Source organism: Flavobacterium ovatum, from assembly GCF_040703125.1.
In the GTDB taxonomy this organism is placed as follows: domain Bacteria; phylum Bacteroidota; class Bacteroidia; order Flavobacteriales; family Flavobacteriaceae; genus Flavobacterium; species Flavobacterium ovatum.
Genome location: NZ_CP160035.1, coordinates 1,268,770 through 1,384,112 on the forward strand (window position 1 = coordinate 1,268,770; position 115,343 = coordinate 1,384,112).

The 115,343-nt window shown below is 35.3% G+C and carries 98 protein-coding genes, 3 tRNA genes and 1 riboswitch (1 of these 102 running past the window's edge); of the genes, 61 read left to right on the plus strand and 40 right to left on the minus strand.

The genetic code is table 11. The annotated features are described in order from the left end of the window. The first annotated feature begins 93 nt into the window (after positions 1-93). The 8 genes from ABZP37_RS05440 (at position 94) to ABZP37_RS05475 (ending at position 9,927) form a co-directional block, all read left to right on the plus strand. Positions 94-1,083 (plus strand): aspartate-semialdehyde dehydrogenase, encoded by a 990-nt coding sequence (locus ABZP37_RS05440; protein ID WP_366186287.1) that lies wholly within the window; start codon positions 94-96, stop codon positions 1,081-1,083. Positions 1,084-1,815: 732 nt separating this feature from the next. After that, a complete protein-coding gene (locus tag ABZP37_RS05445) occupies positions 1,816-2,283 on the plus strand; it encodes a DUF4402 domain-containing protein (RefSeq protein WP_366186288.1) in 468 nt (155 codons plus the stop codon). A 212-nt stretch (positions 2,284-2,495) separates the two neighbouring features. Next, entirely contained in the window at positions 2,496-2,846 is a 351-nt protein-coding gene (locus tag ABZP37_RS05450; protein ID WP_366186290.1) for a hypothetical protein, read from the plus strand. Between the two features lie 136 nt (positions 2,847-2,982). Beyond that, a complete protein-coding gene (locus ABZP37_RS05455) occupies positions 2,983-5,190 on the plus strand; it encodes a TonB-dependent receptor (protein ID WP_366186291.1) in 2,208 nt (735 codons plus the stop codon). 594 nt (positions 5,191-5,784) lie between these two features. Beyond that, entirely contained in the window at positions 5,785-7,887 is a 2,103-nt protein-coding gene (locus ABZP37_RS05460; protein ID WP_366186293.1) for a prolyl oligopeptidase family serine peptidase, read from the plus strand. A 534-nt stretch (positions 7,888-8,421) separates the two neighbouring features. After that, positions 8,422-8,553 (plus strand): hypothetical protein, encoded by a 132-nt coding sequence (locus ABZP37_RS05465; RefSeq protein WP_366186295.1) that lies wholly within the window; start codon positions 8,422-8,424, stop codon positions 8,551-8,553. Positions 8,554-8,884: 331 nt separating this feature from the next. Further along, complete coding sequence (locus ABZP37_RS05470) at positions 8,885-9,064, plus strand: hypothetical protein (RefSeq protein WP_366186296.1); 180 nt, start codon at positions 8,885-8,887, stop codon at positions 9,062-9,064. A gap of 548 nt (positions 9,065-9,612) precedes the next feature. After that, complete coding sequence (locus ABZP37_RS05475; RefSeq protein ID WP_366186298.1) at positions 9,613-9,927, plus strand: HPF/RaiA family ribosome-associated protein; 315 nt, start codon at positions 9,613-9,615, stop codon at positions 9,925-9,927. A gap of 470 nt (positions 9,928-10,397) precedes the next feature. Here the strand turns inward: ABZP37_RS05475 and ABZP37_RS05480 are convergent, their stop codons facing one another. Next, entirely contained in the window at positions 10,398-11,981 is a 1,584-nt protein-coding gene (locus ABZP37_RS05480; protein WP_366186300.1) for a L,D-transpeptidase family protein, read from the minus strand. Positions 11,982-12,353: 372 nt separating this feature from the next. Between ABZP37_RS05480 and ABZP37_RS05485 the strand changes: the two genes are divergently transcribed. From ABZP37_RS05485 to ABZP37_RS05500, 4 genes are all read left to right on the plus strand, one after another. After that, the gene (locus tag ABZP37_RS05485) at positions 12,354-13,718 is read left to right on the plus strand and encodes an ammonium transporter (RefSeq protein ID WP_366186302.1); all 1,365 of its coding nucleotides are present in this window, start codon (positions 12,354-12,356) and stop codon (positions 13,716-13,718) included. A 273-nt stretch (positions 13,719-13,991) separates the two neighbouring features. Beyond that, the gene (gene trmB / locus ABZP37_RS05490; protein ID WP_366186304.1) at positions 13,992-14,669 is read left to right on the plus strand and encodes a tRNA (guanosine(46)-N7)-methyltransferase TrmB; all 678 of its coding nucleotides are present in this window, start codon (positions 13,992-13,994) and stop codon (positions 14,667-14,669) included. Positions 14,670-14,704: 35 nt separating this feature from the next. Then, positions 14,705-15,340 (plus strand): LysE family transporter, encoded by a 636-nt coding sequence (locus tag ABZP37_RS05495; RefSeq protein ID WP_366186305.1) that lies wholly within the window; start codon positions 14,705-14,707, stop codon positions 15,338-15,340. A gap of 49 nt (positions 15,341-15,389) precedes the next feature. Further along, positions 15,390-15,971 (plus strand): tRNA-dihydrouridine synthase, encoded by a 582-nt coding sequence (locus ABZP37_RS05500; protein WP_366187481.1) that lies wholly within the window; start codon positions 15,390-15,392, stop codon positions 15,969-15,971. 100 nt (positions 15,972-16,071) lie between these two features. Here ABZP37_RS05500 and ABZP37_RS05505 read toward each other — a convergent pair whose 3' ends face one another. The 3 genes from ABZP37_RS05505 to ABZP37_RS05515 are packed head-to-tail and all read right to left on the minus strand — an operon-like array spanning position 16,072 to position 22,600. Then, complete coding sequence (locus ABZP37_RS05505; RefSeq protein ID WP_366186307.1) at positions 16,072-21,456, minus strand: DUF1566 domain-containing protein; 5,385 nt, start codon at positions 21,454-21,456, stop codon at positions 16,072-16,074. A 2-nt stretch (positions 21,457-21,458) separates the two neighbouring features. Further along, positions 21,459-22,112 carry a hypothetical protein gene (locus tag ABZP37_RS05510; protein ID WP_366186309.1) on the minus strand — a complete coding sequence of 218 codons (654 nt, stop codon included), beginning with the start codon at positions 22,110-22,112 and terminating at the stop codon, positions 21,459-21,461. Beyond that, positions 22,109-22,600: a T9SS type A sorting domain-containing protein gene (locus ABZP37_RS05515; protein WP_366186311.1), complete on the minus strand. Its 492-nt coding sequence runs from the start codon at positions 22,598-22,600 to the stop codon at positions 22,109-22,111. The genes ABZP37_RS05510 and ABZP37_RS05515 overlap by 4 nt, the downstream gene beginning before the upstream one ends. Before the next feature lie 284 nt (positions 22,601-22,884). Here ABZP37_RS05515 and ABZP37_RS05520 point away from each other — a divergent pair, with 284 nt between their 5' ends. The 5 genes from ABZP37_RS05520 (at position 22,885) to ABZP37_RS05540 (ending at position 26,584) form a co-directional block, all read left to right on the plus strand. Beyond that, on the plus strand, positions 22,885-24,015 hold the full coding sequence (locus tag ABZP37_RS05520) for a helix-turn-helix domain-containing protein (protein WP_366186313.1): 1,131 nt from the start codon (positions 22,885-22,887) through the stop codon (positions 24,013-24,015). Positions 24,016-24,049: 34 nt separating this feature from the next. Further along, complete coding sequence (locus ABZP37_RS05525; protein WP_366186315.1) at positions 24,050-24,379, plus strand: MGMT family protein; 330 nt, start codon at positions 24,050-24,052, stop codon at positions 24,377-24,379. 282 nt (positions 24,380-24,661) lie between these two features. After that, a complete protein-coding gene (locus ABZP37_RS05530; RefSeq protein ID WP_366186317.1) occupies positions 24,662-25,789 on the plus strand; it encodes an Mrp/NBP35 family ATP-binding protein in 1,128 nt (375 codons plus the stop codon). Positions 25,790-25,833: 44 nt separating this feature from the next. Continuing rightward, entirely contained in the window at positions 25,834-26,073 is a 240-nt protein-coding gene (locus ABZP37_RS05535) for a NifU family protein (RefSeq protein WP_366186318.1), read from the plus strand. A gap of 193 nt (positions 26,074-26,266) precedes the next feature. After that, positions 26,267-26,584, plus strand: coding sequence for a ferredoxin (locus ABZP37_RS05540; protein ID WP_366186319.1), 318 nt, complete (start codon positions 26,267-26,269; stop codon positions 26,582-26,584). A 214-nt stretch (positions 26,585-26,798) separates the two neighbouring features. On the opposite strand, the gene ABZP37_RS05545 is transcribed toward ABZP37_RS05540, so the two are convergent. The 8 genes from ABZP37_RS05545 to ABZP37_RS05580 all read right to left on the minus strand — a co-directional run bounded on the left by ABZP37_RS05545 (position 26,799) and on the right by ABZP37_RS05580 (position 38,050). Next, a complete protein-coding gene (locus ABZP37_RS05545) occupies positions 26,799-27,572 on the minus strand; it encodes a dienelactone hydrolase family protein (RefSeq protein ID WP_366186321.1) in 774 nt (257 codons plus the stop codon). A gap of 124 nt (positions 27,573-27,696) precedes the next feature. Next, positions 27,697-28,425: an SGNH/GDSL hydrolase family protein gene (locus ABZP37_RS05550; protein ID WP_366186323.1), complete on the minus strand. Its 729-nt coding sequence runs from the start codon at positions 28,423-28,425 to the stop codon at positions 27,697-27,699. Between the two features lie 58 nt (positions 28,426-28,483). Continuing rightward, positions 28,484-29,266, minus strand: a complete 783-nt coding sequence (locus tag ABZP37_RS05555; RefSeq protein WP_366186324.1) for a DUF3050 domain-containing protein — start codon at positions 29,264-29,266, stop codon at positions 28,484-28,486. Between the two features lie 210 nt (positions 29,267-29,476). Beyond that, complete coding sequence (locus tag ABZP37_RS05560; protein ID WP_366186326.1) at positions 29,477-30,655, minus strand: acyl-CoA dehydrogenase family protein; 1,179 nt, start codon at positions 30,653-30,655, stop codon at positions 29,477-29,479. 160 nt (positions 30,656-30,815) lie between these two features. Beyond that, on the minus strand, positions 30,816-30,986 hold the full coding sequence (locus ABZP37_RS05565) for a hypothetical protein (RefSeq protein WP_366186328.1): 171 nt from the start codon (positions 30,984-30,986) through the stop codon (positions 30,816-30,818). 80 nt (positions 30,987-31,066) lie between these two features. Continuing rightward, on the minus strand, positions 31,067-31,774 hold the full coding sequence (locus ABZP37_RS05570) for a hypothetical protein (RefSeq protein WP_366186330.1): 708 nt from the start codon (positions 31,772-31,774) through the stop codon (positions 31,067-31,069). A gap of 150 nt (positions 31,775-31,924) precedes the next feature. Continuing rightward, positions 31,925-36,460, minus strand: coding sequence for a DNA polymerase III subunit alpha (dnaE, locus tag ABZP37_RS05575; RefSeq protein ID WP_366186332.1), 4,536 nt, complete (start codon positions 36,458-36,460; stop codon positions 31,925-31,927). Positions 36,461-36,973: 513 nt separating this feature from the next. After that, positions 36,974-38,050: an AraC family transcriptional regulator gene (locus tag ABZP37_RS05580; protein ID WP_366186334.1), complete on the minus strand. Its 1,077-nt coding sequence runs from the start codon at positions 38,048-38,050 to the stop codon at positions 36,974-36,976. Positions 38,051-38,962: 912 nt separating this feature from the next. Here ABZP37_RS05580 and leuC point away from each other — a divergent pair. The 4 genes from leuC (at position 38,963) to leuB (ending at position 44,014) form a co-directional block, all read left to right on the plus strand. Next, positions 38,963-40,357, plus strand: a complete 1,395-nt coding sequence (gene leuC / locus ABZP37_RS05585; protein ID WP_366186335.1) for a 3-isopropylmalate dehydratase large subunit — start codon at positions 38,963-38,965, stop codon at positions 40,355-40,357. 183 nt (positions 40,358-40,540) lie between these two features. Beyond that, positions 40,541-41,137 (plus strand): 3-isopropylmalate dehydratase small subunit, encoded by a 597-nt coding sequence (gene leuD, locus ABZP37_RS05590; RefSeq protein WP_366186337.1) that lies wholly within the window; start codon positions 40,541-40,543, stop codon positions 41,135-41,137. Between the two features lie 133 nt (positions 41,138-41,270). After that, a complete protein-coding gene (locus tag ABZP37_RS05595) occupies positions 41,271-42,794 on the plus strand; it encodes an alpha-isopropylmalate synthase regulatory domain-containing protein (RefSeq protein ID WP_366186338.1) in 1,524 nt (507 codons plus the stop codon). 164 nt (positions 42,795-42,958) lie between these two features. Further along, positions 42,959-44,014 carry a 3-isopropylmalate dehydrogenase gene (leuB, locus tag ABZP37_RS05600; RefSeq protein ID WP_366186340.1) on the plus strand — a complete coding sequence of 352 codons (1,056 nt, stop codon included), beginning with the start codon at positions 42,959-42,961 and terminating at the stop codon, positions 44,012-44,014. Positions 44,015-44,151: 137 nt separating this feature from the next. On the opposite strand, the gene ABZP37_RS05605 is transcribed toward leuB, so the two are convergent. Then, the gene (locus ABZP37_RS05605; RefSeq protein WP_366186342.1) at positions 44,152-44,820 is read right to left on the minus strand and encodes a LytTR family DNA-binding domain-containing protein; all 669 of its coding nucleotides are present in this window, start codon (positions 44,818-44,820) and stop codon (positions 44,152-44,154) included. After that, positions 44,813-45,883 carry a sensor histidine kinase gene (locus ABZP37_RS05610; RefSeq protein WP_366186344.1) on the minus strand — a complete coding sequence of 357 codons (1,071 nt, stop codon included), beginning with the start codon at positions 45,881-45,883 and terminating at the stop codon, positions 44,813-44,815. The genes ABZP37_RS05605 and ABZP37_RS05610 overlap by 8 nt, the downstream gene beginning before the upstream one ends. Before the next feature lie 189 nt (positions 45,884-46,072). Here ABZP37_RS05610 and ABZP37_RS05615 point away from each other — a divergent pair, with 189 nt between their 5' ends. The 5 genes from ABZP37_RS05615 (at position 46,073) to ABZP37_RS05635 (ending at position 49,994) form a co-directional block, all read left to right on the plus strand. Beyond that, positions 46,073-47,476 carry a CotH kinase family protein gene (locus ABZP37_RS05615; RefSeq protein WP_366186345.1) on the plus strand — a complete coding sequence of 468 codons (1,404 nt, stop codon included), beginning with the start codon at positions 46,073-46,075 and terminating at the stop codon, positions 47,474-47,476. A gap of 172 nt (positions 47,477-47,648) precedes the next feature. Further along, entirely contained in the window at positions 47,649-47,933 is a 285-nt protein-coding gene (locus ABZP37_RS05620; protein ID WP_366186346.1) for an EF-hand domain-containing protein, read from the plus strand. A gap of 45 nt (positions 47,934-47,978) precedes the next feature. Then, on the plus strand, positions 47,979-48,758 hold the full coding sequence (locus tag ABZP37_RS05625) for a YHYH protein (RefSeq protein WP_366186348.1): 780 nt from the start codon (positions 47,979-47,981) through the stop codon (positions 48,756-48,758). After that, positions 48,730-49,371 carry a hypothetical protein gene (locus tag ABZP37_RS05630; RefSeq protein ID WP_366186350.1) on the plus strand — a complete coding sequence of 214 codons (642 nt, stop codon included), beginning with the start codon at positions 48,730-48,732 and terminating at the stop codon, positions 49,369-49,371. The genes ABZP37_RS05625 and ABZP37_RS05630 overlap by 29 nt, the downstream gene beginning before the upstream one ends. Beyond that, positions 49,368-49,994 carry an SCO family protein gene (locus ABZP37_RS05635; protein ID WP_366186352.1) on the plus strand — a complete coding sequence of 209 codons (627 nt, stop codon included), beginning with the start codon at positions 49,368-49,370 and terminating at the stop codon, positions 49,992-49,994. Before ABZP37_RS05630 ends, ABZP37_RS05635 begins: the two co-directional genes overlap by 4 nt. A 120-nt stretch (positions 49,995-50,114) precedes the next feature. Here ABZP37_RS05635 and ABZP37_RS05640 read toward each other — a convergent pair whose 3' ends face one another. Together ABZP37_RS05640 and ABZP37_RS05645 are read right to left on the minus strand one after the other, a co-directional pair. Further along, positions 50,115-50,474: an RNA-binding protein gene (locus tag ABZP37_RS05640; RefSeq protein ID WP_366186354.1), complete on the minus strand. Its 360-nt coding sequence runs from the start codon at positions 50,472-50,474 to the stop codon at positions 50,115-50,117. A 141-nt stretch (positions 50,475-50,615) separates the two neighbouring features. Beyond that, complete coding sequence (locus tag ABZP37_RS05645; RefSeq protein WP_366186356.1) at positions 50,616-51,086, minus strand: DUF6252 family protein; 471 nt, start codon at positions 51,084-51,086, stop codon at positions 50,616-50,618. Between the two features lie 187 nt (positions 51,087-51,273). Here ABZP37_RS05645 and ABZP37_RS05650 point away from each other — a divergent pair, with 187 nt between their 5' ends. The 7 genes from ABZP37_RS05650 to ABZP37_RS05680 all read left to right on the plus strand — a co-directional run bounded on the left by ABZP37_RS05650 (position 51,274) and on the right by ABZP37_RS05680 (position 55,644). Then, the gene (locus tag ABZP37_RS05650) at positions 51,274-51,831 is read left to right on the plus strand and encodes a 30S ribosomal protein S16 (RefSeq protein WP_366186358.1); all 558 of its coding nucleotides are present in this window, start codon (positions 51,274-51,276) and stop codon (positions 51,829-51,831) included. Positions 51,832-51,844: 13 nt separating this feature from the next. Continuing rightward, positions 51,845-52,369, plus strand: coding sequence for a ribosome maturation factor RimM (rimM, locus tag ABZP37_RS05655; protein ID WP_366186360.1), 525 nt, complete (start codon positions 51,845-51,847; stop codon positions 52,367-52,369). A 195-nt stretch (positions 52,370-52,564) separates the two neighbouring features. Then, positions 52,565-53,272 (plus strand): methyltransferase, encoded by a 708-nt coding sequence (locus ABZP37_RS05660; protein ID WP_366186362.1) that lies wholly within the window; start codon positions 52,565-52,567, stop codon positions 53,270-53,272. A 233-nt stretch (positions 53,273-53,505) separates the two neighbouring features. Continuing rightward, entirely contained in the window at positions 53,506-53,823 is a 318-nt protein-coding gene (gene trxA / locus ABZP37_RS05665; protein ID WP_366186364.1) for a thioredoxin, read from the plus strand. A 422-nt stretch (positions 53,824-54,245) separates the two neighbouring features. Further along, the gene (locus ABZP37_RS05670) at positions 54,246-55,172 is read left to right on the plus strand and encodes a DUF58 domain-containing protein (protein ID WP_366186366.1); all 927 of its coding nucleotides are present in this window, start codon (positions 54,246-54,248) and stop codon (positions 55,170-55,172) included. Positions 55,173-55,259: 87 nt separating this feature from the next. Beyond that, positions 55,260-55,333 (plus strand) — tRNA-Asp (locus ABZP37_RS05675). 237 nt (positions 55,334-55,570) lie between these two features. Beyond that, positions 55,571-55,644 (plus strand) — tRNA-Asp (locus ABZP37_RS05680). 280 nt (positions 55,645-55,924) lie between these two features. On the opposite strand, the gene ABZP37_RS05685 is transcribed toward ABZP37_RS05680, so the two are convergent. Beyond that, positions 55,925-56,065 (minus strand): transposase, encoded by a 141-nt coding sequence (locus ABZP37_RS05685; protein ID WP_366187482.1) that lies wholly within the window; start codon positions 56,063-56,065, stop codon positions 55,925-55,927. A gap of 641 nt (positions 56,066-56,706) precedes the next feature. Between ABZP37_RS05685 and ABZP37_RS05690 the strand changes: the two genes are divergently transcribed. From ABZP37_RS05690 to ABZP37_RS05715, 6 genes are all read left to right on the plus strand, one after another. Continuing rightward, the gene (locus ABZP37_RS05690; RefSeq protein WP_366186368.1) at positions 56,707-57,264 is read left to right on the plus strand and encodes a DUF4402 domain-containing protein; all 558 of its coding nucleotides are present in this window, start codon (positions 56,707-56,709) and stop codon (positions 57,262-57,264) included. Positions 57,265-57,458: 194 nt separating this feature from the next. Continuing rightward, on the plus strand, positions 57,459-58,172 hold the full coding sequence (locus ABZP37_RS05695) for a hypothetical protein (RefSeq protein ID WP_366186370.1): 714 nt from the start codon (positions 57,459-57,461) through the stop codon (positions 58,170-58,172). 44 nt (positions 58,173-58,216) lie between these two features. Beyond that, on the plus strand, positions 58,217-58,753 hold the full coding sequence (locus ABZP37_RS05700) for a DUF4402 domain-containing protein (RefSeq protein WP_366186372.1): 537 nt from the start codon (positions 58,217-58,219) through the stop codon (positions 58,751-58,753). Further along, positions 58,754-62,074 (plus strand): carboxypeptidase-like regulatory domain-containing protein, encoded by a 3,321-nt coding sequence (locus ABZP37_RS05705; protein ID WP_366186373.1) that lies wholly within the window; start codon positions 58,754-58,756, stop codon positions 62,072-62,074. Positions 62,075-62,219: 145 nt separating this feature from the next. Next, complete coding sequence (locus ABZP37_RS05710) at positions 62,220-66,839, plus strand: ice-binding family protein (protein ID WP_366186375.1); 4,620 nt, start codon at positions 62,220-62,222, stop codon at positions 66,837-66,839. A gap of 58 nt (positions 66,840-66,897) precedes the next feature. Further along, the gene (locus ABZP37_RS05715; protein WP_366186377.1) at positions 66,898-67,374 is read left to right on the plus strand and encodes a hypothetical protein; all 477 of its coding nucleotides are present in this window, start codon (positions 66,898-66,900) and stop codon (positions 67,372-67,374) included. Between the two features lie 102 nt (positions 67,375-67,476). Here ABZP37_RS05715 and ABZP37_RS05720 read toward each other — a convergent pair whose 3' ends face one another. Further along, on the minus strand, positions 67,477-68,559 hold the full coding sequence (locus tag ABZP37_RS05720; RefSeq protein ID WP_366186379.1) for a glycosyltransferase: 1,083 nt from the start codon (positions 68,557-68,559) through the stop codon (positions 67,477-67,479). A gap of 10 nt (positions 68,560-68,569) precedes the next feature. Further along, the gene (locus tag ABZP37_RS05725; protein WP_366186381.1) at positions 68,570-69,526 is read right to left on the minus strand and encodes a hypothetical protein; all 957 of its coding nucleotides are present in this window, start codon (positions 69,524-69,526) and stop codon (positions 68,570-68,572) included. A gap of 55 nt (positions 69,527-69,581) precedes the next feature. Here ABZP37_RS05725 and ruvC point away from each other — a divergent pair, with 55 nt between their 5' ends. The 6 genes from ruvC to ABZP37_RS05755 all read left to right on the plus strand — a co-directional run bounded on the left by ruvC (position 69,582) and on the right by ABZP37_RS05755 (position 73,861). Beyond that, a complete protein-coding gene (gene ruvC / locus ABZP37_RS05730) occupies positions 69,582-70,136 on the plus strand; it encodes a crossover junction endodeoxyribonuclease RuvC (protein WP_366186383.1) in 555 nt (184 codons plus the stop codon). Between the two features lie 62 nt (positions 70,137-70,198). Beyond that, the gene (gene hemW / locus ABZP37_RS05735; RefSeq protein ID WP_366186385.1) at positions 70,199-71,356 is read left to right on the plus strand and encodes a radical SAM family heme chaperone HemW; all 1,158 of its coding nucleotides are present in this window, start codon (positions 70,199-70,201) and stop codon (positions 71,354-71,356) included. Positions 71,357-71,474: 118 nt separating this feature from the next. After that, on the plus strand, positions 71,475-71,852 hold the full coding sequence (locus tag ABZP37_RS05740; protein ID WP_366186386.1) for a GxxExxY protein: 378 nt from the start codon (positions 71,475-71,477) through the stop codon (positions 71,850-71,852). Between the two features lie 52 nt (positions 71,853-71,904). Next, the gene (locus tag ABZP37_RS05745; RefSeq protein WP_366186387.1) at positions 71,905-72,666 is read left to right on the plus strand and encodes a cyclase family protein; all 762 of its coding nucleotides are present in this window, start codon (positions 71,905-71,907) and stop codon (positions 72,664-72,666) included. Positions 72,667-72,670: 4 nt separating this feature from the next. Next, complete coding sequence (locus ABZP37_RS05750) at positions 72,671-73,036, plus strand: MmcQ/YjbR family DNA-binding protein (RefSeq protein ID WP_366186389.1); 366 nt, start codon at positions 72,671-72,673, stop codon at positions 73,034-73,036. A gap of 153 nt (positions 73,037-73,189) precedes the next feature. Further along, entirely contained in the window at positions 73,190-73,861 is a 672-nt protein-coding gene (locus ABZP37_RS05755; protein ID WP_366186391.1) for a PH domain-containing protein, read from the plus strand. A gap of 141 nt (positions 73,862-74,002) precedes the next feature. Here the strand turns inward: ABZP37_RS05755 and pckA are convergent, their stop codons facing one another. Together pckA and ABZP37_RS05765 are read right to left on the minus strand one after the other, a co-directional pair. Beyond that, positions 74,003-75,601: a phosphoenolpyruvate carboxykinase (ATP) gene (gene pckA, locus ABZP37_RS05760; protein ID WP_366186393.1), complete on the minus strand. Its 1,599-nt coding sequence runs from the start codon at positions 75,599-75,601 to the stop codon at positions 74,003-74,005. 63 nt (positions 75,602-75,664) lie between these two features. Then, a complete protein-coding gene (locus tag ABZP37_RS05765) occupies positions 75,665-76,051 on the minus strand; it encodes a DUF423 domain-containing protein (RefSeq protein ID WP_366186394.1) in 387 nt (128 codons plus the stop codon). Positions 76,052-76,522: 471 nt separating this feature from the next. On the opposite strand from ABZP37_RS05765, the gene ABZP37_RS05770 reads away from it, so the two are divergent. Both ABZP37_RS05770 and ABZP37_RS05775 read left to right on the plus strand, forming a co-directional pair. Then, positions 76,523-77,878 carry a saccharopine dehydrogenase C-terminal domain-containing protein gene (locus ABZP37_RS05770; protein WP_366186396.1) on the plus strand — a complete coding sequence of 452 codons (1,356 nt, stop codon included), beginning with the start codon at positions 76,523-76,525 and terminating at the stop codon, positions 77,876-77,878. Between the two features lie 283 nt (positions 77,879-78,161). Next, a complete protein-coding gene (locus ABZP37_RS05775; protein ID WP_366186398.1) occupies positions 78,162-79,502 on the plus strand; it encodes a sulfatase-like hydrolase/transferase in 1,341 nt (446 codons plus the stop codon). 172 nt (positions 79,503-79,674) lie between these two features. On the opposite strand, the gene ABZP37_RS05780 is transcribed toward ABZP37_RS05775, so the two are convergent. Further along, positions 79,675-80,451: an energy transducer TonB gene (locus tag ABZP37_RS05780; RefSeq protein WP_366186400.1), complete on the minus strand. Its 777-nt coding sequence runs from the start codon at positions 80,449-80,451 to the stop codon at positions 79,675-79,677. A gap of 13 nt (positions 80,452-80,464) precedes the next feature. Further along, positions 80,465-81,853 carry a dipeptidase gene (locus ABZP37_RS05785; protein ID WP_366186402.1) on the minus strand — a complete coding sequence of 463 codons (1,389 nt, stop codon included), beginning with the start codon at positions 81,851-81,853 and terminating at the stop codon, positions 80,465-80,467. 113 nt (positions 81,854-81,966) lie between these two features. Here ABZP37_RS05785 and ABZP37_RS05790 point away from each other — a divergent pair. After that, positions 81,967-82,051 (plus strand) — tRNA-Leu (locus ABZP37_RS05790). Between the two features lie 297 nt (positions 82,052-82,348). Here the strand turns inward: ABZP37_RS05790 and ahcY are convergent. Continuing rightward, positions 82,349-83,665 (minus strand): adenosylhomocysteinase, encoded by a 1,317-nt coding sequence (ahcY, locus tag ABZP37_RS05795; RefSeq protein WP_366186404.1) that lies wholly within the window; start codon positions 83,663-83,665, stop codon positions 82,349-82,351. 250 nt (positions 83,666-83,915) lie between these two features. Between ahcY and ABZP37_RS05800 the strand changes: the two genes are divergently transcribed. After that, the gene (locus ABZP37_RS05800; protein WP_366186406.1) at positions 83,916-84,551 is read left to right on the plus strand and encodes a 4'-phosphopantetheinyl transferase superfamily protein; all 636 of its coding nucleotides are present in this window, start codon (positions 83,916-83,918) and stop codon (positions 84,549-84,551) included. 386 nt (positions 84,552-84,937) lie between these two features. On the opposite strand, the gene ABZP37_RS05805 is transcribed toward ABZP37_RS05800, so the two are convergent. Then, on the minus strand, positions 84,938-85,321 hold the full coding sequence (locus ABZP37_RS05805) for a group III truncated hemoglobin (protein ID WP_366187484.1): 384 nt from the start codon (positions 85,319-85,321) through the stop codon (positions 84,938-84,940). A gap of 179 nt (positions 85,322-85,500) precedes the next feature. On the opposite strand from ABZP37_RS05805, the gene ABZP37_RS05810 reads away from it, so the two are divergent. The 5 genes from ABZP37_RS05810 to ABZP37_RS05830 all read left to right on the plus strand — a co-directional run bounded on the left by ABZP37_RS05810 (position 85,501) and on the right by ABZP37_RS05830 (position 91,474). Next, positions 85,501-86,247: a geranylgeranylglyceryl/heptaprenylglyceryl phosphate synthase gene (locus ABZP37_RS05810; RefSeq protein ID WP_366186408.1), complete on the plus strand. Its 747-nt coding sequence runs from the start codon at positions 85,501-85,503 to the stop codon at positions 86,245-86,247. 9 nt (positions 86,248-86,256) lie between these two features. Next, positions 86,257-86,895, plus strand: a complete 639-nt coding sequence (gene pnuC / locus ABZP37_RS05815) for a nicotinamide riboside transporter PnuC (protein WP_366186410.1) — start codon at positions 86,257-86,259, stop codon at positions 86,893-86,895. A gap of 78 nt (positions 86,896-86,973) precedes the next feature. Further along, on the plus strand, positions 86,974-88,572 hold the full coding sequence (locus ABZP37_RS05820; RefSeq protein ID WP_366186412.1) for a DUF4301 family protein: 1,599 nt from the start codon (positions 86,974-86,976) through the stop codon (positions 88,570-88,572). Between the two features lie 3 nt (positions 88,573-88,575). Then, positions 88,576-88,977: an alternative ribosome rescue aminoacyl-tRNA hydrolase ArfB gene (gene arfB, locus ABZP37_RS05825; protein ID WP_366186414.1), complete on the plus strand. Its 402-nt coding sequence runs from the start codon at positions 88,576-88,578 to the stop codon at positions 88,975-88,977. Between the two features lie 274 nt (positions 88,978-89,251). Continuing rightward, a complete protein-coding gene (locus ABZP37_RS05830) occupies positions 89,252-91,474 on the plus strand; it encodes a TonB-dependent receptor (protein WP_366186416.1) in 2,223 nt (740 codons plus the stop codon). A gap of 56 nt (positions 91,475-91,530) precedes the next feature. Here ABZP37_RS05830 and ABZP37_RS05835 read toward each other — a convergent pair whose 3' ends face one another. Beyond that, positions 91,531-91,944 carry a hypothetical protein gene (locus ABZP37_RS05835; protein WP_366186418.1) on the minus strand — a complete coding sequence of 138 codons (414 nt, stop codon included), beginning with the start codon at positions 91,942-91,944 and terminating at the stop codon, positions 91,531-91,533. A gap of 164 nt (positions 91,945-92,108) precedes the next feature. On the opposite strand from ABZP37_RS05835, the gene greA reads away from it, so the two are divergent. Then, complete coding sequence (gene greA / locus ABZP37_RS05840) at positions 92,109-92,585, plus strand: transcription elongation factor GreA (protein WP_366186419.1); 477 nt, start codon at positions 92,109-92,111, stop codon at positions 92,583-92,585. Positions 92,586-92,645: 60 nt separating this feature from the next. Continuing rightward, positions 92,646-93,035 (plus strand): HIT domain-containing protein, encoded by a 390-nt coding sequence (locus tag ABZP37_RS05845; RefSeq protein ID WP_366186421.1) that lies wholly within the window; start codon positions 92,646-92,648, stop codon positions 93,033-93,035. Positions 93,036-93,138: 103 nt separating this feature from the next. Here ABZP37_RS05845 and ABZP37_RS05850 read toward each other — a convergent pair whose 3' ends face one another. Next, positions 93,139-94,287, minus strand: a complete 1,149-nt coding sequence (locus tag ABZP37_RS05850; RefSeq protein WP_366186423.1) for a HAMP domain-containing sensor histidine kinase — start codon at positions 94,285-94,287, stop codon at positions 93,139-93,141. 316 nt (positions 94,288-94,603) lie between these two features. Between ABZP37_RS05850 and ABZP37_RS05855 the strand changes: the two genes are divergently transcribed. The 3 genes from ABZP37_RS05855 to ABZP37_RS05865 all read left to right on the plus strand — a co-directional run bounded on the left by ABZP37_RS05855 (position 94,604) and on the right by ABZP37_RS05865 (position 98,621). Continuing rightward, on the plus strand, positions 94,604-95,416 hold the full coding sequence (locus ABZP37_RS05855; protein ID WP_366186425.1) for a helix-turn-helix domain-containing protein: 813 nt from the start codon (positions 94,604-94,606) through the stop codon (positions 95,414-95,416). Between the two features lie 90 nt (positions 95,417-95,506). Continuing rightward, positions 95,507-97,993 (plus strand): outer membrane beta-barrel protein, encoded by a 2,487-nt coding sequence (locus ABZP37_RS05860; protein WP_366186427.1) that lies wholly within the window; start codon positions 95,507-95,509, stop codon positions 97,991-97,993. A gap of 253 nt (positions 97,994-98,246) precedes the next feature. After that, positions 98,247-98,621 (plus strand): DUF3127 domain-containing protein, encoded by a 375-nt coding sequence (locus ABZP37_RS05865; RefSeq protein ID WP_366186429.1) that lies wholly within the window; start codon positions 98,247-98,249, stop codon positions 98,619-98,621. A gap of 54 nt (positions 98,622-98,675) precedes the next feature. Here ABZP37_RS05865 and ABZP37_RS05870 read toward each other — a convergent pair whose 3' ends face one another. Then, positions 98,676-99,404, minus strand: a complete 729-nt coding sequence (locus ABZP37_RS05870; RefSeq protein ID WP_366186431.1) for a phosphatase PAP2 family protein — start codon at positions 99,402-99,404, stop codon at positions 98,676-98,678. A gap of 187 nt (positions 99,405-99,591) precedes the next feature. On the opposite strand from ABZP37_RS05870, the gene aat reads away from it, so the two are divergent. Both aat and ABZP37_RS05880 read left to right on the plus strand, forming a co-directional pair. Continuing rightward, the gene (gene aat, locus ABZP37_RS05875; RefSeq protein ID WP_366186433.1) at positions 99,592-100,233 is read left to right on the plus strand and encodes a leucyl/phenylalanyl-tRNA--protein transferase; all 642 of its coding nucleotides are present in this window, start codon (positions 99,592-99,594) and stop codon (positions 100,231-100,233) included. A gap of 640 nt (positions 100,234-100,873) precedes the next feature. Further along, entirely contained in the window at positions 100,874-104,734 is a 3,861-nt protein-coding gene (locus ABZP37_RS05880; RefSeq protein WP_366186435.1) for an Ig-like domain-containing protein, read from the plus strand. A 112-nt stretch (positions 104,735-104,846) separates the two neighbouring features. Here the strand turns inward: ABZP37_RS05880 and ABZP37_RS05885 are convergent, their stop codons facing one another. From ABZP37_RS05885 to rpsB, 12 genes are all read right to left on the minus strand, one after another. Next, a complete protein-coding gene (locus ABZP37_RS05885; RefSeq protein ID WP_366186437.1) occupies positions 104,847-105,557 on the minus strand; it encodes a HesA/MoeB/ThiF family protein in 711 nt (236 codons plus the stop codon). Between the two features lie 534 nt (positions 105,558-106,091). Next, positions 106,092-107,210, minus strand: coding sequence for a 2-iminoacetate synthase ThiH (gene thiH / locus ABZP37_RS05890; RefSeq protein ID WP_366186438.1), 1,119 nt, complete (start codon positions 107,208-107,210; stop codon positions 106,092-106,094). 58 nt (positions 107,211-107,268) lie between these two features. Further along, positions 107,269-107,646, minus strand: coding sequence for a GxxExxY protein (locus ABZP37_RS05895; RefSeq protein WP_366186440.1), 378 nt, complete (start codon positions 107,644-107,646; stop codon positions 107,269-107,271). 99 nt (positions 107,647-107,745) lie between these two features. Further along, a complete protein-coding gene (locus tag ABZP37_RS05900; RefSeq protein ID WP_366186442.1) occupies positions 107,746-108,522 on the minus strand; it encodes a thiazole synthase in 777 nt (258 codons plus the stop codon). After that, entirely contained in the window at positions 108,503-109,141 is a 639-nt protein-coding gene (locus tag ABZP37_RS05905) for a thiamine phosphate synthase (protein WP_366186443.1), read from the minus strand. The genes ABZP37_RS05900 and ABZP37_RS05905 overlap by 20 nt, the downstream gene beginning before the upstream one ends. After that, positions 109,134-109,889: a hydroxymethylpyrimidine/phosphomethylpyrimidine kinase gene (locus tag ABZP37_RS05910; protein ID WP_366186445.1), complete on the minus strand. Its 756-nt coding sequence runs from the start codon at positions 109,887-109,889 to the stop codon at positions 109,134-109,136. Before ABZP37_RS05910 ends, ABZP37_RS05905 begins: the two co-directional genes overlap by 8 nt. Beyond that, positions 109,862-110,461 carry a thiamine phosphate synthase gene (locus ABZP37_RS05915; RefSeq protein WP_366186446.1) on the minus strand — a complete coding sequence of 200 codons (600 nt, stop codon included), beginning with the start codon at positions 110,459-110,461 and terminating at the stop codon, positions 109,862-109,864. The genes ABZP37_RS05910 and ABZP37_RS05915 overlap by 28 nt, the downstream gene beginning before the upstream one ends. 132 nt (positions 110,462-110,593) lie before the next feature. After that, positions 110,594-112,417: a phosphomethylpyrimidine synthase ThiC gene (gene thiC, locus ABZP37_RS05920; RefSeq protein ID WP_366186448.1), complete on the minus strand. Its 1,824-nt coding sequence runs from the start codon at positions 112,415-112,417 to the stop codon at positions 110,594-110,596. A gap of 69 nt (positions 112,418-112,486) precedes the next feature. Next, positions 112,487-112,693, minus strand: a complete 207-nt coding sequence (thiS, locus tag ABZP37_RS05925; RefSeq protein ID WP_366186450.1) for a sulfur carrier protein ThiS — start codon at positions 112,691-112,693, stop codon at positions 112,487-112,489. 65 nt (positions 112,694-112,758) lie between these two features. Continuing rightward, positions 112,759-112,855, minus strand: a riboswitch (TPP riboswitch). Positions 112,856-112,936: 81 nt separating this feature from the next. After that, positions 112,937-113,497 carry a DNA-3-methyladenine glycosylase I gene (locus ABZP37_RS05930; protein ID WP_366186452.1) on the minus strand — a complete coding sequence of 187 codons (561 nt, stop codon included), beginning with the start codon at positions 113,495-113,497 and terminating at the stop codon, positions 112,937-112,939. A 154-nt stretch (positions 113,498-113,651) separates the two neighbouring features. Beyond that, positions 113,652-114,476 carry a translation elongation factor Ts gene (tsf, locus tag ABZP37_RS05935; RefSeq protein WP_366186453.1) on the minus strand — a complete coding sequence of 275 codons (825 nt, stop codon included), beginning with the start codon at positions 114,474-114,476 and terminating at the stop codon, positions 113,652-113,654. 147 nt (positions 114,477-114,623) lie between these two features. Then, positions 114,624-115,343, minus strand: partial view of a 30S ribosomal protein S2 gene (gene rpsB, locus ABZP37_RS05940; RefSeq protein WP_366186455.1) — the 3' portion only. 114 nt of this gene lie beyond the right edge of the window; 720 of the gene's 834 nt are visible here — the last part of the coding sequence; its start codon lies beyond the right edge, outside the window; it ends in the stop codon at positions 114,624-114,626.

Sequence of the window (115,343 nt, forward strand, 5' to 3'; positions counted from 1 at the left end):
TGTTATTTTTTGTTAGCGCGCTTGTTTTGAATTAGATATTACTTACTTTTGCAGTTCAAAAAGTAAATTAGAAATAAATAATAAAAATATACGATGAGAATAGCAGTAGTAGGAGCTACCGGTATGGTGGGCGAGATCATGTTAAAAGTATTAGCTGAAAGAAATTTTCCAGTAACTGAGTTAATTCCTGTTGCTTCAGAAAAGTCAGTTGGAAAAGAAATTGAGTTCAAAGGAACGAAATACAAAGTAGTAGGTTTACAAACTGCTGTAGATATGAAAGCGGACATCGCTTTGTTTTCTGCAGGTGGAGAAACTTCATTAGTTTGGGCGCCTAAGTTTGCCGAAGCTGGAACTACTGTAATTGACAACTCATCAGCTTGGAGAATGGATCCTACTAAAAAATTAGTAGTTCCTGAAATCAATGCTTCTGAATTGACTGCAACCGATAAAATCATTGCAAATCCAAACTGTTCTACCATTCAAATGGTATTGGCTTTGGCTCCATTGCACAAAAAATACAATGTAAAACGTGTGATCGTTTCTACTTACCAATCTATTACAGGAACAGGTGTAAAAGCAGTGCAACAATTCGAAAACGAATGTGCAGGTATAGAAGGTGATATGGTGTACAAATACAAAATCAACCGCAACTGCATCCCGCAATGTGATAGTTTTGAGGATAACGGATATACCAAAGAAGAGATGAAATTGGTAAACGAAACCAAAAAAATATTAGGTGATGACACTATCAAATTAACTGCTACTGCTGTTCGTGTGCCTGTTGTAGGTGGACATAGTGAGGCTGTAAATGTTGAGTTCTCTAATGATTTTGACGTTAACGAAGTAAGAACATTATTGCACAACACTGACGGAATCACAGTTCAAGACAACTTAGATACATTCACTTACCCAATGCCAAGATACGCTGAAGGTAAAAACGATGTTTTTGTAGGTAGAATTCGTCGTGACGAAAGCCAAGCAAACACATTAAACATGTGGATTGTTGCAGACAACTTGAGAAAAGGTGCTGCTACAAACACAATTCAAATTGCAGAATACCTAGTTGCAGCCAAATTGGTGTAATTACGAGTGCATCTTTTATTTAAAGACTTATAATGATATTAACCATCTGGTTCTCTAACAAGAGAATTAGGTGGTTTTTTGCTTACTGTTTTTATCTGTTTACAGAGGGTTAGAAACAAAACGTGTGAACTAGACAATTGACTTAGTAAGCCTAAAGATAAAGAAGTCATTTTTTTTTAGTGGTCCCAAATTATAGTTAAAACGGTGTACTTTAGTGCATTTCGCTTTAGCTTCTAAAAACTTTTTGCCACAGATTATTTGGATTAGAAGGATTTAATCTGTGGAAATCAATTTAATCAGTGGCTAATTTTCTTTTTTTTGTAATTCATCCTTGCAGACTTTAAGTCTGCCAACCAAATCTATGGACTTTAAGTTCATAGAGTGGTTTATTCAAGTTCTAATGATTGATTTTGGCTTCAGATAAACGACAAAAAGTAATTTTCAAACACTTTAAAACAATTAAAATTAGGTAAAAGACTACGTTATATGCAAACAAACGTCTTACGTCGGTTATAATTGTGTTTAATAGATGTTTTTGCTAAATTTAATACAGCTTAACAACATAAATCAAGTTCTTCATAAGAAATATTTGCTAGTTGATAAGTCATTTTAATCCTTTGATTTTTTGTCTTTAAAATCAGATTTAATTGTATTTTAGTCATGGAGAAAGATAGCAAAAATAGCCAAACAGAGTATAGTAAAAAACTAAGTATAATAGTAATCTTGCTTCTGATGAATTTTACAAGTATTTTGTACGCACAAACACGTGCGATCACAAACACTACTGCCTCGGTATCCATCTTAAGAACTTATGAGATCAAAAAAATTTCAGATCTCACCGTAAATAATATTAGTCCTAAAAATAATTCTTCACAAACTAAACGTACTAATAACGCAAGTACAAGTTCATATAATAGTAAATCAGGAACTACAGCAGTAAACATTACAGAAGCTTCTTTTAGTGTTTCAGATGCAAGTAATTCTACCTATAGTGTAGACTTGAATATTAGTGAGCTTTTAGTCTTTAACGGTGTTGAGATTATGAATGTGGACAAACTAACCTGTTTAACATCAAAAGTAAATCATGAAGGAGCAGATTTAATTTACTTCGGAGCCACCATTCATGTGAATTCTGATCAAGCTAGCGGAATCTATTCTAATTTAGGTTCTGACCTGGAAGTATCTGTCAATTATAATTAAAACACTCATTTTGATCTAATTGTAAGTGATAATGCTGCATTATTTTTAAATAACAAAAACAATATGTTGTTGTATAGTGTTTATCTGGTTACGAATTGGTGATGGTAAAATAGAGATCGTTTGTTTTTAAATAATTGCCGAAATCCATTTAAAAATAGGTAGTAATTTAAAGTCTTGATTTTTGTATCATAGTTTCGCTATCTTTGTCCCGCATGAAAAAGAAACAGATTGTCATAGCCTTTTCACTTGGGTTAACCGTATTGTTGTCAATACTGTTGCAGTCTTTTCATGCGCAAGTACATCATTACGAGGAAGTAGCGCAGCATTATTGCCATCATGAAAATCAAGGGCATAAAGCGCAAATAACGCACCACCATTACAAAGCAGAATCCTGTACAGTTTGTCATTTCTCGTTTGGCAGCTACATTACAATAGCATTTCCTAATTATCAGTTTTATTTTAACTATAAACTGATTCCTTATTTTTCGGTAACTGCCGAGAAAATAATTTCTTTTTCTGGGAGTTTATATTCCCTTCGTGGCCCCCCTTTTTACAGTAAATAATTTAATTTGGTTTAATTTTTAAACCAGCAGCCCAATAAGTTGTGAGATCCGCGTTTTCGCGATAGCGAATCCATGTCTTGTTCGCATTTTTTACTCGCATAGCGGGAAACAATTACATTATTTATAAAATAAATTTATGAGAAATTATATATTAGTCTTATTCCTAGGACTAAGTACACTATTGCAAGCACAACAACGATTATCAGGAATCGTAATGAATATTCAAAATCAACCCTTGCCCGCCGTATCAGTTTATATATCTGAATTGCACAAAGGCACCACCACCAATGTAAGCGGGAAATTCTCATTTGTAAATTTACCCAAAGGAGAGCTAAAGCTTCGTTTTGTTTTGGTAGGTTATGGGACTCAAAATATAACAGTGAGCCAGCTTCAAAAAGATGAAATACTTCAGGTAACTATGGACGAAACTTTATTCGAAATGGATGAGGTGATTGTTTCAACGGCCTTTAGTAAGATTCAGTCACAAAACGTGATGAAAGTTTCACACGAAAGTATTCAGTCGCTTCAAGAAAAAGGAACTGCGACGTTGATAGAAGGCCTAGCGACTATCCCTGGAGTTTCACAAGTTTCTACAGGAACTTCGATTGGAAAACCTGTTATTCGTGGGTTGAGCGGTAATCGCGTTTTGGTGTATTCACAAGGCGTTCGTATCGAAAACCAACAATTCGGTGACGAACATGGTTTAGGGTTAAATGACTCTGGAGTAGAAAGTGTTGAGGTGATCAAAGGCCCCGCTTCTTTATTGTACGGTTCAGATGCTTTGGGGGGTGTTTTATATTTCAATCCAGAAAAATTTGCTGATGCTCATAGTTTTAAAGCGAATTTTAGCCAAAAAATATTTTCAAATACTTTGGGTTCGAATACATCTTTGGGGTTGAAAACATCAACCGAAAATTGGAAATATTTGGTTCGAGGGAATTTCTCTACACATTCCGATTATACCGTTCCCAATGGAGATCGAGTAACCAATACACGCTACAATGAATCTGATTTTAAAACAGGAATAGGGTATAGTAATTCAAATTTCTCTTCTGTTTTTCGATACAATTACAACAAACTCGATCTTGGAATTCCTGAAAATGGAATCGATGCCCAATCGACTTCTAAAACAACGGATTTTCCGCGTCAAGGTATTGCCAATCATTTGTTGAGTATGAACTCAGTGATTTATTTAGGGAGTTCTAAATTAGATCTTGATTTAGGATATATTTCTAATAATCGAAGAGAATTTGAGGAAAGTCCAACAGCAATTTTAGATATGCAACTCAATACTTTTAATTTCAATGCCAAATACCATTTGCCAAAAATAGGAGCAATCGAGTCTATTGTTGGAGTCCAAGGTATGCGACAAACCAATACCAATTCTGGCGAAGAATTTTTAATTCCAGATGCCAAGACCAATGATTTTGGTGTTTTTGGAACCGCTAATTACGAATGGAAATCCAGTGTTATTCAGGGAGGACTTCGTTATGATAACCGAAAAATTAAAACCGAAGAACATGGCGACATTGGTGATGAAGGCTATTTCAAAGCTATCAACCGTTCTTTTGATAGCTTTAATGCGTCTTTGGGGTACAAAACCGATTTGGCTACCGATTTGATTTTGCGAATCAATCTGGCCTCTGGATTTAGAGCGCCTAACCTAGCTGAGTTGTCCTCAAACGGTGTCCACGAAGGAACTTATCGCTACGAAATAGGTAATGCTGATTTGAAAAATGAGCAAAATATTCAAACTGATTTGAATATCGAGTACAAGAATTCACATTTTGAGTTTTTTGTCAATGGGTTTTACAACCACATTAATAATTTTATTTATATCAATCCTACAGGAGCAACGCTTGAAGATAATTTAGTTTTTGAGTACATTCAAGACAATGCAAAATTATACGGTGGTGAAGCTGGATTGCATTTTCATCCACATCCATTGGACTGGTTGCATTTTGAAACTAGTTTTGAAACCGTAACAGGCAAAAAACAAAATAATGATTATTTGCCCATGATTCCAGCCAACAATTGGAACAATACTGTTCGAGCCGAATTTAAAATTAAAGATTGGTTGAAAGATGGTTTTGCAACATTGAGTTATAATGCTACTTTTAATCAAAAAAACGTCAGTGGTTTTGAAACCGCTTCTAGTGGGTATAACTTGATGAATCTAGGTTTTGGAGGAAAAGTTGCCTTGGGAAAAACTATTTTCAGGATGAATATAAACGGAAATAATATTTTCAATAAAAGCTACATCGCCCATCTTTCCCGCTTAAAAACCGATGGTATTCCCAATATGGGAAGAAACATCGTTTTGGGTGTGAACTTTGATTTGTAGATTATCATTTATTTCAAAACGCTATTCGAAAGAGTAGCGTTTTTTTTTGCCTCTGATTAAAAGGATTAGGATTGATTTTTTTAGTTTTAAATTTCTTTGATTGCACTGATTTTTTAATAATCTAATCGAAAAAAGAGACACGCAGATTTCGCTAATTTTGGCAGATTTTTCTAAGAGTTTCGGCGTAAATCTTTAGTATCTGCGTGCTTTAAATTATGGATAATTGAATTAGTTTGTATTTTTTTTAATTTCTCCTATCTGCATTCCAAAAGCATGCAATCCATTCTTAAATATTCTCTAATCAGCATTCCAAAGTAGCTTCTTAAATGTTTTTATACCATTTTGGTTTTGAATTTACTGTTATATAATGGTTGATGATTGTCTGGTTGAGCGCAGTCGAAACCTCGCTCTATGGAATAGTAAATAATCTCGACTTCGCTCGATTTGGCAAAATTCAAAACAGTAAATTCAATAATAAAATAGTACTATATTTCTTATATAGTTTAAAAACAAACCCAATCCATCTTAATTTCTAGATGGTTCAAAAAATACAATTGTAATTCGCTATTTTTGTTAAGCTTACTAAATACACACATGAAAAAAATACTCCTACTAATGACGACAATTTCCGCTTTTGGACAAAATAACATCCATTATCCACAAACACAAAAAGGGACTGTAACCGATAATTACTTTGGTACCATCGTGCCAGATCCGTACCGCTGGCTTGAAGACGATCGCTCATCCGAAACTGCCGCTTGGGTTAAGGCGCAAAATGAACTTACTTTTAATTATCTAAAACAAATTCCATTTCGAGAGACAATCAAAACCCGAATGGAACAGTTGTGGAATTACGAAAAAGAAAGCGCCCCTTTCAAAGAAGGAAACTATACATACTATTACAAAAATGACGGTTTGCAAAATCAATCGGTGTTGTGGAGAAAAGGCGAAAAAGGCAAAGAAGAAATTTTCTTAGACCCGAATACTTTTTCTAATGATGCGACAACTTCATTAGGTGAAATTAGTTTTTCCAAAGACGGTTCATTAGTCGCATATTCGATTTCTGAGGGCGGAAGCGACTGGCGCAAAGTCATTATCATCAATGCCGTTACCAAACAAAAAATAGACGAAACCTTAATCGATGTCAAATTCAGTGGACTGTCCTGGATAGGAAGCAAAGGATTTTATTATTCGAGTTATGAAAAACCTAATGGAAGTGAATTGTCTGCCAAAACGGATGAACATAAACTGTATTTTCACGCTATTGGAACCAAACAAAAAGAAGATAAAGTAATCTTTGGCGAAAGCCAAAAACGCCGTTATGTAGGTGGTAATGTAACCGAAGACGACCGTTATTTGGTTATTACGGCGGCCAACTCCACTTATGGAAATGAATTATACATTCAAGACTTGACTAAAAACAACAGTTCGCTAGTGACCGTTGTTACTGACTTTGAAAGTGATAATAATATCATTGATAACCAAGGTGAAACTTTATTCATTGAAACCGATTGGGAGGCACCCAATAAACGTATTGTCACTGTTTCAGTAAAAAATCCAGCACCTGAAAATTGGAAAAATTTTATTCCCGAAACCGAAAATGTGTTGAGTATTAGCACGGGTGGCGGTTACTTTTTTGCTCATTATATGCAAGATGCCGTTTCAGTTGTGGAACAATACAATGTAAGAGGTTCTAAAATAAGAACGGTAGAGTTAACAGATTTAGGAACAGCGTCAGGGTTTAGCACCAAGAAAAAAGAAAATTCACTCTATTATACTTTTACAAATTACACCACGCCAGGAACTATTTATAAATTGAATATGGTGTCTGGAGAGTCCGTTTTGTATAGAAAATCCAAAGCAGATTTTCAGTCTGAACAATATGCAACAAAGCAGGTTTTTTATACTTCTAAAGATGGTACACAAGTGCCCATGATGATTATCCATAAAAAAGGACTGCAACTTGATGGTAAAAACCCAACGATTCTATATGGTTATGGCGGTTTCAATATTAGCTTAACGCCAAATTTCAGTATTGCAAATGCCGTTTGGATGGAAAACGGAGGCGTTTTTGCAGTGCCTAACCTGAGAGGAGGAGGAGAATATGGTAAAAAATGGCATGATGCGGGAACTCAACTTCTAAAACAAAATGTCTTTGACGATTTTATCGCTGCGGCAGAATATCTAATATCTAAAAAATATACTTCTTCATCATATCTAGCCATTCGTGGTGGGTCTAACGGTGGTTTGCTCGTGGGGGCAGTGATGACGCAGCGCCCCAACTTGATGCAAGTCGCTTTGCCCGCTGTGGGCGTACTGGATATGCTGCGTTACCACACTTTTACTGCAGGTGCAGGCTGGGCGTATGATTACGGAACCGCGCAGGATAGCAACCAAATGTTTGACTACCTCAAAGGCTATTCGCCAGTGCATAATGTAAAATTGGGGGTCCAATACCCAGCGACTTTGATTACCACGGGAGACCATGATGATCGCGTAGTACCAGCACATAGTTTTAAATTTGCAGCCGAATTACAAGACAAACAAACAGGCAATAATCCAACCCTCATCCGCATCGATGTCAAGGCCGGTCACGGTGCAGGGAAATCAGTGGCAGCTACGATTGAGGAGAATGTCGATATTCAGGCATTTACACTTTACAATATGGGATTAAAGAATTTGCCCAATAAAAATTAGGAGCTTTTTTCAAAAATCAAAGGTTAAAAATCAATTCTAGGTACATTCGAATTAAGTGTAAACGTTGTTTCGTTATTCATTGCGAGGAACGAAGCAATCACGTAAAGTTTGTCGGCCATCGAAGTTATAACGGTTTTTCTTCTTTGCAGCAAATCTCCACAATCTTGTCATTCCGTAGGAACTTCTTTTTTTTAATTTGTTTGAGCAGATTGTAATTTGTTTCATATTTGTAGGAATATTTTAATATATTTGGAAAGCTAGAAACGCGTACTAAACCTTCGCAAAGCCACCCAATTTTGGGTGTATAGACGAAGGTTTGTTTCGCCTATTTACTAGTTGTGCGTCAGTTTAGAAAACCGAAACACCGAAAATAATATGGATAATAATTTAACATTGATAATCATAGGTTTATATACTTTAATTTATGTTATTGTAATACAGAAATCTCAAATCGACAAACAAAAAGACGTTATATCATCTATGAAGTCGTTTATGGAAATCTTTAACGTTGACGAGGTTAAAAAACATGTTGAAATGAGAAACGAACGTGTAATGGAGGACGCAGCTAAATTAATTATAGATAATAAGAAATTTAAAGATATGTCAGAACATTTAGTAAATACAACTACAGAACCAATACAAGAATTTTATAAAAAAAATAATTAATGACAGACACATTGAACTATTAAACGTTGTTTCTCAAGTAATAATATCATTAGAACCAGATGAAAGAATAAAATTTATAAATGATATTTTACCTAATAACCGACAAGTTCTTATGGATATGTTGATTGATCACGAAAAAAATAATTCTTGACGTTATTATAATCTTTCTTTGAAACAATTTTGTGCTTTAACATAAAACCAAATCGTTCATCAAAAATGTTTTTTTTATTTTCTTTTTTTTTAAACTGATTGAATATAAAATAAAACATAATAATTAATTTAAAATTGAATCCGCTTTAAATTGGCGCGGAAATTAAACCGAAAACAACCTTTGAAAAAAATAAATATGGAATTTATCGTTGGACTTATACTTGTAGCTGTTTTTATCTTTTTAATCAGAGCATTTGGAGCTTGGATGTTAAGAATTGATGAAGTAATTGAACTTCAAAGAGAACAAACAAAACTGTTGAGAATTATATCCGAAAAAATAGCAGAAAAAGAAAATCAATAAAAATCCGACCGCCCAGATTTATAGACAATCGTTAGCGCGGAAATTTTTTCCGTGCCCGCAAAGTGTATCTCGTCCTAAATTCCCTAGCTCCTTTAAGTCTTTCCAAATCGTTCTAATACAAAGTAAAGGAGAAGTCTCTCGACTCGTGCCCAATCTTATAGGCATCAAAACACTTAGGAAAGTATAAGCGTTCATTAGTATGAATAAGATTTAAAAGGCTTATTAGAACGAGTGTGAAGTTGGGAGACTTCGCCAGTATTCTAAATCATATTTTGTTCTTACAAGAATAGTTCCTAGAGGGGGCTATAATTAACTTCAATTATAATAGTATAAACCAATTGTACTGCTAAATAGTACACGCTTTTTGTCATGTCTAGCATAGATGAGATTTGAAAATAGATCTAAACGGTAGACTATAAACCATTTGTGATTTGATTTTAAAAGGGGCTTATGAGATACTGAACTTTATTTCATAATGTTTTACTAAATCCTTATTTTTTATAGAAAAAGATTGCTAAATTTGAGATATATCAAAAAAACATTTACATATGAAAATACAATTCAATACCGACAAAAATATAGAAGGACACGAAAGATTAGAAACTTACTTTACAACTGAATTAGAAAAATCGTTAGCGCGATTTGATGATAAAGTAACCCGTTTTGAAGTGCATTTGGGAGATGAAAACAATGCTAAAAGCGGAGTAGATGATAAACGATGTGTAATCGAAGCTCGTCCCGCTAAATTACAACCTATTGCAGTTACAGCTCATGCTGATTCAATTGAAAAAGCATTTTTCTTAGCTTCGGATAAAATCAAAAAAGCTTTGACAACCGCTTTTGAAAAGCAAAAGGTGCATTAATTAAGAGTATTCAAGGTCAGTTATAAATTCAAAAAAAAGCAGTCTAAAAAATTTTTAGACTGCTTTTTTTTGGGTTAAATTTTTTTGAAACACTTAGATTCATAGAGTTTTTTTTGAATATAAAAAAAGGCATTTTACTCTCAGAGGACAGATAGATTGGGGTTTTATGCCACAGATTAAAAAGATTTTTTCTGATTATTTTTTTTAAAATTTCTTGGATTTCTCTGATCAGTGTTCAAAAAAAATACAGCCACAAAGACGCTAAGGCACTACGGACTTCAAATCTTTTTTTATCCGTGTACTTATTTTTAGTGGTTATGAAAAAGAGACGTTCTAAGCCCCGATCGCAGCAAATTATCCTTTTTATTTGCCCTAATGCGCTTGTTGATTTGGGGCAAATAAAAAGATAATGCGAAGAGCGGGACAACTCTTTATTGAAAGCACGTAATATTGTGCTCCTAATATCTCAGCTATTTCTCATACAACAAAGCCGCTAATGGTTCGTCACGTTCATAGATGTCATCGTAAAAATGAAGGTTTCCGTCTACGTCAACCCAGGCGGTAAAATAGCCAATGTAAACGGGAATTTTGTTTTTAAGTGTGTACCAAGATTCAGCTCCCTTGTTCATGGCTTCGTCAATTTTTTCAGAGGTCCATTTTGGGTCATCTTTAAGGAGTATTTCGGCTAATTCTTTGGGTTTTTCAATACGAATACATCCGTGGCTAAAAGCTCTGTCTCGACGGCTAAATAAATGTTTGGACGGGGTATCGTGCAAATAGATGGAGTTAGAATTTGGGAATAAAAACTTGATGAGTCCTAAAGAATTTTTAGGCCCTGGCTTTTGACGTACTTTGCCGTCGTTCCATTCCATATTGTGTTTGGCAAGATAGTTAGGGTCTTTTTTGATGCCTGGTAAAATTTCATTTTTTTTGATGCTATAAGGAATGTTCCAATAAGGACTAAAAACGATATAACGCATGGGAGCGCTGAAAATAACGGTTTTGTTTACAGTTTTGCCCACAACTACATTAGAACGAAAAGTGGGTTTTCCATTCTCAAAGTAAGTGAGTTGATAGGCTGGGATGTTTATAGCAATAAGTTCTTTGGCTTTAGTAATGTCTTTCGCAATCCATCGACAACGCTCCATATTTACCACCAAGGTTTTGATGCGTTCAGATACAGGAATATTCAAAACTTTAAGATGTGAGGGCAAAATGATTGTGCTCGATGCGTTGCGATTTGTTTCTTTGAATTTCAATACTCCTTTAGCTAATTGGTCATCATAAATGGCACTTTTAGAATCTGACTTTAACTCTCCTGTGAGGTATAAACGTGTTCTTAGTTGGGCAATGGTGTGCGTGCTATCTCCTAAATTAAGTGATTTTACTGCGGAATCCATTTTGACAGTTTTCCAACCTCCGTTTTTTTCTATTTGGCGGTAAGATTTTAAGACGTTTTTTAAGAGGTAATATTGATAAAACAATCCTTTCTCTTTATTTTTTATCAATGAAGGGTTTACTAGAAGTGAATCCAGGTACTTGCCATAGGTTTGTTTTTCTCTGGGAAGAAACCATTCCATTTGGTTGGTACTTTCCGTGTCAAGACCTTGGTACACTTTGTCAACATAGTAAAAATACATGGAGGTGTTTAGCAACTCCGTAGTTGGGTTAGGTTTTTGACCGCTAGAAGGACTTTCGTATATCGAATCTAATTTTTGTCTGTAAGGAATGCTGGTAAGCACTCCTTCTTCTTCGATATTGATGATTTTGTTGTGTAATAAACTACCAAATTCGTTCACCCCATTTTTGTCATACCAGATGTAATGGAATTGATGTTTCTGATAAAGTTCGTTCACCTCGTTTTGGTATTTGTCTAGCAAAGGGTGTTTTTGGAAAAATGTATTGACAAAGGTGCTGTCAAAGGTTAGCTCCCTTTCTTCTGTTGTTTGTTCAAGTGCAGTAGCTCCAGCTTTGTCTGTGAATTTTTTACAAGAAGTTGTAATTATCAAAACGAGACTGAATAAAGGAATAATGAATATGTATAACTTTCTCATAAAACGGAATTTATAAAATAAACCTACGTAAAAATACATTAAAAAAAGCTATTTGTAGTAATGGATTTTTAGAGGTTTAGTTGATTTTTTAATACTTCACAAGAACTGTACCTTTTATGTTTTAGTTGGAAATGAAGTGTTTTTTTTAAGTTTTGGAGTCAAATTATAGTTTATTGAAGAATTTTAAATAATTGTATTCTTAAGAAAATAACAAAATGTTTGTTTTTTAACTAGTTCAAGTCCTTTAAATAGAGAATGTTTTGATGATTTCACGTAAAATGGTGGTTTGTGGTCAAAATTAAACCCTATGATTGAAAAAAATTAAATTATTTTTACCTTTGCCCCCTGAATCAATGGGGTAAAAAAAATAAAATGAAAATAGAGAGACGTTGGATCATTTCCTTTATAATAATTAGTTTAGTTTGCATAGCAGGATTATTTTGGCCTGCGGTTTCAAGCACTAATAAAATTTTATCTCAGTTTGGGACTTTAGATCAAATTGTGCCTGCTGATGTTGCTTGGATGTTAACCTCTTGTTGCTTGGTACTGATTATGACGCCTGGACTTTCCTTCTTTTATGGTGGAATGGTAGGGAAGAAAAATGTTATTTCAACCATGTTACAAAGCTTTATTTGTATGGGGGTGGTTACCTTAATTTGGGTAATTGTTGGGTTTAGTTTGGCTTTTGGTGAGCCAATTGGTGTACAGATTGGTGATGGGTTTTACAGTTTTATAGGAGACCCTACTTCCTTTGCTTTTATGGACTATGTGAATATTTTGCCACATAAGAATATTGCAGCGACCGTACCGTTTATGTTGTTTGCTTTGTTCCAAATGAAATTTGCTGTGATTGCACCAGCAATTATTACGGGTTCTTTTGCGGAACGTGTACGTTTTATTTCCTATTTATTATTCATCTGTTTATTTACCATTTTTATATATGCTCCTTTATGTCATTCGGTTTGGTATCCAACAGGGATTTTGGGTTCTTACTTTGGTGTAAAAGATTTTGCTGGGGGAACTGTAGTGCATATGAGTGCTGGTTTTGCGGCATTGGCGGGTGTTATGGTTTTAGGAAAACGAAATGACAGTAATCATGTACCCACTAATATTCCATTTGTATTGTTAGGTACAGGAATGTTATGGTTTGGATGGATTGGATTTAATGCAGGATCTTCGTTAGAGGCAAATGGAGTAGCGGCAATGGCTTTTGCAACTACTACCACCGCTTCAGCAGCAGCAATGTTGACTTGGATTTTCTTTGATCGATTGAACGGACGCAAAGTTTCGGCATTAGGAGCTTGTATTGGAGCCGTTGTTGGATTGGTTTCGATTACTCCTGCGGCAGGTTATGTTTCAGTGCCTGAAAGTATGTTTTTTGGATTTATAACCGCTATAGTGTCAAATGCTTTAGTGCATTCTAGTTTGTTGCGCAAAGTAGATGATACTCTTGATGTGTTTGCTTGCCATGGTGTGGGCGGAATCATGGGAATGATTTTAACGGCTATTTTTGCTCATGGCGAAGATGCTAGTTTGATGCACGGTGGTTGGGGGGTCTTTGGTCACCATATGATGGCATTGGTTTTGGTTTCTATCTTTACTTTTTTTGGAGCTTATCTTTTGTTCAAAGTAACCAATTGGATTATTCCGATGCGTGTTTCCAAAGAGTCTGAGGTGATCGGTTTGGATATTTCGCAACATGATGAAACACTTTTTCCTATCGAATGTTCGGAGTAGGATTTTTTCAAAAATCAAAAATCAAAGGGCAAAGTTCAAAAAACTTATTTTCTTAGTTCTTTAGCGCCTTAGCTGTAAAATCAAAAAAGCGTTAATCAAAAATAGATAAACCTTAAGGTCTTTGCGACTTAGGGGTAAAATACTGCTTTGTGAACTTAGCGCTTCCTTTGTGTTCTTTGCGGTTAAACATTAAACTAAAAATCATTATTCTTCATTCGAAAATCTCTTTGGTCTTATATATTTCCGTAAATTTGCCGAAATATTTAAAAAATCGTGGGAAGCAAAAATAAATTAAAAAGATTCAAAGAAAACGAAACATTCGATAATGTATTTCAACCAACTAGAGAAGAAGTTGTAGGTGATTTGTTTCCGTTGAAAGGGAAGTGGAATTCAGATTTCTTCAAAAATGACAATCCTGTTGTCTTGGAATTAGGATGCGGAAAAGGGGAATATTCAGTAGGTTTAGCCGAAAGATATCCAGATAAAAACTTTGTTGGAATTGATATCAAAGGGGCTCGTTTTTGGCGTGGAGCCAAAACTGCTGTAGAAACAGGTTTACACAATGTAGCTTTTATTCGTACCCAAATCGAATTAATCAATCACATTTTTGCTGAAAATGAAGTGGACGAAATTTGGATTACTTTTCCAGATCCACAAATCAAATACAAAAGAACGAAACACCGTATGACCAATTCGGAGTTTTTAAAGTTGTATAAAAAAGTTTTGAAAAAAGATGGTGTGATGAACCTGAAAACGGATAGTGAATTCATGCATGGTTACACTTTGGGATTACTTCACGGAGAAGGTCACGAAGTACTTTACGCCAACCATAATGTGTATGTAAACGAAGGAAGTCCAGAAGAAGTAACAGCTTTTCAGACTTTTTACGAAAAACAATATTTGGAAGTTAACAAAGCAATCACATATATTAAATTCAGAATCAAAGACTAATTAGTGTTTCGCTAATAGTCTTTTAAATAAATAGGATGAATTTTATAATTCCTTTATTTTTAGGTTTTGCCACAGCAGTTGTAGGGATTATTCCGCCAGGATTAATCAATATGACAGCCGCAAAAGTGAATCTAAAAGAAGGAAATCGAAATGCATTTTCGTTTGTTTTAGGAGCGGTTATAATTATATTTTTCCAAGCTTATATTGCTATTTTATTTGCAGAAGTAATTAACTCTCGCCCAGATATTGTTATTCTGATGCGTGAAATAGGTTTTGGGATTTTTACGTTATTGACTATCTTCTTTCTATTCATTGCCAAAAAGCCTAAACTAAAAGAAGCTAAAATTGGTAAAAAAAGTAAAAAGAAGCGTTTTTTCTTGGGAATGTTACTTTCAGGACTTAACTTTTTTCCAATTCCGTACTACGTTTTTGTCAGTATAACGTTGGCATCGTATCAGCTTTTTTCATTTATGAATAGTTCGATACTGACTTTCGTGAGTGGAGTAGTAGTGGGGTCGTCCTTGGTCTTTTATTGCTATATCGCTTTCTTTCAGAAAGTAGAATCCAAAGCCGACTCCCTTTTGAAAAATATGAATCTTATCATAGGGAGTATTACAGGATTGATTGCTGTTGTGACTTTGATTAATATTATACATTATTATTGGGGTTAGTTTAATTTTTTATATTTAAAAGTTACTCCGTTTGTATCTTCACTAATATATTGTAGAGCATAATAATTCCCTTCGCTGGTATGATACCACCGAAAAAATTCTGGATGTCTTTCCTTTTTTAGAAAAATACCCCATAAAGAATGTTGCCATTCATACCCACAATGGAAAACAGCTCTACAAAGGCGGCGTTCATTTAGACGCTTTCCAAACTTGTATTGACCAAAGCAACGTAAAATTATACTACAACGGCGATATTACCACGGTAACAAAGTTCAAAGAAATGCAGGACCGATTTCCAACTATCGACCACTGGATGATAGGAAGAGGATTGATTGCTGATCCTTTTTTGCCAAGCATGATTAAAAGCAACAGCGTGGAATATCCACGAAATAAGATGAAATTGTTTAGTGAATTTCACGACACCTTATACGCTGGCTATAGCGAATCATTATCTGGTTCTACGCACATCTTATTGAAAATGCATCATTTATGGGAGTACTTTTCTGTTATTTTTGCTAATCCTCACAAAGTGGCTAAAAACATAAGGAAATCAAAGAGTATTCGCAATTATGAGCAAACGGTGAAGGAGGTTATTAAGGCAGATATATCAAATACAAATATTGGAATATAAATATATAGTAGAGTTAAGCTTTTAGATATTTAAATTTTGACTCAATCTCTATAAATCACTTTGAAAAATGATGTATAGAGATTGAGTCAATAAAAATATTTTAAAAATATCTAGCAGCTCTTACGCTCAATAAGGAACCTCTAAAGTTTCTAGCTTTACTCCCATTGAGAGAATTAACATCGGCAGCTCGGTCCTGAAAAACATCACCAGTTGAAGTCCAATACCAATTACTTTTATTAGCTGAATTAGTTGAATCATAATATAACCCACCAATTGAACTTTTATTTTGATAAATTTTTAGCATTTCATCGTATGAAGGTAAAAACCAGTCATCATAAACCGTTCCGTTAACAGTAATGCTATAGTCTGCGCATATCTTTGCTGCATAATTTGTAGGACTACTTTCAGTATTTGAAGAAATAATTAATGAAGTATTAGTACTACCCGCACCAATAGCACAAGGCAAAGCAAATCCTGATGACGTATGCCGATTAGTACAATCATAAGTGGTGGAAAGTCCGTCAAAATTTTGCCCCCAACGAATTCCATTACTTAAATCACTATTTGAAACAATAATCCCATGAAATTCTCCAGAAACAAAACCAGGATCACCATTTTGAAAAACATAGGCTATTTTGCCACCTCTTAAATTTGATCCTTCTTGTAGTTGTAACTGAACATCATTACCTATAAAATTAGTCCATCTTGCACCATTAAAAACTTGTAGTTCCCCATTTTCTCCACAATTTTTACACCAAACAATTAAACCGGCAACTGGAGAACTTATTGAATTTCTTTCGGTTTGTGTCATTCGTGGGGGTAAGAATCCTTGAGTAGTTGATGACACCTCAAGTACTGCAGATGATGTTGGTGCCGTTGTGCCTATCCTTAAATTATTATTTAACGATTTAGATCCTGAAATGGTTTGTGAGGTAGTTAAATCAACAAAATCACTACTTGTGGCAACGCTTGGTGTAGTCCAAGCCGTTACGCCATCGGCATCGGTAGTTAAAACTTGGTTGGCTGTACCTTTAGTTTTGGTGTAGGTAACTTCGCCAGCGGTTAGCGTTCCACTTGTTTTTACGTTGGTTACATCTGTGCTACCTAATTGGATGGTGTTGCTTGCGGTAACTTTTGCGTTAAAACCTATTGCAGTGGCGTTGGTTAATTCTGCTCCACTGATCACTACAACATCTGCAGAAACACCTAACGCCGTGTTTTGATTTCCTGAAACATTAGAACTAAGTGCACGGTCACCTATTGCCACATTTTGACTTCCTACAGTATTATTTGTTAAACTATTGGCTCCTAATGCCGTATTGACATTACCATCTGTATTGCTAGCCAATGCTTTAGAACCGACAGCAACAAGAGAATTTCCATCTACACTAAGTTCAAGTGCTTTCCATCCTACAGCTGTATTATTGCTATTGGCATTTACAGTAAGTGTTGATCTACCTAAAGCTGTATTGCCCCATCCTGTATTATTGACTAACGCATCAAGACCTAAAGCTGTATTATATGCAGCACTATCTGGAGCACCACCTCCAACGCCAACGGTAATACCGTTTATTTTCGCATCGCTGCTAAATGTTTTATTCCCCGCAATGGTTTGGTTAGCCGTTAAGTCTACAAAGTTTTGAGTTGACGAGCCTGTTCCTCCATTGACAATGGCTACAATTCCAGAAACATTTGTTGCTGTTCCGGATGCTATATTAGCATCTACATAGGTTTTTACAGATTTTACAGAAGGAAACTTCACATCAGAAGCACCATCTGTAGTGACATCTGTAGATTTATTAGCTGCATCTTCTTTTAAAGCGATTGCTGTATTTTGTGCCGCTTGTTCCTCCGTAATTGTAGTTAAAGAACTTATAGCTGGAAAACCTACAGCTCTAACCGCACGAACCATTCTACTAGTATTTTTAGTAAAAGGCTGCTGATGGTTATTGCCGAAAAACAATGCCCATGCACTGGAACCTGTCTCTGTAGAACTCCAATAAGAACCGGAACCCCCACCAAAATTCACACCACCATTTGTCGTGGCGATTACATTAATAGTATTTCTGTTCAGACCCATCTGATATAATTCGTCTTTTGAGGGCAGATACCAGTTGGTAAAGCCACCTCCATTATATGCTCTTGCCAGACCAGCTGCATAATTTGTTGCTGTAGCTCCTTGTGCGGTTATAATCGCATCTGTGTTACTTGCTCCTGTTTCTACAGCAGTTCCAGTTGCTCCAGTGGTTAAATTTGAGCCATTGTACCATTGGATTCCATCGCTTTGGTCTTCAATAGAACAAACTAGACCTTTTGAGTTATCCACTGGATCTACCCAAAACACAACACCACCTCCAACAAAATCACCTATAGCTAGTGTCTGCGCCGCTACACCATCAGAAACCACCGTATCGAAAGCTTCAGAAACAAATGCAGTTGTTGCCAATTGCGTTGTACTCGTTCCAGCTGTAGCGGTTGGCGCTAAAGGCACACCTGTAAAGGATGGCGAAGCGATATTTGCTTTTAAATCCAATGCCGTTTGCGCTGCCGTAGAAACTGGTTTATTAGCATCGCTTGTATTATCCACATTTGCCAAACCGACCATGGTTTTAGTAATACCACTTATTGTTCCAGTAAATGTTTTATTTCCTGCAACCGTTTGATCGGATGTTACATCTACAAAATTTTGAGTTGCCGAGCCTGTTCCTCCATTGGCAATGGCTACAATTCCAGAAACATTGGTTGCTGTTCCTGAAGAAGTTAGATAAGTTGAACTATCTACTGAACCATCTGCTTTTAAAAATTGTGATGTTGTTCCAGTTGGTATTTTGAAACCAGCAGCGCTAACATCTCCTGCGGCGGTAATACTCCCTCCTGTGGCTGATAATTGAGAAATATAGGTCTGGAAAATCCATGATTGCTGAAGTCCACCATAGTATGCAGGAAATGAAACGGTTGTACCTACATTACTAGACCCATAGTTTAACCCTATAGTTACTGATGCTCCAGTAATTTGAAGCCAATATACTGCTCCTGCTACTACTGTAACATTAGATATTGGAATAGTAGACATTATAGAATTTGTAGAAGAAAAAGTTGTTTCATACAATTTAGTTCCACCATGATTATTTTGCGTAATATTTCCACCTTGATAAACCGAAAGAGTGTAATTTCCAGTTGAATATAAAGTTACATTTATACTGGTTAAAAGCCCTGAAATTCCTGCAGTAAAAGATTGTCTTGCGTCTTGATCTGGGGCACCTGTATATTGAGTTGGGTTGATTGCATTGATATCAATTACTGCTGGTGCTATAGGCTTCAGTGTAGAAAGATTACCTACAAAAGTTTTATCTCCAGTTACTGTTTGATTTGTCGTTAAGTCAACAAAATTACCTGTTGTCGCAGTACTTACAGCATCAGTAACATATGCAGTTGTTGCAATTGCGGTAGAATTATTACCTGCTACTTGAGTAACTGCAATAGCTCCTGTTGGTAAAGTGGGCGTTCCAGTAAAAGTTGGAGAAGCTAGGTTAGCTTTCAATGCATCCGCAGCAGTTCTATTAGTTACTTCAGCAGCTAGATTCGTTGTTAAAGTTGCGTCAGCTGTAGTTCTATTGGTCGTTTCCGTTACCAAGTTTGCTGCAATTGCATTTTCAGTAGTTGTGGCGCGAGTCACTTCCGTAGTTAAAGCCGTTGAGTTTGTCGAAGCCGAAGCATCTACATAGGTTTTAACTGATTTTACGGAAGGATATTTGGTGTCCGAAGTTGCATCCGTAGTTACACTTGTTGATTTATTGGTTAAATCTTCTTTCAATGCATCCGCAGCAGTTCTATTAGTTACTTCAGCAGCTAGATTCGTTGTTAAAGTCGCATCAGCTGTAGTTCTATTAGTTGTTTCAGTTGCCAAGTTAGCTGCAATAGTATTTTCGGCAGTCGTAGCGCGAGTCACTTCCGTAGTTAAAGCCGTTGAGTTTGTCGAAGCCGAAGCATCCACATATGTTTTAACTGATTTTACGGAAGGATATTTAGTGTCTGAAGTTGCATCCGTAGTTACACTTGTTGATTTATTGGTTAAATCTTCTTTCAATGCATCCGCAGCAGTTCTATTAGTTACTTCAGCAGCTAGATTCGTTGTTAAAGTCGCATCAGCTGTAGTTCTATTGGTCGTTTCCGTTACCAAGTTTGCTGCAATTGCATTTTCAGCAGTTGTGGCGCGAGTCACTTCCGTAGTTAAAGCCGTTGAGTTTGTCGAAGCCGAAGCATCTACATAGGTTTTAACTGATTTTACGGAAGGGTATTTGGTGTCCGAAGTTGCATCCGTAGTTACACTTGTTGATTTATTGGTTAAATCTTCTTTTAATGCATCCGCAGCAGTTCTATTAGTTACTTCAGCAGCTAGATTCGTTGTTAAAGTCGCATCAGCTGTAGTTCTATTAGTTGTTTCAGTTGCCAAGTTAGCTGCAATAGTATTTTCGGCAGTCGTAGCGCGAGTTACTTCCGTAATTAAAGCGGTTGAGTTTGTCGAAGCCGAAGCATCCACATAGGTTTTAACTGATTTTACGGAAGGATATTTAGTGTCCGAAGTTGCATCCGTAGTTACACTTGTTGATTTATTGGTTAAATCTTCTTTCAATGCATCCGCAGCAGTTCTATTAGTTACTTCAGCAGCTAGATTCGTTGTTAAAGTCGCATCAGCTGTAGTTCTATTAGTTGTTTCAGTTGCCAAGTTAGCTGCAATAGTATTTTCGACTGTCGTAGCACGAGTCACTTCCGTAGTTAAAGCCGTTGAGTTTGTCGAAGCCGAAGCATCTACATAGGTTTTAACTGATTTTACGGAAGGGTATTTGGTGTCCGAAGTTGCATCCGTAGTTACACTTGTTGATTTATTGGTTAAATCTTCTTTTAAGTTTAATGCCGTTTGAGTTACTATCGAAATAGGTTTGTTAATATCAGAGGTATTGTCAATATTATTGATGCCTAAATTAATTTTAGCTCCATTTAAGGTGTTTGATCCAGTTCCTCCATTTTGTAAATTGATGATTCCAGTTACATTTTCAGCACTTTTTGCTGAATACGCAAAAGGAATATAAGAGAACTCTTGATTGCTGATTTCAATAAATGTAGTACATGAACCATTAGCATTTAATCCAACGTTCAATGTTTTTATCAACGAATCCCATATAATACTTCTAAAATTATTAGCGCTTCCTCCAGTTTTAATTCCGTTACCAATAATTAAATTGACCATACCAAATTCGTCTGTTGAAGTACTGATAGTTTCTTGGTATTCCAGTTGATTGAAAGAGTCTTTGATTTCAAAACGCAAACAAACGGATTGGTTTGTTAGAGGTAAGTTAGAGGAGTTAACTCCTGGGATTTGTTGTGCGTTTGGATTTAAAATTAATGCTTGATAGCTAATTCCATTGGTTTGTGAAAATGCAATTGTTGTTATCAAGAGGGCTATAAGAAAAATAATTTTTTTCATAATTAATTTTGATTTGAGGATAATGGGAATTGAATGCCAAATTGTAACTGACTATTTGTAAAGTATAAACTTTCTTTTGAAGTGTTTGATGTCCTAACAACTGTTGATAAGTTGTATCCCAGCGTTAATGATGCTGATTGGGATATTTTATAATTAGCACTTAAGCCAACAGTAGATTGAAGGAGGATTCCTGAAAAATCTTTCTGATCGGAAAGATCAAAATAAGTTCCATTTGCATTTTGTTCCCCAGATAATAAAGTGGAAAGACATAATCCCGCCTTAATACTGGTGTTAAATTTATTCTGGTGTTTGAAAACACTAAATGAAGCTAGGTTTTGGATTCCGATATATTTAGTTTTCCATGAATAGACCTCCGTGGTAGTTGGGAGGAAATATTTAGCATTAAATTCATTTAGAGTCAAGCCCACAATATAGGATAAGTTGCTTGTTTTGAAATGATGGATGTATCCTATCTCATAATATTTTCCATCTTCAAAATGACTTTTGTTATCCTTGCTCATGATTGGGTTGGGATTTCCAAAAGAATCTTTGTAATGATAATTGGTGTAATTTTCACCAGTGTTTAAGTAAATTTCTTGTGCCACTATCGATTGAAGTGCTAATAAGAAAATGAATGGGAGTAGTTTTTTTATCATTGAGCTTTTAGAATTTTAGTGAAATAATTAAGTTGTGAATTGTCTAGTCGTACTAGAAAAACTGATCCGGGTAAAAAATCCAAATTTAGAGTAACAATCATGTCAATCGGTTTTTTCTTTACTTGGAAAATCAAATGACCACTAGTGTCAAAAATACTGACGGTCACTTCCTCATCAATTTTTTTTGATAGTTGTAGATGAACTAAATCCACAAATGGATTGGGATATGTTCTAACTATTATGTTGTTTTTATTAATTGATGATGAAATTAGTTTTGACCAATACCCCTGTTGGAACCCTTGTAATACTACGTACTCCTTTTTTGAAGTTCCTGAAACTGTTTGTTGGCCTATGGTCTGTTTAACTATCATTCCGTTGGATAGAGTTGTAGTGCTTCCTTGTGATGATAGCATCTGGTGATGCAGTTGTTGACCATAAAAACTAGAGTAAAAAAGTAAAATAAGATATCGCATAACATTTAGTTTCATGCAATAATATTTAATGTTGTCTTAGCTTTTTTGGTGTAATATTTTTTGAAGGACGTTTTTATGTTTTTAATAAGTGTTTTTAAGGTTTTAGTAAATTAATATTAACATTTCATTTTATTTAAAATAACGTATTACTTGTTAAAATTTATAAATAGTGTATTTTATCGATTATATGTGTTGTATGTAGGATTGGTTTTTTGCTTGGCTATAAACAGATTAATTTTAACTTTTTTCTATATTTAATAAGAAAATTATTGATTATGCTTATGATTATTTTGTATTTCATGACTGGATTATTAGGGTTTGTTACCTTAGTAATTATTTCTACTCAATATAAATCTAACAAGTTTCTTAACGTGTATTTACTAATATTGTTTTTCCTGCTTTCAGCACGTTTTTTGATTTCAGGTTTTAATGAATTAAATCCGGCTTCTATTTTAAAAAATAAAGTTTCAGATTACTCGCCTTTTCTGGTTGTAATATTCCCGTGCGTATATTTGTATTTTCATAAATTAATTATCAATCAAAAGAGATTTGAATTTGTGGAAATTAAACATTTTATTTTGCCTGTTTTCTTAGGGTTGTCAAATGTCTTTGTACATGAACCAGCTGTTTATTTAAATTATGTCTATAACATCATTTTTTCAGCAATTGCATTGTATTATATTTATTGCAGTTATAATGAATTAAAAAATGGAATTTGGATTACCGAAACTAAGATTAGTGTTTTTGAAAAACAATATGTACTTCTAAAGAATTGGACATTTCTTATTTTTATAATATGTATTCTGTCTGTAGTTCGATTATTGGTTTGCCTTTATGTTGATTTATTTTTAGGGATTCAATCTTATGGGAGTAATTATTTATGGGTCACAGCTATATTTTCTTGTATCTTGTTTTTCAAGGTTTTGTTAACTCCAGAAATTTTGTTTGGCTACCATTTGCTTAACGATAAATTAAATGAAAAAAGAACTGCTGAATTTGTTTTCGGAGAATTTTGGATTGTTTCTAATGAAATTAAAATTGATAACATTCAAGATTCAAAGTTGAAACAGAAGGTAGAGGAACAGTTGTCTTTATATATTCGTGATATGGAAGCTATAGCCTTTAATCAAAATTGGTTTCGAGATTCTTCCATTTCTTTAGGTGATTTTTCTTCTAAGCTTGGTGTGCCCAAAAGTCATATAACCTATGTTTTTAAATACCATTCTAAAATTAGTTTTATAGATTTTAAAAAAATGGTTAGAATTTATGATTCCGTACGTTTGATTGAGAAGGATTATTTAAAATCAAATACTTTAGATTCATTGGCTAAAGAAGTTGGCTTTTCATCTTATAATCCTTTTTTTACTAGCTTTAAAGAAATCGTTGGCATGGTCCCGCAAGAATATAATAAGCAAATCAAACAGTTTTAGATTGTTGTTTTAGTTAGTAAATATTAATATTATTATGAGTGAATCCCCTGATAATTTCTTTGAACGCGTTTATGCTGTTGCTCGCCAAATTCCTTTTGGTCGGGTAACTTCTTATGGTGCCATTGCCAAAGCGTTGGGAACAGCACGCTCTGCGAGAATGGTAGGTTGGGCTATGAATGCATCGCATAATAAAGATGATGTTCCTGCGCATAGAGTTGTAAATAGAAAAGGACTTCTCACAGGGAAATTCCATTTTGACGGAACCAATCTCATGCAGCAACTCTTAGAAAACGAAGGAATCAAAGTCGTTGACAATCAAATAATAGATTTCGAAAAACACTTTTGGCAACCAGAAGTCAGTTAACAGTAGTCAGTCTATAGTAAATAGTCTCGGTTTTTTATTCTACTCAAATGAATTAGTGCAAATTTGTAAAATTAGTATTCAATAAAGATACTTTTGGTTCGAATAAATCCGTGCAATTCGTATTCAAAAAACCTTATATTTCCGTAACAATAAATCCAATTTAAATACTTTATAATAAGAACTTAATCACTTATCTTTGCTCCCGAAACATCGGGACTTAAATCAGTTTAAATAAACATAGTGTTTTTTGAACCGAAAGCAAAAATAGAAATAGAGTAAGTGATGAAATTAGATAGAAAAGAAATTCTAAAAGCTTTAGAAACCATAACTATAGCTGGCGAAGGAAAAAACATGGTAGAAAGTGGTGCTATTGCAAATGTCCTAACTTTTGGAGATGAAGTAGTAGTGGAGTTAGTTTTAAACACACCAGCCATGCACATTAAGAAACGTGCAGAAGATGACATTAAGAAAACCATCTTAGAAAAAGTTTCGGCTGATGCCAAAATCAAAATTAATAGTAAAGTACAAGTTGCTGAGAAGGCTGAGGTAAAAGGAAAATCAATTCCTGGAATCAAAAATATTATCGCTGTTGCCTCTGGAAAAGGAGGAGTTGGTAAATCAACTGTGACGGCAAATTTAGCCGTTACCTTAGCGAAAATGGGATTCTCAGTAGGGATTTTAGATGCTGATATCTACGGGCCATCAATGCCTATAATGTTTGATGTTGAAAATGAAAAACCAATTTCGGTTCTAGTAGACGGAAAATCGAAAATGAAACCAGTAGAAAGTTATGAAGTAAAGATACTATCTATCGGTTTTTTCACAGCACCTAGCCAAGCAGTAATCTGGAGAGGACCAATGGCTTCAAAAGCATTAAACCAAATGATTTTTGACGCAGACTGGGGAGAATTAGACTTTATGTTAATCGATTTACCTCCGGGAACAGGAGATATTCACCTTTCAATCATGCAATCATTACCCGTAACAGGTGCGGTTGTCGTGAGTACGCCACAAGCAGTAGCTTTGGCCGATGCAAAAAAAGGGGTTTCTATGTTTATGTCAGAGGCAATCAATGTTCCAGTACTCGGAATTATAGAAAACATGGCGTATTTCACACCAGAAGAATTGCCTAATAATAAATATTACATCTTTGGTCAAGAAGGAGCAAAAAATTTAGCGCAAGATTTAGAGGTACCTTTCTTAGGAGAAGTGCCAATCGTACAATCTATTCGTGAAGCTGGTGATTACGGTCGCCCAGCAGCAATGCAAACTGGTTCGATAATAGAAACTGTTTTTGAAGATATTACCCGAAAAGTAGTTGAAGAAACCATCAAAAGAAATGAAAATTTACCTGCTTCCGAAGCCATTAAAATCACTACTATGGCAGGTTGTTCAGCAGTAAAAAAATAAGCTAAAATTGAGTTGATACGATTCAGTTTTTAAAATAAAAAATTATGACAACAGAAGAATTAACCAGTAATGTGTTGCTTGCACTAGAAGAAATTCGTCCTTTTTTGAACTCAGATGGTGGAGATATTTCACTTGTTTCTATCGAGGATGACAAGCACGTAAAAGTTCGGCTAGAAGGCGCATGCACTAGCTGTAGCGTGAACCAAATGACCTTGAAGGCAGGTGTCGAAACCACCATTAAGAAATTTGCACCACAAATCGAAACCGTTGTCAATATAGCATAATCATAATGAGGGCTGAGAAATTTTCGATTTAAGACTAACGATTTCTGATTTTTGATCTTGTTTTAGCGAATCTAAGTGGGTCGATTATAGTGGTCTGCCAAATCGTTAATCAAAAATCTGAAATAAATCAAAAAATCGTTTTATTAGTAAGAATTAGCTTCTATCCCTCGCACAAAACCCAATCCCCTAAAAAATGGATGTATTAATTAAAATTAAAGACAGAGAAGGAATTGTTCATGAATTACAAGCTCCTACTGATATGGCCATGAACATCATGGAATTGTGTAAAGCTTATGAATTACCTGTAGAAGGAACTTGTGGCGGAATGGCCATGTGTGCTTCATGTCAATGTTATGTAACTAATGATGTTACTTTACCAGAAATGGGAGAGGATGAAGAAGCAATGCTTTCTGAAGCTTTTTACGTAAAATCAAATAGCCGTTTGGGGTGTCAAATTCCAATCACACTAGAATTAGAAGGATTAGAATTAGAACTGGCTCCTGAGAGTTAGTCGTTTCTTATATGATATTTGAAAGCCTCCACTTGCACAAAGTGGAGGCTTTTTTGTTACTACTTTTGAAGATTTATTTCCGTCAGTTGGAGTGATATGCCAGAGCGAATTGTATCGAAAATTAGAGAATTTATCTTAATTGAAACAGTTGCTGTTTTATTTCATAGGCACAGATTTAAATCTTAGCTAAACTGTGTAATGAGTGGTCAATAATCTATTGCAAAATCTCTTGAAAGAAACTTAGCATCGCTTTCCAAGAGCGCTCAGAAGCCTTTTTGTTGTAAGCAACTCCTTTGCTATTATCGCTTCCAGCATCTTTATGTGTGTAAGCATGTACGGCATTCGAATAATAATTCATTTGCCAATCTGCTTTAGCAGTGCGCATTTCGTTTTGAAAATCTTTAATCTCTTGTTCTGATTCGTATGGATCGTCGGCGCCATGTAGTACCAAAACTTTGGCAGTAATTGGTTCAATAGTTCGACTAGCATCTCTGCTTAAACCACCGTGAAAAGATACTACTCCTTTAATTTTCATGTTTATACGAGCTGCTTCAATAGCGCCGGTACCTCCAAAACAATACCCAATCACAATGATTTTCTCTGGATTTGCTCCATTTTCTATCAATTGGTCTAATGCCAATTGTATTCTTCTATGATAATTTCGAATATTTTTCTTGTACGATCCAGCAATTTTCCCTGCTTCTTGAGGACTGTTTGGTTTATTTCCTGCGCCATAAATATCTGCTACAAATGTATGATAGCCAAGCGCATTCAAAGCTGTTGCAGACTCTATAGAGTGATCGTCAATTCCCATCCATGCAGGCAAAATTAAAACTCCTGCATTATTGGTGATTTTTCCTTTGGCTTTGCCAAAAAAACCGGCTAACTTTTGAGAGTCATCGTTGTAAATAACAGACTTTAACTGAGAAAATGACAATTGAGGCATGGTGATTAATGCGAATAATATCAATATTATTTTATTTTTCATAGACTGAGTTTTTATATTTTAAAGATACAATTTTGGAAATGGAACAAAAGTTAAATTTTGCTGGATTTTATAAAAGCATTTTTAATTTTTATAATTCTTTATTGTAAAGGTGATTTTGAAACGATTACTCAACTTTAAAAGCCATAATTGCATGAGGGAATAGTCGTTCTACAAATAATTTATAAGCAGTAACTGAGGGATGTAAGCCGTCATTTGCAACTAATGATGGATCTTCCAGCCCATTTCTAGTAATGTCCGTGATGTTGACAAAGGTAATGGCATTGTCTTCACAGTATTTTTTAGCAAAGGTGTTGTAGCGATCAATTTCTATGGATGTATTTTCAGGGTTCCTGTAATTTTGACCAAAAGGAGTATAAGCATAATCAGGAATAGAAAGTACGATTACTCTTTTTTTGTTTCCTTTAGCTAATGAAATGCTTTTAGCTATTAATTCAGGAAATTCTTTTTCGTAAATACTAAAATCAATACCTTGAAATTGATTGTTAACACCGATGAGCAGACTAACTAAATCGTAATCTGTGCTGGGGCTTTGGTCTTTAATTGCATTTATTAAGTTGCTGGTTGTCCAGCCTGTTCTAGCAATAACATCAAGGCTGTAATTTTGGTTTTGAGGATGGTTTGCTAGTTGATATTTAAGTTGTTCGGGGAATTTACAAGTCGAACAAACGCTTTGACCAATAGTATAGGAATCGCCCAAGGCTAGATAATGGAGGTTTATATCGTTTTGAGGAGTAGTTGAAATGGTGCTTTTGGCAGCGGGATTTTCAACGCTACAATTGCTAAGAAAAAAAGTTGTTAATACCGTAACTATCATGATTATTATTGTTTTCATATAGGTTGAATTTAAATTGCTACCTATTCATAGTTACGGTGAAATATACTTTATGGTTTTATGCCATAGTTACTTTTTGCGAGATTTGCTCTTCAATAGCATTCCATAGGCCAATGCGTTTTTCTAAAGCTAGAATTGAAACTTCTTCTACTTCTTTCCATTTAATTGGGTCATTTTTACAAAGTTCTGTGATCATCTCCATGGCCATTGGACCATGCTCATCAGCGTCCAATTCGATATGTCTTTCAAAATAGTATACCAATTTTGACAAATCAGTTTCAGTTAAATTTTCTTGAAATCTCTTGATGATGGACGTAAACATACTCGGAATCAAATCTTCTCTACCAAAGGTAAATGCAGCGGCAATTTCATGCGGTTTTCCATGTTCGATAACCGTGAAAGTAAAATCCAAAAATGCTTTGATTCCAGGATGTAAATGACTGGTTTTAATCGCTACAAAAATATTTTTAAGCGAATTGATTTCATTTAAAAAATGTTCGATTTCGCTTGTGTTAGCACCACAATCTTGCATCGCTTCAATATACATTTCGTAATGACTTTGACGACGACCGTCAATTGTTAAATCGGTTTCTTCGGCAAGTACAATTTCGTTAATCAAATACCTGGTTTGAGGATTGGTAGTCGGAAACCAAGGTGTAGTGGTACACGTCAACTTAGATTGTAGTGCTTTCAATAAAGACATAAAATCCCAAACTGCATAGACGTGGCCTTCTAGAAAAGCATGTAAATCTTCTATGGTTTTTACTCTGTTGTAAAGTGGGTGCTGTAACAGTATATTCTTTTGATTCTGGATACTGTTATTGATATGTTGAATGTTCATTTGGGATAGTTTTAGTGTAAATATAATTAAGCTTCAAGTTTTATTTACGGTTTAGGTTAATTTTATTAATTCTTTAATAGCTGTTTAATGTGAAGCGCTATGTCTTAATATACGAAATTAATTTGGGTATGGTTTTTAAGAGTCTAATGTATAATGAATTATGGTGATACGTTAGGGTTTTGAATTGTATTAGAGGATTTAGATAAAATATCATTTAAACGCAGAAATCCCAGTAATATCCATTCCAGTAATTAATAAGTGAATGTCGTGTGTCCCTTCATAAGTAATCACTGACTCTAGGTTCATCATGTGGCGCATGATGGAGTATTCGCCAGTAATTCCCATTCCGCCTAGAATTTGTCTAGCTTCACGAGCAATTTCGATAGCCATGTCTACATTATTTCGCTTCGCCATCGAGATTTGAGCTGTAGTCGCTTTGCCTTCGTTGCGTAAAACGCCTAATCGCCAAGTTAGCAATTGGGCTTTGGTGATTTCGGTAATCATTTCGGCAAGTTTTTTCTGTTGCAATTGCATTCCTGCAATCGGTTTGTCAAACTGGATGCGCTCTTTGGCGTAGCGTAAAGCGGTGTCGTAACAATCCATTGCTGCTCCAATCGCCCCCCAAGCAATCCCGTAACGGGCAGAATCCAAACAACCCAAAGGTGCGCCAAGTCCAGATTTGTTGGGTAAAATATTGACTTTAGGAACTTTGACATTGTCAAAGATTAACTCGCCTGTAGCCGAAGCACGTAAGGACCATTTGTTGTGGGTTTCGGGAGTAGTAAAGCCTTTCATGCCTCTCTCTACAATAAGTCCATGTATGCGGCCCGATTCATCTTTTGCCCAAACGATGGCGATATCTGCAAAGGGTGCATTGGAAATCCACATTTTGGCACCGTTCAAAACTACATAATCCCCTTTGTCTTTAAAGTTGGTAATCATACTCCCTGGATCCGAACCGTAATTGGGTTCCGTCAAGCCAAAGCAGCCCATGAATTCACCTGTAGCGAGTTTAGGTAAGTACTTTTTTCGTTGTTCTTCATTTCCATATTTCCAAATAGGGTACATCACCAATGATGATTGTACCGAAGCGGTAGAGCGAATCCCAGAATCCCCTCGCTCTAGTTCCTGCATGATTAAGCCATAGGAAATCTGGTCCAATCCTGCGCCACCATATTCGGTTGGTATATAAGGACCAAAACCGCCAACTTCACCCAAACCAGGAATGAGTTCTTTGGGGAATTCGGCTCGTTGAGCGTAATCTTCGATGATGGGTGAAACCGCTTTCTTAACCCAAGCTCTTGCCGATTCTCTAACTAATTTGTGCTCTTCGGTCAATAAATCATCTAATAAATAATAATCTGGGGCTTGAAATAAGTCTGGTTTCATGGCGCAGTAGTTTTGATTGGGTTTCAAAACTAAATTTAAGGAAAATATATGGGATATGTGTGGGGTTTGTAATGTTTTAAAGTCTTTGTTAAAAAAAAGCTAACCACAAATTCCGCTAATTTCCACAAATTACTTATTGCGTAAATTTACATTTGGAGTATCATTTTTTTAAGATTCGATTTAAAACTTGCTCAGAAGTAAAAGTCTTAGCTGTTCCACTTTTAACGTCTTCAATTCGTTTTAGGATAGTTTTTTTATATTCAGTCACAGTTAATGGTTCATCGTTTTTGTTCTGTACAATCATAATTTGTTCATTTGTTATAGAGGTCATCTATTACTTGTTTTGTTGTTTTCAAAATAAACAATATTTATTAGTGTCGTGATTCTTTATGTGTTATTCGAAGTATAGATTTAGGCATGCTCATTATTTAATAAACTTAAAATTAATTTATTAAAAAATTGTTTTAAATTTAAAATCATTTGTTGGTTAAAGTCATGATTTTGAATGTCTAATTTGAAAAAGGAATTATAATCATATAATAGTTCAAATTCTTTTTTTTCTAAATATTCTGCAGAATTTCTGAATCCTAAAAGATTTTTATTCAAATTTATGAAATTATATATTCTATCCCAATCTCTATGTTTTTGGTTAATTTCTCCATCTCCATGAACAATTCTATTTCTGATTTTTCGCATTGTGTCAAGGTAATTCCATTCAGGTTCAATTTCATTTAAATTTAGATTTACTGCTTTTTTTAAGTAAAATTTTGCTTTTTCTATCTCACTGTTCCCTTTTAAATTTTCAATTGAAAATTCTTTTTGATTAATTTTAGAATGCGTAGTGCAGATTATTTTAAGTTCGTATTCAAGAACTGAAAACATTTGTATGAAAAATGATGTTCTGAAACTTTGAGGATAGAAGGTAGCTTCTTGATGAAAGGTCTTGCTGAAGTTCAAAAGATCTTTATCGTTTAATAATTTTAGATCTGTATTATTATCAATGCTTCTATGATATTTAATGAAGTTTTTTAAAAGAAAATCCTCCATCAGTAAATTGTAATTTTCAAATTCAATTAAAAAATCTTTGTCTAAATATTTTTGATAAAGTAGTTCATTCATTTGTTTTGTAATAATTTATATTCCCAATTTCCTTTCATAGCCCTGATCGAAACGGCATCCTCTTGTATTGCGGTAGCAAATACAAGAGATACAGTGGAGAGCAGGGACAGACTTTCCTGAAAAAGCCAAATCTTTCTGCTCCTAAACCTTTTAATTCAACTTAAAGTTGATTTGCATTTTTTCGAGTTCGATCAATAGCTCATTGGTGATATTGATTTTCAGTCTGCGGCTTGGCATGCTTAGTCGGGTTATAACCTTAACCTCTTCCACTTCGGTCATTTCAGGTGTTTTGATGGTTCCTGTTTCGCTTTCAGCGTCATCGCTTACGTCTTCTACAAAATCATCTTCGGTTTCGATAGTAATTGGTTCCACTTCGACCATTTTCTTGATGCGGTCCAGTTCCATGATGTCAAAAGTGACTTGATGGTCGCCTTTGTGTTCTTGGAAAATACGGCTCAAATGGTGAATGAAATCCGTCTGTAAATCGGTAATGTTTAGAATAATGATCAGTCTTTTGGCAAACGCAGCCAGTACATCTTGCAGTTGTCTTACCTCTGTAAATGCGATTCGGGGGTCGCTTTTCTTGCCCGTATCTTGGTTTACCCAACCGTCTTTGACCATCAATTTGATGTAAACGAAGTTGTTTTGCAAGAAGAAATGACGGAATTTAAGGTATTCTTCACCAAAAATCTTGAACTCATAACTTTCGTCATAGCCTTCGAGGTTAAAGATTCCCCAACCTTTTCCGTTTTTGGCGACTTTGTGTTGCACGTTATTTACGATTCCGGCGATTGCGAGCGGTTTGCTTACGTGCAGGTGCAGGTTTTTAAGCGCTTCGAGTCTGACATTACAGAAGTTTTTCATTTCGAACTTGAAATCGTCCAATGGATGTCCAGAGATGTATATCCCGACAACTTCTTTCTCTTTGGCGAGTTTTTCCATGGTGCTCCAATCCTCGCAAGGCGGCACAACAGGCTCGGCAATTTGGACTTCAGAGGCTTCACCAAACAAACTTACTTGCGAGGAATTTTCATTTTCTTGAAACTTAGCACCATAACGAATGGCTTTTTCGTAGAAGGTAATTCCGTCGCCATCATCGTGGAAATATTGTGCACGGTGAGTGTCTCCAAAACAGTCCATACCTCCAGCGAGTACTAGGTTTTCAAATGCTTTTTTGTTGGCGGCACGCAAATCAATACGTTTTGCTAAGTCAAAAATCGATTTGTATCGACCGTCTTTTCTATGTTCTACGATTGTGTTTACAGCGCCAGAACCCACTCCTTTGACGGCTCCCATTCCAAAACGAACAGCATATTCATCATTTACGGTAAATTTATAGAAAGATTCATTGACATCTGGACCCAAAACTTGCAATCCCATGCGTTTGCATTCTTCCATGAAGAACGAAACTTGTTTGATGTCGTTCATGTTATTGGACAATACCGCCGCCATATATTCGGCAGGGTAGTGTGCTTTTAGGTAAGCAGTTTGGTAGGCAATCCATGCGTAGCAAGTAGAGTGCGATTTGTTAAAGGCATAACTCGCAAAGGCTTCCCAGTCTTTCCAGATTTTCTCCAAGACTACAGGGTCATGTCCTTTTTCTGCCGCTTGTTTGACAAATTGAGGTTTCATTTTATCTAGTACTTCCTTCTGTTTCTTACCCATTGCTTTACGCAAAACGTCGGCTTCCCCTTTGGTAAATCCAGCCAAAGATTGAGACAAAAGCATCACCTGCTCTTGGTACACGGTAATTCCGTAGGTTTCGCCAAGGTATTCTTCGCAGGCATCTAGATCGTATTTGATTTCTTCTTCGCCATTTTTTCTTCGAACAAAAGAAGGAATATATTCTAATGGACCTGGACGATACAAGGCATTCATGGCAATTAAATCCCCAAAAACGGTGGGTTTCAATTCCTTCATGTATTTCTGCATTCCGGGTGACTCGTATTGGAAAATCCCAACGGTTTCTCCACGCTGAAACAGCTCGTAGGTCTTGACATCATCAATAGGGAAGGTGTCAGGATCGAGCGTAATATCGTTTCTATATTTTACCAGTTTAACGGTGTCTTTTATCAAAGTAAGGGTCTTCAGACCCAAGAAGTCCATCTTCAACAATCCGGCACTTTCGGCTACAGAGTTGTCAAATTGGGTTACATATAAATCGGAATCCTTGGCGGTGGTAACCGGAACGTAATTGGTAATATCTGATGGTGTGATAATCACCCCACAGGCGTGAATTCCCGTGTTACGCATCGAACCTTCTAGAATTTTTGCTTGCTGAATCGTTTCGGCAGCCAAATCATCACCGTTGGCAATGGCTATTAATTCCTTGACCAAGTCAAATTCGTCAGGACCTTTTAGTGCTTTTCTAACCTCGTCTTCTGGTTCAGAAAGGAAACGTGCTAGATTCCATTTCCCAGGCATCATTGCAGGAATCAGCTTCGCAATCCTATCGGCTTCAAATAGTGGTAAATCCAGTACACGCGCCGTATCACGAATCGCGGATTTGGTCGCCATTTTACCATAAGTGATAATTTGTGCCACCTGATTGGCTCCGTATTTATTGATTACATAATCCATAACACGACCACGACCTTCATCATCAAAATCGATATCAATATCGGGCATAGACACACGGTCGGGATTCAAGAAACGCTCAAAAAGCAAATCGTACTTAATCGGGTCAATATTCGTAATTCCTAAACAATACGCAACGGCAGAACCCGCTGCCGAACCACGTCCAGGTCCCACAGATACGTCCATCTCTCGCGCCTTGGCAATAAAATCCTGAACAATCAAGAAATAACCAGGGTATCCTGAGTTCGAAATGGTCAACAACTCAAAATCCAATCGCTCCTGAATCGATTCGGTTATTTCGCCATATCGTTTTCGAGCTCCAATCATTGTTAAGTCACGCAAATACGCATTTTCACCACGTACCCCATTATCTAAATCATCTTCGGGATTTACAAATTCTTGCGGAATATCGTATTTAGGTAACAATACATCTCGGTACAAAGAATACACTTCGACCTTGTCAATAATTTCCTGAATATTGATAATTGCATCGGGCAAGTCGGCAAAAATTTGCTTCATCTCGTCACCCGACTTATAATAGTATTCTTGATTGGGTAAGCCATAACGGTATCCGCGTCCACGCCCAATTGGGGTAGCTTGTTTTTCTCCGTCTTTTACACACAACAAAATATCGTGTGCGTTGGCATCCTCTTTATTTACGTAATAGGTGTTGTTGGAAGCGATTAATTTTACGTCATGTTTTCGAGCAAAAGCAATCAAGGTTTTGTTCACACGGTTTTCGTCCTCTTGGTTGTGACGCATGATTTCGAGGTAAAAATCAGCTCCAAACTGCTCTTTCCACCAAATCAAAGCTTCTTCGGCTTGGTTTTCTCCCAAGTTCAAAATCTTACCCGGAATTTCTCCGTACAAGTTTCCCGAGAGCACCATGATATCTTCCTTGTATTTCTCGACCAATTTTTTGTCAATACGAGGCACATAATAAAAACCATTGATATTGGCAATTGATGCCATTTTGGCCAAATTATGGTACCCATTTTTATTTTTGGCCAACAACACCACTTGGTACCCATTGTCTTTTTTGGACTTGTCCAAATGGTTTTCGCAAATGTTGAACTCCAAACCTACAATCGGTTTGATTTCGGTTTCAGTCGGTTCTTCGCCGTTTTCAATCAAGGCTGCATTTTTGGCTTTGGCTGCTTTGGTGTGGTTCATCACCGCACTCACAAAGTGAAAAGCCCCCATCATATTGGCCGTATCGGTCATGGCAACCGCAGGCATTTTGAATTTGGCGGTAGCCTTCACAATGTCTGCAATACCAATCGTTGATTGTAAAACCGAAAACTGGGTGTGGTTGTGTAAATGCGCATACGGCACATCGGTCAAAACGGCTTTGTTCTCGTTTAGTTCCTGTTTTGAAACCGTTTGAGTAGTTGTGTCCCCAAATTGCTGACGAATTTTCTCCGACGCTTGCTTAAGGTTGATGTGCTTTAACCCAATAAGCTGAATCTCTCTTGGGTTTTTATTTTGGAAATCAACAAAGTACGAACCAGGAACATCCAGTTCTTCTTTAGTGAAAATTTCTTTTCGAATTAACTCTAAAAAACAACGAGTCGTTGCCTCCACATCGGCAGTTGCGTTGTGTGCTTCGCCAAAGGGAGCGTTGAATAAATATTGGTGTAATTCGGTTAAGGTTGGTAGTTTGAATTTTCCACCACGACCACCAGGCAATTGCAATAATTTGGCAGTAACCTCGGTACACGTATCCAAAACCGGCATCGAAGCCATCGGACTTTCAACCGAAAGTCGGTGGAACTCCGCCCCCATAATATTCACATCAAAACCTAGATTCTGACCCACAATAAATTTGGCTTTCCCCAAAGCGACATTGAATTTCTCCAAAACTTCCGCCAACGGAATACCGTCATGCTGCGCCAACTCGGTCGAAATCCCGTGAATACGCTCGGCATCATACGGAATGTTAAACCCCTCTGGCTGTACCAAATAATCCTCATGCTCTACCAGTTTTCCCATCTCATCATGCAACTGCCATGCAATCTGAATACAACGCGGCCAGTTAGCAGAATCGGTTATGGGCGCGTCCCAACGCTTTGGTAATCCAGTAGTTTCCGTATCAAATATTAAATACATAGCTGTTATTGAGGTGGTTATAATTCAACGGCTTCCCGAAAAATGAATTTCAAATTTAGGGTTTTTTTAGGCTAAAGGAAAGGTAAGTTATTAACAAAAAGACGAGAAGAAGGACAGAGGTACTAATTGGGTAGAAACTTTAAAAAATATTTTGCATGTTTATTTAAACATGATTTTGGGTTGTGAGTTAATAGGTTATAAAGGAGTAAAATAGCTATAGAGAAAATATGGAAATTTTGAGAAATTATGAAGTGAAGGGTATTTGTGTTGGAGTGAGGGAATGAACTACTTTCTCTATATTATAGAAATTAAAAAAGCTGGCCCAAAATAATATTGGGCACTGTCTCTTTAACCAAAATTATTATTTTAAGCAACTATACCTTCGTTAAAACTGATTTTAATAAAGTAAATATCAGGTGTTAATACTATTTGCGAACTATTTACAATTTTAGTAAATAGTGCTTTTCCGTTTGCATATATAACTTCAACATTGGTTTTTATCAAAAACTACTATTAGTTTAATGAATAATCAGGGCGTACTTCTGAGGGGAGTTTATCAAACTTTTTCTTGAAAGTAGCACTAAATTTACTTGGACTTTCATAGCCAACTTCTTGGGCGATATGTTTGATTTGCATATCGGTATTTAGTAGTAATTGCATGGCAAACTGCATTTTTTTATCAATATTGTACCGCAATATTGATGTGCCATAAACCAATTTAAAATCTGTTTTAAGTTTTGAAGGTGATAGATTTAATTTCTTTGCAACAGCCTCAATACCTATAAAAGGTTCTGCTAAATTTGTAGAAATTAACCGTTCACAATTGGCTATTTTTTTATAATCTACTCCGTCTTTGGCTTCAAAATTTTGCTTTCGTAAATCAGCAAAAGCATTCTTAAAAAAAGTAGAGACCAAACTCAATGTCTGTGATTTTAATAAAGTTTCGCTAAGAATATTAGTGTTGTAATTTTTAAAAGTATCTTCAATTTCATGCGACAACTCTTCGGCATTTAGAACAATATCTTGGTAGGATATAAAGCCTTTGTCTGAATTCAAAAACTTTTTGAACGGAAGATCTGGCGTTAATTTATCCAAAGGAATATTTCTTTTTATCCAGTCGGGACTAAAGTGATAAATATAAAACTCACATTTAGAGCCTTTGTAAAAATAAGCACCTACCTCTGTTCCTGGTTTTTTGAACCCCCAAAATTTATTATGGAAAGGCATGTTGTCGATAAACTTATTTTGTAATTTAACCTGACTTTCGTACAAAGTGAAAGTAAGGGTATGATGTTCACTAGGGATATCTTTGTCGTAAACGGTTTTAATTAAAGTGTTTTGTTTGAATTGAAGCTTAGTTATGGTTAGCCAACAACCGTCTTCTATTTTTCGATAACGGAAAGTACCTTTTATAAATGGATTGTTTCTGTAAACAATCTGTTCCTTAGGATCATGTTTGCTTCCGGGTGTTTTTATTGTTGCCTCTATCATTAATTCTGGCGTATTCGCCAAAAAAGGGAACTCAAAAAAGCCGTCCTGATAGAACTTGAAGTTAGGCTTTATAAATTGTAACCATTTAGATAAAATCATATTTCTATGTCTATTAATTTCCTAATAGCAAAGCCGTTCTCGTTAGGATTCATCGAAGAAATGAATATTAAAAGGAGCATGTTACCAACTACAATAAATAGGAATAAATTTGTAGCAAATTAATGAAAAACTAAGAGTTTAAAAAATGCAGGTATATGAGGTTACAGATGATTTTAGGAATTGCAATACTTGTTTTTCATCGAGAAATTTATATTTGATAGCTGTTTGTATCTGTAATTTATTGCGGGTTATTTAGTTAGGTGTAAAAGTGTTTTCTTTTAGGGTAATGTAAATCAGTGAAAAAAAGGAGAAAAATATTTTTTCAGCAGTTTATTAAAGGACATGTGTAGGTAAGAAATTAAATGCAAATTAATAATTTGTAGTTAAATTTTATAATTAATAATTCAGCCATTATAGTACAGTAAATTCTTGAAATCAAAAGATAATTAGGATTTGGATGTCGTAGAATTTAGTAAAAAATCAATGTATAAATTTCGATAAAAAGATACATTTTAGAGAAAGAATTGAAGCCTATTGTATAACTTAAGACAAGTCAAATTTATAGGAAATGAAAGTGTAATAATTTATTTTTCGAGTTATTTTTTTAAAAATGTTGCGATTTTTAATGGTTTTTCAATGATTAGGTTAATATTTTGTATTTTTTCAAAAAAATAAAAGCACTAAAATTAGATAGTATTAACAGCAGTAAAAACAAGATTAAAAAAACGAAATAAAATTGTAAACTAGCCAAAATAAGTTCGATGTTGGTTCAAAATCATTTTGGGTATCGTATATAATGTATAAACCCAATTGACAACATGGTTTCTTTTTAGTAATTTTGTTCCTTTGTTATTACAATTACAGTTAGTTAACTGGTATTGTGAATAGAATTACACTTAAAAAATATTAAAAATGAGTACTACATTATTTGACAAAGTATGGGATTCGCACGTTGTGCGCAAAATTGAAGATGGACCAGATGTGTTTTTTATTGACCGTCATTTCATCCATGAAGTAACTAGTCCTGTGGCTTTCTTAGGTTTAAAATCTAGAGGTGTTTCAGTTTTATATCCAGAGCGTACTTTTGCTACTGCGGATCACAATACACCAACAATTAACCAGCATTTACCAGTTGAAGATTTTTTATCTGCAACTCAATTAAAAGCATTAGAAGACAATGCTGCTGAATATGGTATTTCACACTGGGGATTAGGTCATGCGAAAAATGGAATTGTACACGTTGTAGGTCCTGAAAACGGAATTACATTGCCTGGTGCAACTATTGTTTGTGGAGATTCACATACATCTACTCACGGTGCTTTTGGAGCGATTGCTTTTGGTATTGGTACTTCAGAGGTAGAGATGGTACTTTCTACACAATGTATCATGCAACCTAAACCAAAGAAAATGCGTATCAACGTAAACGGAACGTTGAGTAAAGGTGTGGGACCAAAAGATGTAGCCTTATATATTATTTCAAAATTATCGACTTCAGGAGGAACAGGTTATTTTGCAGAATACGCAGGAAATGTATTCGAAGAAATGTCTATGGAAGGTCGTATGACAGTTTGTAACTTAAGTATCGAAATGGGTGCTCGTGGAGGTATGATTGCTCCAGACCAAAAAACATTCGATTTCTTAGAAGGTCGTTTGCATGCTCCTAAAGGAGAAGCTTGGACTAAAGCTGTTGCTTACTGGAAAACATTAAAAACAGATGCTGACGCTAAATTTGATTCTGAATTGAATTTTGACGCTGCAGACATCGAGCCAATGATTACTTATGGTACTAATCCTGGAATGGGAATTGGTATTTCTAAACATATTCCATCTGCTAAAGATGTAGAAGGTGGAGCTGAAACTTACAAAAAGTCATTAGCATATATGGGCTTTGGCGAAGATGATGTAATGATTGGGAAACCGATTGATTATGTTTTCTTAGGAAGTTGTACAAACGGACGTATCGAAGACTTTAGAGCGTTTACAGAAATTGTAAAAGGTCGCAAAAAAGCAGATAACGTTACGGCTTGGTTGGTTCCAGGTTCTCACGTTGTTGAAGCACAAATCAAAGAAGAAGGATTGTTAGATATTCTTACTGAAGCTGGTTTCGTTTTACGTCAACCAGGTTGTTCCGCTTGTTTAGCAATGAACGATGATAAAGTACCTGCTGGAAAGTATGCAGTAAGTACCTCAAACAGAAACTTTGAAGGTCGTCAAGGTCCAGGTTCAAGAACATTGTTAGCTTCTCCAATTATGGCAGCAGCAGCAGCGGTTACTGGGAAATTGACTGATCCAAGAGAGTTGATGTAAAAGATTTAAGAATGATGATTAACGATTTTTGATTTAAGATTTAAAAATCAATCGTCATTTGTTTATGATTCTTTTACAAAACATTTAATTTTTATAAAATATAAGATTTTAGGTTTTGACATTCAATTTCCACACAGTGCAAATCTGAATTCAAAAATCGTTAATCAAAAATCAAAAATAACAATGGCATACGATAAATTTAATATCCTTACCAGTAGTGCAGTGCCACTACCTATTGAAAACGTAGATACAGACCAAATTATTCCTGCTCGTTTCTTGAAAGCTACGAAACGTGAAGGTTTTGGAGACAACCTTTTCCGTGACTGGAGATACAATGGAGATGATACTCCAAAAGCTGATTTTGTATTGAATGACGCAACTTACTCAGGGAAAATCTTGGTAGGAGGGAAAAACTTCGGTTCAGGTTCTTCTCGTGAGCACGCTGCTTGGGCAGTGTACGACTACGGATTCCGTGCAGTAGTTTCTTCTTTCTTTGCGGATATCTTCAAAGGAAACTGTTTGAATGTTGGTGTTTTGCCAGTACAAGTAAGTGCTGAATTTGCAGCTAAAATATTTGCAGCAATCGAAGCGGATCCTAAAACTGAATTAGAAATCAACTTGCAAGAGCAAACGATTACTTTGAAAGCTTCAGGTGATAAAGAATCTTTTGATATCAACGGATACAAAAAGAATAATATGTTGCATGGTTATGATGATATCGATTATCTACAAAATATCAAAGAAGATATTGTGACTTTTGCAGAGAAGCTTCCTTTCTAAATAAAAAATAATTAATAAATACGCAGTTACTAAGCTTGATTGGATCAATTGAGTTTAGTAACTGCTTTTACGATTATATACTTTCATTTATTTTAACATTGAAAAATACAATCGTATTAGCATCTAATAGATAATGGAGAAAAGAAAAATTGAAATAATGGATACAACGCTTCGTGATGGTGAACAAACCTCCGGAGTCTCTTTTTCTGCTGCAGAAAAATTAACCATTGCCCAATTATTATTAGAAGAGTTACAGGTTGATCGTATCGAAATTGCTTCGGCTCGTGTTAGTGAAGGGGAATTTGAAGGTGTAAAAGGAATTATGGCTTGGGCTGAACAGAAAGGATATACTGATAAAATTGAGGTATTGACTTTTGTTGATAAAGGTCTTTCTATCGAATGGATGAAAAAGTCAGGCGCGAAAGTTCAAAATTTGTTGACCAAAGGCTCTTTGAATCATTTGGTACACCAACTTAAAAAAACTCCTGAACAACATTTTGGCGAAATTGCCGAAAGTATTGCTCTTGCCAATGAGAACGGAATCGCAACCAATGTCTATCTTGAAGATTGGAGTAACGGAATGCATCATTCGCCAGAATATGTGTTTCAATATTTGGATTTCATCAGTACGCAACCCGTAAAAAGAATTTTACTTCCAGATACTTTAGGGGTGTTGATTCCTTCGGATACGTTCGAATTTATTTCGACCATTACTAAAAAATATCCAAATATTCATTTTGATTTCCACGCACATAACGATTACGATTTAAGTGTGTCGAATGTCATGGAAGCTATAAAAGCAGGAATTCACGGTTTGCACGTAACAGTAAACGGAATGGGAGAGCGTGCCGGAAACGCACCTCTTGCTAGTACGGTTGCGGTTATCAATGACTTTATGCCTGAGATTAGTATTGGTGTCAAAGAAACTTCTTTGTACTCGGTAAGTAAATTGGTAGAAGCGTTTACGGGATATAGAATCCCTGCTAACAAACCTATTGTTGGAGACAATGTATTTACACAAACGGCAGGTATTCACGCCGATGGTGACAATAAGAAAAACTTATATTTCAATGATTTACTTCCAGAACGTTTTGGACGTAAAAGACAATATGCTTTAGGTAAAACTTCGGGCAAAGCCAACATTGAAAAAAATCTTCAAGAATTAGGGCTAAAGCTAAATGATGTAGATTTGAAATTAGTGACGCAACGTATCATTGAGTTGGGTGATAAAAAAGAAACGGTAACCAAAGAGGATTTACCTTATATCATTTCGGATGTTTTAGGCAGTCATGCGTATGAGGAGAAAATCACTTTCGAATCGTACTTATTGTCTCATGCCAAAGGCATGCGTCCTTCAACCACTTTATGTTTGAAAATGGATGGTCAAATCATCGAAGAGCATGCTCAAGGTGACGGACAATTTGATGCTTTTATGAATGCTCTGGCAAAAATTTACAAAAGCAAAAAATTAGAATTACCTAAGTTAATTGACTATGCGGTGAGGATTCCTCCTGGAAGTAGTTCGGATGCTTTGTGTGAAACAGTTATTACCTGGATATTTGAAGGTAAAGAATATAAAACACGTGGTTTGGATTCAGACCAAACGGTAGCGGCAATTATCGCTACTCAAAAAATGCTGAATGTTGCCGCAAATTAAAAATAAGGTACTAAGTTGCTAAGCGACTAAGTTTCTAAGATTTAAAAAAGACTTAGAAACTCAGAAATTTAGGGATTTGGAACCGTAATATACTAAGCTATAAAGTTGCAAAAACTTAGAAACTTAGAAACTCAGAATCTTAGAAACTTTAAAAAATAAAATAGATGAAATATAATATCGCACTTTTAGCAGGGGACGGAATCGGACCAGAAGTAATTGATCAAGCAGTAAAAGTATCTGATGCAATTGCGAAAAAATTTGGACATGAAATCACATGGAAACCAGCTTTGACTGGTGCTGCTGCGATTGATGCAGTAGGAGTTCCTTATCCTGATGAAACGCATGAGATATGTGTAAATGCTGATGCTGTTCTTTTTGGAGCTATTGGTCACCCAAAATACGATAATGATCCATCTGCACCAGTTCGTCCAGAGCAAGGATTATTGTTAATGCGTAAAAAATTAGGTTTGTTCGCCAATGTACGTCCTACATTTACATTCCCTTCTTTGTTAGATAAATCTCCTTTAAAAAGAGAGCGTATCGAAGGTACTGACTTGGTTTTCTTGAGAGAGTTAACAGGAGGTATTTACTTTGGAGAAAAAGGAAGAAGAGACGGTGGAGAAACTGCTTTTGACAACTGTGTGTACACAAGACATGAAGTACAGCGTTTAGCTAAAAAAGGTTTTGAATTGGCAATGACTCGTTCAAAAAAATTATGTTGTGTAGACAAAGCAAACGTACTTGAAACATCTCGTTTATGGAGAGAAACTGTACAAGCTATGGAAAAAGATTATCCAGAAGTGACTGTTTCTTACGAATTTGTTGATGCTGTAGCCATGCGTTTGGTACAATGGCCAAATTCTTATGATGTATTAATTACGGAGAACTTATTTGGAGACATCTTAACAGATGAAGCTTCGGTAATCTCTGGATCTATGGGATTAATGCCGTCTGCATCTATGGGAGATAAAATAGCTTTATTTGAGCCTATTCACGGTTCTTACCCACAAGCAACTGGATTAAATATTGCTAACCCTATGGCTACTGTTTTATCGGCTGCTATGATGTTCGAAAACTTCGGATTGATGGAAGAAGGTCAAGCCATGAGAGATGCAGTAAACAAAGCACTAGAAGCAGGAATCGTTACTGAAGATCTTGCAGACGGTGGAAAAGCATACGGAACTAAAGAAGTTGGAGATTGGTTAGCTGCTAATATCTAATATTTAAAAACACTATAGTAGAAGAGCTGTCTCGTTAATTCGGGGCAGCTTTTTTGTTGAAGGCTGTTTCGCAAAGATGCACAGAAAAGACACGAAGATTAGCAAAAGAGCTTTGGGAAAATCTCTGCGTAATAACCCTACCCGAATAGCTCTTTTTTTACCAATTCATAATAACTATCACTAACTGGAATAGCAATGGTTCCTAAAAATAAATCTCTACTTTTCATACCAGTAACTTTGGTTTTGTTAATGATATAAGAACGATGAACTCTAATAAAAACTGCTGGGTCTAAGGTTTTTTCTAATGATTTTAGAGACTGCAAACTCATTACTTTTTTGCTGTCAGTATGAAAAACAGCGTATTCACTATCGCTTTCGATATGGGTGATGTCGGCGTATTTTAATTTGAATAAATCATAACCCGATTTTACGGTAATGCTATCCAGAACGGGAATTGTTTCTTTTTTAATTTTCTGAACTGCTTTCAAAAAACGATCAAACCCAATAGGTTTTAGTAAGTAATCGGTAGCGCTTAGTTCAAATCCCTCTAAAGCATAATCAGAATAAGCAGTTGTGAAAATAATATTTGCAGTTGGTGGAATCAATTTCGCAAAGTCAGTTCCCTTAATTTGTGGCATTTGAATATCTAAAAAAACAACATCAATAGTTTCTTTTTTAAGAAGATTCATGGCGTCCAAAGGATTTTCGAATGAACCAGCCAACGTCAAAAAATCTAATTTTTCGATATAGCTTTCAATTAATTTCCGAGCCAATTCTTCATCATCAATAACGATACATTTAAGCATTCGTGTTAATTTTTAGTTCAACTTTAAAAGTACTATTAATTTCTGAAATGACTAATGTATGTTTGTCTGGATATAATAAGTTTAAACGTTTTTTTACATTTTGTATGCCAATTCCTCCAACGGCATCTTGAACTTTTGGGCCTTTTTTGAAAGTGTTTTCGACACTAAAGAGAATGGCATCGTCAGAAGAATGGATGTTAATCTTGATAAACGATTCTTCAATATTTTCAATATTACTGTGTTTGAAAGCATTTTCTACAAAAGGAATAAGGAGCATAGGAGCAATTTGTACTGCATTATTTTCGATAAAAAATTGAGTTTCAATTGGATATTTTTTACTGCTTTTCAATAAAAATAATTGGATAAAATCTTTAATGTACGTTACTTCTCTTTCGATAGATACCAATGGTTTTTCACAATCGTACAAAACATATCGCAGCATGTCTGAAAGATACAGGATACTCTGCTGCGCTTTATTCGAATCAATCATAGAGAGCGAATAAATATTATTCAAAGAGTTAAATAAAAAATGAGGATTGATTTGTGACTTCAAAAACTTCAATTCATTTTCGATATTCTCGCTTTTACTCAAAATAAGATCTTCTTCTTTTTTTTGAGCAAAAGAAAACGTTTCTAAAAAAATAGCCAAAATATAGGAGACGCTTAACATTAGCAAATTGATCATGATAGGTGAAGGCAAATTGTTTTGTCGCAAACCTTCGATTTCACCTCTACCGTCGCTTGGTGGCGGTGGCGGCATTTCCATTCCTGGTGCTTGGCGTTGCATTCTTCCACCGATGTGGGGTTGCATAATACTTGTAGAAATTATAGCCGATATAAGTAAGGATCCGAGGGATATTAAGGTGAAAGAAATGTATTTTTTTTTGAATAGAAATTGTGGAGCTACTTGGTAAACAAGCACAATAATTAGCACTGCTTGTAATAAATAAGCAAGCCAATTTTCGTTAAAAAAGTGCATGATTTTTCGTTGATTAATTCCAAGAATTATCCAAACGGCAGCCCACAGAAAAAGCTGAAAAACGGTTCTATTTAATTTATTCATACTGCAAATAAATAAAATAAAAATGAATCAATTTCCAAATAAAGCGTTTTTAATCCTTGTAGAACAAAAGTCTGTAGAGTGACTAATGGCGTTTACAGATTTCTTTTGCCAGTTCGCTGAATAAAAAAAATACACTTTGATAATTTTCCAAAATTTGTAATCAATTGTAACTGCAAAAAAATAATATTTATGAAAAAAATAACCATTTTACTAGTACTAGCACTTCAGCTGTTTTTTGTAACATCCTGTTCAAAGGAAGATTCAACCGTTGATGTGGTCGAAGAAATAGAAGAGGTTGAAGCAGATGATACCGTATTTGAGATTCCGGATTGGACAACAGCGACCCACAGTAAAAAAGCAGATCCTAATTTTGTTGAAATATTTGATGATAATTCGGTAAAAAGATTGGATATCGTGATAACTAGTACGCGCTGGAAAAAAATGCTTGCAGACATGACAGCTACCTATGGTACTTTTGGTAAAAGTTCTGGTGGCCCTGGTCTTGTATCATCAGATGAAGATCCTTTAATGGTTCCAGCCGAAGTTTTTTACAAAGGAAAAGAATGGTATCGTGTGGGTGTTCGATTCAAAGGGAATTCAAGCTTGCAATCTACTTGGTCTAGCGGAAATCTAAAACTGTCCTTTAAATTAGACTTTGACGAATATGAAGATACTTACCCTCAAATTGATAATCAACGTTTTTATGGTTTCAAGAAATTAAGCTTAAAAAACAACTACAATGACAAATCTATGTTACGCGAAAAAGTGGCTACAGATATTTTTAGAGCCTCTGGAGTTATAAGTTCACATGCTGCTATTTACGAGGTATATGTTGATTATGGTAACGGTCCAACTTACTTTGGAGTGTACACTTTGGTCGAAGAAGTAGATGACACTTTGATTGATGAGTTTTCTAACAACGATGGAAACTTATACAAGCCTGATGGCACTGGTGCTAGTTTCGCTAATGGTAGTTTTACACAATCGGTTTTTGTAAAGAAAACAAATGAAGACGCTGCTGATTATACTGATATTCAAAATTTATTCACAGCCTTGCATGCCAGTAACAGAACAACTGATGCTGCTGCTTGGAGAACGAATTTAGAATCTGTTTTTGACACCGATACTTTTTTGAAATATTTAGCCGTCAATACGGTAATTCAAAACTGGGATACCTATGGTAGAATGACGCATAATTATTTTTTATACAACAATCCTGATACAAAAAAATTATCGTGGATACCATGGGATAACAATGAAGCCTTACAAACAGGAAACCAAGGAGGTTCTTATGCTTTAAATTTCTCCGGTTTGAGTTCTTCTTCTTGGCCATTGATTGGGTATTTGTATAATGACGCTACTTACAAGGCTAAGTACGATACCTATGTAAAAAGTGTGATCGATAATGCTTTTAATGAGACCACCATGAAAGCTAAGTATACTGCTTATGCAGCGCTTGTTAAGCCTTATGCAATAAAAGAGGTCAAAGGCTATACTTTTTTAAACAGTACTTCCGATTTCCAAACTGCTATTGATGCTTTAAGTGCTCATGTTACAGCACGTACTACCGCAGTAAATACTTATTTAAAATAAACAATATTCGATTTACTCATAAAATGGGTTAGTTTGCGTGTGTTTAATTATAACGCAATCTATGGAGATCCGTCATTCACAGATAATTTCCGCTCATTCACTGAAAACTAAAAAAGTGCATTGTTTATTTACTCAACTTTGTAATAGTCAAAAACAATTTAATTATTAAATCATGAAAAATAGAATATTGAAAATAGTTTGCAGTCTAGTATTGTTTTTAGGAACAGCCAATGCTTTTGCACAACCAAATGAAAATCAAGAACGCAAAGCACCACCAACAGCAGAGCAATTGATTAAAGAGATGGACGCAAACAAAGACGGAAAATTATCTAAAGAGGAACTAAAAGGCCCGATAAAAAATGATTTTACTAAAATAGACACCAATAAAGACGGCTTTTTAAGTCTTGAAGAGTTAAAAAAAGCGCCTAAGCCAGAGCGTAAAAAACCAACTGAATAAAACGATTAAAACAAACAAACAATTCAATTTAAACCCTTATCAACAATGAAAAAAATAAATTTAATAATAACTGGTATGAGTGTTATTGCTTTGGCGGTAACTAGCTTCTCCTGTAGTAGTAGTGATGACTCAACTAACGCTACAACAGATGCAGGAACGACTACTGGTTGTACAGCAGTTCCAGCAGTTTTTAGTAGTAATTATAAAACGGCTGTAACGTTATCTGCTGATTGTACCACGGTAACTATGAAATCTAACGGAACGCCAGATCACGTAACGCCTTATTGGGGAGTTGGACATGCATTATATGAAACGCAAACAACGGGGCAAACGCTAACTCCCGGTAGTCTTTCAGCGCAAGTTTTTTCGATGACTATTCCAGTCAATCCAGTTGCCGCAACTACAAAAGAGGCGACTTCTCTTGGACCAATTGGTATGGCATTGAATGGAGTTGCAATATATAATGATCGTGAAGGTGGAAATGTACCTGTAGATTCCAATACCCTTACAACTTTTGATAGAGCAGGAGCTCATAGTGGTCCTGGAGGATTGTACCATTACCATTTTAATGGAGATTTTACTTCGGATGACGATGCAAAATTAATTGGTTGGTTAAGAGATGGATTCCCAATTTATGGTCGAAAAGATAAAGACGGAACCTATCCTTCTACTTTGGATTCAAATGGAGGTCATATTGGTGCAACAGTTGAATATCCAAATGGTATTTATCATTACCATTGTTCGAATGTGAATTATTTGAACTCTGGTTACTATATATTAAAAGCAGGAAGTTATCATGGTACAAAAGGTACGTTTAGTTCATAAGATTTTTTTTTTGTTGATTATTGCAATTGTAACCACGTGTTGTAGTAAAAAGATTGAGGACGAAGGTGCATTGCCTTCGTCTTTAATTGTTTCTACTATAGGGATTCCAAAAGATACTATTTTGGTTACTGATCCAAATTTAACTTTAGGAAACGGAATTTATTATTTAAATAAGAGAGCCTATTCTGGTTATATCAAAGAAATGTATGCTCCAAATCAAGTCAAATGCGTTTTTAGTTTTTTGAACGGACAACAACATGGTTTGAGTTTATCTTATTTTCTTGATGAAAAATTAAAAGAATCCCGTTCTTATAAACTAGGAAGGTCTTATGGTAGATCATTTGGTTTCTGGGAAAATGGAAATCCAAAATTTGATTATATATACATGGACGATAGTAGAGAAGGATTGCAAAAACAATGGTATGAAAGCGGAGGGAAATATTCGTTCCTGAATTTTAAAAATGATAGGGAAGAAGGTATGCAAAATGCTTGGCGCGAAAACGGAAAGCCGTACATAAGTTACGAAGCAAAAGATGGCCGCCGATATGGTTTGCAAAAATCAAACTTGTGTTATACGCTCAAAGATCAAAAACTAAAAATGAAATCCAAATGAAGTTAAACTATTATATCATCGTATTACTGGGAGTTTTGGTGCTTTCTTGCCAAGAGAAAACTAGGAAATTACCTTATTACAACACATCCGATTTTGTACCCGTTTGGGAAACTCCAGAAAGTGAGTCCTTTCATAAAATTCGTCCATTTAATTTGGTAGACCAAGAAGGAAAAGCATTTTCAGAGAAAAATCTAGAAGGAAAAATAACTGTAGTAGATTTCTTTTTTACCAGTTGTCCGGGGATTTGTCCAAAAATGACCAATAGTATGTCTAAGATTCAGGAGGAGTTTAAGAATGATAATCAGATACAATTGGTTTCGCATTCGGTTACGCCAGATAAGGATAGTGTTTCTGTTATGGCTGCTTATGGCAAAAAAAATAACATCCAATACAATAAGTGGAAACTGCTTACTGGGGACAAAGAAGAAATCTATAATCTAGGTCGAAAGTTTTATTTTGTCGAAGAGGACTTAGGAGAAAACAATGACAGCTCTATTTTCCTTCATACTGAAAATTTTGTTTTGATAGATAAAAACAGAATCATCCGCGGTATTTATAATAGTTTAGATCCCAGTAGTATGCAGGCTTTGGTTGAAGATATAAAAGTGTTAGAGAAGGAATAAGAATTTTGGATGGAACAGGAGTTGCTTTCCAGTTGGTATGAGGTAAACAGAATTTAGTGCTAATAAAAAAAGGGTGTCAATAAAATTGACACCCTTTTTGGTATATTGTAGAAAAAAATATTAATATCCTCCTCTGTTTCCACCACCACGGTTTTCTCCACCACGGCTGTTTCCACCATAACCACCACGTGAATCTCCTCCACCACGGTTGTTGTTAAAACTTTTTCTTTCGCCTTCTGGTTTTGGCTCAGATTTGTTTACTACAATTGTACGTCCTTGAACAGTAGCTCCGTTCAATTCGTCAATCGCTTTTTGAGCATCGTCATCACTTGGCATTTCAACAAAACCAAATCCTTTGCTTCTTCCTGTAAATTTATCAGTGATAATTTTAACTGAATCAACTGCTCCGTAAGCCTCGAAAGACTCTCTTAAATCTGCTTCCTCAATACTGAATGGAAGGCTTCCAACAAAAATATTCATATGTGCTTATTTATAATAATTGAAGCAAATGTAATCTAAATATTTTCTAATCTACTATAAATAAGCTTATTTAATAAATTAATTTTATAATTTGCTAAAGCTGCCTTTGTCTTAAGTAGTGGATTAATTGATTATGAAATATTAAGGAGAAGTAGGTACTTTGTAAAATACTCCTTGCTGGAAATTCAAAGCAGGTTCTGCAATAGGATTGTTTGTAGTGTTTACGGCATTAAATCTAAAAGTTCCTGAAATGGTTTTGTTAGTGCTATCGTATTCGGTGATGGTAATTTGTCCGTCCCCTTTTCCTGTACTTGTTGCAAAAGTGATGTTGCCTGCAGGGTCTGTCAATATATAGGTTGCTGTAATGGTGTTGCTGGTTCCTAGGTCGTAAGATTTTACGGTAGTGGCATTTGTTTTTAAAATCACTTGTTCGTTTCTAGTGTATGCATTTACGGTAAGTGAGCCGCCAGAGCTAATGGTTGCGGTGGAGGTGACTGCCCTCCAAAAAACATTGTCTTTTACCCCTTGAAAGGATGGGTTATTGAACTTTACGTTTTCTTCACAGGAGATGAAACAAATAACGAGGATGCTATATAGGAGGCCTTTTTTCATAAAAAACATGCTTATTAGACTAACAAAAGTATGATATTATAGGTAGAAAACAGAATTATAAATAAAAAATGTATGGAAAAACAGGATTAATGTCGTTAAAATCGGTTAGTTTTTTTAAAATAAAAAGCATATCTTTGCGCCCTTAATTAATAGAGGTCGAGTACCTCAAAATTTAATCAATAAGATTATGTCAGTAAAAATTAGATTACAAAGACACGGTAAAAAAGGAAAACCTTTTTACTGGGTTGTAGCTGCAGATGCACGCTCAAAAAGAGATGGTAAATACTTAGAGAAAATCGGTACTTACAATCCAAACACTAACCCAGCAACTATCGATTTGAATATTGATAGCGCAGTACAATGGTTGCACAATGGTGCTCAACCAACTGATACTGCTAGAGCAATTCTTTCTTACAAAGGAGCTTTATTGAAACACCACCTTGATGGAGGAGTTCGTAAAGGTGCTTTAACTCAAGAACAAGCTGATGCTAAATTAGCTACTTGGTTAGAATCTAAATCAGGAATTGTTGATGCTAAGAAAGATGGTTTGTCAAAAGCGCAAGCTGATGTTAAAGCTGTTGCTTTCAAAGCAGAACAAGAAGTAAATGCAAAACGTATCGCTACAGCTGCTCAGGCAGAAGCTGATGCCATTGCTGCTGCTGCACCTGCTGTAGAAGAAGTTGCAGAAGTTGAGGCTGAAGAGGCTCCAGCTGCTGAAGAATCTAACGAAGAAACTCAAGCTTAATTCAACTGCGATAATGCGTAAAGAAGATTGTTTCTATTTGGGTAAAATCGCTAAAAAATTTAGTTTCAAAGGGGAAGTTCTGGCCTATTTAGACACGGATGAACCTGAGTTATACGAAAACTTGGAATCAGTGTTTGTTGAATGCAACAAACACTTGATTCCTTTTTTTATTGAAAATTCTTCCCTTCACAAAAACGATTTTTTACGTATTCGTTTTGAAGAAGTCAAAAACGAAGGAGATGCCGATGCCATTATGGGTAACGAGTTGTTCCTTCCGCTTAATATGTTGCCTAGACTTAGTGGTAACAAATTTTATTTTCACGAAGTTGTTGGTTTTGAAATAGAAGACCAACGTTTAGGAATCTTTGGCGTGATTCAATCTGTCAATGATACTTCTGCTCAGCCTTTATTTGAAGTATTGAACGGAAATGTGGAAATATTAGTTCCGATGATTGACCATTTCTTGGTAGAAGTCGATCGTGAAAACAAAAAAGTCATCATGGACCTTCCAGAAGGTTTGGTAGAAATGTACTTGTAGGTTTGAAGTAAGGAGTTAGAGGTTAGAAGTTGTCGAAAGAAGAATTCGAATGTATCTAAAATTCTCAAATCATTTAATTCATAATTCTCAAATCCTGAATCCATAATTATATTATCCATCATCCCCCTTTTTTTGATGTTTTGCTACAAATCAAAAATCATAGTTCGTTAATCTGCAATCTTAAATCTTTTTTCTGTGTTTCAATTCAAGCAATTTTCTATCGAGCAGGATAACACTGCTATGAAAGTAGGTACCGATGGTGTTCTTTTGGGTGCTTGGGCGCCTGTTAGTCATCGTCCTTTTAGTATTTTGGATATTGGTGCAGGCACAGGGCTTGTTGCTTTGATGCTGGCGCAACGCACGTCTGCGGAGCAAATAGATGCTTTGGAGATTGATGAAGATGCGTACGAGCAAGCCGTGGGAAATTTTGAAAATTCTCCCTGGGGAGACCGTTTGTTTTGCTATCATGCAGGTCTGGATGAGTTTGTAGAAGAGCCAGAGGATGAGTATGATTTGATAGTTTCGAATCCGCCGTTTTATAGTGAAGATTATAAGTCAAATGTCGAGCAGCGAGATTTAGCTCGTTTTCAAGATGCGATGCCTTTTGAGGAATTGATTGAGGCGGCTGATTTGTTTTTGTCTGAAAATGGTGTCTTTGCGGTTGTTATTCCGTTTAAGGAGGAGGAGAAATTCGTGGATTTAGCTAAAGAGTATGAATTGTACCCTTTTAAAGTCACTCGTGTAAAAGGTACTCCACAGTCAGAAATAAAAAGAAGTTTGTTGGCTTTTGGTCGCGATGCGGAAGTAGAAGTTGTGGTTTCGGATTTGATTATTGAAGTTGCTAGACATGATTATACCGAAGATTATATTCAATTGACTAAAGAGTTTTATTTGAAAATGTAGCGTTTTTTAGCCCTGATAGAAGCGTTATCCTCTTGTGTAGCGGTAGCGGAACAAGAGATATAGTGGATAGCAGGAATAGCTTCTAATAAAAATTATCAATATAGAAATAGTTAAAACTAATTTAACAATAGTGTTTGGTTTGTTTTAAATTTCTAAATTTGTATTCGAGTTAAGGAACTCGATCATTAATTCCCTGAGTGAAGTGTAGGGTTAACAAGTAAAAGATAAATAATATGGCATTAGCAATAACAGATGCTACTTTTGAAGAAGTAGTTTTGAAATCAGATAAACCAGTACTAGTAGATTTTTGGGCAGCTTGGTGTGGACCATGTAGAATGGTTGGGCCAATCATTGAAGAATTAAGCAATGATTACGAAGGTAAAGTTGTAGTAGGTAAAGTAGATGTAGACGCAAATCAAGAATTTGCTGCAAAATACGGTGTAAGAAATATCCCAACAGTATTGGTTTTTCATAACGGAGAAGTAGTAGGGAAGCAAGTAGGAGTAGCTCCTAAGCAGACTTACGCAGATAGTTTAGATGCTTTATTGTAATATTTAAAGAATCTAAGATAATTAATATTAAAGGTTTGGCGAAAGTCAAGCCTTTTTTTGTAGTTGTTTGCTGCGAATTGTTGTGGTTTTTTGGAGTTTTAGCTCTGTTTATCTTTTGGTAGTCTAAAAGGAATAGCTTTCTATTCATTGATAAACAGCTCCATATTGTTTGTCACGCTGAAAGCGTCTCACGATAGGTGAGCAACTTTGCTGAGACGCTTTCAGCATGACAAATTGTTGCGCGTAGTAGCTGACTTAGCTACGTTGAATTGTAAAACAAATAGAGTTGTTGTAGTTTTAATTTTTTATTAGGATGTTTGTAATTAGTGTAATTGCTTCGCTTGTTCACTTTTGCTTGGGTCGTATCCAAAATAAAATTGTGACATTAAATGGCTCGTGATTATTTTTAATACATTTGAGAAATGAAGATGGAATCACAATTAGAAAAAATAGCTCGTTTCCAACATCTGGAGCTTTTGGCGAATCAAATCGTCGAAGGTTTTATTTCGGGTATGCACAAAAGTCCGTTTCATGGCTTTTCGGCTGAGTTTGCAGAGCATAAGCTGTATAATGTAGGCGAAAGCACTCGGCACATTGATTGGAAGCTGTTTGCAAAGACCGATAGACTTTATACGAAGCGATTTGAGGAGGAAACTAATTTGCGGTGTCATATTATTATAGATAACTCCTCGTCGATGCATTATCCAAAGCTGGATTCTAATCAGCATTTTTACGAAAATAAGATAGGTTTTTCTGTTTTAGCTTCAGCAGTGTTGATGCATTTACTCAAGAAACAACGTGATGCGGTTGGTTTGAGTGTGTTTTCTGATGATTATGACTATTATGCGCCCGAAAAGGGTAGTGATCGTCATCATCGAATGATTTTGAATCAATTGGAAGCTATTCTAGAAAAACCGCAGGTAGCGAAAACTACAGATACGGTTTCTTTTCTGCATCAAATCGCCGAAAAGATCCATCGTCGCTCGATGATTGTGCTATTTACAGATATGTTTCAGTTGGAAGACGACGAAAAGTTGTTTGAAGCGTTGCAGCATTTGTGTCACAATAAACATAAAGTGGTGCTTTTTCATGTGATTGATCGTAAAACAGAACTTAATTTTGACTTTGATAACACGCCCAGAAAGTTTATTGATGTGGAAACGGGTGAGGAAGTAGCTCTTTTTTCGGATAATGTTCAAGAAGTTTATAAAAAAGAGGCGGAAGTCTATTTTAAAAAAATAGCGTTAACCTGTGCGCGGAACCGAATTCGGTACGTTCCTGTTGATGTAGGGGATGATTTTGAAAAAATATTACTTACTTATCTTGTTGAGAAACAAAAGTTTGGATGATTTCTTCGAAATTATTTAAAAATAATTGGTAAAAACGCTTGTAGAAACGGAAATCTATTGTATCTTTGCCACCGCAATAGCGCAGTTGGTCTGGTAGTTCAGTTGGTTAGAATACCTGCCTGTCACGCAGGGGGTCGCGGGTTCGAGTCCCGTCCAGACCGCGAATATTGGGGAAGCCTTTCAGAAATGAGAGGCTTTTTTTTCCAATAGATTATTGCAAGTGTTTTTGTATTGTGATTGGTTAATTGAACTCATCATAATGGTTGAACAAAAAGAAAATGTATTTTGCTTAAGAGTAGATTCGTTTTCGATAATAAAAAAAGTATTAGTTTGATTAATTTTGGGTTTTATTGATATATTTGATTTAAATCCTGAAGTTAAGATTAAATAGCGCAGTTGGTCTGGTAGTTCAGTTGGTTAGAATACCTGCCTGTCACGCAGGGGGTCGCGGGTTCGAGTCCCGTCCAGACCGCGAAATTGGAAAAAAAAGTCTTTTAGAAATAAAAGACTTTTTTTTCCAATAAATCGAATCTAAAATTAGTTGTGTTGTGATCAGTCTAGTTAACTGATCCTGGTTTAGTAGTTAGGCCAATGAAAAGCTTTCCACTTTATTCTGAATTTATTTCAGGATCTAGGGATGGCTTTTTTGATTTTAAAGAGACTTTGGTTTTAAAAAATTTTAGATCATGTTCAGAAAAGTCTTAAAAATAAAAGAATCAAGAACAAAACGGATCAAGAACAAAAGTTGGGGATTAGGCAAATAATTTAGTTAATCTAAAGAGAAAGAAATCCACTTTTCGTACTCCTCTAAATTGATTTCTGAATGCTTTTATTTTAGCATTAAAAGATTCTGCCGAAGCATTTGTACTTCTATTATCAAAGTAGTTTAAAATCGAATCATAGTTGTATTAAAGCTTTAGTGTTTATTAGTTTCTTTTGAAAAATGACGCAAGCTCCTGTGTTGTGCGAGTTTCATCAGCTACTAAATCTCGGTTTTTTCAATTCTGCCTTACCGGTATCTTTGTTAATTCTTCTTCTTTGAGTGATATGAAGATGCATATGGTTTTCTGTAATTGGAAAGTTCGGAGTTGTTACTCTATATAATGAGTTCTTAAGAGCTCGGTTTGTGATACCTATATTTTTTAGGAATGGAATTAATCTCCTTTCTTAGTAAGAACTCAATTCAATATATTCAATGGTAATTAAATGGGATAACAATTATAGAAGCTATATACTCTATGAGAGGAATTGTGTATGGGTTTAATTTGAGTTGATGCATATCTTGTTTTCCTCTGCTTTTCTACTTGATTCTTGTTTTTGTTGTGTGATCTTGTCTTGATTCGTGTGTTTTCAGCAGTTTAACAGAAATAAATGTAGATTGCCGTTAATGTTTTAGAATTTGTTTTTATTGACATTAATTTGTCTCATCAAAATAAAACAAATGATTTTATTTTTATTTTGAAAAAAAAATTAACAAAAAAATTAAAGATAAAATCCCCCGAATTTATCGATAAACATTAGACCTACAATTATTATGAAAAAATTATCATTATTAGCTATAATAGCTATTGCTGCATTCTCAAACAATGTAAACGCTCAAACGAATACTGAAGATACTGAAACGACAAATGCACATGCTAAACTTATTAAAGTAATGAGTGTGGCAAATGCTGATACAGACGGCTTGGATTTTGGAACTATTGTTCTTACTGCAGCTGGGGCAAGTACAGTTACTATGGCGGCTGTAGATGCAACTAGGGTTTATGGAGCAAATAGTGCGGCAGCTGTAAATGCAAATCAATCTGCAAACACTGCAAAATATGATGTAACAGGTACGCCAAATGAGACTTATGCTTTGACTTTGCCTACTACAGTAAGTTTGACGACTGCAACTTTAGGAACAGGCCTTGCTACAATGACGATTGGTAATTTGAAAGCTCGTTTTAGTGGAGGTAGTGCTGATGCAGTTGTTAGTAAACTATCTACAACAGGTACTGATTCATTTGCAGTAGGAGGGACTCTAAATATTGATGCTACTCAAAAACCTGGAGACTATACAGGTACATTTAATGTTACTGTAGATTATAACTAGAAAAAAAATATCATAAATAAGAGGAATGTGCTATTTGGGTACATTCCTCTTTTTTTTTGTATTTTTGTAGCTTATTATAAATACTACCCCTATTAATGCAAAAAAAGTTAATTGTATTCGTCAATCTATTTGTATCCCTTTTTTGTTTAAGTGTATTTGCCCAAGGTAATTTATATGTAACACCTAATAGGGTTGTGTTCGAAGGTAGAAATATCAAGGAAGTTTTGAGCTTAGCCAATACTGGTAATGAAACGGCAACCTATTCTATTTCATTTGTGCAACGGCGTATGAATGAAGATGGTAGTTTTACAATTATTGAGACTCCAGACGAAGATGCTCCATTTGCAGATCCCTATTTGAGAATTTATCCTCGTCAGGTGACTTTAGAGCCGAAAGAAGGTCAGTCAATAGTGCTTCAAGTGAAACGCACTGGTACTATGCCAGAAGGTGAATACCGTTCTCATATTTATTTTCGTTCGGAAAATGACTATGTTCCACTTGGTAAAGAAGCTAAAGATACTTTGAAAACGGTTAGTGTAAAATTAATTCCTGTTTTTGGTATCAGTATTCCGATTATTATTCGAGTGGGAAATACTAGTGCAACAACTACCTTGAATGATTTGTCTCTTGATTTGAAGAATAAAAAGAATGAATTAACTTTTACTATAAACCGAGAGGGTAATGCTTCCGTATATGGAGATTTAAAAGTGGAATATATTCAGCAAAACAAAAAGCCTATTGAGATAGGTGAAATTAGTGGCGTAGCAGTTTATACTAATATTAAGAAAAGAAAAATGGCTATTCAGCTCAATGCTCAGGATGTTAACTTAAGTAAAGGCAAGCTAAAGATAAGTTACATTGGTAGAGGTGATAAGGAAGTTATTGCTGAGGCCGAAATCAATTTATGATTATTAGATTTTTTACAAACTTTTTACCCTTACAATATTATTAAATGCAAAGAGGATATTTATATAAATCAAGTTTTAAATTGCCATTTCTTGGGGCAATTTACTTCTTTATAACATCTATTTATGCTCAGCCTGCTTTGCCACCAAGAGGTGTCTCTGTACAATCAACACAAGCATTGCATTTTGGTACATTTGCTCTCACTGGTGGAGGGGATGGTATTCTTTCCGTTGGGACAGACGGATATAGAAATGCAATTCAAAATGTATTTCTGTCGGAATTGACACCTACAGCCCAACCTGCCATTTTTGAAATTAAATTATGTCAAGGTAGAAATGTAACTATTAATTATGATTCTACAACACCATTAATACGTATTGGAGGCGGTACAATGACACTTAATATTGGGCCAGCAAAAAGAGAGGGAATAAATACTACTTTGCAAAATGGGGATACTTTTTCATTACAAGGCAATTGTAACTTTATTACAATTTTGCGGGTTGGTGGAACTTTGCATATACCTTCAAATTCCTTACCGGGTATTTATACTGGCAGTTTTGAAATTACTTTTAATCAAGAATAAATGAGACTTTTTTTTAAAGTGCTATATGATTTTCTTGATGAATTTCGATATTTGAAGTCTTATCTATTGTATTTTACAATTTTTAGCTCTTTTACAATGTTTGGAAACAACGGTATTAAGAAGGAGAATAATTTGGATCCAGTAAACAATTTTGATATTATACCTGTAGAGGTAAATGTCAAAGGAATTCTCCATTTTGAAACAGAAGTTATTATAACGGACTCCAAAATTTTGTACTTTAATGTTGAAGATTTATTTAATAAATTAGGTATTAATGTAAAGATTGAAAATAATGGGAATATATTAAGTGGGTTTGTTGAGAATGAAAATAAAACCTATAGAATTGATATAGAGAATAGTCAGATTATTGTAGGCGGTAAAAATATAAAATCTATAAATGGTATTGTACAAAAAATGAATTCTATTTATGTAGAATCAAATTTGTTAACGGAAGCATTTGGTTTAAATATAATATTCAATTTTCGTTCGTTATCTGTAAAATTGGACGCTACTTTTGAACTTCCAAAAATTAAACAGGCAAGATTAGAGAAGATGCGTAATAATATAAGTAAACTTCAAACTAATACTGAAAATTTCAAAGATACAATTGTAGGTAGAAATTATCATTTATTTAAAGCCGGTACATTAAATTGGTCTGCAAGTACTTTTCAAACATCTCAATCAGGAGGAGCTAATAATTTTGGATTGGGTTTAGGAAGTGAATTATTGTATGGTGAAGCAAATGTCTCTATATTTCTAAACTCACAAAGTGAATTTGATAGTCGACAACTATTATATAATTGGCGATGGATAGATAATGAAAAAAAATATATAAAGCAGGCCCAAGTAGGTAAAGTAAATAGTCAAAGTATTTCCTTTTTAAAAGCACCACTTGTAGGAGCTAGTATAACGAACTCTTCTAATGCGGTAAGGAAAGCCAAAGGAACATTTACAATAAGCGAATATACCGAACCAAACTGGACTGTTGAATTGTATATAAACGATGCCTTAGTGGATTACACTTCTGCGGATGCTTCGGGTTTGTATCTGTTTAAAGTGCCTATCGTATATGGTTATACCACCTTGAAATTAAAATTTTATGGGCTTTTGGGAGAAGAGCGCATAGAAGAACGAGTTATGAATACACCTTATACTTTTATGCCTGTAAATGTATTGGAATATAATCTTGTAGGAGGAGTTTTGGAAGATGAAAATTCAAGCCAGTTTGGCCGCGGTGAAGTTAATTATGGCCTTACTAGATTTTTAACAATTGGTGGTGGTTTAGAATACTTATCAAATATTCCGGAACATACTGCAATTCCATTTGCACATGCCGCCATACAGCCGTTTTCTAAAATGGTGATTAATATGGAATATGCGCATAATGTAAGTATTAAAGGATTGGTAAACTATTACCTGGGTAGTAGTTCTTTTTTAGAATTAGATTATCGCAAATATGTTGAAGGGCAGCAGGCGACTTTTAATACTGCAAATGAAGAGCGAAGAGTGAAATTTTCATTTCCAAGTAAACTATATGCTATTTCAACTAATACAAAGTTGAGTTATAATCAATTTATATATAATACTTTTAATTATAATCAGGTTAATACCGTGTTTTCGGGTAACTATAAAAATTATTCTGCTAATTTTTCATTAGCTTCAAACTGGATTAGTAATAGTGATGTTTTTTTAACTTCCAATTTAGCAATGTCCTTTAAAATGACAAATGGCTTGGTCATTCGTCCGTCAATTGATTATAATTTTTCTTCTAATCAATTAATGCGTTATGGTACAGTTTTAGAAAAGAGGGTTTCTAAAATGTCTTTTTCTGCGACTATAGAGAGAAACGAACAAATAAAATCGAACAATTTTTTATTGAATTTTAAATACGATTTGAATTTTGCACGAACGTATTTTTCAGTATCACATAATAATAATGGTTTTAATTCATCTCAAAGTGCACAAGGAAGTTTGGCTTTTGGTGGGGATAATGGCTATGTGAAAACGGGGAACAACTCTGCATTGGGAAAAGGCGGTATTTTATTATATCCGTTTCTTGATTTGAATAACAATGGCAGAAAAGATGTAGGTGAACCAACAGTTTTTGTAAAAGATGTGAAAATGACAAATGGCAAGGCAATTACCAGTGAAAGAGATTCCATAGTAAGGATCTCTGATTTAAATGCTTTTGTGAATTATAATATACAGTTTGCGGATGCGGAGTTGGAGAGTATATCTTGGAGGTTTAAACACCATTCCTACCAAGTCTTAGTAGATCCAAACCAGTATAAAAAAGTGGAAGTGCCTATTTTGGTAGTAGGTGAAGTAAGCGGAATGATTTATCTGAATACAGCGGATGATTTAAAAGGTCAAGGTCGTATTACTATACAGATATACAATGATCACAACCAAAAAGTAGCTGAAACATTGAGTGAATCAGATGGTTATTATAATTATTTAGGGTTAAAGCCAGGGAATTACACGATACGCGTTGATGACAATCAATTGGATAAACTGGATTATCAATCGACTCCTCAGATGCATAAAGTTGTGATTAAAGTGTCTGAAGAAGGAACAATTGTTGAAGGATTGGATTTTCAAATTAAATCTAAGGGAACGCCAGAAGGGGTACAGGCGAATATTGCTGAAACTAATTTGCAGGTCAATGAGGGTGTGATTTCAGAGTTTATAACGGCAAAACCTATTGAAAGTATTACCAATACAAATGAAGTTTTTTATAGTGTTCAGCTTGGAGTTTATAAAGGTCATACAATACCAAAAGAATTACATAATCTTGACCTAGTTTTTTATGAAGATTTAGCTGGCGGCAATGTTCAATTTTATTATGGTTTTTTTAGAACTAAAGAAAAAGCCCTTATTGCTAAGAATACCCTTGTGTTAAGAGGGGTTCTTGATTCGTCAATAGTTGCATATCAATTTGGAAAAAAAATCGCGACACCTGTAACAACAGTGTCAAAAGAAGAAGATACGAAAGAGATAAGTATTCCAATTAAAAGGGATGAACAAATCAATTATAAAGTAAATATTTCTTTTGGTAAAATTTCAGATATTAAAGAAGATTTTTTTGGTGTACAAATTGGTGTGTTCAGAAATTATGTACCTTCGAAGCATCTTGTTAACTTTAATCCAATATATTACGAAATTATAACTGAGGATAGGATACGTTATATCTCAGGGAAATTTAAAACCTTTCAAGAGGCTAAAAGAATGAAGAATGAAATCGTTAGTAAGGGAATTAAAGACGCTTACATTGTTAAATACAATGACGGTAAACGGGTTGGTCCTTCTTCAAAAGAATAGTAGTTAGGATCGCTGAATTTGATGATATACATGGAGTTTAATTTAGGGTTGAATTTTATAAATAATTGGTATAGTTAGGGATTGGTATATCTAGTAATAGTACGATGATTAATTAATAAGTTACAGTTGTAACTTGAATTTAGATATGAAAAAAAATACTTTTTCAAAAAAAATAATTAAAACAATAGCTAGAGCAAATTATGTGAAAACAATCTTTGTATTGTTTTTGGTGTTTGGATCTACCGCTGCTTTTGGTCAAACGGAAGTAACACGTACTGCTGCAGGGACGACAAGTTTTACAGCTCCTACAGGTATTACAGCTGTTACGGTACAAGCTTGGGGTTCAGGTGGAGCAGGTGGAGGTTCATCATCAAACAAAAGTGCAGGTAGTGGAGGTGGAGGAGGAGCTTATAGTTTTAATAATGCAGTAATCGTTTTGCCTGGAACTACATATACTAGTGGTATAGTGGTAGGAGCTGCTGGAGCTGCTGGCAGTGTTAGTGGAGCTGCCGGAGGGAATGGAAATCCTTCTTCGGTTGTATTCGGTACAACAGTAACCGCAAATGGAGGACAGGGTGGTAATGGAAATGGTATAAATGCAACTCCAGTTGGAGATGGAGGTGCAGCAGGAATTTATTCAGGAGGAAATGGTGGAAGTGGAACTCAGGGAGCAGATGGGCCTGGAGGAGGAGGAGGAAGTAGTGCTGGAATTTCAGCCGCTGGAAATAACGGAGCGATCACTACTGCTGGTGCTGCTGTTACAGGTGGTGGAGCTGGTGGAGCGGGAGGAGCTTCGGGTGTAATTGGGTCGGTAGGATTGTCTCCAGGCGGTGGAGGCGGTGGAGGTGGTGATAGAAATGGAGCTACAAGCTCTATTGGCGGAAATGGTGCAGTTGGTAAGGTAATCATATCTTATTTTCAATTATCAAGTACACCTAACGTTGCTGGTTGTATAGGCACTTCAGCAACCATAACTGTCACGGGTACCGCCGTAAATTTGCCAGCTGGAACTTATACTGTGGTTTATGATTTAAGTGCTCCAAATGCTTCAACTAATAACAGTACAACCATGACGGTAAGTGCCGCTGGTACTGGAACATTTGGAACAGTAGCGTTAAATAGCGTAGGGGTGACAACGCTTACGATTACTTCTATTGCTTCCACAATAGGAAGTGTGCTACATAAAACGACCTACGATAGTACCGGAAATGCAAAAAACAAAGCAACAATTACTGTAGCTTCAAATAACACAGTAGGAGCAGCATCATCAACTCCTACTTTATGTATTAACACAGCAATGACTTCAATCACCCACAGTACGACTGGCGCTACTGGTATTGGATTAGCTACTGGTTTACCAACTGGAGTTACTGCTTCTTGGGTGTTAAATACAATTACTATTAGTGGAACTCCAACTAACTCTGGGGCTTTTAACTATAGTATTCCATTAACGGGAGGTTGCGGAACAGTAAATGCTACAGGTACTATAACTGTCACTCCTGTCCCAGCTACCCCAGGCGCAATTACAGGAAAAGCTACACAATGTCCATCATTAACTTCACAAACCTATAGTATTTCAGCAGTAACAAATGCTACGACTTATAATTGGGTTGTGCCAACAGGCTGGACAATAACTGCGGGTTCAGGTACTACTTCTATTACCGTTACAACAGGAACAGCAGGTCAAAATGTAAATATAGCCGTTTCTGCACAAAACAGTTGCGGTACAAGTGCAGCGCAAACCTTGGCAGTTACGGTTAGTGCAGCTACACCAGCTACACCAGGCTCAATTACAGGAACCGCTACACAATGTCCGTCATTAACTTCACAAACCTATAGTGTTTCAGCAGTTGCCAATGCTACAACTTATAATTGGGTTGTACCAACTGGCTGGACAATTACTGCGGGTTCAGGGACTTCTTCTATTACCGTTACAACTGGAACAGCAGGTCAAAATGGAAATATTACCGTATCAGCACAAAACAGTTGTGGAGCAAGTGCTTTACAAACTTTGGCAGTGACGGTTTCAGCTATACCTGCTACGCCAGGTTCAATTTCAGGGACAATTAAGCAATATCCGGGGATTACAAATCAGGTATATAGTATTTCTGCAGTTGCCAACGCAACTACTTACTCATGGGCGGTACCAACCGGTTGGTCAATTACTTCAGGAGTAGGAACAACATCAATTTCCGTGACCACGGGATCGGCTGGTCAGAATGGAAACATAACAGTCTCTGCAGGTAACTCCTGTGGCACTAGTGCAGGTGTAGCTACAGTTCAGGTAGCGGTAACTGTTAATCTTCGATCAATTGAAAATTTCACTCTTTATTCTTCTTCAGGAGCGGTATCAAATACTGCTATTTCAGATGTTACAGGTAATATTGGTACAAATCTGGGTTCAGTAACTGGCTTTGGAGCTCCTTCAGTTGTAAGTGGAAGTATTGAAACTGCTAATAGTATTACTGCACAAGCAGCCTTAGATTTAAATAGTATTTGTACTCAAATAACCAATACCATAACTACAAATTCAACTAGTGGTGCCAGAGCTATGGGTAATGGCGAGACGCTGGTACCAGGGGTTTATTTTATTGGAGGTGCAACATCTATAGGAGGGATTCTTACCTTAGATGGGCAAGGAGATCCGAACGCACAATTTATTTTTAAAATAGGAGGTGCTTTCACGACTGCAGCTAATGCTACCGTAGTTTTGATTAATGGCGCTTCATCAGCTAATATATTTTGGATGGCTAATGGTGCAATTGCTATGGCTGCTTCAACGAACATGAGTGGGACTCTAATAGGTAATCCTGGAGCAGTTTCTATGGGGGCAGATGGACAATTACTGGGGAGATTACTTTCTACCGATGGTGCTATTTCTATTTATGGTACTGTTGCTTCAAATGTGAATATAAATAAATGGAAAGGCTCTATAAGCAATAACTGGAATATTTCCGGAAACTGGACTAAAAATTCAGTACCAGCAGCTGATGCGAGTATCCTTTTTGATGAAGCTCCTTCGAATCATTTAGTACTGGATCAGAATCGATCAGTTACTAATATTGTAAATGCACAATCTGTCTATAGAGTAGTTTGCAATGGCTATAAACTTACTTTGAAAGGGAATGTGCTTTTTACAAACGGAGCACAGATAGATGCCTTAGCGACTAATTCGATCGTTGAGTATGCTGGTATTTCATCACAAACCATTGAAAGCAGTCAATATCTCAACGAAAAAATATTTAATTTATACATCGAGAATACAGTAGGGGTGGATCTCAATACCGACTTCACTCTTGATAATAATCTGATAATTAATTCAGGGAAAATATTCACAATTCAAGCTGCTAAAAGCCTAACCGTTTCAGGTTCGATTACTAATAATTCTAATACTTCAGGACTAGTTCTAAAATCGACTGCTACTGGTACTGCTTCTCTAATCCATTATTCTGATAATGTTTCTGCAACTGTACAAAGATACATCAGCGGTGTAAAAGAAGCTTGGCATTTTCTGTCGGCACCAGTTTCTGATCAAGTTATAGCAGGGACTTCTTGGGCACCTTCTGGAACTTATGGCAATGGAACAGGTTATGATTTGTACCTTTGGAATGAGCCAACTCCTTGTTGGACTTACTTATTAAACACAACAGTAGCACCAACTTGGCCTTCTCTTCATCCTACAGGGAATTTTGTAAAAGGAAGAGGGTATTTGTATTCGACTCAAGCGCTAAACCCTACCAAAGAATTTACAGGATTATTGAATAATGGAAATATAACGTATCCACTTACCAATAGCAGTCCAGATTTGACTGTGAAAGGATTTAATTTAATTGGAAATCCATATCCATCATCAATAGATTGGAAATCCATTTCAGGTTGGACACGATCAGATTTAATGACTTCTGTTGGGGGGTATGATATGTGGATTTGGAATCCTGATGCTAATAATTATGGCGTGTATAACTCTTTAGGGACAACGGGAACTAATAGTGTTACCCAATATATTCCGCCAACTCAAGGTTTTTTTGTTAGAGCTTCAACTGAAGGTTCTGTTGCCATGAGCAATGCGGTTAGAGTAAATAATGGTGCTAGCAATTGGATGAAAATTAAAGCCGAAAAAGAGAATCGTCTGAAAGTAAAGATAGAATCTAAGGATGGTAATGGTTTTGATGAGGTTTTAGCAGAATTTGGTTATGACTCAAATGAAGCAGGAGCTTTAAAGCTCTTTAGTCGTAGTTTAGTAGCTCCGTCTATATACTGGAACGAGTCTAATAAGGATTTAACAGTACGTTATTTGACAAATGTAATCGAAAATTCTAAACTCCCGTTGCTGTTCAAAGCAGGGAAAAGTGGTTCGTTTACTATGACCTTGGATTATCATATTTCAAATCTTTCAACCTTTTTATTAGAAGATAAAAAAACGAATACAATCCAAGATTTAAATGAATCTCCAAGTTATCAATTTAACGCTACGGTTAATGATGCGGATGATAGATTTGTATTGCATTTTGCTCCTATCATAGTAGAGCCGGTGAAATTACCAGCACTTATTTACTACAACGGTAGTGAAATTGTGGTAGATTTGACACTGGTCGAAAACAAAACAACCATTAAAATCTATGATATTGCAGGTAAATTATTAGCAGATAAATGGGTTGATGGTAAAATGGTGCATCGTTTTGTGGTAAATAATAAAAACGAAATTTATATTGTGCTGGCAAATAGTAATGGTAAATTAATTAGCCAAAAGGTCTTTGTCTATTAATTTAAAAAAAAAATATTGTATTTTTATCCAGTATTAAGTTTAATTGAAATTCCAAACCTTGAAGCATTACTCATTTTTTTTAATTATTATATTTTTTAATTCCTGTCAATTTTTTGACAAGCAATCGCCCTCGGAAAAGGAATTGTTGCAAAAGGAACTGAAATCGATAAACTGGAAAGAAGTAGACGAATATCCTTCATTTGTGGATTGTAACCAAATTGAAGGCAAGGTTGAACGTCAAAAATGCTTTTTTCAATTTTTAACTGAGTTAATTCAAGAGAAAATACGCATTGATACTCTTTCTACCTTGTATCCAGAATTAGACACCATTGAAGTAAAAGTAACCATTTACCCCAATTCTAGAATTCAATTTGAGCCTCTGTTTCCCAAAGATTCAGTTGCTTATGATAGAGTGAAGATTGACAGTATTCTGAGACGAAGATTGGTTGGCTTCCCTAAAGTTAATCCTGCTATAAAACGAGGAATTCCTGTGAAAACACAATTTATATTACCTGTAATTCTTAAAGTAGAGTAATTTTTAGGAGCTATTTCCAGCTTTCGCCTTTATCTCGTTCCGTTTCACTCCACGAGGATATCAGCTCTATCAGGGCTAGGACATTTCAATTCGATTCTCATATCATTTTTCAAAGTGACGTCCTTTCCATTCGTATTTCCCTAAAAGGCTAAACAATGCAACAGATACCGACCAAAAAGGATACAAAATACTACTAGCAATTAAATACTTGGGTTTGTAATTCAAGAAACGATTGGATTGCATAATCAAAACGGTATCTACACTTATTTTTAGCAAAAATAAAGAAACGATAACCCATAGATTCAAAAAAAAGAATCCCAAAATGATAGCTAAATTTCCAGTAAAAACAACAAGTCCCAATCCTTTTCCAAAATCACTTTTATAAGAACTCGTTTTGGCAGCCCAGCGTACTCTTTGATGAAAAACGGATTTCCAATTATCCAGTGGTTTTGTGGTTATAATATTGTCGTTCGATTTTAGATAATGTACTTGGTCTGGAGTATAGGCAATGGCTTTCTGTAATAGGAAAACATCATCTCCGCTGGCAATCGAATCATTGCCTTCAAATCCTTTTAACTCCTGAAAAAAGGCTTTAGAGTAAGCTAAATTTGCACCGTTGCACATAAAACCATTCCCAAGTCCAAAACTACCAATAGTTGCTCCTTGTAAACTCGATAAATCCAATTGTTGAAAATGATGTAAAAACGAATTTTGACACTCATAGCTTACCGCTCCAGCTATCATTTGGACAGTGTTATTTTGAATGTATTGATCTAAAGTCAATAGCCAGTTTTTAGGAACAGTACAATCGGCATCGGTAGTGATGACCCAATCAGTAGTGACCATTTGCATGGCGGTTACAATTGCGTCCTTTTTAGGGGAATTGGAAACTCTTTTGTTGTCAATTAAATGGACTTGAAACTTGAAACTTGAAACTGAAAACTTTTCTCCAGACTCATCATCAACCAAAATCACCTCAAATAAATGGGTTGGGTAATCGAGTTGTGAAATGCTTTCTAAAAGATGAGGTAGATTTTCGGTTTCATTTCGAAAAGGAACAATAATCGTGAACTTTGTTTTAGGTGTCGAATGCGGTATTGTATATTCTTTGATGTTCGTAAAGCCATAAATTAATCCTAAAATGGAAAGACAATAAAGGAGTATAAGGAATACAGCTATAACCATTTTTTTTGATTTAAGTTTCGGTTCCTGTAATGAGCGAACTTTTGAAATTCAAAACATAAATACTTCCAATTACTACTGGAATCACCACATTCAAAAACCACATCAAAGTAGAAACGAAAATGATAATCCATTCGTTTACGCCTAGAATTCCTAAGAAAAATAAAGCGACACTTCCTTTTATCGCAAATTCCAAAAACTGAAAACTAGGTAGGGAAGAAGCCAAGAAGTAAACGCTAGAGACAGCTGCCATCAAGGTCAAATAAGGCAAATCGACATCAAAACCCAAGAACAAAAAATAATATTGATGCGAAAAAACGATGTAGCGAAAACAGCCTAAGAGGATATTTCGTCTGTGAATACCTTTGGGGATAGCATTGATTTTTTTTATTAATTTTTCAATCGAATAGCCTTTGATAGTAATTTTTTTTATCGAAAAAAGAACGATAAACAAACTGATGAATCCCAACAAGATATAAAAAACAGTTTGATTTGGTATTACCTGGTATTTATAATTAAAATAGAATAAACCAAAAAAACCAAAAATAACGGTAAGCACCATTTGAATTCCGTTGCAAATCAGATTTAAGAAAACGACTTGTTTAGCGTCTTTTTTGTCAAAATACAGTGCCTTTCCAGCATATTCACCTACGCCATTTGGAGTAAAAACTCCAGCTGTCAAAGCCGCCAAAACCTGCTTAGTAGATTCTAATGTAGAAATTGGATGAATAGGAGAAGCTAAATTCTTCCATTTCAAAATTTCAAAATAGCGATTCAAAACACTCAAAAGCAATATAAATCCAACGCCAGAGATGGACTTGTTTTTGTTAAAAATTTCGATGAACTGTTGCCAATCGAGTTTATCATTGTTGGCTAGTTGGTTGTAAATAAAATAAAAAGCACCGCCTACAATCAAAAGTTTGATTAGAAGTACAAGGAATTGCTTAGTTTTGTGTGAAATCGAAATCATTGGAGCAAAGAAACAAAACTTTGAACTTTGAAACGTTAAACTTGAAACAAAACTTTTGGCAAACGAACGCATCATATTAGGGATTGACCCAGGGACCACCATCATGGGTTTTGGATTGATTCGGGTTATCAATAAAAAAATGGAATTTGTGCAACTCAATGAACTCCAATTGTCTAAATATGACAACCATTATCAAAAATTAAAACTCATTTTTGAGCGTACCATCGAATTAATAGATACGCATCATCCAGACGAAATCGCTATTGAAGCACCCTTTTTTGGGAAAAACGTGCAATCGATGTTGAAGTTGGGTCGTGCTCAAGGAGTAGCTATGGCAGCAGGACTTTCGAGAGATATTCCTATTACCGAGTACGAACCTAAGAAGATAAAAATGGCCATAACCGGTAACGGTAACGCCAGTAAAGAGCAAGTCGCCAAAATGCTCCAACAACTTTTAGGTTTGAAAGAATTACCAAAAAACCTAGATTCCACTGATGGATTAGCGGCAGCAGTTTGTCACTTTTTCAATTCAGGGAAAGTAGTTGGTGAAAAGAGCTATTCTGGTTGGGATGCTTTTGTGAAGAATAACGAATCTCGAGTTAAGAAATAGTGGTCAGTCTCAGTTTTCGGTCTCAGTACTGAAAACCGAGACTGCGACTGAATACTAAAAAAATGTCCGGAATCTACATCCACATACCCTTCTGCAAACAAGCTTGCAATTACTGTGACTTTCATTTTTCGACTTCCATGAAAAAGAAAGACGAAATGGTTTTGGCTATTGCCAAAGAAATTCGCTTACGCAAAAATGAATCTGAACTTCTCGACTCCGCTCGAACTGACATAAAAGTAGAAACCATTTATTTTGGAGGAGGAACACCTTCGGTTTTGACTTTAGAAGAAATCAATTTTTTAATTGAAGTAGTTTATGATAATTTTCAAGTGATTGAAAACCCAGAAATCACTTTGGAGGCCAATCCAGACGATTTAACAGACGAAAGAATTATAGATTTTTCGAAAAGTAAAATTAATAGATTAAGTATCGGAATTCAGTCTTTCTTTGAAGAAGATTTGAAGATGATGAATCGCGCTCACAATTCAGTTGAAGCAAAAAAATGTTTGGAGATTGCAACTCAATATTTCGATAATATTTCTTTGGATTTAATTTATGGCGTTCCTGGTATGAGTAACGAAAAATGGAAGCAGAATATAGAAACCGCTTTGAGTTTTGGGATTCCACATATTTCGAGCTACGCTTTGACCGTTGAACCCAAAACAGCTTTGAAAAAACTTATTGAAACAGGTAAAGTAGCAGAACCTAACGATGAAGTCGCTCAGGAACATTTTATGATTCTGGTGGAGACCTTAGAAAAAAATAATTTTATCCATTATGAACTATCTAATTTTGGCAAAGAGAATTATTTTTCGAAAAACAATTCGAGTTATTGGTTAGGGAAAAAATACATTGGAATTGGACCTTCGGCACACAGTTATGACGGCAAATCTAGAAGTTGGAATATCGCCAACAATACATTGTATTTAAAATCCATTCAAGCAGATAAATTGCCTCGCGAAACCGAAATTTTATCATCCGCGGATCGTTATAACGAATATGTGATGACTGGATTGCGTACCATTTGGGGTGTTTCGTTGAGTCGAATTGAATCTGAATTTGGGAAAACCTATTTAGATTATTTGAAAAAACAAGCACATAAATTCTTGAATGATGATTTGCTTTTTATCGAAAATAACATTCTCAAACCTACTAGAAAAGGAAAATTCTTGACTGATGGAATAGCAAGTGACCTATTTTTATTAAATTTGGAAGAGTAGTTTAACCGCAAAGTTCGCAAAGGTTTTACGCAAAGGGCACAAGGGTTTTATGTGTGACTATAAATAAAATGACGTATTTGGAATAGTTATTAACTGCGAGGAGCACAAAATCTTATCTATGACTGAAAATGAATTGTCAAAAGTTGTATTTGATTGTGCTTTGAAAGTACACAAAACTCTTGGTCCTGGATTGCTAGAGAGTGCTTATGAGGAATGTTTGTTTTATGAATTGAAAAAAGCAGATTTGGATGTCATTAAGCAGAAAGCCTTGCCTTTGGTTTATGAAGAGGTTAAGTTAGATGTTGGTTATAGAATAGATATTATTGTGGAGAATAAATTGATTTTGGAAATAAAATCAGTTGAAGCTCTTAATGATGTCCATTTTGCTCAACTGTTAACATACTTGAAATTGACAGGTTGTAAACTGGGGTTACTTATAAACTTTAATGTAGTTTTGATTAAAAATGGTATAAAACGAATTGCAAATAATCTGTAATAATTCTTTGCGAACCTTGCGTAAATCTTTGCGAACTTAGCGGTTAAATAGTATGATAGCAACAATAAACAACCACCAAATAGACTTATCAAAACCCATTGATATTTCGATTCCGATTACTAATACGGACGAAAATCCTATTGCTTGGTATTTGGATAAGCCAACAATCGAACCTGTTCGGTTTGGTGAATGGGTTGGCAAAGTCTCTGAAGGAGTTTCTTCGATAAATTTCAATACCATAACGTTTAATCCACATAGTCACGGCACACATACAGAGTGTCTGGGACATATTACTCGAGAGTTTTACAGTGTTAATCAATCATTGAAGACCTTTTTCTTCTGGGCTGAATTGGTGTCAATTCCGTTGGAAATTGATGGCGATGATTTTGTGATTACCGAAAGAGTAATAAGAAAAGCATTGAGAGGAAAAAACACTGAAGCGATTGTAATTCGGACTTTGCCAAATGATGTGATTAAACTTTCAAAGAAATATTCGAATACTAATCCACCATATTTGTCGGAAGCTGCGGCGCGGTTTATTAGCGAAAGCGGAATCCAACATCTCTTGATAGATTTGCCAAGTGTGGATAAAGAAAATGATGGCGGCGAATTGTTGGCTCATAAAGCGTTTTGGAATGTCAATGATGTACAGAATTTGAATGCTGATGCACGATTGGAAGCAACCATAACCGAAATGATTTATGTTCCTGATGAGGTATCTGATGGGAGTTATTTGTTGAATTTACAGATTGTATCCTTTGAAAATGATGCGAGTCCTAGCAAACCTATTTTATACGCAATAGAAAAATCATAAGAGTATGAATTTAGAAAGTTATTACGAATATTGTTTGTCAAAAAAAGGAGTAACCGAACATTTTCCATTCGACGAAAATACATTGGTGTTTAAAGTGGGAGAAAAAATGTTTGCTTTAAGTTCCTTAGTGCAATGGGAAAATGGGAATCCCTCGGTCAATTTAAAATGCAATCCTGAACGTGCGTTGGAGTTGCGAGCTGAGTATGATTCCGTTCAACCTGGATATCACATGAGTAAAGTGCATTGGAATACCATTGCTTTTAATCAGGATGTTTCTGATGAGATGATGAGAGGACTAATTGATGATTCCTATAATTTGGTTTTTAAGAGTTTGACAAAAAAAATCCAAGAAGAAATCAAGGAGAGTTGAGTTTATAACTCTTATTACCAAAAAAAATAGTTAATTGTTAATCGTTATTTCTGTAATCTGATTAACTTTATTTTTTAAAAAGAATGATGACAATAGATTGTTGACAAACTCGTTCAGTTGGTTATAAATAGATTTTAAGTTGCGTACATAATTATGAAAGATCAAATAAAAAAGTTTTTAAACGAAGATCAAGATCCTAAAGCGATTGAAAAAATCACTTCAAAATTGCAGGATTTATTGATGAAAAACGAAGAAGTAGGATATATTGGCGTTCAAAAAAAGCCGGCTATAACTGTTTTTCCGGATAGTATTGTCTTGACTAATAAACGAATTATTTTGTGTAAACCTAAGAATTTAGGATTGTCAATGGATTTTGTGGATTACGATTGGGAAGATGTTGCTGGAGCATTTGTAAAAGAAAATTTGTTGGGTTCAGAGTTTTCGTTTTCAACCAAAACTGATCTAACAATATCTATTGATTACATACCCAAGACTCAAGCTCGAAAATTATATACTTTTGCCAAAGAGCAGATGGATAATTTAAAAAGTTTGTCCGTTCCAAATGCGTCTATTGTACCGCCGGTGATAGAAGTGGAAGAAGTGGAGACGGAAGAAGTAACGAATTATGCTGAAATTGTCTCTGTAACGCCACCCGAATATCAATCTATGCCAACAGAGAATGCAACTCAAGAAAGTTCATTAAAAGATTTGTCTGCAAATGAACTATTTGAAAAACTGCAAAACTTTAAAAAATTACTAGACAACGGATTGATTCTTCAAGGTGAGTACGATGCACTCAAAAAAGAAATTATGGGTTATATGTAATCTTTTAACTCACTAAAAATAAAAGCCTTACTTGCGAAAGTTTATTTTCGAAAGTAAGGCTTTTTTCAAAAGTCAAAAGTCAATTTCAAAAAATCCTTTACGAACTACGTTTTTAAAAAATCAAAAATCGTTAATCAAAAATCAAATCTTTGGCGCTCCTGCCATAATCTCGTCATTTGCATAAGACGAAAATTGCTTGAAGTTGGCTTTAAATCTTTTTGCTAATTCTTTGGCTTTGGTATCATATAAATCTTTGTTGTTCCAAGTATCTCTTGGATTCAAAATTTCACTTGGAACATTAGGGCAAGATTGCGGAATCGCCATTCCAAATACGGAATGATTTTCATATTCTACTTTGTCCAATTCTCCGTGTAGTGCAGCGTCAATCATGGCGCGAGTATATTTCAATTTCATACGGCTTCCTGTTCCGTAGGCGCCACCAGTCCATCCAGTATTTATCAGCCAAACGGTAGCGTCGTCTTCTTTTATTTTCTGACTTAACATCTCTGCATATCGAGTGGGGTGTAAGGGCATGAAAGGTGCGCCAAAACAAGCCGAAAAGTTAGGCGTGGGTTCTGTGACACCCGCTTCTGTTCCTGCTATTTTTGCAGTGTAACCCGAGATAAAATGATAGGCCGCCTGTCCCGGTGTCAATTTAGAAATAGGAGGTAAGATTCCGAAAGAATCTGCTGTTAAGAAAAAGATGTTTTTAGGATTGCCTCCTATAGAGCCAGGTTGTATGTTGTCAATGTTTTCAATAGGATAGCTAACACGAGTATTTGGAGTCACCGAAATATCAGTATAATCAACTTCGTTAGTGCCCTTTTTGTAAACGATATTTTCTAGCAAAGCGCCTTTTCGTACCGCTCTATAAATATCGGGTTCGTTTTCTTCTGATAAGTTTACCACTTTGGCATAGCAACCACCTTCAAAATTAAAAACCGTATTCTCAGGTGTCCAACCGTGTTCATCGTCGCCAATCAATTTTCGTTTTGGATCTGCTGATAAAGTTGTTTTTCCAGTGCCGGATAATCCAAAGAAAATTGCCGTTTCACCATTAGTCCCAACATTAGCACTGCAGTGCATTGAAAGGACATTTCGTGTAACAGGAAGTATGAAATTCAGGGCTGAGAAAATCCCTTTTTTTATTTCTCCCGTATAACCCGTGCCGCCAATCATGGCAATTTTTCGAGTAAAATTCAAAATCGCAAAATTCCCTTGTCTAGTGTGGTCTGTAGCTGGATCTGCTAAGAAACTTGGCGCGCAAATTACCGTCCAGTCTGCCGTAAAATGTTCTAATTCATCTGGATTTAAACGTAAAAACATATTGTGACAAAACAAATTTGCCCAAGCGGTTTCGGTAACCACACGCACATTTAAGCGGTAATTGGGGTCAGCACATACATAAGCATCCCTTACATATAGTTCTTTATTCGATAAGTATGCCGTCAGTTTATTGTATAAAGCGTCAAAATGTGCTGGTTCAAAAGGGATGTTGACATCTCCCCACCACACATCATTTTCTGTAATAGCATCTTTGACAATAAACCGATCTAGTGGAGAGCGTCCAGAAAATTTTCCGGTTTGAATTGCTAGTGCGCCAGTATTCGTTTCAGTTCCTTGCCCAACAGCTATAGTTCTTTTTTGTAATTCTTCGGGAGATAGTTGATAGTGAATTTGTGTATGTTTAATCCCAATATTATCAAGATAATGTATAGCGTTTAAGGTGTTGTTATTCATAAATAGTAGTATTTAGCGTTGTTAAAACCTACATTAAAGATAACGATTTAAACCCGTAAAACCCTAGGGTTTGCTCTTTAAATAACGGAAAAACAAGGTCCCCCAGCCTATAATTAGCAGTAGTCCGCCAATTGGAGTGATAAATCCAATCGTCTTAAAGTCAAAAGGAGTTAAATAGTTTGTCGCCAATCCATATATCGATCCTGAAAACAAAACTACGCCAACGACAATCAGGTAATAAATAGTGTTTTTGGTCTTGTTTGAAAGAACTTTGAAGCTAGGCAATAACAACAAGAAAAACGCCTGATACATTTGGTAACGCACTCCAGTTTCAAAAGTGGCTAGCAATTCGGGAGTCAGTATTTTTTTCAAAGCATGAGCCCCAAAAGCTCCAAAAATGATAGCAATCATCCCCATCAATGCGCCTGTATAAATGATTTTTTTGTCCATTTTGTCGTGATTTTTTTGAATTACAAAAGTATTCTATCTCAGGAGAAATCAGTCATTATTTTTGAATAATTAGAAACATTTGGGCGCCCCGAAGCTTCGGGGCCATCCTAAAAAAGTGCTATTCAGTTTGTGGATAAGGCCCTTTTTCAGTATGCTGTCGTGTCATCCGCTATATCTTTTGTGTTTGCTATCGCAACCCAATAGGATGTCTCCCGAAACTTCAGGACTACCACTCCCGCAGACTCGTGTGAAAAGCCTATTTTTATTATCAGTTGAAAAAGGGATTATTAGAATTCTCTTTTTGTAAATTTGTTTGTAAGGTCTTCTTAGTAGTTACGAATCGCTAGGGATTCAAAAAATAATTTTACAAATTTCTATGTTTGCGTAGCAATTTTTACTAATTCCTTTAAAATTAATTCGTGAACATTCGTGGCAAAAAATTTTCATTGTCCAAAACAAAAATCAATCAATATGAGAAACATACTAATTATAGGAGCAGGACGATCAGCATCATCTTTGATTCGGTATCTATTGGATAAATCTACTGTAGAAAAATTACAATTAGTAATTGCAGATATCTCATTAGAATTGGCTCAAAAAAAGACTCTCAATCATCCCAATGCAACCGCAATTGCTTTGGATATTTTTGATCAAGAACAAAGGAGTGAAGCCATCCAAAAAGCCAGTTTGGTCATTTCAATGTTGCCCGCACATTTGCATATAGAAGTAGCTAAAGGTTGTGTTCGATTCAAAAAACATTTGGTAACCGCTTCTTACATCAGTGACCAAATGCAAGAATTGGATGAAGCCGCCAAAGCCAATAGTTTAATTTTCATGAACGAAATAGGACTAGATCCAGGAATTGATCACATGAGTGCCATGAAAGTTATTGACGAAATACGAGATAAAGGCGGGAAAATGCTGCTGTTTGAATCTTTTTGTGGTGGACTCGTAGCGCCAGAATCCGACAACAATCTGTGGAATTACAAATTCACTTGGGCGCCTCGCAATGTAGTTTTGGCAGGACAAGGTGGCTCGGCTAAATTTCTTCAGGAAGGGACTTATAAATATATTCCGTATTGCAATCTGTTTCGCAGAACCGAATTTCTAGAAGTGGCCGGTTACGGTAAATTCGAAGCGTATCCCAACAGAGATTCTTTAAAATACAAATCGGTTTACGGTCTCGATGAGGTATTGACTTTGTACCGCGGTACTATTCGTAGAGTAGGTTTTTCTAAAGCTTGGAATATGTTCGTGCAACTCGGAATGACGGATGATAGTTATGTGATGGAAGATTCTGAAAACATGAATTATCGTCAATATGTAAACTCTTTTTTGCCTTATCACGCCACAGATTCAGTTGAAATAAAAATGCGTTTGCTTCTTAAAATTGACCAAGACGATATTATGTGGGAAAAATTAGAAGAATTAGATTTGTTTAATACTAATAAAATCGTTGGATTGCCCAATGCTACTCCCGCACAAATTCTGGAAAAAATCCTAAATGATAGTTGGACATTACAAGCAGCGGATAAAGACATGATTGTGATGTATCATAAATTTGGTTTTGAATTGGAAGGGGTGAAAAAGCAAATAGATTCCAAAATGGTGTGTATTGGCGATGATCAGACTTATACTGCCATGGCGAAAACAGTTGGATTGCCCGTGGCGATTGCCAGTTTGTTAATTCTAAATGGTAAAATCAAAACTTATGGAGTACAATTGCCTATTCGAAAAGAAGTATATGAACCTATCCTTAGAGAATTAGAAGATTATGGTGTTCATTTTAAGGAAGAAATCATGCCGTATTTTGGGTATAAAATATGAAAAGGGATCATTAATTAAATGAACTGAATGATTTATTATAAAATATCGTCTAAATTTAAATGCCTTTACAATTTATTACTAATACCATTTGAGTTTTAAATTTACTGGTATATGATGGTTAACGTTTGTCAGGTTGAGCGCAGTCGAAACCTCGTTCTGGCGTTGTAAATAATCAATACTTGAGCCCGTACTGAGTGCTAGTCGAAGTGTTCGATTTCACAAAATGTAAAACAGTAAATTCAAAGGCAAATTAGTATAAGGTTTAATTAGTAAAACTACCTTTATGTATACAGATCGAAAAATAAGCTTGTTATTCTATTTTCTATTGTCAATTTTCATCTCTTGTGGGGAAGATGATGCAACTCCTGTAATTACTCCAATTGTTACGACCACCCAAGCTCCCAATATCGTATTTATTGTCGCCGATGATATGGGTTGGGATGTGTTTGGGAAATATATTGGAGACAGTTCCAGTAAGGCAACTACTCCAATTCTTGATTCTTTGGCAACCAAAGGAGTGACTTTTACCAATTTTTGGACAAATCCCGAATGTTCGCCAACCAGAGCAGCAATACTTACGGGTCGATATGGTTTTAGAACCAGTGTAGGTGGGGTTGAAGCACCTCAAGTAGGGTATTTGAAAAGTACAGAGACTGTAATTCAGAAATACATCAATGATAAAACGTCGAATGCCTATGCAACGGCGCTGATTGGAAAATGGCATGTGAGTTTGAACTCTCAACTAGATGCACCAGAAAGTTTTGGGATTCAGTATTACTCTGGATTTTTGACAGGGGGTGTGACCGATTATTACAATTGGACACAAACTAGTAATGGCGTTCAGTCCAATGTTACCACTTATTCGACTACTCATTTTGTTAATCAATCGGTAGATTGGATGAAGAAGCAAACAAATCCGTTCTTTCTGTGGTTGGCTTTCAATGCGCCACATACGCCATTTCATAGGCCACCTTTGAGTTTGATTTCGAATCAAACCTTAAGCGACAATAGTGCGACTATAAGTTCGAATCCGTTTCCGTATTATCTGGCAGCTATTGAGGCTATGGATACTGAAATTGGGAGAATGATTCATTCTATGACTGCTGCCCAAAAAGAAAATACCGTTTTTGTGATTATAGGTGATAATGGAACTCCGCCACGAGTAGCTCAAAGTCCATACTCTTCTACAAGGGTGAAAAGTACTTTGTATCAAGGAGGTGTAAATACGCCTTTAATTATTTGTGGTAAAAACGTGAGTCGTAAAAATCAAATCGAAACTACTTTGGTACAGGCTCCGGATTTGTTTAGCACTTTTGCCGATATTGCGGGAACAGGAACGACTTCTTATCAAGATGGTGTAAGTATTAAACCTTTTTTGACTGGAAGTTCTTCGGCCAAAAGAACGTTTGTGTATAGCGAATTGTTTACTTCTTTGAATTCTTCTACCGAAGGGTATACGTTGAGAAACGATAATTACAAACTAATTCACTTAACTAGTGGAACAGAATATTTGTATAAAATCAATACCGATCAGTTTGAACAAACTAATTTGCTGTTGAGTTCTTTGTCATCAGAAGCACAAACGAATTTGGATAATTTGCGATTAATTAAAACAGGATTGTAAATGTGAACTTATTTTTGATTGTAGATTGAGGGATTCATATTTTTTACTTTATTAGACAAAACGACAAATATTTACATTATTTAAATATTTGTCGTTTTGTCTTTCTGGATTTTATAAATAATTAAATTTGAATATTTGTTGCTCTCCTGAAGCTTATTAGTTTTTAGGGGTGTTATTCTGTTTGAATAGTTATTGGTACGCTATATTGACACCGTACTGTTTTGCCATTTATGATTCCGGGACTCCATTTAGGGCTAAGTTTCAATACCCTAATTATCTCTTCTCCTGTTCCGTAACCCAAATCATTAAGGATTTTGAAATCAGACAATGATCCGTCTTTTTCTACTACAAAAGCGGCATGTACTTTTCCTTTTATTTTATTATCGAATGCTTCTTTAGTGATTTTGAAATTATCATGTATAAATTGATAAAAGTCTTTGATTCCTCCTGGGAAAGATGGTTTTATTGAGTCTAAAGTGGTTAATTCTTGTTGTTTGAGATTTTGAAGATTTTCTTTTTCTCGTCGGTCTGGCTCTTGAATCGCAATAGGTAAAGTATATTGCACACGAACATTTTTTTCGTTTATTTTGCCGGGTATCCATTTAGGACATAATCTCAATACCCTCAAACTTTCTTCGCCTGTTCCATAGCCAATATCTCTGATTATCCTTTCGTTGCTAATCGATCCATCTTTTTCAACGATAAAAGTAATATATATACTTCCTTTTAATTTAATGTTAGGGGGTGTTTCTGGAACCTTGTATAGCTTTGATATGAAAATATAAAACTTTTGCATACCTCCTGGGAAGGTTGTTTCTTTAGTTAGTTCAGAAGTTTTATATATTTTTTCTTCTGGAATAATAGTGGTTTCAAGAGGCATTTCTTGAGCTAGATTTATTGTAGTACTGAAAATTAATATAATAAATAAAATAGTTGAATGGAATTTCATTTTTAGAAATTGTTTATCTTGATAATTCTACAAAATATTTATAAAATAACGGAATCGTTTCGATTCCTTTTAGGTAATTAAAAATTCCGAAATGCTCGTTTGGTGAGTGAATGGAATCGCTGTCGAGTCCAAATCCCATCAAAATCGTTTTACTTTTTAATTCTTTTTCGAATAAAGCTACAATAGGGATACTTCCTCCTGAACGAACAGGAATGGCTGGAATTCCAAAGGTTTCGGTATAAGCCATGTTTGCGGCTTTGTAGCCAATACTATCAATTGGGGTTACGTAACCTTGACCTCCGTGATGCGGTTTTACCTTAACTGTAACTCCAGCTGGAGCGATAGCGGTAAAATGTTTCGAGAACAATTCGGTGATTTCTTCCCAGTCTTGATTGGGAACCAATCGCATGGATATTTTGGCAAACGCTTTGCTGGCAATGACCGTTTTAGCACCTTCACCAATGTATCCGCCCCAAATTCCGTTTACGTCTAAAGTGGGACGAATAGAATTACGCTCGTTGGTAGTGTATCCTGCTTCGCCATAGACATCGTTGAGGTCGAGTGCTTTTTTATATTTTTCGATGTCGAAAGGTGCTTTGGCCATTTCGGCTCGTTCTTCGGTAGACAATTCTTGTACTTTGTCATAAAACCCAGGAATGGTAATATGGTTGTTTTCGTCGTGTAGTGACGCAATCATTTTGGCTAAAATATTGATAGGATTGGCAACGGCTCCGCCGTATAATCCAGAATGTAAGTCTCTATTAGGTCCTGTAACTTCGACTTCTACATAGCTCAAGCCACGCAATCCTGTGGTAATAGAGGGTTGCTGGTTTGAAATCATTCCGGTATCGGAAATCAGTATGACGTCGTTTTGGAGTTTCTTAGTATTGTTTTCTACAAATGTTTTTAGGTTAACGCTTCCTACTTCTTCTTCACCTTCGATCATGAATTTGACGTTGCAAGGCAAGCAGTCGTTTTTAATCATGTATTCGAATGCTTTGACATGCATGTACATTTGTCCTTTGTCATCACAAGCACCACGGGCGAATATTGCGCCTTCGGGATGGGTATCGGTGATTTTTATTTCGGGTTCAAATGGGGGAGAAGTCCATAATTCGATTGGGTCTGCTGGTTGTACGTCATAATGTCCGTAAACTAGGATGGTTGGTAATTTTGGGTCTATGATTTTTTCGCCATAAACGATAGGGTAGCCTTCCGTTTCGCATATTTCGACAAAATCGCAGCCTGCTTTTTCTAAACTTTCTTTGATGTGTTCTGAGGTATCAATGACATCTTGTGAGTACACGGGGTCTGCACTGACAGATGGGATTTTAAGTAACTCAATGAGTTCGTTGATAATACGGTCTTTGTTTTCTTGAATGTAAATCTTGATGTTATCCATATTGTAAGTAAACTTTAGGTACTTTCAAAAATACAAAAAAATGGCAATTAATTTTTTTTAAAAATTGCTTTGTATATTGGAACTTATGTTTATATTTGCACCCACAATTGCACGCGGATATGGTGAAATTGGTAGACATGCCAGACTTAGGATCTGGTGCCGCAAGGCGTGTAGGTTCGAGTCCTATTATCCGCACCAGAAAAACCCAAAATACTCAGTATTTTGGGTTTTTTGTTTTTATTATTTCTGATACTATTTCAATAATAGTAAGAAGCGTGCAATTTTGTTTTATGCTTATTTGTAAATTGTAAAGTAATTTGATCAAAATTCAGATTCTATTAGTTTTATTCTATGGGCGATATTTAGATAAATATTATTCTTTTTAATTGTAGAAAATGAAAAACCCTCGCATTCAAACTGAATTTAGTTCAGTTTTTAGCGAGGGTTTCTATAAATCTGCAATCGTTAATCTATAATCAACAATCAAAAATATTTCTAGTATCTGTAGTATTCTGGTTTGAATGGTCCTTCAACTCCAACTCCAATATAAGCAGCCTGTTCAGTGCTCAAAGTTTCCAATTCAACACCCAATTTAGCAAGGTGCAACATAGCCACTTTTTCATCAAGGTATTTAGGTAACATGTACACTTCATTTTTGTAAGCAGCACTGTTTTTCCACAATTCTATTTGAGCCAAAGTTTGGTTCGTAAATGAGTTACTCATTACAAAACTTGGGTGACCTGTAGCACAACCAAGGTTTACCAAACGACCTTCAGCCAAAAGGATGATGTCTTTACCATTGATAGTATATTTGTCAACCTGAGGTTTGATTTCGATTTTCGAAGCTCCGTGGTTAGTATTCAACCAAGCAACAGCAATTTCGTTATCAAAATGCCCGATGTTGCAAACGATCGTTTTATCTTTCATTTGCTCAAAGTGACTTCCTTGAATAATATCTTTATTTCCAGTTGTCGTAATGATGATATCAGCATTAGCAACAACAGTGTTTAATTTTTTAACTTCAAAACCGTCCATTGCAGCTTGTAGCGCACAAATTGGGTCAATTTCAGTAACTGTAACAATAGAACCAGCACCTCTAAAAGAAGCTGCAGTACCTTTACCTACATCACCGTAACCACAAACGATCACTCTTTTTCCAGCTAACATAATGTCAGTAGCACGACGAACTGCATCAACTGCAGATTCTTTACAACCGTATTTGTTATCAAACTTCGATTTAGTAACCGAGTCATTAACGTTGATCGCTGGCATTGGCAATGTTCCCGCTTTCATTCTTTCGTATAATCTGTGAACTCCAGTAGTCGTTTCTTCAGACAATCCTTTGATTCCAGGAACCAATTCAGGGAAACGGTCAATAACCATATTTGTCAAATCTCCACCATCATCAAGAATCATGTTCAATGGTTTTTTATCTTCACCAAAGAATAATGTTTGCTCAATACACCAGTCAAAATCCACATCGTTCAAACCTTTCCAAGCATAAACCTGAATTCCAGCAGCAGCCATTGCAGCAGCAGCCTGATCTTGAGTAGAGAAAATGTTACATGATGACCAAGTCACTTCAGCACCAAGAGCGATCAAAGTTTCGATCAAAACCGCTGTTTGAATCGTCATGTGCAAACATCCTGCAATACGAGCTCCAGCAAGTGGTTGTTCGTCTTTGTATTCAGCACGAAGTGCCATTAAACCTGGCATTTCAGCTTCTGCCAATTCAATTTCTTTTCTTCCCCAAGCCGCTAGAGAAATATCTTTTACTTTGAAAGCCACATAAGGCATAGTCGATGTACTCATTTATAGTATATTTGTAATTATAAAATTCGGTGCAAATTTACGTAATAAGTTACGATTTAAAAAAGATTTACAAACATTTATGAATTGTTTACGAGTCTAAGTTTTTAAAAACCAGCAAAATAAATAGTTCAAGCTTAGTTGATTAGGAGCTATTTCCCGCTATTCGTTACAATCTTTTGGGGGCAAAACAAAAGCCCCCAAAAGGATTTTCACTACTATCGGGGCTAAAAAACCCAGCAAAACCAACAAAATGCCGTTATACAAAAACTTTTTTTTCGACCCACAAACCCAAATTCTCGTTTGGAAAATCACCGAAACCTACGATCAGCTTTTCTCTGAAGTAGTGTTAAACATGAAGAACCGCGAACGACTAAACGGAATGAAATCCGAATTGCACCAACGCGGATTTTTGAGTGTTCGCAAACTCCTTCAAGAAGCAGGGTATAATGATTTAGAGTTGTATTATGACGAGTTCGGGAAACCACACCTCAAGGATGATAAATGCATTTCCATCACCCATTCGCATGAGTTTTCGGCAATCATCATCAGTAATAGGCCAGTAGGAATCGATGTCGAACTACACCGAGAAAAAATCATTCGCATCGCAGACAAATTTATAACAGCTGAGTCTGAATACCTCAATAAAGCAGATGTAGAAAACTACATTCAAAAGCTCACCGTAATCTGGGGAACCAAAGAGGCAATTTTCAAAATCCAAAACGAAAAAGGAATCAGTTTCAAAGACCATATCTCAGTCCTTCCTTTTGAGTTAGAAGAAATAAAAACTACCGCCAACCTGAATTTTGGAAACATTCAAAAACAGTTCCATGTCTATTACGAAGCCATAGAAAACTTTGGACTAGTCTATGCTTTTGAGAAAGAGTAGCTTTAGTTGTGAGTTTTGAATTATAAGTTATGAGTTCGAAGATTGAACACTAATTGTACTGAGAAAAAACAGATGTTATTGGTGTCCGTCTGAGCCTGTCGAAGACTACGAGAACTGTATGTTTTTTGGATGTAATAAATAATTAAGTTTTAAAACGCAAAACTTATATGTACTTAGATCTCCGCTATGTTTTAAAAACCTTAGCGCAACTTTGTGTTTTTTCTTAGTGCATCTCTGCGGAACTAAAAACTCAAAAAACTTATATGTTTGATAAAGTAGCAGCGTAACCGCCGCGCTTATATGGGCTTATGTTTCTTATATGTTTTAAAAACGTTTGCGTACCTCTGCGTCTTCTTTAGCGCATCTCTGTGGAACTAAAAATCGCTCTAGCTACGACTGTTAAATATTCCCATATAGATAAAAGTCCCCATTTTTCTAGCTCTACGCTTCAAGATGTCTACATTTTCACCTTCAAAAAGGTCATCTAAAGTTTGCGCCCAATGGTTTAGCCAAATCCCAAATTCATTAGGGCCAATTTTCGCGCCAAAATGAGTGTCCACTTTTACATGAGCTTGCAAAGGATCACCTTTATATTTTTTACCACCAAAGAGGTTCATTTCCCAAAAATCAGTCAATTTTTCCAGATGCTCTTCCCAATCTTGAATCATTTCGTTAAAATAAAAACTAATTTCTTCATCTGCTCTTATCTTATCATAAAACGTATGAACTAATAAAGAGATGTCTTCTCTGTTGGTAATGTCTTTTTGCATTTTGTTCATGATAGTGTATTTAATGATAGTACTGCGGGAAGTACGGGTTTATGCAAATATAGTTTTATAAAAATCTTTTCTTTATGATTTTAATCATGTCTTGAAGAAACGGTTTAAGCTGTTATCTCTTGAGTATTGTACTAAAATAGTTAAGAAAAAACCGTTACTTTTACAGCCTGATGCAAAAAAACAACAAGATATACCAAGAAATTCTAGTATGTAAAGCTAATAAAAAGAAATTATTAGCAATTCTATTAGACCCAGACAAAATTGTTTGGGAAACTTTGGGGTCTTTGTCTGATAAAATTAATCAATCACCTGCTACCCATATTTTTATTGGCGGAAGCCTTGTAACTTCCACAAGAATCGATGAATTGATTGTTCTATTAAAACAAAAAATAAGTCTGCCAATAGTCTTGTTCCCTGGAAATCCTTCGCAAATATCTAACGAAGCTGATGGGATTTTATTTCTCTCATTGCTTTCAGGTAGGAATCCTGATTTTTTGATTGAACACCAAGTCAAAGCGGCTCCACTTTTGAAACAAACTCAACTTGAAATCATTCCAACGGGCTATATCTTAATTGAAAGCGGTACAACTACGGCGGTCGAAACAGTGAGCCAAACCAAACCATTGAATCGCAATAACAATGATTTAGTACTAGCAACGGCACAAGCAGGCGAAATGTTAGGGAATCATTTGATTTATCTTGAAGCAGGAAGTGGAGCGCAACAATCTGTTCCTCAAGAAATGATTCAGTTAGTGTCAGGTAATCTTGAAATTCCATTAATTGTGGGAGGCGGAATTATTTCATTGTTAGAAATAAATAAAATGTACGATGCAGGAGCTGATCTAGTGGTGATTGGAACTGCTTTTGAAAATGATACTCATTTTTTTGAAAAGGGTCATGCCTTTGAAAATCTTTAAATTTTTATAATGTTAGACTTTTTTTTAAACGCTTATCAAGAGACGCCTATTAGTCATATAATTCTCGAATTTATCGCTTTTGTATGCGGAATTTGGAGCGTGCTATTAGCAAAAAAAGAAAATATATTGCTTTATCCAATTGGGTTGATTGCAACAGTGATTACTATGTATTTGCTCTTTCTTGCGGGCTATTTAGGGGACATGTTGATCAATGCTTATTTTAGTGTCATGAGTATTTATGGTTGGTATAAATGGTCAGTCAAAGGAGATGATGACACTACTTTGCCGATAACGAGAACTAACTCAAAAGAGAAAATGATTGGCGTTTTTCTATTTATACTCACAGTTATTGTTGTCTATGGTGTTTACATCCTTTTTGATTATACCATTCTTTGGGATAATTATGTAGATATTTTTACCGCTGGATTATTTTTTACAGGGATGTGGTATATGGCAAATAAGAAAATTGAAAATTGGACATTATGGATAATAGGTGATGCAATAGCCACTCCACTCTATGGTTACAGAGGTTTAGGAATGTTAGCTTTACAATATTTTATTTTTACATTTTTAGCCATTAGTGCCTATCGAGAATGGTACCGAATTTTAAAATCGAAAAATACAATAGCAATTACACAAACGATTTAGTTAAAAAATGTTAAATTTGGCGCATGTATTTAAATAATGTAATTTGAAATTAGGTTGCTAACATTGTAATATGTAATAATGATAAGAACTATAAATAATCAAGAATTGGAAGAAAAAGGAGTTGGTTTAGGTTTTTCGGTTTCAGATAATAAGCAAATTGTATCACATGGTATTTCAATAGATAATATCAAAAAACAGGTGTATTTTTTGAAGAATGGAATTGCTAAAACAAATCTAATTGCTGCAGCTACATTGGATAATGGTATTCTTAATTTGTCTGAAAATGATTTTGAGAACCGTGCTTTGTTTTTTGATGCTAATAAAACCAATTTGAAATTATTGAAGTTTGTTCCTGCTTCTGGGGCAGCAACAAGAATGTTTAAGTTTTTAAATGCCTTTTTGAAAGAGTTTGATATTGAGAAAGATTCTATTAACGCATATATTAATCGAAAGAAAGCTAAAGATTTAACCATTTTCATTGTTGGAATGGATAAGCTTCCCTTTTTTGAGGAAGTGTATACTAAACTTAAAGAAGTCTATCCTAACTTTGATTCTTTGTCTAGGGATTATAAAAATTATTATTTTATAAAAATATTACTATCCCCTGATTATTTTGATTTTGCTAATAAACCTAAAGGGATTTTGCCTTTTCACGTTTATCTAAATAATATTGCCACTCCTATTGAAGAGCATTTGTATGAATGTGGATATTATTCGAGTGTGGACGGGATTTCTAATTTACATTTCACCGTTTCTGAAGCGCACCAGTCTCAATTTGAGTGGATTATTAATAAAGTGAAACATTCCGTTGAAAAAGAAACTCAAACAGCCGTAGCAGTAAGCTATTCTTATCAAAATAAGAGCACAGATTCGATTGCAGTGGATATGTTTGAAAATCCATTCAGAAACGCTGATGGAACTTTGGTGTTTAGACCTGGTGGACATGGTGCATTGATTGAAAACTTAAATCAATTTGACGCAGATATTATTTTTGTTAAAAATATTGATAATGTCATTTTGCATAATAATGAAAATGTGGCTTTGTACAAAAAAGGCTTGGCTGGAGTATTGTTAAATATTCAACAGCAGATATTTGAATATTTAAAGCAAATAGAAAAAGCAACCTTAAAAGAAGATCAAGTTCAAGAGGTTGTACATTTTATTAAGAAGAAATTAAATACTGATATGGAGTTTGGTTTTAGTGTTTTTTCTTTTGAAGATAAAATAAAGACAATCCAAAAAGCCTTAAATAAACCGATTCGTGTTTGCGGAATGGTGAAAAATGAAGGTGAGCCTGGAGGAGGTCCTTTCTGGGTGATAAATGATAAAAAAGAAATTTCGTTACAAATTGTTGAGTCTAATCAAGTGGATTTAAATAATCCAAAACAGCTTAAGATTTTACAAGAATCCACTCATTTTAATCCAGTAGATTTAGTTTGTGGTATTAAAAATTTCAAAGGAGAAAAGTTTGATTTGATGAAATTTGTAGATAATAATAGTGGTTTTATTGTTGAAAAGAATATTTCGGGAACTACTATCAAAGCGTATGAGCTACCTGGTTTATGGAACGGAGCTATGGCCGAGTGGTTGACAATTTTTGTGCAGGTACCATTGGTTACTTTTAATCCTGTGAAAACAGTAAATGATTTGTTGAAACCCGCTCATCAAAGATCATAGACTGTGGAAATTCAAAAATTAATATTAGAATTAAAATTCAAAGCAGTAAGGAGTAGCGGAGCAGGTGGGCAAAATGTGAATAAAGTTTCTTCAAAAGTTATTTTGACTTTCGATTTGAATAATTCGCAAGTGCTTTCCGAATCAGAGAAATTAGTTTTAGAATCTAAACTGCGTTCGAGATTAACTTCAGAGAATATTTTGATGTTGCAGTGCGATGAAGATCGCTCACAATTAAAAAATAAAAGTATTGTTATTAAGCGCTTTTTATCTTTAATCGAACAAGGATTAGTGATACCAAAGATTCGAAAAGCAACCAAAATTCCAAAATCAGTCATTAGAAAGCGAATAAAAGATAAGAAAAACACATCAGAAATAAAGAAATCTAGAAGAAATCCAGATGTTTAATTGTTTGGTGTGTAGTGATTTATATTTTTTTATTGGGAAATAATTAAGAAAGTGAATTTTTAAACTGTTTCTTTTTTTACCTTTGCGCCGTCTCAAAGGGGTGCTTTATTCTGATTTTATTTAGAACAAGGCTGAGATTATACCCAACGAACCTGGACGAGTAATGTTGTCAAGGGAAAAAATGATTGATCAATTACATTAGTAGTTAACAATCAAAATGGAAAATCAATTAACAACTGGATAATTGCCCCTTTTATTCGTGAAATCTTTACGAATGAAAACTATTTTTAAAACAAAGAGCCAAGAGCCAAGCGCCAAGACTCGAAAACAGAGCAATCTTTCAATTTCTTTATTCTTCCTTCTTTCTTCTTTCTTCTTTTCTCTTTTCTCTTTTGCACAAGTAAAAGACACTACTAAAGTAAATCAACTGGATGAAGTGTTGATTTCAGCAGTTCGTGCGACTCAAAAGACGCCTGTTAGTTTTAGTAATTTAGATAAAAAAGAAATTGCTCCCCGTAATTTAGGACAAGATATTCCAATTTTGATGAATTATATGCCGTCTGTGGTGACTACTACTGATGCTGGAAATGGTGTAGGTTATACCGGAATTAGAGTGCGTGGTAGCGATGCGACACGTGTGAATGTTACCATTAACGGAATTCCATATAATGATTCTGAAAGTCATGGTACGTATTGGGTAAATATGCCTGATTTCGCATCTTCTGTAGAAAGTTTGCAGTTACAGCGTGGTGTAGGAACTTCTACAAATGGTTCTGGAGCTTTCGGAGCAAGTTTGAATATGTTGACCGATAATTATGCAAAAGCAAGTAACGGTGAGATTTCCAATTCTTACGGAAGTTTCAATACGCACAAACATACTGTGAAATTTAGTACAGGTTTGATGAATGATCATTTTGAACTTGCAGGTCGTTTGTCAACTTTAAAATCAGATGGATATGTGGATAGAGCTAGTTCTGATTTAAAATCATATTTCTTACAAGGTACTTATGTAGCTAAGACTACCTTAATCAAAGCCTTGGTTTTTGGAGGGTTCGAACGCACTTATCAGTCTTGGAATGGTGTGGATGCTGCAACTTTAGTAACAAACAGAACCTATAATTCAGTAGGAGAAAAATACAGCGATTCGGGAGATTTTCAAGGTTATTATGAAAATCAAGTAGATAATTATAATCAAGATCATGTGCAATTGCATTGGAATGAGAAAGTTTCTGATTATTGGAGTACGAATTTAGCTTTTCATTATACTAAAGGAAAGGGATATTATGAAGAGTTTGTTGACGACTGGTTTTATACAAATATATATTGGAGTGAGGATTCGCAATATTCTTTCTTAGGTTTAAACCCAATTACAGTTGATGGTAATACAATAACTTCAACGGATTACACCAGAAGAAAATGGTTGAATAATGACTTTTATGGAACAACATTTTCTGCTAATTATAAAAAGGATAAAATGGATTTTGTAATTGGTGGAGGTTATAATAAATATGACGGTAGGCATTTTGATGAAATTCTTTGGGCTCAATACCCATCAAATAGTCAATCGGGAGATATTTATGACTCAAGTAATTCAGTAAAAACGGATGGTAATATTTTTGCGAAAGCTAATTATCAATTGGATGCTCAATGGAGTTTGTTTGGAGATTTACAATTAAGAAATGTACATTATAAAACGAGTAGTAATGAAACGGGAGTTGTAAATGATAATTTCAATTTCTTTAATCCAAAAGCAGGATTGACGTATGAGGTTAATAAACAAAACGCTTTGTACTTTTCGTATGCAAGAGCAAATCGAGAGCCTAACAGAAGTGATTATAAGAATGGAAATCCAATACCTGAGAAATTAAATGATTTTGAATTGGGTTGGAGACATGCAGATAAGAATGTGAAATTGAATGCTAATGTATATTATATGGCATACAAAGATCAGTTGGTGTTAACAGGGCAATTAGACAATGTGGGAAGCCCAATTCGTAAGAATAGTGGCGATAGTTATCGTTTAGGTTTAGAATTGGATGCAACAATAATGATCAAAGATAATTGGATGATTAGTCCAAATGCTACGATTAGTGCCAATAAGAATAAAGATTATTATGAAGATAACGGGACTTCAGTAGTTAATTTAGGAGATACTAATATTGCTTATTCTCCTAATTTTATAGCCGGAAATAATATTACTTTCTTGCCACTGAAAAAACTGCAGTTGACTTTATTAAGCAAAATGGTTGGGGAGCAATATTTGTCGAATAATGATGTAAAGGAGTCAAAATTAGAATCTTATTTCATTAATGATTTTAATTTTTCATATACAATTAGTCCTAAATCGGTATTTAAATCTATTGTTTTTTCTGGATTGGTAAACAATATTTTTGATGTAGATTATGTTTCGAACGGAGCAGATTATGGAGGAGGTTATGTTTATTATTACCCTCAAGCAGGAATTAATTTCTTAGCAGGAATTACTCTTAAATTTTAGTTGCAATAGTCAACCAAAAAAAGCCTGAAAAAATTATATTTCAGGCTTTTTGGGTTTTAATTATAAACTCTTATAATACTTCCGTTTACTTCTACTCGATATTGCTTCAATGGGTATTTTAAACTGCTTAATCCTGTAAATAAACTATATTCTTCACTATCGCAAGCGCAAATAACATTAATGCCTTTGATGGTCATGGTAGAGCATGCGCTGATTTGTTGGTTCGGACAAGTTGCATCGAAAGCATTATAGCCACTTCCAGTATTGAAAACAAAAATCCCTCTGGCTCCTACGCCACCGTAATAAATGGCATTACTGGCAAATTTTAAATTGTTGTAAGTGGGTAAGTCAGTATTGATAGAAACAGTGAAAGAATAATTGGGAATATAGGGGTTGCTATTGTTAATACTGTTGGAGCTACAGTTGGTTAATAGTAAAGTAATAAGTGACAAAAAGATTATTTTTTTCATTATTTAAAATTAATTAAAACAATTAGTGAAACAAAATTAATTTATTTAACTTTGAAATTCATACTGATTAACATATAATTTTAGACTAACAAAAATAATAGTACCTTTGTGGAAAGAAATCCCGTCCTGATGGGATTTTTTCTATTTATATAAACGACATAACTATGAGTGCAATATCTTATTATACAGCAGAAGGATTAAAAAAATTAAGAGAAGAGTTAGATTACTTGAAGTCGGTGATGCGTCCAAAAGCATCTGCTGATATTGCTGAAGCAAGAGATAAAGGCGATTTGTCTGAAAATGCAGAATATGATGCAGCCAAAGAAGCACAAGGTATGCTTGAAATGCGTATTGCTAAACTGGAAGATGTTCATTCTAATGCTCGTTTGATTGATGAAACACATTTAGATCTTTCCAAAGTTTTGGTTTTATCGATAGTGAAAATCAAAAATCAAGCAAACGGAATGGAAATGAATTACACACTAGTAGCCGAAAGTGAAGCCGATTTGAAAACTGGGAAAATATCTGTCACCTCTCCTATTGGAAAAGGTTTATTAGGAAAATCAGTAGGAGATATTGCTGAAATCACTGTGCCTAGTGGAGCTTTGAAATTTGAAATATTAGAAATTTCAAGAGCATAATAAGTTTAATCGGTTAATTGTTTAACCGATTAATCAATTAACCGATTAAACAATTCTATAATGTCTAGTATCTTTTCAAAAATTATAAAAGGAGAGATTCCTTGTTATAAAGTAGCCGAAGATGATAATTATTTAGCTTTCCTGGATGTTAATCCTAATGCTAAAGGACATACGCTTTGTGTTCCTAAGGTTGAAGTGGACAAGATTTTTGATTTGGATGAAGAACACTATATAGGCTTGATGCGTTTTTCTAGAAAAGTAGCCATAGCAATCGAAAAAACAGTTCTTTGTAATAGAGTAGGCTTGTCTGTCATTGGGCTTGAAGTTCCTCATGCGCATGTTCATTTGATTCCGATAAACGGTATGGATGAAATGCGTTTTTTGTCGAAAGTAAAAATGACCAAAGAAGAATTTGAAAGTTTAGCCATTGCAATTCAGTCGAATTTGTAAACTATTTTAGTGGCTTTTGATTTAAAGTTAATCTTTAAATTAGATTAGAAACTTGTGAAAATTAAGATTTACTAAAATAGGAAGTTATAGGGGTTTTACTGAATTAAGCATTCATTTTAAAGCTAATTTGAATCGTAGTTCCAATTCCAATTTCAGATTTTAATACTTTTATTTTTCCTTTGTGGTATTCTTCTACAATTCTTTTGGTTAATGATAAACCAAGTCCCCAGCCTCTTTTTTTGGTGGTAAATCCAGTTTCAAAAATTGTTTGAAATTGGTTTTTATGTATTCCACTGCCTGTATCCGATACATTTATTTTTAAAATCCCTTTGTCTTCTTCAATTTTCAAAACTAATTTTCCTTTTCCTTTCATAGCATCAATAGCATTTTTGACTAAGTTTTCAATCGTCCAGCCATGTAAAGTGGGGTTGATAGGTATGAAAACTTCTTTGTCCGGAGCTTCAAAATGAAATTCAATCTGTTTAGAAAAGCGAGATTGCAAATAAGTGTAAGCTTGAAAAGTTTCTTCAATAATATTTTTTGTTTCTAACAATGGAACAGAGCCGATTTTTGAAAAACGTTCCGTTATAGTTTGCAAGCGTTGAATGTCTTTTTCGATCTCTAGTGTTATGCTTTCATCTACTTCATCGGCTTTTAGGATTTCGACCCAACCTATTAATGAAGATAAAGGAGTTCCTATTTGATGTGCCGTTTCTTTGGCCATTCCTGCCCAAAGTTTGTTTTGGGTAGCCGACTTGGTACTTTTGTAAAAGTTGTAGACCAATAAACCAAACAAAAAGATGATGAGTAATAAGGCAATAGGATAGTATTTTAGATTATTCAGTAATGCCGAATTGCCATAGTATAATTTTTGAAATTGTCCAGGAACATATTCAATCACAATGGGGTCATTTTCTTTTTTTAATCGGTCTAGGATTTTATGTGTCGAGGGGCTGTTAAGTCCTAAACTTTCATCTATGTTAATGGTATTGATGATTGTGCTTCCTTCTGTAAGTATAATGGGGATAGAGGAATTATTGCTCAGGATTTCAAGAGGCAAGTCAACATCTGTATTTTCATCGGCATTAATTAATGTTTTTTGAGCATTGGCCCAGAGGTTCATTTTAAGTCTTTCCTCATTTTTGAAAATTTGAAAAAAGGTATAAGTGTTCCAAAGGATTAAGGAGACAATCAAAAATGAGATGAAGATGATAACCCAGCGAGTTGTATTCCTTTTTTCAGAAAACTGCATACATGAAATTTAAAGGTATAAATATAGTAAAATATACTTTGGAACTATATTTTGTGGGTATTGCTTTAAACCTTTTTGCGTCATTAGGGTCATAAGGAACCTTGGAATGTTGTTTTTGTGTTATAATCGGACGATATTGCGTGAGGGACAGGAGTGAAAATCCTTGTGGAGGCTGTGATTTATGCCTCCACAAGATTGAAATGAATAGCCCGACCCGTAGTCTTTACGAAGGGTCACGCCCAAAATAATAGCATTCTGTTTATTAGCCGTAGTCCGGTTATTCATAATTTTAAAATAAAGTGCTGAAAAAATATTAATGAAAGAATCTATTGCTGTTTATACTAAAATTCCAAATGTAACAGATGTCAAAATTGAACCTTTTGATGTTAATAAAAGGTACACAAAGCCCCATCGTCATAATAAATATATTGAATTAGTTTATTTTAAAGCGGGTTCAGGTTTTCATTATATGGATTCCATCGCTTATGAAATAAAACCTCCAGTGGTATTTGTAGTCAATAATAACGAAGTGCATCATTGGGAAATTGATAGTATTCCAGAAGGTTTTGTCATAATTGTAAAAGAGGATTTTTTGGAGAAGATAATTGATAAACATATCAACCAACAATTATATAGGTTGAAGAAAGAACAAATGATTACGCTTCAGTATGATGAATCGATTGATAAGTTGTTTCAGGTATTGTGTCTTGAAATGAAACAAACTTCAATTCAAAAGGAAGTTATAGAAGGTGGGTTAAAAGCTTTGTTTGCTAAAATTATTGGGTATTCTAATCGTACAGAACGTTTAGATAATACAGATAAAACGATACATTTTGAAGAATTGTTGAAACAGGAATTACGAAATGACGTCTCTTTTTATGCAGATTTGTTGAGTATTAATACGCAACAGTTGAATGCTATTTGTAAAAAGAGTTTTTCTAAAACGGCCTCTCAAGTGATTAGTGCGCATATCGTTCAAGAGGCCAAAAGGCAATTGGTTTACACTGATCGAACAATATCTGAAATAGGTTATAGTCTTGATTTTAAGGATGTATCTCATTTTGTGAAATATTTTAAGAGACATACTGAGATTACACCACTTGTTTTCAAGCAAGCATCAATTATTTAATAAAAACACATTTATATACCTTAAAATCACCATATGTACCAAGGTTATTGTATTAATTACAGTATTTTTGGCATTCAAAAAAAAATTATAATGAAATTAAATCAATTTGTTACATTCCTTGCGTTTCTAGTAACAGCTGCTGTTTTTGGTCAGGTCTCAGGAAAGGTCGTTGACGGAGATTTTCCGTTAGAATATGCTACAGCCACTTTGTTCTCAACGCAAAATAAGACGGTAGTTGCAGGTGTTGTTTCCAATAATGACGGTACATTTAAAATTGGAAATTTGAAGAACGGAAATTACTACCTAGAAGTTTCTTTTATAGGTTTCCAAAAAAAGACTTTCAATGATATTCTGATTAATAATAAAAATAAATCATTAAATGTTGGTGTTGTTTCTTTGATTTCGGGAGAAAATCAACTTAGTAATGTAGTTATTAAATCTGAAAAAAGTACTGTTGTAAGCAAGATTGACCGTCAAGTTTATGATGCAAAGTCTTTTCAGAATAGTCAAGGTGGTACCGCAACTGATGTGTTGAAAAATTTACCTTCTATTGCTATCGACAGTCAGGGCGACATTAGTGTAAGAGGAACTACTGGTTTTATGGTTTTGTTAAATGGTAAGCCTACACAAGGAAGTATTTCGACTATTTTGGGTCAGTTGCCAGCCAATGCAATTGATAGAGTAGAAGTAGTGACTGCTCCATCTGCTAAATATGATCCAGATGGGAAAGCAGGTATTTTGAATATTATCACCAAAAAAGGAGCTACCGATGGTTCTTATGCGCAAATTAACGTAAAAGGTGGATTCCCTTCTATAGAAAATTACGACAATAAAGAAAATGCACAACGTTACGGAATTGACGGAACCTATAATTTCAAAAAAGATAAATGGGATGTTTCATTGGGTGGTAGTTTTGGAAGAAACGATATTCAAGGTCGTAGAGAAGGGTACGTTTTTACCAATAACGTAACCGAGAATTATAAAACCGAATTTCCTTCAGACGGAGAACGTAGTACCAATGAGTTAAACTACAGCGGACGTTTTACGGTTGATTATACACCAAATACAGCGGATAATTTCTCTGTAGGTTTCTATGCAGGAAAACGTAAAAATGACAGACAAGCCGATATTTATTACAACAATAAAAGAACCGATTTGACTACTGGAGCTGTTCTTAAAACTTTCGATTATTACAATGAAAATTTGAGAATTCGTGACGGTGATTTCGCTTTAGGAAGTTTTGATTATTCTCATAAATTTTTAGATAAATCAAAATTAACTGCTTCGGTTTTATATGAATATACTTTGTTGGGTGGTCCAACGACCAATTTGAACTTAGGATATACAGATCCTTCAATCGTATATCAAGACGAATACAATACCAATGACAATCCTTTATACGGAAGCAGAGCCCAATTGGATTATGAATTCAAACCTTTTTCTTTTGGAAAACTAGAAGCGGGTTACCAATTTAGAAAACTAAAACACAACGGTAATTTTATTTACGAAAGACGTAATCTTACTTCTGGAGTATTCGAAATTGTTCCAGAGTTTACCAGTGTTGTAAACCTTGATCGTTTGATACATTCTGGATATTTGCAATTGAACGGAGCTAAAGAGAAATGGGAGTATGCTGCAGGGTTAAGATTAGAATCTATGAATCGTGATTTTTATCTAAAAGGATTCAATACAGCAGCAGAAAACCTAGAGTATGATTATGTGAAATTGTTTCCATCAGCTTCGGCTCAATACACCATGGATAATAATGTAAAAGTGAAAGCGGCTTACAGCAAAAGAGTCGATCGTGCGCCAACGTACAAGATGAATCCATTTAAAGAAAGAGAGCACTCTGAGACTTTTGAACAAGGAGATAAAAATCTTCGTCCTGAGTTTACCGATTTAATCGAATTGGGAATTAGTAAAAATTTCAAAAGCGGAAATTCGGTTTTTGCAACGGCTTACTATAGAGATGTTCAAAACTTGATTAATCGTGTCAATACACTTTCTTATACAACTGCTGGTGTCTTGAACGATACTATTTTGGATAGAATCTATACCAATGTAGGTAGAGGAAAAACGATAGGACTGGAAGTTGGAACACAATTCAAACCAACAACTAAATGGACGAACTTTATAGGGGCGAACGTATATAACTTCAATATTGATGGAAGTTACGACGGAAAAAGAATCAATTCTAATGCGATTCAGTATTCTATAAATGCCAACAGTACTTATAACTTTTCAAGTACAACTTCTATGCAGTTTACGTTGAATTATTTATCTGAAAAAATTACGGCACAAGGAGAAGATTCTCGTTTTTATTCGCCAAATTTAACTTTGAGAAAAACATTCTTAGACAATCAATTGGTAGCGACTTTGCAATGGCAAAATATAGATATGGGATTGTTGAATACCAACGAACAACGTATTACAACCTACAATCCGGGGGAATATTATACCACAACCAATTATGTATATGAGGTAGATATGGTTCTCTTGAATTTATCATACACCTTTAATAAATCAAAAAACAAAGCTAAATTTATCGATAGTGAATTTGGTAAAAAAGAATTCTAGATCAATCTAGATTATATTTTAAAAGCGCATTTGGAATTAGTTTCGAATGCGCTTTTTTATTTTAACCAACTGAAAATAAAATAGTTTGCAATTGTTGATAATTTTTTCAATTTAGATTAAGGCTTATTTTGTGTGCGTCTAAAGAAGTTAGTATATTTGTCAAATAGAAGTTTCCCGTTCAGGGATTTTTTTGTCTAAAGCAAAAATATTCTAGTCAACAATCGAATATAAACAAAAATTAAATATAGAGAAGATGGAAGTTATTGGTAGAGTTAAAGTGATTAATCCAGAGCAACAAGTAAGTGCGGCATTCAAGAAAAGAGAATTAGTTGTTACTACTGAAGAACAATATCCTCAACATATATTAGTTGAGTTTACTCAAGATAAATGTGATTTATTAAACAATTACGGAGTAGGAGAATCAGTAAAAGTTTCTATCAATTTAAGAGGTAGAGAATGGGTTAACCCACAAGGAGAAACTAGATATTTTAACAGTATCCAAGGATGGAGAATTGAAAAAGCAGGTGCAGAAGCTCCAAATGCTCAAGCTCCAGCGGCACCAGCAGCTCCAGTTTTTACTCCAGCAACTAACTTAAACGAAGAAGAAGCTGACGATTTACCGTTTTAATTAAAAACGAAAAATAGAAAATGAGCCTTGATTTTTTCAAGGCTTTTTTTGTGTCTAAAAGTTAGGTCGAATGATAGCGCCAATCCCAATTTGATTCCCAAATTGCGGATAAATCAAAGCTGTTCCTTTATTCTTTTTTCCAAAATGAAGGTTTTGTAAAGGATTGTAGTAGGAAACCAAGAATCCTGTTGCTAAACCAATTCCTGCTCCTGCCAAAACATCCGAAGCATAATGTTTGTTGTTGGCAATTCGTAACATACCTGTAGCCGTAGCAAATAGAAAGCCACTACTCGCATACCAAATACTTGAATCTTTATACTCTTGGAACAAAAGAGCGGCATTTGTAAAAGCAATTGCAGAATGCCCCGAAGGAAAACTCAATTGATCTGAGTCATCAGGACGGTTGGCTTTAACCGTATTTTTTAATCCAGTAACTAAAACATAAGTCAAAACATTGGCCGTAATAATTGAAATCGTTTGGTGTTTACTATTATTTTTTGGTTCAAAACCCAATAGTTTCCCCGCATAAATTTGTGCCATCGGGACAAAAACCGTCACATTATCAAGTTGCGTATGAAAGTTAGGTCCAAACCGTGAGTCGGCTTTATTTTGAATATCCTGATTAATTGTAGTATTTAGTAATAATGCCCCGGTAGTGACTAATCCCGCTGAAACATAGAATGGTGTGTAGCTGATTTTCTTAGTAGTTGATAAACTGTCCAGCGACTGGCAATGTATCAAGTTGCTCATCAAAATTAAAACAACAAAAAAATAATTTTTCATATTACAGAAGTCAAAATTGCTATTCAAATTTATGAAAACCATTAAGAAATTAAGACATAATGCTTCTTGATTTCTTAATGGTTTAACTATTAAATGTCTAATTCAAATCTATAGATAGTGGCATAATCCATTTCAATCCATTAGTTTTGTAAAAGTAAGCGTATCATTTTATTTAGTTGTCAAAGTTATGGTTTATTTGTCCCAAGAGTTGTTTTTTCCACCGGTTTCCGAAGCTAATTATGATGGGATCTTAGCTATAGGAGGTGATTTGTCGCCCGAAAGATTGCAGTTAGCCTATAGCAGTGGCATATTCCCATGGTTCGAGGAGGATGACCCCATTCTTTGGTGGTCGCCAAACCCTCGCATGGTCTTGTTCCTTGACGAACTCAAAGTATCCAAAAGCATGCGCAACATCCTCAATCGGGATATTTTCAAAGTAACTTTTAATAAAGATTTTCGTGGGGTAATTTCCAATTGCCAACACATCAAACGTGACGGACAAAACGGTACTTGGATTACCAACAACATGATCGATGCCTACTGCAATTTACACGAATTAGGCATCGCGCAATCTGTTGAGGTTTGGCAAAATGATGAACTTGTAGGCGGTTTGTATGGCGTAGATATGGGACACATTTTCTGTGGCGAAAGCATGTTCTCCAAAGTATCCAACGCTTCCAAGGTCGCTTTTGTCAGCCTCGTCAATCATCTAAAAGACAAAAACTACCAACTCCTAGATTGCCAAGTCTACAACCCTCACCTCGAAAGTCTAGGTTGCCGCGAAATAGAAAGAGATGATTTTATGAAGATTCTTCGAAAAGAAGTATAAACTTTTTAAGTGTCTATTAGAAACTACACTCATAAAAAAATTCGAGAAATTATTTAAATTTCGTACCAATTCGAGAAATTCGTGTCTTAGTTTTATTTAGTGCCCAATCCAGCTGTCCGTTACAAGTCCTCCTTCAAAAACCTTTTTTTCTAAAGTCATAAAAGGAGCTTCCTGCCGGTCGCTCTTTTATTCCTAGAAAAAATAGGTTTTTTCAGTCCGGGCTTTTCACTGCCATCTGGGGCAGTATATCATTGATGTTAAGGTTTTCTTTTGAGTTTTTTGATTTCTATTATGCTTCCTGCCTGTGTTCTAATATCCAATTTGTATTGAATCCCTTTCTGGCATTGGCCACCCAAAAAGATACCGCTATAGTTCTCAATTCTGTGTTTGCAATAATCTTCACCTTAAATGTGAGCAAAGCAGGAAATTGAAAATTTATTAAAAATGATTTTACAATAAAATTTAAGCAAGTCAGTATCTCATTGTAGTCCATCCTTTGCAAACTAAAAATAAATAAATTTAAAATACTGAAAACCATATGTTTTAGTCTTTAAGACATATATGACAAAAAAATATCCTCAAATATTTAATTTAGCGATAATGCATAACCAGTTGTTTTATTAACCAAAAAAACCAAAAAATGAAAAGAAAATTATTTAAGAAACATTTTTTAATAAGTAGACAGTGTACTTATGGACTAAATGTAACTACTCCTAGTTTAGGAGAAGAAATTAAGGAAATATCACGTTTGTTGATGTTAACAATACTGATGATGATTACGTCTTATTCGGGCTATAGTCAAATAGTGACTGTTCAAGGAGAAACCTCTTTAAAAAAATGGGATAAAATTTCTCTTTCGTTAACGCTACCCTCTGATATAAGTGAAACAGATTCAAACTTTAAAGATAACCGTATGGATGTTGTCTTTACTGATGCTCAAGGAAACAATATTAGAGTGCCTGGTTTTTTTGCGGCCGATGGAGATGCTGCAAATACAAGTGCTACTAGTGGAAAAATATTCAAAGCTTTTTTAAGACCAGATAGGATAGGGAACTGGACTTATAGGGTTTTGTTTTACTCGGGTACTGATGTTGCTTTGAAAGAAGTGAATCAGTTGCCAAATCCTACTTATGATATTGCAGGTACTGTTGGAGTTGTCGTAGCGTCAAATGTAGCTTTACCAGATTTACGAGCCAAAGGCCGATTGAAATATCAAATAAGTGGAGATATTGACGAACGTCGTTATTTGAAATGGTCGGAAACGGGTGAGCATTTTTTGAAATTTGGTCCAGATTCTCCTGAAAATCTATTTGATTATAACGATTTTGACCATGAGGGAAATAAAAATAGTTGTGGACTTTGTACGGAGCACTCTTTTACTCCTCATGCTGCTGATTGGGAAGTTGGAGACCCTACTTGGAAAAGTAATAAAGGTAAAAACTTAATAGGGGCTATCAATTATCTTAGAAAGCAACTAATGAATTCTATGTCTATGTCTCTTTTTGGAGGAGATGATAAAAACGTATTTGCTTGGACTCTAACTAATGAAAAATATAAATATGATGTTTCTAAATTAGAACAATGGGAAATTATTTTAGATCATGCAGAAAAGAATGGTTTGGTCGTACATTTAAAATTGGCTGAAGCAGAAAATTGGAATGCTTTAGATGCTAATCAACTTAAGATTTTCTATAGAGAAATGGTTGCTAGGTTTGGTCATCATTTAGGTTTAGAATGGAATATTTCTGAAGAGTTTGGAGGTAGTGTTGAGACTGATGCTTCAAAAGCAATAGATCGAATCAATTGGCTAGCAGATATTGATCCTTGGCAAAATCATAGAGTGTTTCATACCTATCCTGGTAAGCATGAGATACATTACAATTACTTATTAGCTAATAATGCACGAATTACAGGTGCTTCTATTCAAAGTGCAAAAACTACAGGATATGATGATGCTTATGATGGTAAGTCGGGTATTAAAACATGGATTGAAAAATCGAAACTAGCGGGTACTCCATGGGTAGTTGCAAGTGACGAACAAAATCCTGGCTCAACAGGTATGTTTACTTCTACTGATATAAATAACGATCAAGTAGCTCCAGAAGCTAGAACGAAAATTCTTTGGAAAGGATTAATTGCCGGTGGTGCAGGTGTAATGTGGTATGGTGGATCTGAAGGAGATTTTAAAACTGAAAATTTTAACAGGTTCAATACTTTGTTCCAATGGACTAAAATTGCTATTTTACAATTTTTTGAAGGGAATGGACTTCAATATTGGAAAATGCAAAATACAGATGCTTTAACAAGTGGTAACCTTAATAGATGCTTGTCTGAAGCAGGAAAAACTTATGTTGTTTACTTAGAAAAGGGAGGTACTACCAACCTAAATTTAACAGGGCAAACAGGAATATATACTGTTAAATGGTTTGATCCTAGAAACGGTGGTTCATTAAGAAATGGTACGGTGACCTCTCTAAATGGAGGTGCAAATTTGAGTATTGGAGCTGCTCCGGATAATTTAACTTCTGACTGGGTAGCCTTGATTACTAGAAATGACGGACAAAATATTAGTGTAACAGGATTAAGTTTAAGCCAACCCGCAAATTCATTATATGTTAATGATGAAATAAGTCTTATTACTACTTTTACACCTACAAACGCTACAAATAAAACTTTAACTTGGACGACAAGTAATCCAAGTGTAGCAACTGTTAGCACTACTGGTATTATCAAAGGTATTGGTATAGGTCAAGCTACAATTACTGCAACGACTCAGGATGGAAATTTTGCTAAATCGGCAACAATAACTGTGGTTGAAGCACCTGTGATTGTTGAACCAGATGCTGGATGTCCTTTTGAAGAACAAAATGGACTCTTAGTTATAGAGGCCGAAAGTGCTACGGGATATGCAGCTGCTAAGTTTACTCTAGAAACGGGAGACGTAGGTGTTACATCTCCTACAGGAGCAGGTTATCTACGATATTCTGGTCCTAATAATTTTAATACTAGTTCGACTGGAAATACGCTAACCTATAAAATTAAAATAAACAATCCTGGAACGTATAGGTTTTTATGGAGAAACGTTAGAGATCCTCAAGCGGCGACATCAGATGCAGGAAATGATGCATGGCTATTGATTAAGGGAAACAATGTCAGGTTTTATGGGATAAAAACTGGGGTTGAATATAATTTAGTTAACCCTACGAAAGTGTGGATACAAAAATCTGATTTTGTTTTTGAATGTTATGGTGAAAGTGGAAATGTCAATGGATTGAGTTTGTGGGCTGATTTCCCTACTGCGGGTGAGTATACAATTCAATATGCAGGAAGATCCACAGGACACTGTGTTGACAGACTAATGTTATTTAAAGATGATAAATTTAATGATGCTAAAAATGTCAATACTCCTGAATCGGCAAGAATTGGAGTTGATTGTAGTGCTCCAACAACAGATTGTACGAATGTAACTTTAAATGCTGTTGATTTTCCAGTAACACAAGTTTCTGGTTTTGTACAAGGATATGTTGACGCCGCTAGAGGTGCGATGGCAATCAATGCAGCGCAACACAAAGACGTTTTTGCAGCTGTTAAACAGATATTTTCAGGTAAAAATGGTACTTATAATATCACTTTAACAACTTTAGCGGAATTAGATGGGGAGTCAAGTTATAAACTAAAAGTTGGAGGTGTATATGTTGGAACATATCAAAATCCCGAGACTACAGTTGATTATACTCCTACAACTAAAACATGGCAAGATGTGGTAGTTAACAACGGAGACGAGATTCAAGTAGAATTCAATTCTAATACTAATGGAAAAGTTCCTGAGGGTACTACAACAGCGTTCTCTAGAGGTAGGTGGACCAAATTAGAGTTTGCTTGTAAAGGAGCAACAGTAGATCCGCCTACTGTTAGTGAAGTGATTGCTTTTGATAATTTTCCAGTTTCTTTTAGCAATCAATCAAATACTTATTCATTTAAGGTGATTTATACTGCTACAGAATCAAGAGAGATTAATGTAGCTATAAAATCTCCTAGTAACGTACATATTATGGAGAGTAAATTAACCGTTGTTGCAGGTGTAAATAAAACCGCCACCGTAAATGTAACTGTAGCTACTCAGCTTCCTGTCGGAACAAATTATAAATTTGTTACAGCAATACGTCCAATAGGCGGTAGTTTTGCAACTAATATTGATCAAAAGATTAGTTATGCTAATATTACAGATGCTCCTTTATCTGTTCAAAATAATAAATTGAATGCTAACGTTAATGTGCATCCTAATCCAATTGGAGCTAGTAAAATAAGTATAGAAGTAGGATACTTTAATAGTTATTTCTCATATGTGATTACAGATATTAACGGTCGTGTGGTTACTTCAGGGACATCAAAGAGTAAAAATATAGATATTTCCTCGGATGCTTTAATATCTAAAGGTGTTTATATCTTAAAAATAAGCGATAAAGAGGGCAATGAGTATGTCAAAAAATTAATAAAATAAATTTTCAGTAATCTCCAATCTTTGTACAGACTCCTGGTCAAATCGGCCAGGAGTTTTTTATGTGCCTACTACAATATAGTTGAGGTTTTCTCCAATCAATGTTCCAGAAAAACTAAAAAGTTAATTTCACAAATCCCCATTCCAAAGTCTTGTACAAAACCAATTCATTCCTCAAAGTCGGCAGTCCAATTATTAATTTCAAGGTTTCGTGCGCCATCATCGTACCAATCATCCCAGGCAACGTACCTAGTACGCCGTTAAAACTACAATTAGGAACATCTTTAGGGTTTGGAGGTTCCGGAAACAAATCACGTAAATTTTTACTCCCTTGATGGTTAAAAACCGCAAGTTGTCCTTCAAAACCGAGGATACTACCGTAAACCAATGTTTTGCCCAATTCGACACAAGTATCATTCACTAAATAGCGTGTTCCGAAATTATCCGAACCATCCACTACAATATCAAATTGACTAATGATTCGAGCCGCATTTTCAATAGTTAATTTCTCTTCAAAAGCCAAAACTTCAATCAACGGATTTAGTTTCTTGACAGTAGCTTTTGCAGTAGTAGCTTTAGGTAGACCTACTTGATCTTCAGTATAAAGAATTTGTCTGTGAAGATTATGAATTTCGATCCTGTCAAAATCTACTATGCCAATGGTTCCTACACCTGCCGTAGCTATATATTGCAAAATCGGACAGCCCAAACCACCAGCGCCAATCACAAGTACTTTGGCTTGTTTAAGTTTTACCTGTCCCTCGTCACCTATTTCGGGTAAAATAACCTGTCGGTTGTATCGTAAAAAATCTTGTATAACGCTCATTTTTATTTGAGTGAAAAGTGAATAGTAATTAGTGGTAAATCTGCAATCAATCCCGAAGCTTCGGGACGTTAATCATCAATCAAAAATCATTTAAAGCTCTTGTCTCAAACCTTTTTTTGAAATACAATTGAACTATTTGTTAAGCTAAGCTTGTCGAAACAATTTTTGGGTAGAAACGTCAATTTTGCCAAAGTCGAACCATCTGCAATCAAAAATCGTTAATCAAAAATCTTAAATCATTTAAAGCTCTTGTCTCAAACCTTTTTTTGAAATACAATTGAACTATTTGTTAAGCTAAGCTTGTCGAAACAATTTTTGGGTAGAAACGTCAATTTTGCCAAAGTCGAACCATCTGCAATCAAAAAAAATAGTTAATCAAAAATCTTAAATCATTTAAAGCTCTTGCCTCAAACCTTTTTTTGAAATACAATTGAACTATTTCTTAAGCTAAGCTTGTCGAAACAATTTTTGGGTAGAAACGTCAATTTTGCCAAAGTCGAACCATCTGCAATCAAAAATCGTTAATCAAAAATCTTAAATCATTTTATAACTTCTGTCCCAATCCTTCCAAACCGGTTCATAGCCTCTTTGAGTAATCATTTCAGCTATTTCAGCGACAGAACGCTCATCGCTAATCTCAAATTGTTCCAATGATTGTGGGTCCACTACGTAACCGCCCGGATTTGTTTTAGAGCCCGCACTCATACTCGTAGTTCCAATCGGGATAATATTATTGCGAAACTTTTCATTCTCACGAGTCGAAATAGAAATTTCCAAATCTTCGTTCCATAATCGATAAGCGCAAATGAGTTGTGTTAAATCTTTGTCATCCATAATAAAGTTGGGAGGAACGGTTCCTTCTGCAGGTCGCAATCGCGGAAAAGAAACTGAATATTTTGTGCGCCAATACGTTTTCTGTAAATAGTCCAAATGCAAGGCGTTGAAAAAACTATCCGTGCGCCAATCTTCTAATCCCAATAAAACACCTAAACCTATTTTGTGAATCCCCGCTTTCCCAATGCGATCTGGTGTGTCTAATCGGAAATCAAAATTAGATTTCTTTCCTTTGGTATGATACTTTTTATACACCTCCTGATGATACGTTTCTTGATATACCAAAACGGAGTAAACGCCTGCTTCATGCAATCGTTCGTATTCTTCTTGCGACAGCGGTTGCACTTCTACAGAAATGGTCGAGAAGTCTTTTTTGATAACATCAATAGCATTCAGGAAATAATTGATGTTTACGGTGTAATTCGCTTCACCTGTAACTAACAATACATGGTCAAATCCTAGGGTTTTCAAAGCTTGGACTTCTTGTTTGATTTCTGAATCCATCAAAGTTTTGCGTTTGATTTTGTTATCCAAACTAAAACCGCAATAAGTACAAATGTTCTGGCATTCATTACTCAAGTACAGAGGCGCGTACATTTGGATGGTTCTTCCAAAACGCTTTTTGGTTAATTCGTGACATTCTTGCGCCATTTGCTCCAAATAAGGCTGAGCAGCAGGAGAAATCAGAACCAAAAAGTCATCCAAATTGCGCTTGGTTTTGGCAAGTGCTTGCTCGACTTGCTTTGCCGTGCTAGCATATATTTTGGATTGAATTTCATCCCAATTGTATTTTTCAAAAATAGATTTAAAAGTTGTCATTTTAATTTTTATTTTGCACAAATGCATGTTTTTTTGTTGCACGCAGATTTTGCAGATTTTAAATTTTATTTGCTATTCGTTTAATATCATTTAAAATTGAGGTAGTGTTGAAATTCACTAGTATTCCTAGTCTTTTATCTGTCAGTTTTAAATAATTTATTACTTGTTTGTAAAGGATTGGAGCTAATTCTTCGACAGATTTTAATTCAATAATTACTTTGTCTTCTACCAATAGATCAATTCTAAAAGCAACATCTAAAATGATATTATCGTAAGGTATTGTAATTTCAAATTGTCTGTCAACTTTCAATTCTAATTTTGTCAACTCATAATATAGAGCGCTTTCATAGACAGATTCAAATAATCCTGGGCCGAGTGTATTATAAACTTTGAATATTGCACCTCTAATTTTAAAGGAAATGTCATTTTCTGTCATTTTGTAAAAATTCAGTTCCTTTAAAAATAGTTAAATTCTTTCAATTGAATCAAAAAAATATCTGCGAAAATCTGTCAAAATCTGCGTGCAATTAAACTTCTATTCGTATAAAAATGCTGTCAACGGACTAGACGCCACCGCATGCTTGTACTGCTGTCCCAATTTGGCTTCGAATGCTTTTCGACCTGCAATAACAGCTTCCTTAAAAGCTTCCGCCATTAATCGTGGATTTCCAGCAACAGCAATTGCAGTGTTGACCAAAACGGCATCCGCTCCTAATTCCATTGCTTTGGCGGCATCGGACGGAGCGCCAATGCCAGCGTCAATAATTACGGGGACTTTACTTTGCTCGATGATAATTTCCAGAAAGTCTATAGTTTTTAAACCTTTGTTGCTCCCAATTGGCGAACCCAATGGCATAACGGCAGCCGTTCCAGCATCTTCCAATCGCTTGCAAAGAACAGGATCAGCATGGATATATGGTAAAACAATAAAACCCAATTTAGCCAACTCTTCAGTCGCTCTCAGCGTTTCAATCGCGTCGGGCATTAAGTATTTTGGGTCTGGATGAATTTCGAGTTTTAACCAATTTGTTTCTAAAGCTTCTCTGGCGAGTTGTGCTGCAAAAATGGCTTCTTTCGCATTTCTAGCCCCTGAAGTATTGGGTAATAAGTTGATCCTTGGATGTTTTAAATGTGACAAAATAGCATCGGTGTCTGTCTCTAAATCCATACGCTTTAAAGCTACGGTAACTAATTCGGATTCGGATGCCAATATAGCCTCTTCCATTTGTCTATTCGAACCAAATTTCCCTGTTCCTAGAAACAAGCGTGATCGCAGTTCTTTATCTCCAATTTTAAATAAGGACGTATCCATATAATTTTTCGTTAAGTTGTGTGATTAATTTTGTTTTGAAATCACTTTCAGTAATTAAACCTGAAGTGGCAATTCCGTGAATTCCTGTTTTAACAATAGATTCAACATCATCTAATTTAATTCCTCCAATGGCATAAATAGGTATGGTAATTTCCGCTTGTTTCAATTGGTCAAGGATGGATTTATAGCCATCCAACCCTAAGACGGGGCTTAAGTTCTCTTTGGTAGTTGTAAAACGAAAAGGGCCTAGTCCTACATAATTACATCCGTTAGAAACGTGTGAAAGAATATCTTCATAGGTGTTTGCCGTTCCTCCAATGATTTTTGCTTCTCCCAAAATGCTTCTTGCTTCAAGAATACTCATATCAGTTAGGCCTAAGTGTACACCGTCGGCATCCATTTGTTGTGTTAGATATACGTTGTCATTGATGATGAAAGTAGCGAGGTATTCGGCGCATAACATTTTTACGGCTTCTGCCAATTTGAAAGTGTCATCTGAAAATTGTTTTTTGTAACGCATCTGGATCCAGTCACAACCATTATCGAGGGCTTGGTGGATATTGAATAATTGTTCTTCTACTGTTATCCCTTGTGAAATGTATTGTAAGCGATTATACATAATGATATCCTAGTTGAGTGGGGTTAGATAATAAAAAGTTGTCAATATAATCTTTACTGTTTTTACAAGCTGTAAATAGATTTTGTTCCAATGCTAAATTGGCTGTTATTGCTGCTGATAAAACACAACCAGAGCCGTGTTTTTCGTATGCTTGATTTTTTTTTGGCGAAAGCCGAAAGAAACGGTCTTTGGTATACAGATAATCGGTGCCTACATCCTCTGGATTATGACCTCCTTTGAGTAATACGGGACAGTGAATGGTTAGTTTTTTTAGTGTATTTTCAATAGTTGAATCGTGGTTTCCTAATTGTACGATCTCAGTATAATTAGGTGTAATTAATTCTAATTGTTTCAAAATAGCAACCAACTCATTTTCATTATTTAGTTCTAAAAATTTGAATTCAGTTGATGATTTTAAAACGGTATCCCAAACAATTTTCGTTGTTGGTGAACGTTTTTTTATCGAAAAAACAATCGCTTTCAGATATTCTAATGAAGGTATAATGCCGATTTTTACAGCTTTAATATCATAGGAAGTAAACAACGTTTCAATTGATTGTAATACAAAGTCTAGTGCTGTCCATTGAATGGAAATAAACTCTTTATCGGTCTGAATGGTATTACCTGTATTAATCGCAAAACCATACACCCGATGTTGCTCAAAGGTCTTGATGTCAGCCAAAACACCTGCGCCAGCCGAAGGGTCAAAACCCGCTATGCTCAGTACGAAAGGACGATTTGTTGGCATAATATAAAATTTTTAATAGGTTGTGTTCTGTTCCAAATAGTTCCTAAAAGCGCTACATCATCAAAACCAGATTCTAGTGTTTTTTGGATATTAGAAAATTCAATTCCACCTAATGCAATTAACTTGGTATTGAAATTGGTTCTGTTTTTTATGTCTTCAAATAAATTGGTTTTGGGAACGTAATTTTCTTTCGAAATACTTTCAAAAACAGGACTTAAAAAGGAATAATCAAATTTTGAATCTAAGGCATTGAATTCGGTAATAGAGTGAGTCGAGGTTGATAGCCTAAATCCTTGATCTTTTACTATCTCAAAATCTTTATTGCTGACCGCCTCACGAAGATTTGTAGCAAAGTGAATTCGGTTAATTTTTAATAAAGTCGCTAAATGATGATGGTTGTGTAATACCAATTTCGATCGATAGTCCAATCCAATACCTTCAACGAAAACTTTCATTTCCTCTTCAGAAAAGTTAGGTTTTCGAACATGAAATAACTCCATCCCTTCCTCAAAAAGAGAATGGATGGTCGCTATTTCATTTGGTACTGCTGTCGGATTGGATATGATTACCATAGTTTTTATTTTAGAGACAAGAGACAAGAGGCAAGAGACAAGAAGTAGGAAGTAAGAAGGAAGTTGTTTGTGAAAAATTTCATAGTCTTTTTTCTTTCTTCTTGTCTCTATTCTCTATTTTCTATTTTCTTTTTAACTGTAAATCTCCTTTCCTTGCTCGATAAACTCTTCTGATTTCTCTTGCATTCCTTTTTCGGCTTCGGCAACGTCACGTATTTCTTGTGAGATCTTCATCGAACAGAATTTAGGTCCACACATCGAACAAAAGTGTGCGACTTTAGCACCGTCAGCTGGTAAAGTTTCATCGTGGAATTCTCTTGCAGTATCAGGATCTAATGATAAATTAAATTGATCTTCCCAACGGAATTCAAAACGTGCTTTACTCAACGCATTGTCACGGTATTGTGATCCAGGATGTCCTTTGGCTAAATCCGCAGCGTGTGCTGAAATCTTATAGGTGATTACTCCGTCTTTTACATCTTTTTTGTTGGGTAAACCAAGATGTTCTTTTGGAGTTACGTAGCACAACATCGCGCAACCGTACCAACCAATCATGGCCGCTCCAATGGCAGAAGTAATGTGGTCGTAACCAGGTGCAATGTCAGTAGTTAATGGTCCAAGTGTGTAAAATGGCGCTTCGTCACAATGTTCCAATTGCTTGTCCATGTTTTCTTTAATCATGTGCATCGGTACGTGACCTGGTCCTTCGATGAAAACTTGTACGTCATGTTTCCAAGCAATTTTTGTCAATTGCCCCAATGTTTCCAATTCTGCAAATTGTGCTGCATCATTGGCATCAGCAATGGAACCTGGGCGTAAACCATCTCCAAGAGAGAAAGCCACATCGTATTGTTTCATGATTTCGCAAATTTCTTCAAAGTGCGTGAACAAGAAGTTTTCTTTGTGGTGAAACAAACACCATTTTGCCATGATTGAACCACCACGAGAAACAATTCCGGTTACACGATTAGCGGTTAAGTGTATGTAGCGTAATAATACTCCGGCATGAATGGTGAAATACGAAACTCCTTGTTCCGCTTGTTCGATCAACGTATCACGGAAAACTTCCCAAGTTAAATCTTCGGCTACTCCGTTTACTTTTTCTAATGCTTGGTAAATTGGCACCGTTCCAATTGGTACTGGTGAGTTACGGATAATCCATTCTCTAGTTTCGTGAATGTTTTTTCCTGTGGATAAATCCATGATGGTGTCTGCTCCCCAACGGCAAGCCCAAACTGCTTTTTCTACTTCTTCTTCAATCGATGAAGTAACCGCGCTGTTACCGATATTAGCATTAATTTTCACCAAAAAATTACGGCCTACAATCATCGGTTCACTTTCTGGGTGGTTGATGTTGTTGGGGATAATAGCTCTACCACGAGCGATTTCGCTACGTACAAATTCAGGAGTTATTTTGGTTTTTGGCGTATTGGCTCCAAAACTATGTCCTGCATGCTGGTATTGCATGGCTTTGGTTTGTTCTTCTAATAGTTCGATACGTTGGTTTTCTCGAATGGCAATGTATTCCATTTCGGGAGTGATAATACCTTGTTTTGCGTAATATAGTTGGGTTACATTAGCCCCTTTTTTGGCACGCATGGGTTTGTGTAAATATTCAAAACGAAGTTCATCTAATTTTTCATTATGTAGGCGTTCTTTTCCGTAATCAGATGAAATTTCTGTCAGTATTTCTACGTCATTGCGGTCTAAAATCCATTGTTCACGGATTCTAGGCAATCCTTTTCGGATGTCGATTTCGATATTTGGATCTGTAAATGGACCTGAAGTATCGTAAACGGTAATGGAAGGATTTTTTTCAATTCGACCATTAGACATTTTAGTGTCGGAAAGCCTGATTTCGCGCATAGCGACTTTTATAGGGTGGATATCACCGTCGATATATACTTTGGTCGAATTAGGAAAGGGTTGTCTGGAGATTTCTTGTTCGTTGTTCATTAATATTAGTTATTAGTTATGAATTGTAAGTTATGGGTTGGATACTGAGTACTGCGACTGCACATTAAATTAGCCGCCTTGAGTGGCTGAGATTATAAGAATATCGTCAGTTTCGGATAGGTGATGGTGGTCCCAATTGGATTTTGGGATTACGTTGCTGTTTATGGCGACAGCAATGCCATTTTGTTTTTGGGGAATTTCAAGGTCGAGCAGTGCTTGAATACTCAGTGCATCTGCGGTAAATTGCTTAATCTGGTTGTTGATTTTTAGTTCCATTCCTCTTGAATTTAGTATAAGTTATACTTTAGGAATGGCTACAAAGTGCCCGAAATCGGGACCACGGAAGTCATCGTACTTTTCCCTACGCTAGTATGAACTAGATCAGGTTCAGAGGGTAATTCTCAGCCTACAATGTTGTAGACACCCCTAAAGTGAGCTGCAAATGTATAAAAAATTATGAAGTATAGGTTATAAATTAGAAGTTATTTACAACTGCGACTTTATACTGTACACTAAATACTAATTTCTTGTCCAGCAACTAGCCAAGTGATCATTGACCATTCCAGTTGCTTGCATGTGGGCATAAATGACAGTAGAACCTACGAATTTGAAGCCTCGTTTTTTTAAATCTTTACTGATTGTATCAGAAAGTAGAGTAGTGGCAGGAACTTCTTTTAGAGATGGTGGATTGTTTATAATGGGTTTTCCGTCTGCAAAATTCCAAATATATTTTGAGAAACTTCCGAATTCTTCTTGGATTTTGATAAAAGCTTGTGCATTGGTGACAGCTGAATAGATTTTTAGTTTATTGCGAATGATTCCAGCGTCTTGTAATAAATCTAATATTTTATCATCATTGTAGTGGGCAATTTTTGTATAATCGAAATTGTCAAAAGCTTTACGGAAATTTTCTCTTTTGTTGAGTATGGTAATCCAACTGAGTCCTGCTTGAAAGGTTTCGAGGATGAGGAATTCGAATAAAGTGGCGTCATCGTAAACGGGTTTCCCCCATTCGTTGTCGTGATATTCTTTATATAGGTCAGAGGATAAACACCAAGCGCATCTTATTTTGTCTTCCATTGAATTGTAGTTTTAGGAAATCAAATATAATAAAAAAGAAAATGCCTGTAGTTTATAAGGCTTTGGAGTTTAACGTATGTAGTTCTGTTAAATGAAAAAATCCCATTCGGATAAACCGAATGGGATTTCATGTTTTATAAAAAGTTGTTTTAGATTAACCTAAAGCAGCTCTTTTGAATCCAGTAACGATAAGATCTTTGTCTAAAGATTTAACATAAGCAGCAACGCTTAATTTGTTGTCTTTGATGTAATCTTGGTTAACTAAAGTATTGTCTTTAAAGAAACGAGCCAATTTACCTTTAGCAATATTGTCTAACATAGCTTCTGGTTTACCTTCTTGACGTAGTAAGTCTTTAGCGATTTCGATTTCTTTTTCGATAGTTGCAGCGTCAACACCAGCTTCGTTCAAAGCGATAGGAGACATTGCAGCAGCTTGCATAGCAACATTTCTAGAAACTTCGTCAGCACCAGCAGGAGCAGCAGATAAAGCTACCAAAGTAGCGATTTTGTTTCCAGAGTGGATATAAGATCCAACGAAAGCACCTTCTAATTTCTCAAAAGTTCTGATTTCTAATTTTTCTCCGATAACACCTGTTTGTTCAATTAACTTTTCAGCAACAGTGATTCCTTTGTACTCAGCCGCTAAGAAAGCTTCTAGAGTGTCAAAGTTCAATGCTAGATTAGCCAATTCAGTCGCCATAGTTACAAAACTTTCGTTCATCCCTACGAAGTCAGTCTCACAGTTTAATGTGATTACAACCCCAGCAGTTTTATCAGCGTTAACAATAGCAATTGCAGCTCCTTCTGTAGATTCTCTATCAGAACGGTTAGCCGCTACTTTTTGTCCTTTTTTACGTAGGTTTTCGATCGCTAAATCAAAATCTCCGTCCGCTTCAACTAATGCTTTTTTGCAGTCCATCATTCCTGCGCCAGTAGCTGTTCTTAATTTATTTACGTCTGCAGCAGTTATTGTTGCCATTTCTTTGTATATTTTAAGATTATTTTTTATGTAAAAAAAAGAAATTCCAATCCTAAAATCCCAAATTCCAATTTTATTAAATCATCAATTTATAGTTGACTTTTTATATGGAATTTGGAATTTTAGTATTGGAATATACTATTTAATTTATTCTTTAGTTTCAGTTGCAGGTGCATCAGCTTCTGGTGCAGCAGGTGCAACAGTTTCAGCTACTGGAGCAGCTTCAGTTGCAACAGCTTTAGCAGCAGGAGCAGCAGCTGGTTTGTCAGCAGCTTCACCTTCTTTTTCAGAACCTCTTTCAGAAAGTCCTTCTGTAACTGCAGCAGTTACTAAAGATAAAATTTTGTCAATTGATTTAGAAGCATCATCATTAGATGGAATAACATAATCTACCTCACGTGGGTCAGAGTTTGTATCAACCATTGCAAAAACTGGAATGTTTAATTTTTGAGCTTCTTTTATTGCGATGTGTTCCGCTTTGATATCTACTACGAATAATGCAGCAGGTAATCTAGACATATCAGCGATTGAACCTAAATTTTTCTCTAATTTAGCACGAAGACGATCAACTTGTAAACGCTCTTTCTTAGAAAGGGTCATGAAAGTACCATCTTTCTTCATTTTATCAATAGTAGCCATTTTTTTAACGGCTTTACGGATAGTTACGAAGTTAGTTAGCATTCCACCAGGCCATCTTTCAGTGATGTAAGGCATGTTTGCAGCTTTTGCTTTTTCGGCAACGATGTCTTTTGCTTGTTTTTTGGTAGCAACAAATAATATTTTTCTACCTGATGCAGCAATCTTTTTCATAGCTTCACTAGCTTCTTCGATTTTTGCTGCAGTTTTATATAGATTGATAATGTGAAT

Coding starts and splice junctions, on each gene's coding strand:
- ABZP37_RS05610 (WP_366186344.1), bottom strand. CDS start 45,883: ATGAATAAATTAAATAGAACCGTTTTTCAGCTTTTTCTGTGGGCTGCC.
- ABZP37_RS05475 (WP_366186298.1), top strand. CDS start 9,613: ATGAAAATACAATTCAATACCGACAAAAATATAGAAGGACACGAAAGA.
- ABZP37_RS05915 (WP_366186446.1), bottom strand. CDS start 110,461: ATGGTAATCATATCCAATCCGACAGCAGTACCAAATGAAATAGCGACC.
- ABZP37_RS05830 (WP_366186416.1), top strand. CDS start 89,252: ATGAAAACTATTTTTAAAACAAAGAGCCAAGAGCCAAGCGCCAAGACT.
- greA (WP_366186419.1), top strand. CDS start 92,109: ATGAGTGCAATATCTTATTATACAGCAGAAGGATTAAAAAAATTAAGA.
- ABZP37_RS05805 (WP_366187484.1), bottom strand. CDS start 85,321: ATGCAAAAAGACATTACCAACAGAGAAGACATCTCTTTATTAGTTCAT.
- ABZP37_RS05645 (WP_366186356.1), bottom strand. CDS start 51,086: ATGAAAAAAGGCCTCCTATATAGCATCCTCGTTATTTGTTTCATCTCC.
- ABZP37_RS05550 (WP_366186323.1), bottom strand. CDS start 28,425: ATGAAAACAATAATAATCATGATAGTTACGGTATTAACAACTTTTTTT.
- ABZP37_RS05625 (WP_366186348.1), top strand. CDS start 47,979: ATGAAAAAAATAAATTTAATAATAACTGGTATGAGTGTTATTGCTTTG.
- ABZP37_RS05905 (WP_366186443.1), bottom strand. CDS start 109,141: ATGTATAATCGCTTACAATACATTTCACAAGGGATAACAGTAGAAGAA.
- dnaE (WP_366186332.1), bottom strand. CDS start 36,460: ATGTATTTAATATTTGATACGGAAACTACTGGATTACCAAAGCGTTGG.
- ABZP37_RS05555 (WP_366186324.1), bottom strand. CDS start 29,266: ATGAACATTCAACATATCAATAACAGTATCCAGAATCAAAAGAATATA.
- ABZP37_RS05485 (WP_366186302.1), top strand. CDS start 12,354: ATGAAAATAGAGAGACGTTGGATCATTTCCTTTATAATAATTAGTTTA.
- ABZP37_RS05820 (WP_366186412.1), top strand. CDS start 86,974: ATGATAAGAACTATAAATAATCAAGAATTGGAAGAAAAAGGAGTTGGT.
- ABZP37_RS05845 (WP_366186421.1), top strand. CDS start 92,646: ATGTCTAGTATCTTTTCAAAAATTATAAAAGGAGAGATTCCTTGTTAT.
- ABZP37_RS05620 (WP_366186346.1), top strand. CDS start 47,649: ATGAAAAATAGAATATTGAAAATAGTTTGCAGTCTAGTATTGTTTTTA.
- ABZP37_RS05570 (WP_366186330.1), bottom strand. CDS start 31,774: ATGAATGAACTACTTTATCAAAAATATTTAGACAAAGATTTTTTAATT.
- ABZP37_RS05520 (WP_366186313.1), top strand. CDS start 22,885: ATGACTGGATTATTAGGGTTTGTTACCTTAGTAATTATTTCTACTCAA.
- ABZP37_RS05455 (WP_366186291.1), top strand. CDS start 2,983: ATGAGAAATTATATATTAGTCTTATTCCTAGGACTAAGTACACTATTG.
- ABZP37_RS05880 (WP_366186435.1), top strand. CDS start 100,874: ATGAAAAGAAAATTATTTAAGAAACATTTTTTAATAAGTAGACAGTGT.
- rimM (WP_366186360.1), top strand. CDS start 51,845: ATGCGTAAAGAAGATTGTTTCTATTTGGGTAAAATCGCTAAAAAATTT.
- ABZP37_RS05465 (WP_366186295.1), top strand. CDS start 8,422: ATGAGAAACGAACGTGTAATGGAGGACGCAGCTAAATTAATTATAGAT.
- ABZP37_RS05835 (WP_366186418.1), bottom strand. CDS start 91,944: ATGAAAAAAATAATCTTTTTGTCACTTATTACTTTACTATTAACCAAC.
- ABZP37_RS05885 (WP_366186437.1), bottom strand. CDS start 105,557: ATGAGCGTTATACAAGATTTTTTACGATACAACCGACAGGTTATTTTA.
- ABZP37_RS05895 (WP_366186440.1), bottom strand. CDS start 107,646: ATGACAGAAAATGACATTTCCTTTAAAATTAGAGGTGCAATATTCAAA.
- ABZP37_RS05720 (WP_366186379.1), bottom strand. CDS start 68,559: ATGGTTATAGCTGTATTCCTTATACTCCTTTATTGTCTTTCCATTTTA.
- ABZP37_RS05615 (WP_366186345.1), top strand. CDS start 46,073: ATGAAAAAAATAACCATTTTACTAGTACTAGCACTTCAGCTGTTTTTT.
- pnuC (WP_366186410.1), top strand. CDS start 86,257: ATGTTAGACTTTTTTTTAAACGCTTATCAAGAGACGCCTATTAGTCAT.
- thiS (WP_366186450.1), bottom strand. CDS start 112,693: ATGGAACTAAAAATCAACAACCAGATTAAGCAATTTACCGCAGATGCA.
- ABZP37_RS05900 (WP_366186442.1), bottom strand. CDS start 108,522: ATGGATACGTCCTTATTTAAAATTGGAGATAAAGAACTGCGATCACGC.
- ABZP37_RS05755 (WP_366186391.1), top strand. CDS start 73,190: ATGAAAGATCAAATAAAAAAGTTTTTAAACGAAGATCAAGATCCTAAA.
- ABZP37_RS05515 (WP_366186311.1), bottom strand. CDS start 22,600: ATGAAACTAAATGTTATGCGATATCTTATTTTACTTTTTTACTCTAGT.
- ABZP37_RS05535 (WP_366186318.1), top strand. CDS start 25,834: ATGACAACAGAAGAATTAACCAGTAATGTGTTGCTTGCACTAGAAGAA.
- ahcY (WP_366186404.1), bottom strand. CDS start 83,665: ATGAGTACATCGACTATGCCTTATGTGGCTTTCAAAGTAAAAGATATT.
- ABZP37_RS05700 (WP_366186372.1), top strand. CDS start 58,217: ATGCAAAGAGGATATTTATATAAATCAAGTTTTAAATTGCCATTTCTT.
- ABZP37_RS05565 (WP_366186328.1), bottom strand. CDS start 30,986: ATGACCTCTATAACAAATGAACAAATTATGATTGTACAGAACAAAAAC.
- ABZP37_RS05910 (WP_366186445.1), bottom strand. CDS start 109,889: ATGCCAACAAATCGTCCTTTCGTACTGAGCATAGCGGGTTTTGACCCT.
- ABZP37_RS05505 (WP_366186307.1), bottom strand. CDS start 21,456: ATGAAAAAAATTATTTTTCTTATAGCCCTCTTGATAACAACAATTGCA.
- ABZP37_RS05705 (WP_366186373.1), top strand. CDS start 58,754: ATGAGACTTTTTTTTAAAGTGCTATATGATTTTCTTGATGAATTTCGA.
- ABZP37_RS05765 (WP_366186394.1), bottom strand. CDS start 76,051: ATGGACAAAAAAATCATTTATACAGGCGCATTGATGGGGATGATTGCT.
- leuC (WP_366186335.1), top strand. CDS start 38,963: ATGAGTACTACATTATTTGACAAAGTATGGGATTCGCACGTTGTGCGC.
- ABZP37_RS05545 (WP_366186321.1), bottom strand. CDS start 27,572: ATGAAAAATAAAATAATATTGATATTATTCGCATTAATCACCATGCCT.
- ABZP37_RS05770 (WP_366186396.1), top strand. CDS start 76,523: ATGAGAAACATACTAATTATAGGAGCAGGACGATCAGCATCATCTTTG.
- ABZP37_RS05710 (WP_366186375.1), top strand. CDS start 62,220: ATGAAAAAAAATACTTTTTCAAAAAAAATAATTAAAACAATAGCTAGA.
- trxA (WP_366186364.1), top strand. CDS start 53,506: ATGGCATTAGCAATAACAGATGCTACTTTTGAAGAAGTAGTTTTGAAA.
- ABZP37_RS05750 (WP_366186389.1), top strand. CDS start 72,671: ATGAATTTAGAAAGTTATTACGAATATTGTTTGTCAAAAAAAGGAGTA.
- ABZP37_RS05745 (WP_366186387.1), top strand. CDS start 71,905: ATGATAGCAACAATAAACAACCACCAAATAGACTTATCAAAACCCATT.
- ABZP37_RS05810 (WP_366186408.1), top strand. CDS start 85,501: ATGCAAAAAAACAACAAGATATACCAAGAAATTCTAGTATGTAAAGCT.
- ABZP37_RS05800 (WP_366186406.1), top strand. CDS start 83,916: ATGCCGTTATACAAAAACTTTTTTTTCGACCCACAAACCCAAATTCTC.
- ABZP37_RS05690 (WP_366186368.1), top strand. CDS start 56,707: ATGAAAAAATTATCATTATTAGCTATAATAGCTATTGCTGCATTCTCA.
- ABZP37_RS05450 (WP_366186290.1), top strand. CDS start 2,496: ATGAAAAAGAAACAGATTGTCATAGCCTTTTCACTTGGGTTAACCGTA.
- ABZP37_RS05740 (WP_366186386.1), top strand. CDS start 71,475: ATGACTGAAAATGAATTGTCAAAAGTTGTATTTGATTGTGCTTTGAAA.
- ABZP37_RS05635 (WP_366186352.1), top strand. CDS start 49,368: ATGAAGTTAAACTATTATATCATCGTATTACTGGGAGTTTTGGTGCTT.
- ABZP37_RS05630 (WP_366186350.1), top strand. CDS start 48,730: ATGGTACAAAAGGTACGTTTAGTTCATAAGATTTTTTTTTTGTTGATT.
- ABZP37_RS05595 (WP_366186338.1), top strand. CDS start 41,271: ATGGAGAAAAGAAAAATTGAAATAATGGATACAACGCTTCGTGATGGT.
- tsf (WP_366186453.1), bottom strand. CDS start 114,476: ATGGCAACAATAACTGCTGCAGACGTAAATAAATTAAGAACAGCTACT.
- ABZP37_RS05780 (WP_366186400.1), bottom strand. CDS start 80,451: ATGAAATTCCATTCAACTATTTTATTTATTATATTAATTTTCAGTACT.
- ABZP37_RS05560 (WP_366186326.1), bottom strand. CDS start 30,655: ATGAAACCAGACTTATTTCAAGCCCCAGATTATTATTTATTAGATGAT.
- ABZP37_RS05580 (WP_366186334.1), bottom strand. CDS start 38,050: ATGATTTTATCTAAATGGTTACAATTTATAAAGCCTAACTTCAAGTTC.
- ABZP37_RS05495 (WP_366186305.1), top strand. CDS start 14,705: ATGAATTTTATAATTCCTTTATTTTTAGGTTTTGCCACAGCAGTTGTA.
- ABZP37_RS05605 (WP_366186342.1), bottom strand. CDS start 44,820: ATGCTTAAATGTATCGTTATTGATGATGAAGAATTGGCTCGGAAATTA.
- ABZP37_RS05525 (WP_366186315.1), top strand. CDS start 24,050: ATGAGTGAATCCCCTGATAATTTCTTTGAACGCGTTTATGCTGTTGCT.
- ABZP37_RS05640 (WP_366186354.1), bottom strand. CDS start 50,474: ATGAATATTTTTGTTGGAAGCCTTCCATTCAGTATTGAGGAAGCAGAT.
- hemW (WP_366186385.1), top strand. CDS start 70,199: ATGTCCGGAATCTACATCCACATACCCTTCTGCAAACAAGCTTGCAAT.
- ABZP37_RS05445 (WP_366186288.1), top strand. CDS start 1,816: ATGAATTTTACAAGTATTTTGTACGCACAAACACGTGCGATCACAAAC.
- ABZP37_RS05850 (WP_366186423.1), bottom strand. CDS start 94,287: ATGCAGTTTTCTGAAAAAAGGAATACAACTCGCTGGGTTATCATCTTC.
- pckA (WP_366186393.1), bottom strand. CDS start 75,601: ATGAATAACAACACCTTAAACGCTATACATTATCTTGATAATATTGGG.
- ABZP37_RS05530 (WP_366186317.1), top strand. CDS start 24,662: ATGAAATTAGATAGAAAAGAAATTCTAAAAGCTTTAGAAACCATAACT.
- ABZP37_RS05670 (WP_366186366.1), top strand. CDS start 54,246: ATGAAGATGGAATCACAATTAGAAAAAATAGCTCGTTTCCAACATCTG.
- aat (WP_366186433.1), top strand. CDS start 99,592: ATGGTTTATTTGTCCCAAGAGTTGTTTTTTCCACCGGTTTCCGAAGCT.
- ABZP37_RS05785 (WP_366186402.1), bottom strand. CDS start 81,853: ATGGATAACATCAAGATTTACATTCAAGAAAACAAAGACCGTATTATC.
- ABZP37_RS05775 (WP_366186398.1), top strand. CDS start 78,162: ATGTATACAGATCGAAAAATAAGCTTGTTATTCTATTTTCTATTGTCA.
- ABZP37_RS05860 (WP_366186427.1), top strand. CDS start 95,507: ATGAAATTAAATCAATTTGTTACATTCCTTGCGTTTCTAGTAACAGCT.
- ABZP37_RS05480 (WP_366186300.1), bottom strand. CDS start 11,981: ATGAGAAAGTTATACATATTCATTATTCCTTTATTCAGTCTCGTTTTG.
- leuB (WP_366186340.1), top strand. CDS start 42,959: ATGAAATATAATATCGCACTTTTAGCAGGGGACGGAATCGGACCAGAA.
- ABZP37_RS05870 (WP_366186431.1), bottom strand. CDS start 99,404: ATGAAAAATTATTTTTTTGTTGTTTTAATTTTGATGAGCAACTTGATA.
- ABZP37_RS05855 (WP_366186425.1), top strand. CDS start 94,604: ATGAAAGAATCTATTGCTGTTTATACTAAAATTCCAAATGTAACAGAT.
- leuD (WP_366186337.1), top strand. CDS start 40,541: ATGGCATACGATAAATTTAATATCCTTACCAGTAGTGCAGTGCCACTA.
- ABZP37_RS05930 (WP_366186452.1), bottom strand. CDS start 113,497: ATGGAAGACAAAATAAGATGCGCTTGGTGTTTATCCTCTGACCTATAT.
- thiC (WP_366186448.1), bottom strand. CDS start 112,417: ATGAACAACGAACAAGAAATCTCCAGACAACCCTTTCCTAATTCGACC.
- ABZP37_RS05460 (WP_366186293.1), top strand. CDS start 5,785: ATGAAAAAAATACTCCTACTAATGACGACAATTTCCGCTTTTGGACAA.
- ABZP37_RS05510 (WP_366186309.1), bottom strand. CDS start 22,112: ATGATAAAAAAACTACTCCCATTCATTTTCTTATTAGCACTTCAATCG.
- ABZP37_RS05650 (WP_366186358.1), top strand. CDS start 51,274: ATGTCAGTAAAAATTAGATTACAAAGACACGGTAAAAAAGGAAAACCT.
- ABZP37_RS05725 (WP_366186381.1), bottom strand. CDS start 69,526: ATGATTTCGATTTCACACAAAACTAAGCAATTCCTTGTACTTCTAATC.
- thiH (WP_366186438.1), bottom strand. CDS start 107,210: ATGACAACTTTTAAATCTATTTTTGAAAAATACAATTGGGATGAAATT.
- ABZP37_RS05865 (WP_366186429.1), top strand. CDS start 98,247: ATGGAAGTTATTGGTAGAGTTAAAGTGATTAATCCAGAGCAACAAGTA.
- ABZP37_RS05440 (WP_366186287.1), top strand. CDS start 94: ATGAGAATAGCAGTAGTAGGAGCTACCGGTATGGTGGGCGAGATCATG.
- ABZP37_RS05540 (WP_366186319.1), top strand. CDS start 26,267: ATGGATGTATTAATTAAAATTAAAGACAGAGAAGGAATTGTTCATGAA.